We start from the raw sequence: 112175 nt of genomic DNA, 5'->3' as shown, positions 1-112175 counted from the left end.
TGACGCAAGGCCCCAAGGCCACCCGAGCGGAAACGACCGAACGACAATGGCTTGAGGCCGGTGCAGCAGGATACGACATCCTACGCAACGGGCCTGATCAAATGGTCGCAGCGCTTGAAGAGCTTCGCATGGAGACAGGCCCTGGCTGTCACACCTACGGTGCGATTGCCGGTTCTTTCCTGACCTGGCTGTCCCAGCGTGAGGATGATGCTGCCTTCAATCACATCCGCCGGATTGTTTTCGACTATATTCTGCGGACCTATCCCGTGCTCGTCGGTAGCACCGTCCTGCGGATACGGTGCGACAGGCAACAGGTGTACTCCCTTCGAAAAGGCGCAAAGGCCTACGGGATCGACGAACGGATGCTGCGCCATAAGCTCTTGGAGCGTGGCGACATCTCGAGAACGGGAAAATCCGGTGCCATCACCTATCGTCGCTATCCCTCACGGGAGACGCTGCAGGAACTCGCCGATGAAACAAATGGGCTGCTCCGCGGGTTCGACGCTTCAGACTATCTCGGGGTGGACATCCACCTGCTGCGCATTTTCGTCGTGGTAAGGCTCGTCAAGAAGGCCGGAGAGATGGCCCGAAACGCGCCGTATTTCCGGAGGGAGGATCTCGACGCCTTTCTCGGTCGTTTGAATCGCCAAACACGCCCCGAGCTGGAACCGGCCAATGATGAGGTTTCACTCATTGCGGCAACTCCCGCGTGCCAATGTTCGACCCTCGAACTCCTGCACCTGATTTTCGAACATGATATTCCGCTACGTTGCGTGGCGGGTGCAGACGCAAGGTTCAACGATTTCCTGATATCTGTAGAGCGGGTAAAAACGGCCATAGGCCAGAACTCAGCTGGTGCGATCAGCATGTCCGAGGCTGCCGGTAAGCTCGGTGTCGACACCGCAACAATCCGCAACCTGATGAACGCGGGCTACTTGACCGCTGCTCCAAAGAGCCAAAAGTCCTCAGAACGCTGGCGGGTGGTCGATGAGGCCTCCGTCACAATGTTCGGCGAGCACTACATCTCTGCTACCGATTTTGCCCGCGAGTTGCGACGCGATCCCGCCAACCTCTGCCGCGAGCTCTACAAGAACGGCGTTGAACCACTCATCTTCAACGGCGAAAACCGGATCATCTTCCGCCGCCGCGATGTGAAGGATAGATGAGGTCAGGAATGATGGTGGAATTTGCTGCCTGATGGGGCCGAAACCTGTGCATTCCATCCCCAAGACCTTCTGACACGATAACCCTTGAGAAAGCCGGCCACTGCGCCGGCTTTTTCATGTGCGGTCAGAGGCAACCTTATCTGACGAGAAAGGCAGCTTCAGTTCAGCATCGAGATTTTGGGGCACTGAATTCAAAAGGAAATTTTGGAACGTGGAGGCAGAACTTTGTGACGCTTCCCACCTGATGAAAAGCACCAGATAGTTCTGCCTTTCTCGTCAGAGGATTTGCCTCTGCCACGCAGACCGGTGCTGTTTTCCCTACGAAAATCCATGCTGCCTTGATCGCCGCTCCTAGCGTGTCGATCGCTTCGCAGTGCTTTCCCCTGTCAAATCCAAGGATGGCCCATCAGCGACCATTTCTTCGTCGTGACGGGCGGTCCCGGTGCGGGCAAAACCAGCCTGATTACCGAGCTTGCCCGCCGTGGCTTTCAGAACATTCCCGAATCCGGCCGCGCGATCATTCGCGAGGAGATGGCGCGCGGCGGAGACGCCCTCCCCTGGGCGGACCGCATGGCCTACGCCGAACGGATGCTTGAGCGCGACCTGCGCGCCTACGAGGACGCTCAGGCACTCTCAGGCCCCGTGATCTTCGACCGGGGCATTCCCGACATCATGGGCTACCTGACCCTCTGCGGCCTCCCCGTGCCGCCCCACGTCGCCGCTACGGCCAAGGCAGCCCGTTACAGCGCCCGCGTCTTCCTGACACCCTACTGGGACGAGATCTTCACTCAGGACACCGAACGCACGCAGACCCGCACCGAGGCCGAAGCGACCTGTGCCGTCATGCGGGAGACCTACACCGTGCTCGGATACCAAATCACGGAGCTCCCGCGTACCGACATCGCATCACGCGCCGACTTTGTCTGTGCGCAATTAACGATCTGACCGTAATCTCCTGCTAGAGAGAGAACCTGCCGAGGTGGACAAACCGCGCAGCTCGCTCCAGTCTCCTACTACCTGAAGCTCCTGGTCCACACCGGACCTTCGAGAGGTTTTGCCGCGCTGCGGCGCAGCTTCCCCGAACCGGCCCTTCATGACATCGTGCAGCGAAATCAGATGGTCAGAGGTCTACTGCGCAGGACGAAGCTACCGGTCGCTGCAATCGCAGCCTGGGCCGGCTTGAGCGTCGGCAAAGCGCAGTTGGCGGTCCGATAGATTGCCAACCGTTTTGCGGAGACGTTCGAATGTCGCCTCGTGCAGGAGTAGCACGGCTAGTCTGAACGCCGCGACTGACCGGAATAATCGCGCCTGCCCCTAGGGGCAGGCGCCGCGTCTGACCTCAGGAAATACCTTCGGCTTCCAGTTCACCGAGGATCGCGTCGAAGACATCCAGGGCCGTCGCCATGTCCTCCATTGAGCAATCCAGCGGCGGCTTGATCTTGATGAGGTTGCCGAGGCCGAGATAGCGGCTCTCGCCAAAGATCACGCCCTTTTCCAGCCCGCGGCGGAAGACCTCGCCTGCGGCACGGGGCGAAGGTTCCTTCGTCTCGCGGTCCTTCACCAGTTCGCAGGACACGAAAAGCGCCGGACCCCGGATGTCGCCGATCAGCTTGCGGCGGGCGGACATTTCCTGCAGCCTCTCTGTCGCGTAGTCGCCCAGCTTGCGAGCGTTGGCGCAGAGATTGTCGCCGATGATCGCCTTCACGCAGGCTACTGCCGCGGCCATGGCAACCGGGAAATGGCCGAAGGTCAGCTGGTCCTCGCCGCCCTCAAAATGCTCCAGCTTGTCGCTGGCAAAGATGCCCGCCAGCGGGAAGCCTCCGCCCACGCCCTTGCCGAAGGTCATGATATCCGGCTGGATGCCGTACCAGTCGGCCGCGAACATCTCTCCGGTGCGGCCGAAACCGCTCTGGATCTCGTCCCAGATCAGCAGGATGCCGTGGCGGTCGCAGATGTCACGCAGGCCCTGGTGGTAGCGCTTGGGATGCACGATGTGCCCGCCGTTGCCCATGATCGGCTCGACCATGATCGCCGCGACACCACCGTCGACGCCCTTGGTGATCGTGTCCTCCATAAGCTGTAGACAGAGGTCGACGTCCTGGTCCACCGTCAGCCCCAGGCGCGGGCGGTAGGCGTCCGGGTGCGGCACCCGGTGGAAGGTCGGGGAAATCGCGCTGAAGGGGTTCTTGGGATGCGGCCAGCTGGCGGCCATAGTGGTGATCGACCGCCCATGGTATGCGTCCTGCAGCACGAGGATATGCTTGGCATCGGGCTTGTTCTTGAAGGCCAGCTTCATCGCCATCTCCACCGCCGAACTGCCGTGCAGGCAGTAGCCGATGCGGTTCAGGTCACCCGGCGTGATCGAGCGCAGCAGCGCCGTCAGTTCCAGCAGCGCTGGCGTATTGAAGGTCGGGCGGGCATGGGTCAGCGCGCGGGTCTGGGCAATCGCCGCTTCGATCACGCGCGGATCGCCGGCACCGAGGTTGTTCGACCAGGCCTGCGAGGTGAAATCGAGGTATTTCTTGCCGCTCTCATCCCAGACGTAGCTGCCCTCTGCCTTCGCCAGCGTGATCTTGCTGCGGTCGCCCTCGCGCGGGTCGTGGATGAAACTCGTTTTGCCGATCTCTGCGATGTCGCGGTCAACCATGATGGTCATTTCCAGGCTCCTGCTGTTGGTTGCTGGCAGAATGGGCATCCACCTCGGCACTGAGAATGATATTGTTCGAAAGGATTGATCCGCGTACCTTATCAATCTCCCGGCGCAGATCGGGAGAGTCCAGCGGCCGGAGTGCCTGTAACATGTCGATCAAGAGCCTGCAGTTGCGGCACATCCGGTCGTTTCTCGCGGTGGCCAAATGCCGCAGCTTCGTCGATGCGGCACAGCATCTGGGCGTGTCGCAACCGGCGCTGTCGCAGACCATCGGCCACTTCGAAGCCGTGCTGGGGGTAAAGCTGTTTACCCGCACCACGCGGCATGTGGATCTTACTGACCAGGGCCGTCGCCTGCTGGCGAAATCGAGCGCGCTCGAGAGCGAATTGAACAGCTATCTCCGTGAGTTGGAGGCGATCCGAGATGGCGTCAGCGCGACGCTGCGCATCGGCTACCTGATCGGCACCGGTGTCGAGATCATGCCCGAGGCGATCCGCCGTTTCGAGGAACGCTTTCCCAAGGTGACGGTCGAACTGGCGGAATTCGACTTCAACCGGCCCGATTGCGGGCTGAAGGGCGGCGAGGTGGATTGCGCCATCGTGCGGCCTCCGATCGGGGTTGAGGACGTGGAGATCAACGACCTCTTCGAGGAGGGCCGCGTCGTCTGCCTGCCGGACCACCATCCGCTGGCCGTGCACGAGACTTTGACGCTGGCGCAGATCAAGGATCTGCCTGTCGTGGCGGCCCCAGGTGGCGGCGTCTGGCGCGACTACTGGCTGGCAAGCGACCTGTTGCACAACGAGACGCTGAACGTGGTGGTCGAGGCGGCGACGCTCGATTCGGAGCTTCAGGCCGTGGCGACCCGCAAGGGAATCAGCATCACCGCCGACAGCACGGCCAAATTTTACGCACGGCCCGGTGTAATCTTCCGCCCGCTGGTGGACACTTCGAACTGCACAGTGGCCATCGGCTATCGCAAGGCTGGCAACGGCCGCATCGCCGAATTCGTCAGGATTGCAAAAGAGGTCTCGGCCGAGCTGTGCCCCTTGCCTGACAGGGGTTAACGCCCCGCATTTATAACATCTCCTTATCAGTTCATTGCGTCTTTGTTCTAATATTCTCGCCGGGTTTGGAGGACGTTTTCAGCACGGATAACGAAAACCGGCGGCGGCCTTCCTCATGGAACGGCACGACCGTCCGACAGGGAGACTGTGACATGTCGAAATTCACCAAGACGGGTGCGATCACCCGCCGGTCCATGCTGAAGGGCTCCGGCACGCTGGCGCTGGCAGGCGCGATGAGCGCGCTGCCCTCGCCCTTCATCCGCAACGCCGAGGCCGCCACGCTGGAGATCCGCGCCCTGATGTGGGAGCCCTACGTGCTGCCCGCGATGATCGCCGAATTCGAGGCGGAGCACGGGGTGAAGTTCACCACCACCTTCTTCGACGGCAATTCCGAGGCTTACAACAAGCTCAAGCTTGGCGGCACGCGGGATTTCGACCTGGCGCAGGCGGATGGCTTCTGGTCGCGTCTCTACAGCCGCGAAGGGCTGATCCGCGATATCGACCTTTCGAAGATTTCCAGCATGGACAATGTCTTCCCTGCCTTCACCGCGCCGGAATACGAGCTGCTCACCGAAGAGACCAGCGGTGCCGCAATCGGCGTGCCTTTCTGCTGGGGCGGCTATGGCATCACCTACAACGCCGACGAGGTGTCGGAGGAGGAGGTTTCCTCGCTGGGCGTGCTGTTCGACGCGGAGAAGGCGGGCCACCTCTCGGCCAGCGCGCGCTTCGAGGAGAATATCGCACTTGCGGCGATCCTCGTGACCGCACGGATGGGGACGCAAGGAGATCCGCGCCCGGACGGCAAGCCCTTCAACCCTTACGTCCTGACCGATGCGGAACTGGACGGCGTGCAGGCACTGCTGATCGAGCAGAAGGGCTTGCTCATGACGCGCTACCAAGACCTCGGCACGCTGAACAACCTCATGCGCTCCGGCATCGTCTGGGCCGCACCGGAATTCAGCCAGGTCTTCCGCCAGCTTCAGCAGCTGAAGCGCGAAGGCAAGCGGGTGCCGAACATCCAGCACCGGCTGCAGGCTGAGGAAGGCGGGCTTGGCTGGATCGACAGCTGGATGGTCACCTCCGGCGTCGAGGACAGCGAGAAACTCGAGGTCTGCCACCGCTATCTCGACACCATCCTGCGCCCCGAGCACATGAAGGCCATCGCCGACAAGGCGGGCACCTCGACCTGCGTCGACATCCGCGACCTGTCCACCGAGGAAGAGCGCGAGTTGTTCCTCATGGACCGCACGGCGGAGCTGAAGGGCCTGCACATGTTCGACCAGCCGTCCTCGCCCGAGAAGTGGGAGCGCGTCTGGTCCAACATGGAAGCCGCCTGAGCCCCCTCGACGCCCCAGAACGAAAGCGATTTCATGTACTTGCAGATCAAGGACGTCTCCAAGACGTTCGGCACCTTCACCGCGCTCTCGGGCGTCGACCTTTCGATCGAGAAGAACGAGTTCGTCTCGTTGCTCGGTCCCAGCGGTTCGGGCAAGAGCACGCTTTTGCGGCTCATCGCCGGGCTGGAACAACCGACCACTGGCCAGGTCCTCATTGACGGTCAGGACGTCACCGCGCTGCCCCCCTACCAGAGGGGCATCGCCATGGTCTTTCAGGATTTCCTCCTGTTCCCGCACATGACTGTGCGGGAAAACCTGCTGTTTCCGCTGCGCATGCTCAGGATGAACCGCGACGACGCGGAGGAGCGCATCGACTGGTGTTGCAGAATCCTGTCGCTGACCGCGCTGAAGGACCGCTTTCCGAACCAGCTGTCCGGTGGGCAGCAACAGCGGGTGGCGCTGGGGCGTGGGCTGGTCTGTCGGCCCAAGGTGCTGTTGCTGGATGAACCGCTGGCCAACCTCGACCGGGAGCTGCGCCGCGACATGGAGATCGAAATCCGCAGCTACCAGATCCAGCTCGGCATTCCCTTTGTCTACGTGACCCACAACCAGGAAGAAGCCCTGTCCATGAGCGACAAGATCGCTGTGGTGAACAAGGGTGGCATCGAGGATTTTGCCGAAAAATCTGCCGTCTACGATCGGCCAAAGACGCGCTTCATCGCGCAGTTCGTGGGGCGCTCCAACGTCTTCACCGGCCCGGTGGAGGCCGCGACGGAGGGCAAGGCGATCCAGTGGCACGGGCAGCGCATCGCCTTGGGTCAGGCTCTGAACGACTCCAATGCGTCGAGCGCCAGCGCCTACATCAAGATCGAGGACACGCTGATCGAGGCCGCGAACGCGAACCCGTCCGGCAAGATCGCAGGCACCCTACGCGACGTGATCTTTCGCGGGCAATACGCCGAGTATCTCGTCACCGTGGACGGCGGGCAGGAGGTCGTGGCCAGTTCCATCGACAGCGCAACCCGGGTGAAGCCTGGCGACCCGGTGTTGCTGTCCTGGGACACGGCCAAGCTCGACGTCTTCCCTGACGAGGTGGCCGCATGAGTCCCCTCTTCCAGGGCTGGCTGAAGCTGAGCGAGAGCCAGCGGTTTCTTGTCGTGACCGCGCCCGTGGTGCTGTTCCTCGCGCTCTTCTTCCTCGTGCCGCTGGGCTCGATCCTCGTAGTCAGCTTCTGGCGGACCGAGAGCTATCAGCTCATCACCGACTGGAACCTGCAGAACTACATCGACGTGCTGACCGAGCCGAGCTACCGCACCTTCATGCTACGCTCGGTATTGACCGCGCTGATCGTCTCGCTCTCCTGCGTGGCACTGGCCTGGCCCATCGCCTATTTCGTAATCCGCCACGGCGGACGCTACAAGCTGCTGCTGGTGGTGGGGCTCGCCGTGCCTTTCCTGACGGGGATCGTGCTCAGGGTCATCGCGCTGCAAGGCGTGCTCGGCCCCATCGGCCTGTTGAACATGGGGCTGATGCACCTCGGTCTGCCGCCCTTCGAGGCGCTGATGTACACCAAGACCGCCACCGTCGTCGGTCTCGTCTACCTCTACCTGCCCTTCGTCACGACGGCGATCTACCTGTCGCTGCTGAACTTCAACTTCCGCCTGCTGGACGCCGCCAAGGTATTCGGCGCAGGCAACATGCGCGCCTTCTGGGAGATCACATGGCCGCTCAACTGGGTCGGAACAGTGATCGGCTTTGCGCTGACCTTCGTCCCGAGCCTTGCGGCCTCGATCACCCCGCGCTTTCTCGGCGGGGCAGACGGGACACTGTTCGGAATGGCCATGGGGTCGCAGTTCTCAGCGACCGGAACATGGTCGCTGGGCGCGGCCATGGGCGTGGTCCTGTTCTTCGTCGCAGGGCTCACCCTGTTCACCATCAGCCGCCTCATCGACCTGAAGCGCAGCGGCTTTACCGGCGCGGGAGGGCGTGACTGATGGATATCCTTGGTTCGAAAACCGCCAACAAGGCACTGCTGGCGCTGGTTCTTGCGCTCACCTACCTGTTTCTCTACGTGCCGATCCTGCACATCACGCTGGCGTCCTTCTCCGACGACATCGTCTGGCCCTACCCGATCCGCTTCACCTGGGACGCCTACACGGCGCTTTTCACCAGCTCCATCTACGCAGAGGCACTGTGGAACAGTCTGCTGCTGGGCTTTGGCACTGCGGTGCTGTCGACAACGCTGGCCACGATCGCGGTGCTGGGCCTGCTGAAGTACCGCTCGCGCTGGAAAGGGCTAATCTTGTTCCTCTTCGTCGCACCGCTCTTTGTCGCGGACGTGCTGCTGGGCATCTCGACGCTGATCCTGAACGGGCTTTTCCTCGACATCCCCGGGAACATCTGGTCGGCGATCCTCGCCAACACGGTGCGGGCCTTTACCTACGCCCTGCTCATCATCGCGACGCAGCTTTTCCGCTACAACTGGAAGCTCGACGACGCGGCGATGGTCTTTGGCGCGGGGCCGGTCAGGACCTTCTTCGAGATCACCCTGCCCAACATCTGGCCCGCGCTGCTTGGTGCCTTCATCACGACCTTCATCCTGTCGTTCAACAACCTCGACATTTCCTTCTACACGCTGGGCGCAGTGCCGACGATGCCGTCAGTGGCCTGGGGCTCACTGCGCTTCGGGATCAAGCCCGAACTCTACGCCATTGCGGCGCTGGTGAACGCAGGCGTGCTGCTCTGCCTTGCGGTGATGTTCGGGCTGATGCGGACGGGGACGGTGGGCTTCGGCTTCAAGGAAGGGCGCGACGACTGACGACGATGCTGTCGCGCGTTCGAGACGGGCCTACGATGATCGACGCCCCGAAGTGACCGGCGGTGCGAAGCGCTCAACTGGCCGCGCCTTACAGAAATCAGACGGTCTAACGCTGTCACAACTCGAGCCTGGGGTTCAGGCTCGAGTATGCATTTATGCCGGAGCCAAGACGCGGCGAATACCCCTGACCAACGTACGGAGAACGTGCCCCTCCTGTCGCGCTCCCAAGACGGTGTCTGGAACAGACTTCGATGGCTTGGCGATCAGAGCAGTCCACTATGACGCCTCGGTCACGTTGGGCTGCAAGCGGACGAATGCAACCGCAGCGAAGGATCGACGTCGGCGCGTTAGATCGGGCTCGCTCCCGACCTTCGCTGGAGATTGGTGCTATGACAGGGCGTCGGCCAATCTACCAGCAATCCGTGCCTGCCGCCCCGCTTGGAACAAGGGGAGGATCGTCGGCCAGAAGCAGCCACTACAACCGAAACACGTCTGAATGATCCGAGCCCGCCTCGAGATCGCGGAGCGGACCCGCGAGCTGGCGCTCTTCAATCTCGCGATCAACAGCAAGTTGCGCTGCTGCGACTTGGTGCGCGTCAAGGTCGCTGACGTCTATGCGGCGGGCCGTGTCAAACACCGCGCCTCGATCATTCAGATCAAGACACGGCGGCCGGTCAGCTTCGAGATCAACAATCGGACCCGAAAATCAATCGGAGCATGGCTCGAAGCGCCGCTCATGGTCGGATCGGAACATCCATGGCCCGGACGGTTCCATGAGCGGCGGCATATCTCGACGCGACAGTATGCTCACCTCGTCCTAGACCGGGTGATATCCATCGACCTTGAGCCGAGCGCGTATGGCACCCATTCCATGCGGCGCATGACGGTCGCGCAGATATACCGAAAGACCGGCAACCGGCGGGCGGCGCAACTCCTCCTTGGCCACACGAAGATGGGCAGCTCAGTGCGTTACCTCGGCGTCGAACTCGAAGATGCGCTCGCGATCGCCGAGGCTGTGGAGATCTGAACCGGACCACTCCCCGCCCCGAGCTACCGTTCATCAAAGACGCTTTTGCTGCGGCGCAGCTTCAGCAGACCGGCCATTCGCTGTGGTTGCAGAGCCGTGGCATGGGCAAAGCTATGCTTGGAGTTTATGGACGTTCTTTAATGGCGTCCCAAAGCAAAGCGTCGCTCAAGGCGAGGTCTCGGAGTGCCGGACCTCGGCCTTTCATGCATCGTCGCGCTGCCACCACATTACGCGGCAGCGCGGCTGTCTTCAGCCGGTATAGTCTGCGTCGGAGACCTTCTCCAGCCAGGTTACCGGCGTGCCGTCGATGCTTTCCTGAATGGCGATATGCGACATGGCGGTTTCGGGCGATGCACCGTGCCAGTGTTTTTCCTCGGCGGGGAAAAACACCACGTCGCCCGCTGTGACTTCTTCGATCGGGCCGCCTTCGCGCTGCACCCGGCCGCGGCCAAAGGTAATGATGATGGTCTGTCCTGCCGGATGGGTGTGCCATGCGGTGCGGGCGCCGGGTTCGAAGGTGACATGGGCACCGCTGGTGCGGCCCGGGGCGTCGGCTTGGAACATCGGGTCGATGCGCACGGTCCCGGTAAAATAGTCCTCGGGCCCGGGAGCGGAGGGCGTGCTGCCAGCTCGGATGATCTTCATGGAATGTCTCCGTTGGAAAGGCGGCGGGCCGTGGCCGCGCCGCAGGATTTCAGTCTGCGCGGCTCTCGAACACCTGCCGCGCCACGGGCATCGCCGAGAACACCTTGGGCCAGCCCGCATAGAAGGCAAGATGCGAGAGCATCGCGCCCGCCTCGTCCTGCGTCAGCCCGTTGTCCATCGCGCGGTTCAGGTGAAAGGTCATCTGCTCGGGTTGACCGGCGGTGATCAGCGCCGCGACGGTGACCATGCTGCGATCGCGGGGGGCAAGCGCCGGGCGCAGCCAGAGGTCATTGAACAGCAGCTCGCGCGTGGTGTCGACGACGCCGGGGCTGACGTTGGCGAAATTGGACTGAACCGTCTCTTCCCGCGCGGCTTCGGCCTCTTCGTCCAGAGGCAGAAGATCCGGGGCGAGCGCGGGCAGGTCTTCGGCGGTCACGCCGCGCGCGTCATAGACCGGGGCCATGGCCTCGGCGGCTGCGGTGGCGTTACCCCAGCCAGTGTAGAACGCAAGATGCGTGATGGTTTCCGACAGCTCCGCCGGGGTCACGCCCGCGTCAAGTGCCAGTTCGGTGTGCTGGCCGAGCGTGTCCGCCTCGTGGCGTGTGACCAGCGCCGCGAAGGTGACCAGCGCGCGGTCACGCATCGAGAGCGTCTCGTCGGTCCAGACCGAGCCGAAGAGGTCGTCGGTGGAATAGGCGGCGAGGGCCGGAGCCACCGCATCGGCGGCGGCAGGAAGGGTGCGGGCAATGTCCTGCGCCGAGGCGGTGCTGCTGGCGAGCGCGAAGGCGGAGGCAATGATCTGGGTTTTCATGGGAGTATCCTTGATATCGGTGACTTGGCGATGAGGCGGGACCGGTCACACCGGTCTTTCGCTGAAGGCATTCGGTCTCAGCCGCCGTAGTCCTCGTCGGAAACCAACTCCCCCCAAGTGACGGCAGAGCCGTCCTGAACCGCCTGAATCGCGTAGTGGGTGACCGAGGTTCCGTCCGTCGCGCCGTGCCAGTGGTTCACGCCCGCCGGAGCGAACACCACGTCACCGGTGCGCATCACCTGTTTGTCCTCGCCCTCTTCCTGGTACCAGCCGGTGCCTGCGGTCACGACGAGATATTGGCCCACCGGGTGCGTGTGCCACGCCGATCGGGCGCCGGGCAGGAAGGTCACTTCGCCTGCGCTGACATCGTTCATCTCGGGGCCGAAAACCGGCGCCACGAAGACTGTGCCGGTGAAGGTCTCGGGGCTGCCGATCTGGCCGCCCCGCTCCAAAGGCGAGGTCTGCGTCATCTGCTGGGCGAAGGCTGCGGGGGCGGCGAGGCTCAGTGCAAGCGCGGCGAGGGTCATCTTCATTGGGGCGTCTCCATGATCGGAAAAGGGGCGATGAGGCCTGCCCCCACGCTCGGGGGCAGGCCCGGGGACTTACGCGAGGTGGCCTTCGAAGAACGCCTGAAGGCGGTCGAAGGGGATGATGTCCTTCTGGTCGTAGAGATCGCAGTGATCCGCGCCGTCGATGATCACCAGTTCCTTGGGGTCGCGCGCTGCGGCATAGACGTCTTCACTGAAGTAGCGGGAATGCGCCTCGGACCCGGCGATGATCAGTGCCGGACGCGGCGAGATCTCGTGGATGTAGGTGAGCTGCGGCATGTTCATGAAGGACATGGCCGAGGTGACGTTCCATCCGCCGTTCGAGTTCAGCGAGCGCGAATGATAGCCACGGTCGGTCTTGTAATAGGCGTGGTACATGGCGATCACCGGGTTATCGATGCCGTCCAGCGTGTCGGGCAGACCGCCGGCCAACTTCGGTGCCTCATCCGAGGCGGCGTCTTCCCAGCGCTGCAGGCTCATGGCGGTCAGCGCCTCGGTGCGATCTTCCTCGGTCATCACATCGAAATAGCCGCGGGCGTTGACCCGGCTCATGTCGTACATGGACGTCACGGCCACTGCCTTGACCCGCTTGTCGGGCGAGGCGGCATTCAGGGCCATGCCGCCAAAGCCACAGATGCCGATCATGCCGATGCGGTCGCGGTCCACCGCCTCCTGCAGCCCAAGGAAGTCGACCGCGGCCATGAAATCCTCGGTGTTGATGTCGGGTGAGGCGACGTAGCGCGGCGCTCCGCCGCTTTCGCCGATGTAGGAGGGATCGAACGCCACGGCGGCAAAGCCACGTTCGGCCATTTCCTGTGCGTAGAGGCCCGCGGCCTGCTCCTTGACGGCGCCGAAGGGGCCGGCGACCGCAAGCGCGGGAAGCGGCGCCTCGCCGCGGTCTTTCGGCAGGTAGAGATCGCCCACCAGCGCGATGCCGTAGCGGTTGGTGAAGCTCACCTTGCGGTGGTCGACGCGGTCGCTCTGGGGGAAGGTCTTGTCCCACTCGGTGGTTGCCTGCGCCAGCGCCGCCTCGGCACTCAGTGCGACCATGCCAAGCGCAGCGGCGCCCAACCCGGCGTTCAGCAGCAGCTCGCGGCGGGCGGGGTCTAGGGGATCGGTCGAGGTGGTCGGGGTGGTCATCTTGGGAACTCCGGTTCGGATGTGTCGTCTGACCTCCAATCTGGAGTTGCCCCTGGGGCCGGATAAGGTCGCCTTGCCTTATCGTTGCCATGAGCTGGATTCATGCTTGGGCGCCGCTTTTCCTTTGCGTCAGGCTGTTCGTTGCCTCAGAACACCGCGAGCCACATAAGGAGCGCGCCATGGACCGTGAATTGCTCGGCGATCTTTCGACCCTGCTCGCCGTCACCGAAGAGGGCAATTTCACCCGCGCCGGCCATCGCCTCGGTGTCTCGCAATCCGCCGTGAGCCACACGATCCGGCGGCTCGAAGACAAGATCGGCGTCCGGCTGCTCAACCGCAGCACCCGGAAGGTGACCCCCACCGATGCGGGCGAACAGCTTCTCGCGGCGCTGCGCCCCAGCTTCCAGAGCCTCGGCAACCGGATCGAAGAAATCCGCACGCTGGGGGAGCGACCTTCCGGACTGGTGCGAGTGGCCTCCAGCGTGCCCGCCACCCGGGACATCCTATGGCCGGTGGCCTCGCAACTGGTACGCGACTATCCCGACGTGCGCATCGAGATCAGCAGCGAGGGCCGGCTTTCTGACCTTGCTGAAGACCGCTTTGACTGCGCAATCCGGCTCGGCGAGCACCTGAGCCCCGACATGATCGCAGTTCCCGTCGGCCCGCAGCTGGAAATGGCGGCGGTCGCCAGCGTAGACTACCTCGCGCGGCGCGGCACGCCGAAGCACCCTGACGATCTTGAGGCCCATGACTGTATCCTGATGCGGCACCGCTCTGACGGGCCGGTCTATGACTGGGAATTCGAGATCGACGGCACCGAGGTGGTGAAAAAACTGGGCGGTCCCTTCATCCTCAACGACCCTGGCCTTGTGATCGAAGCGGTGCGAGCCGGTCACGGGTTCGGCTACCTGCCGCTGCCGGAAGTCCGTGCCGACCTCGATACCGGACGCTTGCGGAGGGTCCTTGCCGCCTTTTGCCCACCCTTCGACGGCTACCACCTGTGCTACATGGGGCGGCGGAATCTCAGCTCGGCTCTACGGCTTTTGATCGACCGGCTGCGCTCTGCAAGATCATGACATGCGTTCATGGACGTGCTCTCCGGATCACCAGAAGCAGGCGCCGTCGTTTGATTTAATCCAAGGGTGCGACGCCGAAGCGCTGCTCACTGGCAGCACTGATGCTCAGGAGCACATTGTAGCAGATCAAGCCGCCTGATCTGTCAACCGATTGCCGCAAAAGGCTCTGAGGAGCCTTGCGGCGGCGCAAAAAATTAGCCTTGGTCCGCTCTTGATGTCGGCTTTTCACCTTTGCGGATGATCGGATTCTCGTCGCAGCTAAAGTCCGGAGACCGTCCACCCTGCCCACGGAACGATCCGTGCCGTCGCTGAAAGGGCCGACTGTAAAGAGTTGGAAGAGGTCGTCAGCCGTCATCGTTTCGGCCCCTGCCGCGCCAGCGTGCGATAAACGGTTGGCCGCGAGACAGATAAGAGCTCGGCCAAGTCCAACACCCAATACTCCCCTGTTGCGTGCATCCGTGTCAGCTCCGCCGCTGCCGGTCAGAATGCTCTGGTTTCTTGCCCCTCAGCTTCCCTTTGGCGCAGGCGACTGCCATGCCCTCGCGGGTGCGAGGCCGGATTAGATCAGCTTCGAACTCGGCGAAGGTCGCCAGCACGTTGAAGAACATCCCTCCCATCGGAACGGCCGGGTCGTAGACCATGCTTCCTTAGCGCGAGGCGTACCCCGCATTCAGCTAGCCCGTCGGCGATGTGGCGCGCGTCCGGCACCGCGCGGGACAACCGGTCACAGACGGTCAAGGATCGCTGGCAGGCCGACCCTTCGTTACGCACGAAAAAAGGGCCGGAGCAATCTCCGGCCCTTTCCAGTGGACGTGCCGTCCGATCAGTGCGCGCTGTCGCTGTCGCGCACCTCGGCCACGGCCTCGGGTGCCACAGCGCCCGCGTCGTTGCCCCAGGCACCACGCAGCCAAGTCGCCAGCTCGGCGACCTCGTCATCGCTCAGTCGGTCGGCGTAGCCCTGCATGCGCAGCGTCATGGGACGCTTGGCAGTCGGGGGAACCTCGGCGCCGTTCAGGATCACCGAGATCAGCGGCGACACTTCGGAGCCGACCACGAGGCCGTTGCCTTGCAGCTCGGGGAAGATGCCAGGCGCACCCTTGCCGGAGGCAAAGTGGCAGCCAAGGCAGTTGTCCGAGTAGAGGCGCGCGCCCAGCGGCATGTCCGGATCAGCCGACACCAGCAGCTCGGCGGTCGCGGCACCGGCATCGTCCGCTTCTGCCTCGGGGGTCGCGATCGGACCTGCGGCGGCCACTTCCTCGGGAAGGTCGAACGCATCGCCGTCCATGCCCTTGAGGTAGGCTGCGATGGCAATGTTGTCGCTGTCCGGCAGCTTCTGGAGGGAATGCTCGACCACCAGCGCCATTTCGCCGTTGGCAGTGGAGTGCGCGTTGCGACCCGTGGCGAGGTAATCGGCCAGCTCGGACACGGTCCAGCCCTTGATGCCCGCGTCGTCACCGCGCAGGGCCGGAGCGTTCCAGCCGCCGACGACACCGCCTGCAAGGAAGCTCTCCGACTCTGCCGTCACGCCGTCCTGCGCCATGAAGGTGTTGCGGGGCGTGTGGCAGGCACCGCAGTGGCCAAGGCTTTCCACGAGGTACTGACCACGATCCTGCGCGTCGGAGACACCCGCGGGGGTAAAGCCCGCGTCATGGGTCAGCGCCAGCCAGTTCCAGGCACGGATGCCCCAGCGCTGGTTGAACGGGAAGTCGAGGTTGGTGTCCTTGTTGGCCGCGGACACCGGCTCAACTTCGGTCATGAGGTAGTCGTAGAGGGCGCGCATGTCCTCTTCGGTCATCAGGCGGTAGTTCTCGTAGGGCATCGCCGGGTAGAGATGCGTGCCGTTCGGGGTGACACCGTCGATCATCGCCGCGCGGAAGTCGGCAAAAGACCAGTTGCCGATGCCGGTTTCGGCATCGGGGGTGATGTTGGTGGACCAGATGGTCCCCATGGGGCTGGCGATGGCACGGCCACCGGCAAGGCTTTCACCATCGTCGGAGGTGTGGCAGGCCACGCAGTCACCCGCGTCGAGCACCAGCTCCCCCTGCCCTTCGGCGGCTTGCCAGTCGGCGGCAAGCTCGGTGGTGGGCTCGGTGCGCTGCACCGGCACGAAGATGAAGGCCAGCAGGGCAATCACGCCCACGAGCACGAGGCCCGCAAGGATGCGGAGAAATGTTTTCATCTAATCGCTCCTCAAACCAGCGGACGGGGGTTGGACAGGTACTGGGTGCGGATCGCGTTCACGGTGTGATACGCAAGGCCGCCCACGAGGCCGGTCGGGTTGTACTGGGTGTTCTGCACGAAGTTGCCCGCCCCCATGACGAAGACGTTGTGCTTGTCCCAAGCCTGGCTGTAGCGGTTGACCGACCCTTCACGCGCATTCGTGGACATGATGTGTCCGCCAGTGTTGTGCGTGGTCTGGTAGGGACGCACGTCATATTGCGCGCCAGGCCCTTTGAAACCGGACTGCATGAGGTCGGGGTTCATGGAGGCGGCCAGCGGCTCCATCTTCGACTTCATGTACTGGTTCATCCGCAGGTCGTTGTCCTGCCAGTTGAACGTCATCCGCATCAGCGGACGCCCGTGGCGGTCCGTGTAGGTGGGGTCGAGGTCGAGGTGGTTGTTGGCATAGGCCATGTGCGAGCCGTGCGAGCCGATCGACATGGAGTGGCCGTACCACTTCTTGATGCCTTCCTTCCAGCCGGCACCCCACGCGGGCGTGCCGCTTGGCAGGCGCATGGAACGGATCGGCTGACCGTTGAAGGTGCCCGACCGCCAGTAGCTGCCGCCGATAAAGCCTAGCGCACCAAAGTCGTTCTGGTTGATGGCGAAATCGTCAAGCGCGATGCCGTTGGCGCCGTGGCCGACGAACGGGTTGAACTGCTCGTCCTCGAAGAACATCGAAACGCCGCCGTTCATCTGGTAAGCGTAGTTCTTGCCCAGAACGCCCTCACCGGTGACCGGATCATAGACCGGGCCGCCGATCCCCGACAGCAGCATCAGGTGAACGTTGTTCAGCTGATAGCTCGACAGGATGACGATGTCGGCGGGCTGGAAGACCTCTTCCTGCGCTTCTTCGTCCCAGTAGGTGACGCCGGTGGCGGTCTGGCCGTCGGGGGCGGTCTCGATCTTCAGCACCTCGGAATTGGTGCGGTATTCGAAGTTCGGGTACTGCTTCAGCGCGCCAAGGATCGCCGTCTGCGGCGAAGATTTGGAGTACTGGTAGCAGCCGAACCGCTCGCAGAAACCGCAGAAGTTGCACGGCCCCATCTGCATCCCGTAGGGGTTCGTGTACGAGGTCGAGGCGATGCCCGCGGATGCGGTGAACGGGTGGTAGCCCATGGCCGAGGCCGCTTCGCCGAACTTCGCGCTGTCAAAGGTCGGCTTGTGGGCCGGCATCGGGAATTCTTCGGAACGCCAGCCTTCGAACGGGTTGCCACCTTCCTGGATTTCGCCGTTCAGGTTGCCTGCCTTGCCTGCGATACCCGCGACCTTCTCGAACTGGGTGAAGAACGGCTCGAGTTCGTCGTAAGACACCGGGTAGTCACCGATGGTCATGCCTTCGGGGATGATGTCCTCACCCCAGTTTTCAGTCACGTAGGAGCGCAGGCGCAGCTCTTCGGGCATGGGGCGCCAGTTGAGGCCGTTCCAGTGGGTGCCCGCGCCGCCGACGCCGTTGCCCGGCAGGAACGAGCCAAGCGAGCGGTAGGGCAGCGCCGTCTCGTCGCCGCTGCGGCGCACAGTCAGGGTCTGCTGCGACGGCTTTTGCATCATCTTGACGCGCACGCCGTATTTCAGCTCGTCGATCTGCTGGGGGTATTCGAAGTTCGGAACGGTGTTCTGATCATGGCCGCGTTCAAGCGCAACGATGTCGAGGCCTTCCTGCGCCAGCTCGATGCCCGCGATGGAGCCGGTCCATCCGAGGCCGACGATGACGACGTCTTTTTTCGGTTCGGTTCTTGCCATGGATCAGGCCCTCTCGCCCGAGATCGACACGGGGCCGAGCGGGTATTCGATGTTGTGACGCTCGGGCCATTCACGGTACGCGGCGCGCGCGCCGGGGAAGCCAATGTAGACCCAGGACTGCATCCCTGCGTTGCCGCCGTATTGCGGATCCGCGAAGTAGCCTTCCTTGGTGTTCGACAGCAGCAGGGACCAGAAGTCACGGACCTCGGGGGCCAGCGCCACGTCGCCGTTGGACAGCGAGGTCAGCGCGGCATCCTGCCGTTCTTCGTCAAGCTCGGCAAAGCCGGCACCATGGGTGTCCTGGCACCACGCGTCGAAGACGGGGATTGCCTGGCGATACACTTCGGCGGGGTTGAGGGGGGTCTGCCAGCCGCGGTTCGGCTCGGCATCGGCATCGTGGGGGCCTTCCATGTACCAGTCGTCCGCGGTGCCGTAGTCACTGGCAAGCTGGCGGTCGATGAAGACCGGAACGCGGGTTTCGATGGCACCGGGGCCATCGCCCTCGGACGGGATAAGCCGCGCGGTCGCGGCCATGATGAAGGCCCATTCGGCCTCGTTCAGATATTCGGTCTGGTACTCGTCGAGCGAGACGGGAGCCTCGGTCTGTGCCTCTGCAGAGGCGGCAATTCCGGTAAGAGCAAAGCCTGCGGCGGAGCCCTTGAGGAAGTTGCGGCGGCTCGGATACCCGGGGAGATCGGTCATTCGCAATGTCCTGCCTGCAAGGTGGGATGATTGTGTACAAATGAGTACACTGGCGCTGCGCTAGTCCCTTGGCCCCCGGGGCGCAAGGAGCCAAAACCTGAAAGCGGCTTTGTCATGCACCGAGCGCATGGCTGCCCGACGCCAGCCACATGATCACGGTTTTGCGACATCTTGCCGCTGCGTCACACGAACACTTGCCAAAGCCAACATATACAGGCGCTGCACCACGTCCGACAGCTTTTCAAAAGAGTGCCTGATGCCAGTTGCGGCATCCCGAGGCCCGGCAGCAGCGCGAACAAACGGTTGTGATCACGTAAGCGCCAACTCCCTCCCTTTGCGGGATCACCTCCAGCCGCTCACAATCATAGGATTAGACAAAACGACTCAGGCCTTCCGCTGGCCGCAGCCGGCTCCCCCGCTCTGGACGCTTCGCTGTTCAGTCCCCGCCTTCTGATGGATCCGATCGACGATGAATCTGTCCGGCTCCAAAGTCGTTGCCTTGCAGACATATTCGTGTGGCGTGAGGCCTCTGATCGCCGTCAGCCTAAGGGAGAATTTACAGGCAGCCATGAAGTCCGCGAGGTGGGTGCAAAGCTGAACATGAATGTCGTAGTGGGAGTGACCTGCCACGGGATTCTTCGTCCACCGCGGTTTAGGGCCCGCTCCAACTTGAAGATGGTCAATGAAGCGAACAAGATTCACGGACGAGCAGATCATCCATTGCCCGGCAGGCGCATTCCCAGAATGCTGCCGGGAAGGAGCATCTTGGCCGAGCACGAGGCAGGCGCGAAGTGCGCGGACCTGTGCCGCAAACACGGTATGTCGGACGGAACCTTCTATAACTGGAAGGCCAAATTCGGTGACATGACGGTATCGGAGGCGGAGCGGCTGAAGACGCTTAAGGGTGACAAAGCCAAGCTAAAAAAGCTGCTGGCCGAGCAAATGCTCGATCTCGCCGCGATGAAGGAACTGGTTTCAAAAAAGTGGTGACGCCTGCTGTGAAACGAGAGGTGTTCGTGCACCTGAAGGCCCGGTTCGGGTTCTCAGAGCGGCGGGCGTACCGGATTGCCGGCGCGGATCGCAAGGCAGGGCTGACGGTGCGCAAGCGAAAGGCCCGACGCAAGTCTATCGCGACGCGAGCCCCGATCCTGGTCGAGGCGCGTCCCAATGCGCGCTGGTCGCTCGATTTGGTCCATGACCAGTTCGCCAACGGCCAGCGCTTTCGGGAGCTCACGTGGTCGACGATGTTACCCAAGAGTGCCTCGCGGCGATCCCGGACACCTCGCACTCGGGGCGCCGAGTGGCGCCTGAATTGACGGCCCTGATCGAGGGTCGCGGAAAGCCGGGGATGATCGTCTCTGACAACGCCACCCAAATGACCAGTAACGCAATCTTAACCTTTGCTGCCGCGCACCGGATCGAGTGGCACTACATCGCGCCGGGCAAGCCAGCGCAGATGGGTTTCGTAGAGAGCTTCAAAGCCCCTTCCGCGATGATCTGCTCAATGGCGAGGTCTTACCACGTTACGCGAGTCCCAGATCCTGATTGAACGGTGGCGGGGCCACTACAACTGGCTCAGCCCACCCAGCGCTTTGGGACACCGGCCGCCGGCCCCCAAGAGCATCGTCCCCGATAGAACAAAGGCCGACCATGCACTAACGTCCAAGCTGTACCACGCGATGGGGCACTCCACGCTCATCCCCTCAAATATGCAGCGCCCGGCCATAAGCCGCGAGCACGGATTCATGCATCATTTCCGACATTGTCGGGTGCGGGAAGACCGTGTTCATCAGCTCTTCTTCCGTGGTCTCAAGCGTCCGCCCGATCACGTAGCCCTGGATCATTTCCGTCACTTCGGCCCCCACCATATGCGCGCCCAGAAGCTCGCCCGTCTTGGCGTCGAACACGGTTTTCACCAGACCATCGGTCTCGCCCATCGCGACCGCTTTGCCGTTACCGATAAAGGGAAATTTGCCGACCTTGATCTCGTAACCCGCCTCTTTCGCCTTGTCTTCCGTGAGCCCCACAGAGGCCACTTGCGGATGACAATAGGTGCAGCCCGCGATCGAATTCGGCTTTATCGGGTGCGGATGTTGACCGGCGATCAGCTCCGCGACCATGACGCCCTCGTGGGATGCCTTGTGTGCCAGCCAAGGCGCGCCCGCGAGGTCGCCGATGGCGAACAACCCGTCGACGCCCGTGCGGCAGAACTCGTCGGTCACGACATGCGTGCGGTCGATTTTGACGCCCGCCTCCTCGAGGCCAAGACCCTCGACATTGCCGACGATGCCGACTGCCGAAATCACCGTGTCGAACTCTTCCGTGGTGACTTTTCCGGCCGCTTCAAAATGCGCCGTCACTTTGCCTTTTGCCCGGTCGAGTTTCTTGACCGTGGTCTTTTGCAGGATCTTCATCCCCTGCTGTTCAAACTGCTTTTTGGCGAAGGCGGAGATGTCTTTATCCTCGATCGGAAGCACGCTATCCATTGCTTCGACGACCGTCGTGTCGGCACCTAGCGTGTTGTAGAAACTCGCGAATTCAATGCCAATGGCGCCCGAACCGATGACCAGCAACTTCTTGGGCATCCGCGTCGGTACCAACGCGTGGCGGTAGGTCCAGACCAGATCACCGTCGGCCTCCAGCCCCGGCAGCTCGCGGGCACGCGCGCCGGTGGCGAAGATGATGTTCTTGGCGGTCAGCGTGACAGTTTCGCTCTCCAGCCCCGGGTTGGTTTTGACCTCGACCTTGCCTTGCCCGGCCAGCTTGGCCTCCCCCATGATCGCGGTGACTTTGTTCTTTTTGAACAAGCCCTTGATGCCGCCGTTCATCTGCGCCGCAACGCCGCGCGACCGCTTGACGATGGCGTCGAGATCGAAGGACGCGCCCTCGACCGAGAGGCCGAACTCCTTGACGCGGTGAATCTGGTGATAAACCTCGGCAGAGCGCAACAACGCCTTGGTCGGAATGCAGCCCCAGTTCAGGCAAACCCCACCGAGGTTCTCGCGTTCGACACAGGCGACCTTAAGGCCAAGCTGCGCCGCACGAATGGCGGCCACATAGCCGCCAGGGCCGGCGCCAATGACGATGAGGTCGAAGTTCTGATCCGCCCCGCTCATGCGATGCTTCCCAAACACACGTATTTCAACTCAAGGAAATCTTCGATGCCATGACGCGAGCCTTCGCGGCCCAAGCCCGACATTTTGACCCCACCGAAAGGCGCTTCAGCGGTGGAGATCAGCCCGGTGTTGACCCCGACCATGCCGTATTCCAGGCCTTCCGAGACCCGGAAAATCCGCGCCACATCCTGAGCGTAGAAATAGGAGGCAAGGCCGAATTCTGTGTCATTGGCAGCTTGGATCGCCTCTGCCTCCTCCGTGAAGCGGAACAGCGGTGCGACGGGACCAAAGGTCTCTTCGCGCGCGACCGCCATCTCGGAGGTCACATCGGCCAAAACCGTCGGCTCATAGAAAGTGCCGCCCAGACCATGGGGTTTACCGCCCGCAAGCACCCGCCCGCCTTTTTCCACCACGTCGGTCACGTGGTTTTGCACTTTTTCAAGTGCGCTCTCGTCGATCAGTGGGCCAAGTTCGACTCCGCTCTCCATACCGTTGCCGGTGCGCAGCCGCGAAACTGCCTTGACGAGTTTCTCGGCGAAGGCATCGTAAACCCCGTCCTGCACATAGATGCGATTGGCGCAGACACAGGTCTGGCCATTGTTACGGAATTTCGCGATCACAGCGCCTTCGACAGCGGCGTCGAGATCGGCATCATCGAAGACGATAAATGGCGCATTGCCACCAAGTTCCAGCCCGAGCTTCTTGATCGTCGAAGCTGATTGCGCGTAGAGCATCGCGCCAATCTCTGTAGAGCCGGTAAAGGTCAGTTTGCGCACCACCGGGTTCTCGGTCATTTCGGCACCGATCTGCGCGGCAGAGCCGGTGATGACGCTGAAAAGGCCCTTGGGAAGCCCGGCACGTTCGGCCAGAACCGCCAAAGCGATGGCGGAATAAGGCGTTTGCGACGCAGGTTTCAACACCATGCCACAGCCCGCAGCAAAGGCAGGTCCGGCCTTGCGGGTGATCATCGCGTTCGGGAAATTCCACGGCGTGATGGCGGCGACAACACCGATGGGTTGCTTCATCACGAGAATGCGCTTGTCGGGCTGATGGCCGGGAATGGTCTCGCCGTAGACCCGGCGGGCTTCTTCGGCGAACCACTCGACAAAGCTCGCGCCATAAGTGATCTCGCCTGCGGCTTCCGTCAAAGGTTTGCCCTGTTCCAGCGTCAGGATCTGCGCCAGAGCTTCGCGATGCGCCATCATCAGATCGAACCATGTGCGCAGCACAGTGGCGCGGTCTTTCGCGGTGCGCGCAGCCCAAGTCTTTTGCGCCTCTTCGGCCGCCTTAACGGCCTTGGCCACTTCTGCGCGGCCCAGTTTCGGGACGTATCCGATCAGCGAGCCGTCAGCGGGGTTACGCACGGCAATGCCGGTATTTGGGTCAGCCTCGATCCAGTCTCCGGCAACCAGATTAGCATCGCGCAAAAGCCCAGTGGCGCGCAGATCTCGCAAACTCAAACTCATTGTTGTTCCTCCTCCTGCGTCAGAAACCTCAGCATTTCCGTCAACTGGGCCTCCAACATGTGATGACCCGGATGGATCGACAGCCCACGCGCCTCGGCAGAGTGCAAAAGCGGCGTGATCTCCGGCTGCATGATGACCTCGGCGACCAATGTGCCGGGGTCGAGTGTGTTGGGATCGAAGGGCAGAGCATCCTCGGGCTTGAGCCCCAACGAGGTGCCGTTGATCGCGATATCATGCCCGGCAGGGTCCGTGGCTGCGGCGAAGTCCACATCGGAAAAATGCGCCGCCAGCCGTGCGATCAGGGCCTCCGCTTTCGCAACAGAGCGATTTGCAACGGTCAGCGCCGCAATGCCACGTTCTGCAAGAGCAAAGGCGATGGCACTCGCTGCGCCGCCAGCGCCTGCAAGGAACACCCGCTTGCCAGAAAGCGTCACACCCGCCTGTTCCAGACCGCGTACAAAGCCTTCGCCGTCAAGGATATCGCCATATAGCGACCCGTCCGACCTGCGCCTGATGACATTGACGCTTTGCGCCGCCGCCGCCCGCGCGCTCAGCCCATCGCAGAGCGCAGGCACAGCGGTTTTGTGCGGAACGGTGACCACGGCGCCAGCGAAATTGCGCGCGCCAGCGAGGCCTTTGAGCATCGGTTCGAGTGCTGCAGACGGTACCTCCAGCGGGACCAGAACTGCGTCCACGCCCCCGGCCTCGAACCGCGCATTGAGCGCCTGCGGCGTGCGCACATGGGTGACCGGATCGGCGAGGATCGCCAGCGTTTTGGTGTGGCCTGTGATCATGTTACACCAACAGGCTCATCGGGCTCTCGATGCCCTTTTTGAAGGCTGCGAGCCACTGCGCGCCCACAGCGCCATCGACGGTGCGGTGATCGACCGAAAGCGTCACGCTCATGACAGGCGCCAGCACGATCTGATCGCCGCGTCCGACAGGGCGTTTTTCGGCGGCTCCGACGGCCAAGATGCAGCTCTGCGGCGGGTTGATGATGGCTGAGAAGCTTTTGACCCCATACATACCGAGGTTCGAGAGCGAGAAGCCGCCACCTTGGTATTCGTCGGGCTTAAGACGGCCCTCCCGCGCCTTGCCAGCCAGTGCTTTCATCTCCGAAGACAGCGTGCCGAGGCTCTTTTGATCCGCATTGCGCAGGACCGGTGTGATAAGGCCACCATCGGTTGCGACCGCCACGGAAATGTCGATGGATTTGAGCCGCAATACGGCCTCATCGGTCCAAATCGCATTGGCGGCGGGCACTTTGGCCAGCGCATTGGCGACGGCTTTTATGATGAAATCATTGACCGAGATCCGGTCCGCCTTTTCACGGCCCTCGTTGATTTGGGCACGGAGCGCCATGAGCGCTTCGATGTCACAATCGGCCTCAAGGTAGAAATGCGGCACGGTGGTTTTGGACTCGAGCAACCGCCGCGCGATGGTGCGCCGCATGCCGGTGTGAGGGAGGGCCTCATAGTCACCAATGTCCGCGAGCTCGGGCCCAGAAGCGGCGGCGACAGGGCTTACAGCCACGGGAGCGACAGCCCCGGCCTCGACGGCGCGTTCCACATCGATGCGCACGATGCGACCGCGCGGGCCGGACCCGGAAAGCCTCGAAAGATCGACATCTTTCTGGGCCGCGATCCGGCGGGCGAGTGGCGAGGCCGCGATCTTGTCGGAGGATTCCGCAATTGGGGTCGCTTCCGCTTTCGGAGTCTCAACAGGAGCTTCGGTTTTCGCTTCTGTGGCTGGCGCAGCGTCCCCCGGCGAATAGCCGTCCAGCACGGAGGCGTCTTCACCCTCCAACAACAAAACCGCGATGACCGCATTCACATCGGCGCGCTCGCCAGCTGGGGTGAGGATCTTGCCCAACACCCCGTCTGTGTCGGCCTCAAATTCCATTGTCGCCTTGTCAGTTTCCACCTCGGCCAATGGGTCGCCCGCCTTCACGGCCTCGCCTTCGGCCTTGAGCCAATTGGCGATCACCGCGTCTTCCATTCCGGCGGAGAGCGAGGGCAATATGATTTCCTTGGGCATGGTGTCTCTCCTTATTCGGGTGCCTCTGCCGCGAGTGGCAGACCCTGATCGGCCATGACCTCGCGCAGGCCAGTTTCGATGTCTTGCGGACGCGCGCAGGCCGCCGCCTCCAAGACTTTGGAAATGCTGGGCGAGGCCTCGGAGCCAAGCACCCGTTTGATCGGCTGATCGAGGAAGTCGAAACAACGACGCTGGATCTCATCAGAAAGCCAGCCGCCATAGGAGGTGCCAGAGGCGCCCTGTTCGACGATCAACACATTGCCGGTTTTCTCGATGGAGGCCTCAATGGTCTCCCAATCGAGCCCGGCACGGTCGAGGCTGCGCAGGTCGATGATCTCGGCGTCAATACCCAGGCGCTCCACCACCTCGTGGGTCTTTTTGACCATGGCGAGATAGGTCAGGACGGTGACGCGGGCGCCTTCGCGGACAACTTTGGCCTTGCCCAGCGGGATCATGTAGTCGAGATCATCGGCCGAGCCGACGCCCTTCGAGGCGTACAGATCGACGTGTTCGATCACCAGAACCGGGTCCTCACATTGAAGCGCCGCATTCATCAGCCCGACGTAATCGTAGGGCGTCGAGGGCGCGACGATCCGCCAGCCTGGCGCGGTCGCAAAGATGCCCGCAGGATCCATCGAGTGCTGCGAGCCATAGCCTGTGCCCATAGCGATTTTCGTACGCATCACCAGAGGCATGGCATTCTCGCCGCCGAACATGTGACGCGCCTTGCCGATCTGGTTGAACACCTGATCCGCTGCAACCCACATAAAATCTGGGTACATGAATTCGATCACTGGCCGCACGCGCCCGTCAGCGGCCATGCCTGCTGCGAGCCCCGTGAAGGCGTTTTCGGCAATCGGGGTGCCGAGGCAACGATCCGGAAACTTGTCCGACAGCCCTTTGGTGGCGCCATTGGTGCCGCCTTTGAGCCGGTGCACATCCTCGCCCATGACGACGACGCGCTCGTCCGTCTCCATCCGGCGCATCATCACATCGGCCACGGCATCGATGAATTTCACGTTGTCCTTGAGCGTGCCGGAAAACGCTTCCTGCTCCTCGAAACGCGCACCGTCGAATTCCGACAGATCGCCACGCAGACCGAAATCCCGAAAGCTTTCTTCGGGCCAGAGCGCCGGTTTGATGCGGTGTTTGCCGTCGACCTCTTCGATCAGCTCGTCCGCGATCCCTTCCATCATTTGCTGCGCCTGATTGCGCAGCTCCTCAACGGCCTGCGCACCGATGATCTGACGTTCCATCAGGTCGCGCGCCATGGCGTCGAGCGGATCGCGGCCTTGCCATTCCAGCTCTTCTTCCTTCGTGCGATAGCCGAAAGCCGAGCCCGGCAGCGCGCCGTTTTGGTGGAAATAGCGGTATACATCGGCCTCGATCACCACCGGGCCTTCGCCTGCGCGCATGATCTTGTTGGCTTCCTCGGAGGCCAGATACACGGACAGCGTATCCATGCCGTCCACCTTCAGCGCCGGAATGCCAAAGGCCAGACCGCGCGCCGAAAGCCGCGTCTCTGCAGTGACTTCCTCGACATGGGTGGAGACGGCGTAGCGGTTGTTTTCAATGAAGAAACAGATCGGCAATTTCCATGCTGCGGCGATATTCATCGTCTCCAGCACAGAGCCAATGTTGACTGCACCATCGCCAAAATAGGTGTAGACGACATCGCCCGTGCCCGCCTGTTTGTGCGCCCAAGCCGCGCCCGCCGCCATGGGCACACCGCCGCCGACGATCGCATTGGTGCCAAGATTGCCACTTTCGGCCCAACGCAGGTGCATGGACCCACCGCGCCCTTGGCAAAAGCCCTCAGACAGCCCGAGAATTTCCGATAGGGTGCGTTTCGACAGATGCCGCAGCGTCTCGCCGAAGCTCTTTTCCGGGTCGATCCCTTCGGGTGCCGCATAGGCCAGAGCCTTGGCGAGGAACTGGTGGTGCGCACGGTGCGAGCCGTTGACCTGATCAGAACCACGCATCGCCATCGCTGAGCCGACGGCGCCGCCTTCCTGACCAATCGCAGAGTGCGCAGGCCCGTGCACAAGCCCCTGCCCTGCAAGGTCCAGAACCTTTTCCTCGAACGCGCGAATGAGGTGCAATTGGCTCAGCATGGTCCGCCCGACGGTGGGGTCAAGCTCGGTGCGATCCTCTTTGGAGGCTTTGATGTCACGCCAGAAGGCTTTCGGCGTCAGATCGGCATAGATCGGCATGTGAGATGTCCTTTACAAATAGCTGTAGGAGGACCAGCCACCATCGGCGACCAGCGTTTGACCGGTCACATAGGCGGAGGCGTCCGAAGCGAGAAACAGGGAGGCGGAGGCGATTTCCTCGGGCGTGCCGAGCCGTCCCGCGGGCACCCGCGCGTTGAGAGAGGCAAGGTCCAAGCGGCCTTGCGCAGCGAGCGTTTCGGTCAGCGCGGTCCGCACGTAACCGGGCGCGATGGCGTTGACGCGGATGTTGCGGTCAGCCCATTCGATGGCCAGCACCTTTGTGAGCGCCACGACGCCAGCCTTGGCGGCGCAATAGGCGGCACGTTCCGGGGCGGCGACAACACCATACATGGAGGCAGTATTGACGATGCTGCCGCCACCTTGTTCGGCCATGACACGACCCGCGGCCTGGGCCACGAAAAACGCACCGTTGAGATTTATGTCGATGCCCCGACGCCACGTGGTTTCGTCCAATTCAAGAGACGGCCCGTTGCCGGAGATGCCCGCGTTGTTCATCACCACATCGAGCCGCCCGCCGAAAGCCACCGCCACCTCGCAAGCCGCTTCGACCGCGCCCGTGTCGGTGATCGAGCCCGCAAGTGCCGTGACCTGTCCGGGGTGATCCGCGTTCAGCGCATGCTCGGCCTCCCGCACGCCGTCCTCGTCCAGATCGAAAAGGACGGTCTTGGCACCCGCGCCCACGAAAGCGCGCGCCATGGCGAGGCCGAGCCCGGAAGCAGCGCCTGTCACCAGCGCGGTACGTCCGGTGAAATCGAACGTGGTGGTCATGATAATTCTCCTCCGGTCCCGGAAACGCCCTCCTCGGGTCGCCGGGTTGAAAACAGTCAGTTTTTAGCGTGGTGTGCTGGCTCAGCTCATATAGAGGCCGCCGTTGACGTGAATGGTTTCGCCGTTCACAAAACTTGCCGCTTCGCTGCAAAGGAAGGCGATGACGGAGGCGATCTCGGACGCTTGTCCGGTCCGTCCCATCGGCGTGTGCCTGAGCGTGTCGTCGCCCCGTGTCGCGATCAGATCGCGGGTCATTGGCGTGTCGATCACGCCAGGCGCCACGACGTTGACCCGCGTTTTCGGCGCCAACTCATTGGCCAGCGCGCGGCTCATGGCGCCAATGGCCCCTTTCGAGGCACCATAATGCGCGTTGGTCTTGGCGCCGCGATGGGCGGCGAGCGAGCTCAGGTTGACGATGGACGATCCGGCTTTCAAATGGTCGACCGCGCGGCGGCTGAGGTAGAAGACGCCATCGAGATTGATGGAGAGGGTGCGGCGCCACTGGTCATCCGTCATTTCGGCGAAAGGCTCCGCCATGTAGATGCCGGCGGAGGGCACGAGAAAGTCGATGCCACCGAGGTTGGTCGCGACTGCGACGATCCGATCCGCGTCGTCGGGATTGGCCGCATCCACGGCGAGGGTTTCAATCGTGCCGCCTTTCGGAGAGGTCAACGTGGCGGCAAATTCAGCCAGCGCGGCACCATCGACATCGGCCAGCACCAGATTGGCGCCTGCCGCGTGAAAGAGCTCGGCCACGGCGCGGCCGATGCCACCATTGGCGCCGGTGAGAACCAGCGTGCGGTTGGTGAAATCGAACATCATGCCGACCCCTCCGCAAGGTCTGTGCGATACGCGGTGATGTCGGCATATTCGACGATCTCGACGATATGCCCCTCAGGGTCGCGCAGGAAGGCGAGGAAGGTGCCGGGCCGGACTTCGACTGGCTCTTTGCCCGTCATCAAAGTACCGCCTGCCGCGACCACGCGGGCCACGACGGCGCGCAGATCGTCGACGATGAAGGTCAGGTATGTCGCTTCGTGGCGGTCCAGAACGTGGTCCGTTGCTGCGGGGCGCTCGGCCGGAGCGATCTCCGGCGCGAGCAATTTGATCCGTTCCCCCCAAGGCGTTTGCAGCCGCACAACGCGGTAAGCGCCCCGGCTCAAGGCCGCGACCTCCGCTTTTTCGGCGGGGACGGTCACATCGGCCATGATCTCAAGGCCGAACGCCTGTTGGTAAAACTCAAGCATCTTGGGCAGATCGCGTACGGTCAGCCCCATTTCCATTGGTGCCGTCATGTTCATTGCAGATGTCATCACGCGTTCTCCCTTACACCGCGAGCCATTCGTCAGAGATCTCCGGCCTGGCGTTCAATTCATCGGGCGTGCCCTCAAAAACGATCTGGCCGTGACCCATGACACAGACCCGATGCGAGACCTGCATGGCGATGGTGAGTTTCTGCTCCACCAGCACAACAGAGACCCCGTGCTTATTGATATCTTCGATCACCTCGCCGACGACCGTCACGATCTTGGGCGCAAGGCCTTCGGTTGGCTCATCGATCAGCATCACCAGAGGGTTGCCCAGAAGCGAGCGGCACATGGTGAGCATCTGTTGCTCCCCGCCCGAAAGGCTGCCCGCACGCGTGTTGCGGCGTTCCTTGAGGCGCGGGAAATAGGTGAACATCTGTTCAGTGCCCCATTTCGGCGCACCTTCCGGTCCATTCTGACGCCCCATCTCCAGGTTCTCATCGACAGTGAGGTTAAGGAAAATTTCGCGCTCTTCCGGCACATAGCCGATGCCCTGGCGACAGATCGCAAAGCTGCGCTGACCGGCCAGATCGACACCCTCGAGGCGCACATGGCCCTCGGTCGGCGGCACCAGCCCCATGATGGACTTCATCGTGGTCGAGCGCCCGGAGCCGTTGCGACCCAGAAGGCTCACGACCTCCCCGCGGGCCACGTCGAAATTGACGCCGTGCAGGATGTGACTTTTGCCGTAATGGGCGTGCAGGCCCTCGACGGACAGAATGGTGTGGTTCACAGTCTCCATCATGCCGCCTCCTCGCCCAGATAGGCTTCTTTCACGCGGGCGTTGCCGCGGATTTCCTCGGGCGTGCCGGTCGCGACGATCTCGCCGTAGACCAGAACGCTGATCCGATGCGCCAAGGAAAAGACCACGCCCATATCGTGCTCGACGATCAAAAGTGTCCGCCCTTCGGTGATCTCGCGGATCAGACCGGCGGTGTAATTGGTCTCCTCATGCGACATGCCGGCCATTGGTTCATCGAGAAGGATAACCTGCGGGTCGGAGGCAAGGGTCATTCCGATCTCCAGCGATCTCTGTTCGGAATAGGACAGCTGACTGGCCAGAGAATAGGCGCGGTCCGACAGGCGGATTCTCGTCAGGAGTTCGTCCACCTCAGCATTGACACGGCGTAACCGTGCGACTGAGCGCCAGAACACGAATTGCAGGTTGTGTTTGCGCATCACCGCAAGGCGCAGGTTCTCAAAGACCGACACCCCCGGGAAGATGTTGGTGATCTGAAAAGACCGCGCCAGACCGCGACGATTGACCTCCGCCGGCTTCAGCCCGGCGATATTTGTGCCGTTCAGAAGGATCTTGCCTTCCGAAGGCGCGAACTGTCCGGAACAGAGGTGGAACAACGTCGATTTGCCCGCCCCGTTCGGCCCGATCACCGCATGGCGTTCGCCGGGGATCACGTCGAGATTGGCATCCCGGATGATATGGGCCTCTCCGAAGGATTTGTGGACGTTTTGCAAAGACAGAATGGGATCGCTCATGCCTGTGCCTCCTTGCGCGCCGCGACGCGGCGGTTGACCATGACGACAAGCGCGATACCGAGCCCGAAGAGACCAAACCCGAAGCCCCAGGGCAGAACGGACAGGGGCGCCCAGTCGTGAGAGAAAAGCGTGATGTTGGGCCAGATGCCCTCTTGCACACCCGCGCGGTATTCGGCCGATAGAAAGCGCTGCAGGAACTCGACCAGGAACACACCGCCGAAGGCCGCGACCGCAAGGCTCGCAAGGCGCATGAGCGTCGTGCCAAGTGTACCGGCAAAACCCTCGCTGCCGGGGCTGCGCAGGCGCTCGACCAACTCACCCACGATGCCACGCGGCAAGAACATCATAACGAGCACAAAGATGATGCCCTGATACAAAAGCCATACACGGGTCAAATCAGACGTCACGTGACCGAAAAAGGTCATCACCGCCCCGCCGATTGCCGGCCCGAGGAAGACGCGCACACCGCCGATAAAGCTGTTGAGTACGACCGCCGTCGAAATATGGGACTCGAGGACGACATAGTTCGCCGCCTCAATGTTCATTGACTGAAGCGCACCGGCGACACCCGCGAACATGGCGGAGACGGCAAAAATCAGCGTGCCAAGTGCATGGGTGTTGTAGCCCAGAAACCGCAGACGATGCGCGTTTTCCCTCAGACCCAGCGCGAGCCGCCCGAGCGGGGTTTTGCTAAAGAGATACAAAAGACCGATGCACAGAAGCGTCCAGACCAACGTCAGGAAATAGACGTCGTTGAGCGAACCGAACCCGATACCCCAAGCGGGCATACGGAAAGAGGACACGCCCGCCTCACCACCAAAGACGGTTTTAAGGTGCGGTGCCAACGCATGGAGCAACTCGGCCAGCGCCAGCGTGATCATGGCGAAATAGACGCCCGTCCGCTTCGTGGAAAAGTAGCCTGCCAGAAGACCGCTCACGAGACCCGTGGCCCCGCCCACGAGAGGCAAAAGCGGTGTCGGCAAGAGCCCCTCGCCTCCAAAGGCGTTCATTGCATGAACGGCCGCAAAAGCCCCGACACCAAAGTAGGCGGCATGCCCGAAGCTCAGCAATCCCGCCTGTCCGCACAACAGACCAAAGGCCATTGCGAACAGGGCCGCGATCAGCATCTGTACAGCCGCGTTCAACATCGAGCCGGAGACCAGCCACGGCAGAGCGACCAGCACAGCGACCGTCAGCAAAAGAAGTAGAGGTGCGTATTTCATAGTGTTATTCCTTCTCGCCCATCAGCCCGGAGGGGCGCAGCACCAGCACCAGAAGCATGATGAAGAACGGCAGGGTGGCGGCGAGACTGGACATGCGCATGGTCAACATCCCGCCAATCTCTTCGGCCCAACCTCCCATACCAATCCAGGTCAGGAGATCCGCGATGCGGAAATCGCTGCCGACCGCGAGCGAATTGGTGATGCCAATCAACAAGGACGCTGCCATCGCGCCGCCCATGGAGCCGAGCCCGCCGACCACGACGACGACAAAGACCATGACACCGAGTTCCAAAGCCATGTTCGGGTTGGTGGTGTAGAAGGCGCCAGCGACTGCGCCCGCAAGTCCCGCCAAAGCCGCCCCGATGCCGAACACACCCATGAAGACCATGGGTACGTTATGGCCCAGTGCCTCGACCATCTGCGGACGATAAATGGCGGAACGCACGACGATGCCCACACGGGTTTTCGTAAGCAGAAGATAGATCGCGATGAACATGACGACGGCAATGCCGCCCATGAAAAGGCGATAAAACGGATAGTCGATGCCCGACAAAGTGAAGGCCGCAAAATTCAACTCGGCCGGCACGCGGTAGTCGACCGCGAACTTGCCGTAGACCATCTTGATCATCTCGGCGATCACCACCGACAGACCGAAGGTCACAAGCAATTCATGCGCATGGCCGTGTTCATGCACGTGGCGCAGGATGAAACGTTCGACCAGAATGCCGACCCCCATCACAAGCACCGGAGCCAGAATGATCGCCAGCCAGAACCCGGTCAGGGGCTGAAGCGTGTAGGCGAAATAGGCGCCCAACATGTAAAAGGATGCGTGGGCGAAGTTCAAAACCCCCATCATCCCGAAAATGAGTGTCAAACCAGCGGAGACCATAAAGAGCAAAAGCCCGTAAATGGTGCCGTTGAGCAAAGCGAAAAGGATTTGGTCCACACTGACCTCCGTAGGCATCCGGTAAGCGTTGTCCTGACCGGGGCCCTGAGGCCCCGATCACGACATGCATTTCGTGTGTAACTGGATTGTCAGGGCTTAGCCCGGACGCTTCATCTCGCAGCTGTCCTGCACGGGCTGTTCCGCGTCTGCGGCGGAGATGACCTTGATTGGGACAAAGCCCAACTCGGTGTCATCGGCCTTGTATTGGGCGTCCTTGCTGACCTCTTGGACGATCATCGGCAGGATCGCCTGGTGATCCGCCCCACGCATGGCGATGGTGCCCATGGGCGTCTCAGCGGTGGCGTTTTCCAGGGCGACGGCCAGATCAGCGGCATTCAGACCGTCTTCGGTCGGCTCAACCTCTTCGAGCGCCGCTTGCAAGAGCATCATGCCAAACACGGTCGTCGGTTCGACATAGCTCGGGTAGTGGCCGGTCACAGATTTGTAGTCTTCCATGAAGGCCGCGGTTTCTTCCGGATTCACTTCTGGGTTGAAGGGCGCTGAGAGGAAATGCCCCTCGGCCACGGACCCGGCGTTGCCGATGTTGCCCGGCTGATCGAGGAAGGCCGTGCCAAAACGCACATCAAGCCCCGCGCCGCTGGCGGCTTTCATCAAAAGCAGCAGATCGTTGGACCAGTTGCCGGTGATCACTGTGTCGGCCCCTGCGGCCTGCACACGTTGCACGTAGGGCGAAAAATCCTGAATCTTGTTCACGTCATGCAGGGTCTGTTCGACAACGGTAAAGCCGAGGCGATCAGACGCCGCGACTGTGTTGTCCTGCACATCCACGCCCCAGGAATAGTTCTGGTTCATCGCGTAGACATTGTCGCCCAGAACGCCCGCTTCGTTCATGCCATCGAGCAAAGTGTTGACGCGGATTGCGGCGTTCGGGCTGGTGCGGAAGTGGTAGTAGTGACATTTGGAGCCGGTCAACTCCATCGCCTCGCCGCCCAGGTTGATGTAGAGCACCTCGTCGCCCGCGTTGCGCAGGTTATGTTTGCGCACATCTTCCGTCACCTGACCGGCCACGGCGGAGGACGAGCCCTGAAGGATCACATCGGCGCCTTCAGAAATCGCGGCGCGGACGCGGTCAGCGGCGCCCACTGGGCCACCTTGATTGTCGAACTCAAGCAGTTCGACTGGCTCACCGCCGAAGCCGCCTGCCTCGTTGATCTTGCCGATCTGATATTTCACAGCATCGCGATAGAGCAAACCGGTCGAGGCCTGCGGACCCGAGAGGGTCTCCACGAGAGCAATCTTCAAAGGCTCTGCCTGTGCTGCAGCCGCAGCCCCCATGACCAGTGCCATAGCCACCGTACCGCGTGCGAATTTCTGGAATCCCATACTGTCCTCCCTCACATATTTGGACTGCGAAGGGATCCTCCACCCCTTCGACGTTTCATGTGATGACACAAAATGGTCTTACCAGTCAACGACCTAACTGACCAATTAATCTGAGCGCAAAAATTTGGGTGAATTATCACATATCAAAAATCAATTCATTGTTTTTAAACGATAAAATAACCTTTAACCTGTCAGACCAGTGAGGTATGATACCCGCATAAAGGGAAGAAATGCCAATATCCAGTCGTCTCACATCAGACCAACCACGCAAGAGCACGGGGTCACGCAATGGGCATTTGCCCGACGAGATCGCACAAGACCTGAGCGCAAAAATTGCCTCTGGCGTCTTGTCCGTCGGCGACCGGCTTCCCTCGGAACGCGATCTGTGCACACAGTATGCCGTCAGCCGCGCTGTCGTGCGCGAGGCGCTGTCACAGCTTAAGTCCGATGGCCTTGTAGCGGCGCGCGCTGGCAGCGGCGTGTATGTGACACAACGCGACTCCACCAATGCCTTTCGCTTTCAGAACTTCTCCGTCTCAGACCTGAACCGCCTCGAAGAAGCTATGGAGCTTCTTGTGACCATCGAGGTCGCGGCCACACGTCTCGCCGCGAAGCGGCGCACGCCAGAAGATTTGAAAAAAATCAAACGCGCGCTGATCGGCATGGAATATGCCATCGCCAGCGACCGTCTAGGCGACGAAGAAGACTATCAGTTCCACCAAGCCATCGTTGAAGCCACGCACAACCAGCATTTCATTTCCTTGTGCCAGCATCTCGAGGCCAGCGCCCGCAATATCATCCGCCAAGCCCGCAGCAATACGAAAACCAATCATGCCGACCTTTTGGACGCGGTTCAGGACGAACATAATGCCATCTACGACGCGTTGAAAAACGGTGATGAAAAAGCCGCCGCAGAAGCCGCCGCACGCCACCTCCAGAACGCGGCGGAGCGCATACGAATTTATTTGGCATAGAGCACTGCACGCGTTCCGACTCACTGCGTCTTGTACGCGGTGACTGCGCGGTTTCCTTTGGTCAAATCTCACGTGATATCGTGCTGGGTGATTGGCCCAGCTTGCACGGGATTGCCCGCACGCTGGTGCCCCGAGCACACCTAAAGGGCTATCTCCTCGCGTTCCACGAACGAAAGACTGCGCTGGTTTGGCACAAAGGCCGATGGCGCGAGATCTGTGGGAGGCGCTCCGCCAGGACTCCAAAACCAACGGGTCCGACAGTCGGTAAAGCTCCGGCTGCTACGGCGGCTTTCTCGCTGGGCACCCCCGCCGCAACCTCCCGCCAGAACCGGCAAAGATACTCAGGCTGTCAGACTGGCGGCCGACCTGCCGAGAAGAAGGTGCGTCGTGGCGAGCGCTCCGACTTCCGTCTTCCCGACATCAACATCACCTCCAACTGCGGGCTGTTGCGACGACCGTTTGAATCCGCCTGATATCCCAGCGAGCAGTTCCAACGCCTGCTGCTCAAAAGCGGCATCACCCGCTCCATGAGCCGGGCAGGTAATGTCTGGGCAGCTCGGCGATGGAGAGCTTTTACTCTTCGCTGAAGACCGAGCGGACAGCGTGCAAGGTCTCCCTTATCCGCGACGCAGCACGCGCCGACGTGGTCGACTACATCAAGCGCCTCTACAATTCGAGACGACGCCACTCAAAGTTGGGCTATCTCAGCCCTATGGCGTTCGAAGACCGCGCGACGGGGAAGACGTGCTCTTCCACGAAGCGCATCATCTCACGCGCCTCGAATGACTGGGAGCGGACCAGCGGAGATTGTCGCAGGACTCGCCCTTGTCATCGACGCCTTCGGGAAGGATGCGGCGCGCCAGCGGACGGCCAAGATCCTCGGCCATGCGCTCCGGCGCGGCGCGCAGGTCGTCGAGCCGCCTGACGAACATCAGGTAAGTGAACTGTTCGATGAGGATGAGCGGGTTAGAGCCCCCGCCGGTCCGTACCCGTGGCGCGGATAGAGGTGCAACCTGCTGGATGCGGCAATAGATGGGACCGGCTTCTCCGAAGGGAGTGCGCACTGAGGCCGCTGCAGAGTGAAGCATCCAATCGTTTTCAGGTTGGCGGCTTCTTGGCGGGATATACGCTCAGGCGTCGATTCCCATCGAGAATATCAATGCCTAGTGGCGGAGAGGAAGGGATTCGAACCCTCGAGACGGTTCCCCGCCTACACACTTTCCAGGCGTGCGCCTTCGACCACTCGGCCACCTCTCCGCCGACCGCTTTAGCGGAACTGTCATACCGGGTGCAAGGGGCACAATCGCATTATTCTTCAGGATTCCGCCGAAATTTGCATCGGACTCAGCGCCAACACGAAAAACCCCCGCGCAGGTCATCCTGCGCGGGGGTCACAATGTGCGGGGCCCAAGGTCAATGACTTCAGGCCCACGGCATCAGGCTGATGACATCAGGTCGGCAGGACCGGCGCGGCGTCACATGTTGGGATAGTTCGGGCCATCCCCACCCTGCGGCACGGTCCAGGTGATGTTCTGGGCCGGGTCCTTGATATCGCAGGTCTTGCAGTGGACGCAGTTCTGGAAGTTGATGACAAAGCGCGGTCCGCTGTCATCCTCGACGAACTCGTAAACCCCCGCCGGGCAATAGCGCTGCGACGGACCGGCAAAGCTCTTGTAATCCACCGCCACCGGCACTGACTCGTCCTTGAGCCTGAGATGGCAGGGCTGGCTTTCCTCGTGGTTTGTGGCCGCGAAGGACACGTTGGTCAGACGGTCGAACGACAGCTTTCCGTCGGGCTTGGGATAGTCGATGGGCTTGTGGTGCGACGCGGGCTCGGTCATCTGCGCATCGTTCTTGCCATGCTTCACGGTGCCGAAGAACGAGAAGCCCAGCTGGTTGGTCCACATGTCGAGCCCGCCCAGCACGAGCGACCCGCCAAGGCCGTACTTCGACCACATCGGCTTGACGTTGCGCACCTTCCACAGGTCCTGGCCGATGGCCCCTTCGCGGACCTCGGTCTCGTAATCCGAAAGCTCGTCGCCTTCCCGGCCCTCTCCGAGTGCGGCAAAGGCGGCCTCGGCGGCGGCCATGCCGGAGAGCATGGCGTTGTGGTTGCCCTTGATGCGCGGCACGTTGACCATGCCCACCGAGCAGCCCAGCAACGCCACGCCGGGCGCGACCATCTTGGGCATCGACTGGAAGCCCCCCTCGGAAATCGCACGCGCCCCGTAAGCCACGCGCTTGCCGCCCTCGAGCAGGTTCGCGATCTGCGGATGGTGCTTCCAGCGCTGGAATTCCATGTAGGGGAAGAGGTGCGGGTTCTTGTAGTTCAGGTGCACCACGAAGCCCACGTAGACCTGGTTGTTGTCGAGGTGATAGACGAACCCACCGCCCCCGGCGTTGCTTCCCAGCGGCCAGCCCATGGTGTGCTCGACCCGTCCCTCGCGGTGCTTCTCGGGGTCGATCTCCCAGATTTCCTTCATCCCGAGGCCGAACTTCTGCGGGCAGCTGTCCTTTGACAGGTCGTACTTCGCCATCACCTCCTTGGCGAGCGAGCCGCGCACGCCCTCGGAGAGGAACACGTACTTGCCGTGCAGTTCCATGCCCGGCTCGTAGCCAGGACCGGGGGTGCCGTCGGGGTTCTTGCCGAATTCGCCCGCGACCACGCCCTTTACCCGGTCGCCGTCATAGATCACCTCGGAACAGGACATACCCGGGAAGATCTCGACGCCCAGTGCCTCGGCCTGCTCAGCCATCCAGCGGCAGACGTTGCCCATGGAAACGATGTAGTTGCCGTGGTTCGACATGAAGGGCGGCATCGGCCAGTGCGGGATCGACATCTTGCCTTCCTCGCCCAGCAAAAAGAACTTGTCCTCCGTCACCGGCACGGTGACGGGCGCGCCCTTTTCCTTCCAGTCGGGGATCAGCTTGTTCAGCCCCGAAGGGTCGAGCACGGCGCCCGACAGGATGTGCGCGCCGACCTCGGAGCCCTTCTCGAGCACGACGACCTCGAGGTCCGCGTCCAGTTGCTTGAGCCGGATCGCCGCCGACAGGCCAGCGGGGCCTGCGCCGACGATCACGACGTCGTATTCCATGCTTTCGCGCTCGATCTCGGCCATGACGTTTCCTCTCATCCGTTGGGTCACGCAATATTGTTTCGCACGGGGTAGCGCGGTGTCGCCGCGGACGTCAATGCAAACGCGGCGTTGGCCCCGCCGCAAACGACATGCCAGGCCTTTCCCTGCATCAGCCAAAGGCACCCTTGCGCCCGCGCGCAACCCTGCCTTGTACAGGGCTGTACATTCCGCGGTACCGCATACCCACTTGAAGTCGAACGCTCGCACAGTTTAAGTGCCATACTCAAGCAGACACGCACCAGATGTCCCGCAGGAGAAGCCTCCTTGGAAAAGATACTGATCACCCGCGCGGGCTTTACCGCGCTTGAAAAAGAACTGAAGCAGCTCAAGTCCGTCGAGCGTCCGGCCGTCATTCAGGCGATCGCCGAAGCGCGCGAGCTTGGCGACCTCAAGGAAAACGCCGAGTACCATTCGGCGCGCGAAAAGCAGGGCTTCATCGAAGGCCGGATCAAGGAGATCGAGGCCGTCATGAGCCTCGCCGAGGTGGTTGATCCCACCAAGATGTCCGGTGCCGTCAAGTTCGGCGCGACCGTGACCCTGGTTGACGAGGACACCGACGAGGAAAAGACCTGGCAGATCGTTGGCGAACACGAAGCCAAGATCGAAAAGGGCCTGCTCAACATCAAGTCGCCCATCGCCCGTGCCCTGATCGGCAAGGAGGAAGGCGACAGCGTCGAGGTTCGTACCCCCGGCGGTGACAAGAGCTACGAGATTCTCTCCATCACCTACAAGTAAGGTCGCCGCCCCCATGGCCGACAGCACCAGCAGCCGCATGTCCCATTTTGGCCAGCCCCAGGGTCCGCAGGCCGGGGGCATCACCGGGATCGAGATCGCCGCGGTCATCCTGACCGTTGGCTGGCTCTTGCTGTCCGGGTCGTTCTTCGTCTTCTGGGCGCAGGACGGCGCCGACGGTCTGCGCTTCGTGCTGACCGTGATGGTGGTGTTCCTGCCGGTGGCACTGATCTGGGTTGCGGCGATCACCGCGCGGGCCAGCCGCGTCATGCGCGAGGAAAGCCTCCGGCTGCAGGCGGCCATCGATGCCATTCGCAACGCCTACGTGACGCAGTCCCAGCAGACCGCGAAGGCGGACAACGGGCAGACCTCGATCGCCAGGAAGCTGGACGAGATCGCCGCCGCGCAGCGCAAGACGGAAACCGCTCTTGCGCTGTTCACCTCGACCCGCGCCGCCTCTGCACAGGCAACCCCGGCCGCCGCGCCCGATGCCCCCACCGGCACACCGGAGGATCAGCCAGCCCTGTCGCTGGGCACCCCGGCCGAAGCGTTGCGCCCACCGCTGTCGAACGATGACCTGATCCGCGCCCTGAACTTCCCCGAGACCGCCGAGGACGAGGCAGGGTTCACCTCCCTGCGCCGCGCGCTCAAGGACCGGCAGGCGGCGCAGCTGATCCAGGCCGCGCAGGACGTGCTGACCCTGCTGAGCCAGGACGGCATCTACATGGACGATCTGCGCCCCGACATGGCGCGCCCCGAGATCTGGCGCGCCTTCGCGGAAGGTACCCGTGGCCGTGCCATCGCGGCACTTGGCGGCGTGCGCGACCGTTCGTCTCTGGCGCTGACTTCGGGCCGAATGAAGCAGGATCCGATCTTTCGCGATGCGGCGCATCATTTCCTGAGGCTGTATGACAAGGCCTTCGCGCGTTTCGCCCCCGGTGCCACCGATGCCGAGATCTCGGATTTCGCCAACGTTCGGTCGTCGCGGGCCTTCATGCTGCTGGGCCGCGTTGCCGGCACCTTCGACTAAGCACGAGACGATCCTTCAAGAGGCCGCCACCACAAGTGCGGCCTCTTGACCAAGCCCGAGAATCCAGCCTTCTTCCGGTGCCTCCACGTCCATCATCGCCCGAAGTTGGTCTGGCGTCAGCCGCGCCAGCGCCCGCGCCGTCAGCCGCACCTGGTGGGCGTCCTTGATGCCACCCCCTGCCATCGCCTCCCTGACGGCAGCATTGAGCAGCGACGGCCAGATCTCGACAAGGACCACCGGCGCGGCAGCCACCACCTCCGGGGCGTCGAACGGCCAGGTCGCGAGCTTGCCAGTGTAGCGCCTGCGCAGCCGATGCAGCACCGGCAGGCCGGTCATCACCTGCCCGCCCACGGCCCCTGCCCCGCCCATCTGCCAGCAGGTGAAGCTGCCCTTGGCGAGGCTGTCACACCGCCGCCGCTCGGTCATGCCATGGCCCTCCCGCAGGTCGCACCGGGGCAAGCCCGGGATGTCCGTGCGCAATCCGTTGAACCAGAACGGCCCGACGCCGGGAAAGCTGCGGTTGATCGCGCCCGCCAGATGAAAGCGGCTGTTGCGCTTCGATGTGTCTTCGAGATGCAGGGCAAACCAATGCCAGACAGCGAAAGGATCATCTTGTCCTGTCAAGGCCCGGGAAAAACCCGCCGGGTAGGCAAAGGGGAAATCGAACCCGATGAGCAACCGCTCGCGCGCGGCAAGGGCGGCGTCAATGCGCACGTGCAGCGCGTCCTCTGCCAAAAGGCGGTTGCGCAGGTAAAGTGGATCGGCGTCGCTGCCGGCAGTGCTCTGGCCGAGCCAGATCGCATCCTTGCGTGGGCGCGGCCCTGTGTCGTTGCCGCTGGACCAGTCCACGACAATGGCGCGGTCGAAGCGCATCAGCCCCGCCCCCTGCCGCCGACAAGAGCGCCTATGGCCCATCTCCGCGCATGGCAAAAGCCCGTCACCAAGGCTGCCATCTCTTTCGCTCCGAGCATGCCACGGGACCACGATCACCACGCCCCGCGGTGATGAAACTCGTCAGGCGATTGTTCCTGCGCATCATAGTCACCGCGTCCGATTGCATATGCCCGGCCCCTCCGCTACGGATTTGCCATTCCAAACCGGAGACTACCCATGTCAGGCAGCGACCTGAAGTCAAGCTACTGGCAAGGCGTGCGCGACGGAGCGCCTTTCCTGCTGGTCATCGTCCCCTTTGCCATGCTGTTCGGCGTCCTCGCCTCCGAAGCGGGGCTGAACGCCATCGAGGCGCTTGGCTTTTCGGTGGCCGTCATCGCAGGCGCGGCACAGTTCACCGCGCTGCAACTGCTGCAGGACAACGCGCCGATCTTCGTCATCCTTGCCTCGGCCCTTGCCGTGAACCTGCGGATGGCGATGTACTCCGCGTCGCTGGTGCCGCATCTCGGCCACCTGCCCCTGTGGAAGCGCGGGTTGGCCGCCTATTTCCTCGTCGATCAGACCTACGCCCTGTCGGTGGTCAAGTTCGAGACCGCCCGCGAGATGACCGACCGCCAGAAGTTTGCCTATTTCGTCGGAACCCTGACCCCGATCTGCCCGCTGTGGTACGTCTTCACGCTGGTCGGCGCGCTGCTGGGATCGTCGATCTCGGTCGAAGGCGGGCTCGACTTCGCCATGCCCATCGCCTTCATCGCCCTCATCGGCCCGGGCCTTCGCACCGCTGCCCACGTGGGCGCGGCCTTCAGCGCGTCGCTGGCGGCGTTGCTGCTTGCCTTCCTGCCTTGGAACCTCGGGCTGTTTCTTGCCGCGCTCATAGGCATGGCGGTGGGCGCTGAAATCGAACGCCGCCGGGAGGCCGCCGCATGATCGACCGTACGGAACTCTGGTTCATCATCATCGGGCTGGGGATCGGCAGCTTCGCTCTGCGCTTTGCCTTCCTCGGGCTGGTGGGGGACAAGCCCCTACCCGCGTGGCTGCAACGGCACCTGCGCTACACCGCCGTGGCGGTGCTGCCCGCGCTCATCGCGCCGCTGATCGTCTTTCCCGCCGCCAATGACGGCGAGCCCGAGCCCATCCGCCTGCTGACCGCCGCGGTGACACTGGGAGTCGCGTATTTCACCCGCAATGCACTGGCCGCCATGGTTGCCGGCGGCGCAGTGCTATTCGGCGGGATCTACTGGTTCGGCTGAGCCTCGGCTCCGTTTTCAAACGCGGCGATGGCAAGGCCCTTGTCGTCGGCATCCTCCTCTCGCAGGACGCGGTCGGAGACACCGGGCATCTCGGCCAGCTGCTGCGCGAGGTTCTTGGGGAACCATGTGCGGCTTATGCTCTCGAAGCCGGGCAGCTGCGTCAGCAGCCCCGAGGTCGCCTGCGTACACCGCGCCTGCCCCACCGGGCCCGACGCCTGTGCCAGCGCGACGGCGCGCTCGGCGACCTCGGCGGGCACCTCGATACGCTGGATGCGCACGCGGTAGGTTTCGCGGGCATGGGCCCGCGCGTAGAAATCGGCGATGCGGGGGGTGATGCCGTAAAGCACGTCATCGGCCTCGACCAGTCCCTCGGCCCGTACCGATCCGGCGGGATCGAAAATGATCCGCTGCGAAGGCGCATTGATCATCATCGAGGAATGCGCGCCTTCCTCGGTGTTGTTGCTGATCATGGTGTAAAGCGTGATCGCGGGCGGGCCGTCATGCTGGTAGCGGGCGGCGGCGATCTGCTCGGGCGAGGCATTCGGCCTGCTGGCACCGGGAACGGTGCAGCCCGCAAGCGAGGCTGCAGCCAGAACGGCGAAAACCGTGGCGCGAAGGATCATGGGGTAGGCTCCGGGTAGGGACGAGTGTCCCTCAGCCGTTCCATATCGCGAGCAGGACCACAAGCACGAGGATCACCACAACGGTGCGCACCGTGAACTTAATGAAGCCCTCGAAGGTCTTCTCTTGCGCAGTGATGTCCATGCTGCCTTGCTTGTGCTCTGCCATGACCTGTCTCCGTCCCTTGGGTTCATGTTCTCCGGCACCGTGGTTAGCCGATTTTCCGGCACCTGTCACCGCTGAAAGATCGCGCAATTGGCGTGGTCAGCCCGCCTGCCACACCCATGCCCCGTCCGCCCGCAACTCGCGCCGCGCCCGGCCGTGGCGCCACAGGTGCAGGCAATGCGCCATGGCTTCAACGAGGGCGAGGCCATAGGCGCCGCCATCGATCCTGCGCCGGAACAGCACCGGGAAGCACTCGGCGGCGGTGCGCGGCTCGGACAGGTAGCCCTCGAGACGTTCGAGGGCCGAATGATGATTCTCGATCAGTTGCGACAGGCGGAAGGGCAGCCCGGTGAAGGGCAGCTTGTGCCCGCCAAGGGCCAGCTGCTCCGGCGTCGCCAGCGTCATCAGCCGTTCGCAGGCTTCAAGCCAGTCGCCCACCGGGTCCGCTTCGGGTTCGGTTGCATGGACCCCGAGATTCGAACTGATGGTGGGCAGCACCTGATCACCGCTGAGAACGAGATTGTCGTCGCGGGACCACAAGGTTGCGTGTTCCGGCGCATGGCCATTGCCCATGTGCACGTCCCAGCGCCGCCCGCCGATGGTGATGCAATCGTCCTGCCGAAGGCGGGTGAATCCCAGCGGCATGGGCCAGACGCAATCGGCAAAATTGAAGGGCCGTTCACGGCTGCGCTGTTCAAGGATGTCCCGCGCCATGCCGCAGCGCTTCCAGTAGGTGATCTGTTCGAACGTCGGCCGATCCTGCACGTCGAGGGTCAGCATGCGCGCCAGAAGCCAGGCGGTGCGGGTGGTGACCAGCTCGGCCCCCTGCTCTTGAAACCAACCGGCCAGCCCGATGTGGTCAGGATGGTGATGGGTCACCAGCACCCGACGCACAGGCTTTCCACCCAGCGGGCCATCCAGCAACGCCTGCCAGATCGCCCTCCCCCGGGCCGAGGAAAAGCCGGTGTCCACCACTGTCCAGCCATCGCCGTCATCCAGCGCGTAGACATTGACGTGATCGAGCGCCAGCGGCAGAGGCATCCGCATCCAAAGCACCCCCTCGGCCACCTCGATGGCCTCGCCCTCGGGCGGCGGCGCATCGAAGGGATACCGGATGCCGCCACTCATCAGGCGGCCAGGTCGTCCGGCGTGATCTCCATGAGCCCCGCGTCACCGCTGCGCACATGGGCCAGAAGCCCGGAGTGTTCAGGCAGCAGGCGGGTGATGTAGAACCGCGCGAGGCGGCCATGGGCGCCCTCGGGCTCGGCAATGGCGGCGCGCAGATGGTAGTGACCACCAAGCACCCGGGCAAAGGCCCGCAGGAACGGCACGGCGGTGCCGAAGCGGTTGGCCATATCCTGCGTCAGCAACCACTCGGCGGTTTCGCGCAGCGTTTCCGCCGCCTCCCAGACCGCTTCGGCGAGGTCCGGCAGCGTCGCCTTGGCGGCCTCGGCCTCGGCCTCGATCTCGTCCAGCAGGCGGAAGGCGGCTTCACCGCCGTCCATGAGCTTGCGGCCCACCATGTCCATGGCCTGGATGCCGTTGGTGCCCTCGTAGATCGCCGTCACACGCACGTCGCGATAATATTGCGCCGCGCCGGTTTCCTCGATGAAGCCCATGCCGCCATGTACCTGCACGCCCATCTCGGAGACCGCGCAGCCCACGTCGGTGCCAAAGGCCTTGGCGATGGGCGTCAGGAACGCCGCCCGCGCCTGCCAGTCCGCATCCCCGGTAGCCCGCCCCATGTCGAGCGACACCGCACAATCGAGCGCGATGGACCGCGCGGCGAGGATCTCTGCCTTCATGGTGGCAAGCATCCGGCGTACATCGGCGTGGCCGATGATGGTGCGCTCAGGCGATTTGCCCTGCACCCGTTCGTTCGCGTAGGCCAGAGCATGCTGGTAGGCACCCTCGGCCGCCCCCACGCCCTGCCCGCCGACACCAAGGCGGGCGTTGTTCATCATGGTGAACATCGCCTTCATGCCGCTGCCGGGCGCGCCGATCATCCAGCCGGTGGCGCCCTCGAAGGACATCACGCAGGTGGGCGAGCCGTGCAGGCCCATCTTGTGCTCGAGGCTGACCACCCGCAGGCTGTTGGCAGGCCCGAGATTGCCATCGGCGTCCGGGATGTACTTCGGCACCATGAACAGACTGATACCCCGGGTGCCGGCGGGCGCATCGGGCAGCCGTGCCAGCACGAGATGGCAGACGTTCGACACGAAATCCGCATCGCCCCACGAGATGTAGATCTTCTGCCCGGTCACAGCGAAGGTGCCGTCGCCATTGTCCACCGCTTTGCAGGTCAGCGCCCCCACGTCTGACCCGGCCTGCGGTTCGGTCAGGTTCATCGTGCCGGACCATTCGCCGGAGATGAGCTTGGGCAGGTAAAGCGCCTTCATGGCATCGTCACCGTGATGCTCCAGCGCCTCGATTTGGCCTTGCGTCAGCAGCGGGTTCAACTGGAGCGACAGGCAGGCGCCGGCCATCATCTCGTTCACCGCGGTGGCGACGGTCAGCGGCAGGCCCATGCCGCCATGTTCGGGGTCGGCGGCGATCGCGACCCAGCCGCCCTCGGCGATGGCCTCGTAGCCCCCCGCGAAGCCATCCGAGGTTCGCACCACCCCGTTCTCAAGCGCCGCCGGATCAAGATCGCCGTTCCGCTGGAGCGGGCCCATGACCTCGTCGCACAGCTTGCCCGCCTCGGTCAGCACTGCCTGCACCGTGTCGGGCGTGGCTTCGGCAAAGCGTTCAGTGCCCTGCACGGCCGAAAAGCCGACGACCTTGTCCAGCAGGAAGGTGAATTCGGAAACGGGCGAACGATAGGGCATGTAACGGGTCCAGTCTGAAGTGGCTGTGTTGGCTTTGACAGTGCCTTGGGCTTGGCATTGCCGAGGCGCTCCGCTAGGGAAAACGCCTCTTCCTCGGGGCCAGACCCTAAGAGCGGCTTCGACCCAGTCCAACAGAAACGCGGCGTCACGACCCATGTCCCAGATCGCAACCCAGCGCCTTGGCAGCAGTTCCGAAGACATCGCCCGCGCGGCAGGCATCCTGCGCGACGGCGGCCTTGTCGCGCTGCCCACGGAAACCGTCTACGGCCTTGGGGCCGATGCGGGCAACGACCGGGCCGTGGCGCGGATCTACGAGGCCAAGGGGCGGCCCAGCTTCAACCCGCTGATCATCCACCTTGCGGACCTCGAGGCGGTGAAGCGTTTCGTGATCTGGTCGGACGCGGCGCAGAAGGTGGCCGATGCGTTCTGGCCCGGACCGCTCACCATGGTTCTGCCCCTACGCCCCGGCGCGCCGGTGTCGAAGCTGGTGACCGCCGGAATGGACACCATCGCCGTGCGCATGCCCGCAAGTCCCGTGGCCCGCGAGCTTCTGCGCGCCTTCGGCGGCCCGGTGGCAGCGCCGTCGGCCAATCGGTCGGGCCGGATCAGCCCGACGCGGTCCGAGCATGTGCTGGAAACACTCGATGGCCGGATCGAGGCGGTGCTGGATGCAGGGCGCTGCGACGTGGGCCTTGAGTCGACGATCATCGGGCTGGCACCGAAACCCACCCTTCTGCGCCCCGGGCGCATCGGCACCGAGGCTCTGGCGCAAACGCTTGGCCAGCCGGTGCCCGAGCGCAAGAACCATGAAAAGATCTCGGCCCCCGGCCAGTTGTCGTCGCATTACGCGCCCAATGCCCGCGTGAGGCTCAACGCCGCCGAATGGCTGCCGGGCGAGGCGCGGCTGGGCTTCAAGGCGGCGCCGGGGGATTGCGATCTTGACCTGTCACCCTCGGGAGACCTTGTCGAGGCGGCGGCGAACCTTTTCGAATACCTGCACCGGCTCGACACCGGCGCGGATGCCATCGCGGTGATGCCTGTGCCGCACGTGGGCCTAGGCGTTGCGATCAACGACCGCCTCAGCCGCGCCGCCGCGCCCCGCGACTGACGCTCAGGCGTTGATTGCTTGGGCCGTTGCTCAGGCGGTGCCGCCCTCGGCGGAAAGCTGGTGCGCGGGCACGCCCATGGAATTGAGCGCGGCTTCCCATTTCGATGCGTCAGCGATGTCGAACACCAGTTCAGGCGAGGCATCGCAGACCAGCCAGCCGTTCTGCGCCAGCTCGGTTTCAAGCTGGCCTGCGCCCCAGCCGGCGTAGCCCAGCATCGCCATCCACTGCGCAGGGCCATCGCCCCGCGCGATGGTTTCCAGAACATCGAGCGTCCCGGTCATGTGGAACCCGTCCGCCACCTGCAGTGTCGTCAGCCCCGACATGTAATCGGGCGAATGCAGCACGAAACCGCGCCCAGTTTCCACCGGTCCGCCAAAATGCACGTGCAGCAGTTCAAGCTCGGGGCCGCTGTCGATGGACAGCTGTTCGAGCAGGGCCGCCATGGTCACGTCACCGGACGGCTTGTTGATGATGAGCCCCATGGCGCCCTCGTCCGAATGGGCGCATAGGTAGACGACCGCGTGTTCGAATCGCGCATCCCCCATGCCGGGCATGGCGATGAGGATTTTCCCCGTGAGGTCCGTCGCGCCGGTCGCTATATCCATGAACACTCCGCTTTTCTTCAGGGTCTTGCCCCTGAACATGCGCCCGCCGGCCCCTTGGTGCAAGGGACGACGGGCAACACCCTCGCCATGTTGCAGGGCGATAAGGTCAATGTGACTTGGCAAAGGCGCCGCCGGTCGCCATCTCCTTGGGCATGATCCGCGCCCTGACCCTCGCCCTCGCCGCCACGCTTGGCCTGTTCCAAGCAACACAGGCCCCCGCCCAGAGCCCCGACCTCGTGCAGGCGGATCTGCGCCCCGGCTGGAGGCTGGCCGACGGCAGCCACATGGCAGCGCTTCACCTGCGGCTTGCCCCGGGGTGGAAGACCTACTGGCGCACACCAGGTGATGCAGGCATTCCCCCGGTGTTCAACTGGTCGGGCTCGCGCAATACGGCGCATGTGGATGTGCTCTGGCCCGCGCCGCATGTCTTCCGCCAGTCGGGGATGCGGTCGGTGGGCTACAGCCGCGAACTGGTTCTGCCCCTGCGCATAACTCCCAGCGCCAAGGGAGGCCCGATCGAGTTGCACACCGAGATGGATCTCGGCATCTGCTCCGATATCTGCGTACCGCAAACCCTGAGGATTTCGGCCAGCCTGCCCGCATCCGGGCGTCCCGATCCGGTGATCGCCTCGGCGCTGGCATCGGCCCCGTTCTCGGAATCCGAGGCGGGAGTAGGCCAGGTGCGCTGCACTATCACGCCGGACAGGAAGGGTTTGCGCCTGCGGGCCGAGATCGACATGCCGCGTGCGGGCAGCACAGAGGATGCGGTGATCGAAAGCGGCCAGCCCGGCGTGTGGGTCAAGGAGCCCGCCACCCATCGCAGCGGCGGCACACTGGTTGCCGAAACCAAGCTGCGCCATCTCGAGGGCAAGCCGCTGATGGTCGATCGCTCGCGCCTGCGCATCACTGTGCTGGGCAGCGATCACGCCGTCGACATCAAGGGCTGCAATAGCTGATCCTGCGGGCCGTTGGCCCTTGGCCGCGCATCAGGCCCGACGCCGTGTACGCATCATCGACAGCACCCCGGCCGACAGCCACGCCAGCGTTACCATCACCGCCACGCCACCAGCGAAAAGCACAAAAGCGCCAGCCATAGGTGATAGCTCCGGCAGGGCCAGCGGCTGCGGCAATGCTCCAGTGACGGCCACATGCCCCATGGTTGCGGCCAGCCAGCCCAGCATCAGCACCACTGCCGCGCCATGAAGCGCCCGCACCCGGGGCCGGCGGAACCTTAGGCCCCGGCCCAGCGCGCCCATCCGTCGCCCGATATCCGCCTGAATGGCGATGAGCGCAGGCACAACCAGCAGCACCAGCACCATACCGAAGCCAAGGCCATAGACCAGCGTGATCACCGTAGGCTTTAGGAACTGCGCATCAGCGCTGCGCTCGTAGAGCAGCGGCGCAAGGCCCAGCACCGTGGTGGCGGTGGTCAGGAAGACCGGCCTCAGGCGGTCCGCCGCGCCATCGACGATGGCGGCAAAGATCCCCCGGTCCGGCGCGTATTCATCCACCTGCGTCACCAGCACGATGGAATCGTTGATGATGATCCCGGTCATTCCCAGCAGCCCCACCACCGAGAACATGGACAGTGGCACCTCCCAATAGGCATGCCCCCAGACCGCCCCCACGAGGCCGAAGGGAATCACCGACATGACCACCAGCGGGCGTGTCCAGCTGGCAAAGACCCATGCCAGCACGAGGTAAATCCCCAGCAGCACGAGGATCAGCCCGGTCCGCGCATCGCCGAGGAATTCGTCCTCCTGTTCCGAAAGGCCGTACATGCGCCATTCCACCTGCCGCTCGGCGGCGATGGCGGGCAGGATCTCGGTTTCGAGCGCTCGCATGATCTCGGTGGCGCGGGCCGGGTCGTCCTCGGACAGGTCGCCGGTGACCGAGATGGTGCGCAGCCCGTTCTCGCGTCGCACGGTGGAAAAGCCCGCCTGCCGCGACACGGTGACGATGTCCGCCAGGGGCACATAGGTCCCGTCCGGGGTGCGCATCTGCATGCGCTCCATGAAATCAGCGGTCTGTTCGCCCTCGGGCAGCTCCACCCGGATCTCGGCACTGCGGGGTCCGTCCGGGAAGGTCGCTGCCTCGATCCCGCCCAGCCGGTTGCGCAGCACGGTGCCAAGATCGTCGATGGCAAAGCCCAGCGCCTCGCCCTGCGGTGTCAGCTGCAGCACCAGCTCGTCCTTGTCGTAGCTGAGGTCATCCTCCACCGCCGACACCTCGGAAAAGCGCAGCAGCGCGGTCTTGAGATCCTCGGACGCGCCCTTCAGCACGGGCGCGGTGGCACCGAAGAACTGCACATCAAGCGCATCGCCCCCCGGGCCCGACCGCCAGCCGCGGAAACTGATGGTCTCGACCATGGGGTGCTGTTCGATCCGCTCCTGCAGCTCGCCCACAAAGGCGAAGCTGGAATAGGGGCGCAGGTCGGCCTCGATCAGCTCGATGGAGATGCCGCCCAGCTGGTCCGCATCCTTGCTGTCCGTGCCCGCAAGCCCGCGCCCGGCGTTGCCGCCGATCTCGGCCAGCACGTAGGCGATGGGGTTGAGGCCGTAGCGCTCTTCGTACTCGGCGCCCAGCGCCTCGACGCTGGCCTGCACCATGCGCATCTGTGCCAGCGTGTCCGCCCGCACCGCACCCGGCGCCATGGCGAAGTTGCCGGTGACCGACGGCTGTTCGGGCGAATTGAAGAAACGCCACTGAACGTCCCCCCGGATGAACAGCGCCGCCTGCGAGGCCAGCGCCAGAACCGCAGCAGCCAGCACCACGTAGCGTGCCCGGACTACGCCGCGCATGAAGGGACGGAACAGCGCCTCGCGCACCCACCGAAAGCCCCGGTTTACCAGCCGGGACGGCACATCGTACCAATGGCGCTTCTGCGATCCGGCGATTGCGTGGGCCATGTGGTTCGGCAGGATGAGGAAGCACTCCACAAGGCTGGCCAGCAGCACCGCGATGACGGTGAAGGGAATGTCCCGGATCATGTCGCCAAAGCGCCCGCCGATGATGACGAGGCCGAAGAAGGCGATCACCGTGGTCAGCGTGGACGAGAACACCGGCAGCGCCATGCGCCGCGCGGCGGTCTCGGCGGCCTCGACCGGGGACAGCCCGCGCCGGGACATGTGGTCCGCGTGTTCCCCCACCACGATGGCGTCGTCCACCACGATCCCCAGCGTGATGATCAGCGCAAAGAGCGAGATCATGTTGAGCGTGATCCCCGTGGCATACATCACCGCCAGCGCCGCAAGCATCGCCGTGGGAATCCCCGCCGCCACCCACAGCGCCGTGCGCGCGTTGAGGAACAGGAACAGCAAAAGCACCACCAGCCCCAGCCCCATCAGCCCGTTGTCGAGCAGCAGGTTGAGCCGCCCCGAGATTGCCTCGGCCCGCGTGCGGATGAGGTCGATGCGCGTGCCTTCGGGCAACGAGGCGCCGAAGGTCCGCGCCACGTCTTCGACGCTGCGCTGGATCTCGATGGCGTCGCCCTGCGCCGAGCGGTCCACCCGGATCGAAATGGCTGGATTGCCGCCCACGAAATAGCTGCGCTGGCGGTCGATCCCCTCTCGGCGCACCGTCGCCACGTCACCGATGGTCAGGTTCGTACCATCGGCAGCCGAGCGCAGACTGATGCTGGCTATCGCTTCGGCCGAGCGTTTCTCGACACCGGTGCGCACGCGGGCATTCGCCCCGGTGACGTCTCCTGCGGGGTTCGCATCCACCTCGCCCGCGATGGCGGCCGAGATGTCCTGCATGGTGACATCGTAGCCGATCAGGTTGCGGCTGGGCACCTCCACCACGATCTGCGGCGCGGCAAGACCCTGTATGGTGGTGCGCGTCACCCCCTGCTGGAACAGGCGCACCACGAATTCATCGGCAAAGCGCCCCAGCTGGTCCACCGCCACCGGGCCGGTGATGACCACGTCGGTCACCCGGTCGCGCCAGCCCCCCGAGCGAATGGTCGGATCTTCCGCATCCTCCGGCAGGGTGGTGATGCTGTCGACGGCGGTCTCCACGTCATCGACTGCCTTCATCATGTCATAGCCCGGCTCGAACTCGAGCTCGATGCTGGCCCGCCCCTCGCGCGAGGCGCTTTCGGAGTTCACCACCCCCTCGACCGCCAGCAACGTCGGCTCCAGCACCTGCACGATGCCGCTGTCGATATCCTCGGCCCCTGCCCCGTCCCACGAGACGTTCACCTCGACATCGTCGTCGATCACGTCCGGGAAGAACTGCGCCCGCATGTTCGGCGCAGACAAAAGCCCCGCGGCCAGAAGGATCACCAGCAGCAGGTTGGCGACGGTGGGATGGCGGGTGAAATAGCTCAGCAGGCCGCCTGCGCGGCCGGGGATCTGGCGCATGGCTCAGCCCCCCATCCGCTGTTCGATCCGTTCCACCACCGCGGCGGGCACCCGGTCTTCGGCCAGCTGCACGCGCAGGGTCTGGCGATCCGCCTCGGGCATCTCGTCGCTGGCCTCTACGAAGGCCAGCAGCCGGGCGCGGCGATCCTCCGTCAGGTCGAGCATCCGCGCAGCGTCATCCACCCGCATGGGCCGAACGAGAATGCCCGCCCCCAGAAGCGGCGTGCGCTCCATCACCACCTCGCGGCCCTCTAGCGCCGCTGCGCGCACCAGCACGTCATCCCCCTGCCGCCGCAACAGCGTAACCGGCAGCGTCTCGAGCCGGTTGTCCCCGGTCAGCACCAGAACATCGCCGGACGCATCCAGCGCCGTGGCCGGCAGGCGCACCACATCATCCAATAGCGCTTCGGTCACCTCGACGGTGACGAAATCCCCCGGCTTGAACCCGGCGGCGCGGTCCAGAGCGGCATAGAGCAGCCGCCCGGTCTGCCCCTCGCCCACGGCGGCGCCCTCGCGGGTGAGGATCCCAGTGGTGGCGAGGCTTTCTTCCCAGAGGTCCATGCGTACCGAGACCCGCGCATCGGGCAATCCGCCCCCGGACAGAAGCCGGGCATATTGCTGGGTCGACACGCGGAAGGACACCTCCAGCGTCTCGGGATCAATCAGAGTGGCAAGCATCTCGTTGGCGGACACGCGGCGCCCGGACACCACGCTCACGTCCGTCAGCTGCGCATCGAAGGGCGCGCGGATCTCGGTCTCGTCAAGGCGGCGCTGGGCATCGTCACGGGCGATGCGCGCCCTTTCAAGGCTGGTCTCAGCCTGATCGACCCGCGCCCCGGCCAGCGCCAGCGCCTGCCGGGCGGACACCACCGCCTGCCGGGCCGAGGCGGCGGAAAGCTCGGCGTCCTCGGCGGCAGCGGCGGTGGCGACATTGCGGGCGGCAAGGTCACGCTGCCGCTCGAAGGCGCGCTGGCGCAGGGCGGCCTGCTCTTCGGCAGCGCCCAGCGCGTCTTCTTCAAGGTCCACCGCAAGCCGCGCCTCGCGCAGTTCCGCCTCGGCATCGGTGAGGGCGCTGACCGCGCGCGACAGTTCCGCCTGCATGTCCGCCGGGTCGATCCGCGCCAGCAGCTGCCCCGCCTGCACCCGTCCCCCGTCGACAAAACCCGGCGCGAAGTCGGTAAGCGTGCCCGCCACCGCAGTGCGCAGCTCCAGAGTGCGGGCGCTCTGGATGGCGCCGAAGGCGCTCAGCACCGGGGTCACCTGCCCCGGCACCGCCTGCATGACGTTGACCGCGAACACCCGTTCTCGCGCTTCGGGGATGCGAGGGCTGTCCGCAAGCCGGGTCTGCACCGCGTCCCGCACCAGCACACTGGCCCAGAGCAGCAGCCCGAGTGCAACGGAGAACAGGAACAGTCCGACAAGGCTTTGTCGCAGAAAACGCATGGCTCAGCTTCCGCCTGGCAAGTCTAGGGCATGGCCCGAGGACCATAGGGTCAGTTTACCTGATACGCCCTGATCCTTCACTTCCGCCGTTGTTTTTCGTCCAGACGTGGAAAAATCTCGACGAAGTTGCAGGGCCGGTGCCGGTAATCAAGCTGGTACTGTAGGATCTCGTCCCACGCATCCTTGCACGCGCCGGTGCTTCCGGGCAGCGCAAAGAGGTAGGTTCCCCCCGCAACGCCCCCGGTGGCGCGGCTCTGCACGGCGCTGGTGCCGATCTTGTTCATGGAGACGATGGTAAAGACCGTGCCGAAGGCGTCGATCTCTTTCTCGTAGACATCGCGGTGCGCCTCGACGGTGACGTCACGCCCTGTAAGGCCGGTGCCCCCGGTCGAGACGATGACATCCACCTCCGGGTCGGCAATCCAGTGGCGCAGCGTATCGGCGATGATCTCGCGGTCGTCGGTGACGATGTCACGGGCGGCAAGGTGATGGCCCGCCGCCTCGATCCGCGCCACCAGCGTGTCGCCGGAACGGTCGTCCGCAAGGCTGCGGGTGTCCGAGACTGTGAGCACGGCGATGCGGACGGGGATGAACTCTTGGGTGTCGTCGATGCGGGACATGGGGGGCCTTCGGATGGTCAGCAGCACGAATTTCAGCGGCAGGGGCGTGAGACGGGCAGCCTCGGCCGGGCGAAGATACGCTCGAACCGGGCGAGGCTGTCATCCTCGGCGATATGGGCGGCAAAGGCCAGTGCCGGGTGCACCCCGGTGGCGCAGCTGAGACCAAGGGCGGCCCGCCGCACGGCCAGCGCGTCCTGCATGGCAGCGCGGCGAGCGTCCTGCGTCATGGGCGGCACGGTGTTCTCAGCGAAGAAATCGACGCCGCGCAAAAGCTGCCCCGCCACCTTGTCGCGCTGTTCGGGGGTAAAGAGCGCAGGGCATTCCAGCACCGCCGCCGCAGCCGTCACCAGCCGGTCGAGCGCACAGCCCGCGGGGCCCCATCCGCTCTGATCCTCGGCCCGGATGCGCCTGCCCCGCCGTTCGACGATCACCGGCCCCGGCAGCTCCAGATGCTCCACCCCGGGGGTGGCAACCTGAATGTTCGCGGCGTTCCGGTCAAAGACCTCGGCGAAGTCGATGACGAAGCCCTCCGCGCACAGCGGCGCGGCCCAGAGGGCAAGAAGGATCAGCGCAGTGATCCGCCCGATCACCGGCCTGCCTTCAGCCGCGCGGACAGCGCCAGCATGTCAGCCCAAGCATCGCGCTTGGCCGAGGCGTTACGCAGCAGGTAGGCGGGGTGGAACATGGGCAGCGACGGACGCCCCTCTGCCTCGGCCCAAGTGCCGCGCAGGCGGGTGATCCCGCGCCGGCCCAGCAGGGCATCGCAGGAGATGTTGCCCATGATGACAAGCACATCGGGGTTCACCAACGCCACATGCCGTTCAAGGAACGGCTTCATCATGGCGATTTCCTCGGGGCGCGGATCGCGGTTCTGCGGCGGACGCCACGGCATCACGTTGGTAATGTAGACACTGTCCGCCCGGCTGAGCCCCACGGCCCCCAGCATCCGGTCCAGCAGCTGCCCGGCACGGCCCACGAACGGCCGCCCTTCAAGATCCTCATCCCGGCCCGGAGCCTCGCCCACGATCATCACGCGGGCCTCCGGGGTGCCGTCGCTGAAAACAAGGTTGCGGGCGCCACGTTTCAGGTCGCAAAGCTCGAACGCGCCCATGGCAAGGCGTAGATCCTCAAGCGTCTTCGCCCCGGCGGCGGCATCGCCCGCCACCTCGACGGGGTCGGGCAGCACCTCCTTGACCGGGGCGCTGCGCTGGGGCGTGGCGGGCACGGGCGCGGCGCGCGCTGCCTGCGCCTCTGCCTCGGCGGCAAAGCGGTCCACGGGCATTTCGCCGATTGCCTCGTCGGCGCCCATCTCGAGCTGCCATTCCAGCGCGGCGCGTGCCCAGTGCCAGTCGAACGCCTGGCTGTCCATTCCCGAATCCATGCCGGCACGATACCCTCAGCCAGCCCCCGCGGAAATCCCCGCGCGCGCAAATCTGCTTCAAATGCCACAGAGCCGGACGGCCACTTGCCGCGTCGCGCCGCGCTTCATATAACCCGCTCAGACTTTCACGGAGATCTACATGCGCTTCGACCAGCGGCACCTTCTGGGGATCGAACCCCTGCGCCCGGACGAGATCACCACGCTTCTTGACCTTGCGGACCAGTACGTCACCCTGTCGCGGCGTCGGGAAAAGCATTCGAACGTGCTGGCGGGGCTGACCCAGATCAACATGTTCTTCGAGAACTCCACCCGCACGCAGGCCAGCTTCGAGATCGCAGGCAAGCGGCTTGGCGCGGACGTGATGAACATGGCCATGCAGGCCAGCTCCATCAAGAAGGGCGAGACGCTGATCGACACGGCGCTGACGCTCAACGCGATGCACCCGGACCTGCTGGTGGTCCGCCACCCCCATTCCGGCGCCGTGGACCTGCTGTCGCAGAAGGTGCATTGCGCCGTGCTGAACGCCGGCGACGGCCGTCACGAGCATCCGACGCAGGCGCTTCTGGATGCGCTGACCATCCGCCGCGCCAAAGGCCGTCTGCACCGGCTCAATATTGCGATCTGCGGCGACATCGCCCACAGCCGCGTGGCCCGGTCCAACATCCTACTGCTGGGCAAGATGGAAAACCGCATCCGCCTCGTGGGACCGTCGACACTGGTGCCGTCCACCTTCGGCGAGTTCGGGGTCGAGATCTACGACGACATGCGCGAAGGCCTCAAGGATGCCGACGTGGTCATGATGCTGCGGCTCCAGAAGGAGCGCATGGACGGCGGCTTTATCCCCTCGGAGCGCGAGTATTTCTACCGCTGGGGGCTCGACGCGGAAAAGCTGTCCCATGCCAAGCCAGACGCCATCGTTATGCACCCCGGCCCGATGAACCGCGGGGTCGAGATCGACGGCACTATCGCCGACGACATCAACCGCTCCGTCATCCAGGAGCAGGTCGAGATGGGCGTCGCCGTGCGCATGGCCGCCATGGACCTGTTGGCGCGCAACCTGCGGGCGCGGCCCACGGAGCTCTCCGCATGAAGATGCAGATAAACGGCTCGGAAACGGGCACGGTGCGGCTTTTCCATCTCGATCTGCCCCCCGAAGCGGTCAATCGCTTCGCCACGCAGGCGGGCACCGGGGAATACCCTCTGCAATACGGCCTTGGCGCGCGCCGCCTGAGGCCCGGTTTCGTCGACGTGGTGTCGATCCGCGATCTGGGCGAGATGTCCCTGTCCTCCTACATGGCCGAGGCGCACCAGGTCAGCGGCGACGATTTCCGCCAGATGCGTCAGCGCATCGACAGCCTTTCCGGACATGTGGTGATCCTGCCCAGCCAAGCCTTCGATCACACCAGCCAGGAGCTGACCATCGCCACACCCCTGCGCTGGATCGGCACCTTTTCCGAAGTGTCGGCCCGTCAGCGCGGGCCAAAACTGCGCAGCGCCTCTGCCCGCCGCCGCGCCATCACCGAGGCCGGAACCCCCGAAGGGGCAACCCCGCCGCCCAACCGGCGCGGCCTCGTGATTGGCCTCATCGGCCTTGCGGTGGTCGTGCTGCTGGCGATCGCCGCCGTTCTGAGGGGTGGCACATGACCACCCCCGCCGCCACGTCCCAACCGACAAAAGCACCGTCAGGCCCCATGACCGACATCAGCACGCTCATCACCAACGCCCGCCTCATTGACCCAGAGGCCGGCACCACCCGCGAGGGCGCGGTCCTGCTGACTGGCGGCCGCATCGCCGAGGTCTTTGACACCCCCACCCCAGAGGTGACGAATGCCACCATCCTCGACGCGAACGGCGCTTTCCTTGCCCCCGGTATCGTCGACATCGGCGTGAAGGTCGGAGAGCCGGGCGAACGCCACAAGGAAAGCTACAAGACCGCCGGTCTTGCCGCCGCCGCAGGGGGCGTGACAACAATCGTCACCCGCCCCGACACGCCAACGCCCATCGATACGCCCGAGGTTCTGTCCTTCATCCTTGAGCGGGCCGAGGACGACAGCATCGTCCACACCCTGCCCATGGCCGCCCTCACCAAGGGCCGCGAGGGGCGCGAGATGACCGAGCTTGGCTTCCTGCTCGACGCTGGTGCCGTGGCCTTCACCGATTGCGACCACGTGGTCTCGGACACGCGGGTTTTGCAACGGGCGATGAGCTACGCCCGCTCGCTCGGGGCGCTCATCATGGCCCACCCGCAGGAGCCGGGGCTGTCCAAGGGCGCCGCCGTCACCGCTGGCAAGTTCGCCACCCTGCGCGGCCTGCCATCGGTGTCGCCCATGGCCGAGCGCATGGGGCTCGATCGGGACATCGCCCTCGTGGAGATGACCGGCGTGCGCTACCACGCGGACCAGATCACCACCTCGCGGGCGCTTCCGGCGCTGGAGCGGGCCAAGGCCAACGGCTTCGACGTCACCGCGGGCACCTCAATGCACCACCTGACGCTCAACGAGCTCGACGTGGCCGACTACCGCACCTTTTTCAAGGTCAAGCCGCCGCTGCGTTCCGAGGACGACCGGCAGGCCACCGTCGAGGCGATCCGTTCGGGGCTCATCGACATCATCGGCAGCTTCCACACCCCGCAGGACGAGGAATCCAAACGCCTGCCCTACGAAGAAGCCGCCAGCGGCGCAGTGGGGCTCGAGACCATGCTGCCAGTCCTGCTGCGGCTCTACCATTCGGGCGAGCTTGACCTGCCGACGCTGTTCCGCGCGCTGTCGCTGAACCCCGCAAAACGGCTGGGACTCGAGGCCGGGCGCATGGCCAAAGGCGCGCCTGCGGATCTGGTGCTGTTCGACGCGGACAAACCGCTGGTGCTCGACCGGTCCCGGCTGCAGTCGAAATCCAAGAACACGCCCTTCGACGGTGCCCGCCTTCAGGGCAAGGTGCTGGGCACATGGGTCGCCGGCACCCGCGTCTACGGAGGCGCCTGAGATGCTGCCCGATATTGTATCCCCCCCCGCCCTGCTGATCCTCTGGGCCATCCTGGGCTACCTGCTGGGGTCGATCCCCTTCGGCATGGTGCTGACGAAGCTGATGAACCTTGGCGATCTGCGCAGCATCGGGTCGGGCAACATCGGCGCGACCAACGTGCTGCGCACCGGCAACAAGGCCGCCGCGGCGGGGACGCTGATCCTCGATGGCGGAAAGGGCGCTGTAGCGGTTCTGCTGGCGCGTTGGCTGGCCGCAGAGGACGCGGCGCAGCTGGCGGGCTTCATGGCCTTCCTCGGGCATTGCTACCCGGTGTGGCTGCGCTTTCGCGGCGGCAAGGGGGTGGCGACCTTCCTAGGCCTCGTGCTGGCGCTGAGCTGGCCCGTCGGACTGATGAGCTGTGCCACATGGCTGGCTGCGGTCGCCATGTCGCGGATTTCCAGCGTCGGGGCGCTGGTGGCAGCGCTGCTGTCGACCGGCTGGATGGTGCTGATGCGCGAATACGACCTCACGGCGCTGACGCTGGTGCTGGCGGTGCTGATCTTCTGGCGTCACCGCAGCAATCTTGCGCGGCTGAAACAGGGCACCGAGCCCAAGGTCAGCAAGAAGTGATGCGCCGGTTTCGGACCTGATCCTGCACCCGCGCTCGCCCCGGCGGGCGCGGGATGGCATGCTGGTCCCATGCTGGATTTCGACACATGCAACGCCGCCCGGTTGGCCCGCGATGCCGCCTATGACGGGGTGTTCTTCACTGCCGTGAGGACCACCGGCATCTACTGCCGCCCGGTCTGCCCCGTGCGCGCCCCGCTGACCAAGAACATCCGCTTCTACCCCAGCGCCGCCGCCGCTGAACGCGCGGGCTTTCGCCCCTGCCTGCGCTGCCGACCGGAAACCGCGCCCTTCGGCCCGGCGTGGAACGGCACGCTCACCACCGTCTCCCGCGCGCTGCGGCTGATCGACGAGGGCGCGCTCGACAGCGCAAGCGTCACCGCGCTGGCCGAGAGGCTGGGGATCGGCGCGCGGCACCTGTCGCGGCTGTTCGCGGCGCATGTGGGCGCCTCGCCCCTGCAGGTAGCGCAAACCCGGCGGATGCAGCGCGCCAAGCGGCTGCTCGACACCACCACCCTGCCCATGGCCGAGATTGCCCGGCAGGCAGGCTTCGGCAGCCTGCGCCGTTTCAACACCGCCTTCGCGACGCTCTATGGCCGCACGCCGTCAAGCCTGAGGCGCCCGCAATGACCCTGCGCTGGTGCCATCACGACAGCCCACTCGGGCCTCTGCTGCTGGCTGGCATGCATGAGGCGCTGCATTTCCTGAGCTTCCCCGAAGGCGACAAGGCGTTCGGCCCCGCGCCCGGCTGGACCGAGGACGCGGCCCCCTTCGACGAGGTGCGCCGCCAGCTCGACGACTACTTCGCCGGAGCGCGCAGCGCGTTCGATCTGCCACTGCGTCCAGAGGGCACTGAATTTCGCGAAAAGGTCTGGGCGCTGCTTGCAACCATCCCCTACGGCACCACCACGACCTACGGCGCGCTCGCGCGGCGGCTGGATGCGCCGGGGGCCTCGCGCGCGGTGGGCGCAGCCAATGGCGCGAATCCAATCCCGATCATCCTGCCATGCCACAGGGTCTTGGGAATGAACGGAAAACTCACGGGGTTCGGAGGCGGTCTGCCGGCCAAGCAGTGGCTTTTGCGCCACGAGAGGGGCTATTTGCGACAGGGCGATTCCCAATTGTTGCTCTTGTAAGAAGCGCGGTGGTATCTGGATGAACGGGAACTTTCGGCGGTGCTAGCGGTTCTCCCCGCACGAACAGGAGCAAGAACAAATGAGTGCCTTCATCATCCTTTTTCTCATGGCCGTCACCGTCGCCGCAGTCTTTGGCCTGAGCGGAGCCGCCATCTGGTGGGCGGGTCGCCTGCCCGTCCGCGAAGCCGCCGCTTCGCTTGCAGCGCAGACCACTGCCAAACACGGCTGAGACCCTGAGCGACCGGGCGCCGCCCGCCATCCGGCGGGCCAGCGCAGAGGCAGCTTAAAGCTTGCCCGACAGGTACAGATCCAGATCCTCCAGCCTGTCCTGACCCCAGAACTTCTGCCCATCATCAAGAATGTAGAACGGCGCGCCGAAGACACCCCGGCCGACCGCGTCCTCGAGATTTGATGCATAGGTTTCGGCGCCTTCGAGCATTCCGCTCATGGCGAGGCCCGGCGCAAAGCCCGCGGCCTTCAGGCATTCGGTAATCACCGCATCCTCGGCGATATCCTTGTCCTCGGCCCAGCAGGCGCGCAGCACGCTGTGCACCAATGCGCCCAGATCGCCGCCTCCGGCATTCTGCGCCGCGATGATGGCATAGGACGCGGGCGCGGCGTTCGTCGGCCAGTGCGCAGGCTTGAAGTTGAGCGGCATGCCCGCCTTTTTCGCCTGCCGCGGCAGTTCCTGAGCGCGATACTCCATGCGGGACGGATGCCGGTCCTTCGGCGCTGCGCCGCCAGTGCGCGGAAACAGCGCCATGATGTCGAGAGGCTTGTAGGTGATGGTCACCCCGTGCCGCCCCGCAATATCTTCGAGCCGCTGGCCCGCGAGGTATGCGTAGGGTGACAACACCGTAAAGTAGTAATCCACATGCGCCATATTGTAGCTGGTCCCTTTGACTGTCTTTGCCCGACGCTAGCCGCGTGCTAAGGCGCCTGCAACGTCACGAATCTGTCATCGCTGCCGGAGCCTCCACTCAATGCCGATCGTCACCGAACCCAAGATCATCGCGGGCAATTCCAACCTGCCTCTCGCCAAGGCCGTGTCCCGCCGCATGTCGCTGTATCGCGGCATGTCCGTGGGGCTTGTCGATGCGCGCGTCGAGCGCTTCAACGACCAGGAAATCTTTGTCGAGGTCTACGAGAACGTCCGCGGCGAGGACATGTTCATCATGCAGTCGACCTCGCGCCCGGCGAACGACAACCTGATGGAACTGCTCATCATGGCCGACGCGCTGCGCCGCTCGTCTGCCGCCCGGATCACCGCCGTGATCCCCTATTTCGGCTATGCCCGTCAGGATCGCCGCACCAAGGCCCGCACGCCGATCACCGCCAAGCTGGTGGCCAACATGATCCACGAGGCCGGAATCGAGCGCGTTTTGACCATGGACCTGCACGCGACGCAGATCCAGGGCTTCTTCGACATCCCGGTGGACAACCTCTACGCCTCGCCGGTCTTCGCACTCGACATCATGAAGCAGTTCGAGGGCCAGCTCGAGGACGTGATGATTGTCTCGCCCGACGTGGGCGGCGTGGCCCGCGCGCGCGAGCTTGCCAAGCGAATCGGAGCACCCCTGTCCATCGTCGACAAGCGCCGCGAAAAGCCCGGTGAAGTGGCCGAGATGACCGTCATCGGCGATGTCACCGGCAAGAAATGCATCATCGTGGACGACATCTGCGACACCGCCGGCACCCTGTGCAAGGCGGCCGAGGTCCTCATGGACCACGGCGCGACCGAAGTGCATTCCTACATCACCCACGGCGTCCTGTCGGGCCCGGCGGTCGAGCGGGTGACGAACTCGGTCATGAAGTCACTGGTAATCACCGACAGCATCGCGGCCACCGAAGACGTCGCCGCCGCGCCGAACATCCGCATCGTTCCCACCGCACCGATGTTCGCGCAGGCGATCCTGAACATCTGGAACGGCACCTCCGTCTCCTCTCTGTTCGAGACCGACACGCTGGGCCCGATCTACGAGGGCATCCTCTAAAGGCCCTCGCGGAACGACAAAGGCGGCGCCCCACGGGACGCCGCCTTTTTTATTGCCTGTGGCCGAGGGTCAGAGCGTCAGGATGGTCTGGCCGGTGGTGCGCCGTGCCTCGAGGGTCCGGTGCGCCTCGGGCACCTCTTCGAGTGTGAAGCGCTGGTCGATGCGGATCTTCACCTTGCCGGACGCCACCTTTTCGAACAGCATCGCCGCCATCTCCTGGCACACGTCATGGTCCGCGATATGCGCGAACAGCGTGGGGCGCGTCACCTTGAGCGAGCCCTTCTGCGCGAGGATGCCAAGGTTGAACGCCTCTACCGCGCCCGACGCGTTACCGAAGGAGATCATCATGCCCAGCGGCTTGAGGCTGTCGAGAGAGCCTTCGAACGTGTCCTTGCCCACGGAGTCCATCACCACGTCGACGCCCTTGCCGTCCGTCAGCTCCTGCACGCGGGCCTGCCAGTCTTCGGTGGAATAATTGATGCAGACGTCGGCACCATGCTCAACCGCGAGGGCGCATTTTTCGTCAGACCCGGCGGTGCCGATCAGACGGATGCCCTCGGACTTGGCCCACTGGCAGGCAATGAGGCCAACGCCCCCGGCAGCGGCGTGGAACAGCACCGTGTCCCCGGCCTTTAGCGGCGTCGTGCGGTGGAAGAGGTACTGCGCCGTCAGCCCCTTGAGCATCATCGCCGCGCCTTCCTCGAAGGAAATGGCATCCGGCAGCTTGCAGACCTGCGCGGCGGGCATCACCCGCGCCTCGCTGTAGGCACCCGGAGGCACGGCGGCATAGGCGGCGCGATCCCCGACGGCAAGGTGCGTGACCCCGTCACCAACCGCCTCGATGATGCCCGACGCTTCCATACCGAGCGCTTGCGGCAGGTTCATGGGGTAAAGCCCGGACCGCTGGTAGCAGTCGATGAAGTTTAGGCCACAGGCCTTGTGCGCGATGCGGATCTCGCCCGGGCCGGGCTCGCCGACCTCGCGGTCGACCAGCTTGAGCGCCTCGGGACCGCCGTGTTCCTCGATGATGACAGTGCGTGCCATGATATCCTCCCGGAAAGTGTCGTCAGCCAACCTTCAACACGATCTTCCCGATATGACCAGAGCTCTCCATGTGCGCATGCGCCTTGGCGGCATCGGCCAGCGGGTACTCCGAGTCCATCACCGGGGCGACGCGGCCCGAGGCCAGCAGCGGCCAGACCTCCTTACGCAGGGCATCCGCGATGCGGGCCTTGGCCAAGTCGGTTTGCGGGCGCAGCGTAGATCCGGTGATGGTCAGCCGCCGCATCATCACCTGTGCGAAGTTCAGCTCCACCTTCGGCCCACCAAGGAAGGCGATCTGGACCAGTCGTCCCTCATCCGCCAATGCCTTGACGTTGCGGGGAATGTAATCGCCGCCGACCATGTCGAGGATGAGGTTCGCGCCCCCTTCCCCCTTCAGGATCTCGACGAAATCCTCCTCGCGGTAGTTGATCGCCCGCTCGGCCCCAAGCCGTTCACAGGCGGCGCACTTCTCCGCTGACCCGGCGGTGGCAAAGACCCGAGCCCCCATGGCCGAGGCCAGCTGAATCGCCGTCGTGCCGATCCCGGACGAGCCGCCGTGGACGAGGAACCGCTCTCCGGCCTGAAGACCACCGCGCTGGAAGACGTTGGACCAGACGGTAAAGAAGGTCTCGGGCAGACAGGCGGCCTCGCGCAGGGCCATGCCCTCTGGGACGGGCAGGCAATGAGCCGCAGGCGTGGCGACATATTCGGCATAGCCACCGCCGGGCAGCAGGGCGCAGACCTGCGTGCCGACCTTGGGCCAGTCCACGTCGGCGCCCACGGCCACCACCTCGCCCGAGGCCTCGAGGCCCGGCAGATCGCTCGCGCCCTTGGGCGGTGCATAGCTGCCCGCCCGTTGCAGCGCATCGGGGCGATTGACGCCTGCATAGGCCACGCGGATCACAACCTGACCATGGCCCGCATCGGGCACGGGGCGCGTGACGGCGCGCAGGACGTCGGGGCCGCCGGGTTCGGATATTTCGACGGCGTTCATCATGTCGGTCATCAGGGGTCCTTCCTAGTGCCGCGGTGGGTGGTCCGGTCGCCGCCGCGGTCTGCGTGTTTCAGGCCCGGAGGCGACGCGCACCGGCGGTGCGCGGGGCCCTGCACCGGCGCTGGCCGTGCCCCGGGGCACAGTGGTGTGGTTCAGGGGGCAGACAGGTCAGCGCGGCGCGGTCCAGCCGCCGGGCAGGTCGTTGTCGGCGCGCGACTTCGGCGCGCGGATGCCCGACAGGAGCTTTTCAGGGCCTGCCAGCACGTGCTTGAGCAGCCCGTGGCTGCGCGCCTTCACCTTGGCTTTCTCGATCTGCATCACGTCGTCGATGCGGCGGTCAAGGAAATCCCATGTCGCCTGCCCGTCGAGCGAATCATCCCCCAGCCAATAGAGCACCGTCGAGGAATAGACGCCGCTTAGCGTGGCGCGCTTGGTGTACCAGTTGTAATCCCGAGCGGTATCGCCAAGGCAGGTCCAGATCCGGTCGGACGTGCCCCAGATCAGCTTTGCACCGTCGGCGGCATACATCGGCAGCGCAAAGAGCGTCGTGCCCCGGCGGACTGCTTCGCGATCCTCGACCACCTCGATGCAGGTGCGCACCGCGTGGGCGACGCGATCGCGATAGCGCATCTCCTGCTCGGCGGTTTTCTCGAGTTTTGCCGCCATCAGCTCGTCCCCGCGCCGGTGGAAGGCAATCGCCATGTCCACTGCTCCGCGCGGGTACAGGCCACGGGCCAGCGCCCGGTCGACGCCCGCGTCGGCCACGGCGGCGCGGAAGGTGGTTTCGGACCAGCCGTCGAAGGCGACATGGATCAACGCTGCATCAAGCAGCTTTTCCGCAATGTCATCATGGCTGTGATTGGTACTGTGTTCGGTCATGGGGGCCTCCATCGACTCTCAACATAGGAGCCTAGACAATTTCGGCCAGCCTTGCTACAAGCAGGGCTTCCTGCAATTCCATGCAACCTAAACTTAGAAAGGTGGTGAAAACCACATGCAGGTCAGTGTTCGCGACAACAACGTCGATCAGGCGCTCCGCGCCCTGAAGAAGAAGCTGCAGCGCGAAGGTGTGTTTCGTGAAATGAAGCTTCGGCAGCATTTCGAGAAGCCCTCCGAGAAGAAGGCGCGCGAGAAGGCCGAGGCCATCCGCCGCGCCCGCAAGCTCGCTCGCAAGAAGGCCCAGCGCGAAGGTCTCCTCTGAGATCGCTCCGTTGGCCGGGCAGCAACGCTTCGGACACGCTAACAAGATCGAGAACCCCCGGGGCTTCGCCTTTCGGGGGTTTTTATTTGCCTTCTTGCTTCTTGCCCCCCCCCTGCCCTCTCGCCTGCCACGGGAGAGAGCCGCCCTTCGCCATCGCGGGACGCTGGCGCTTCCAAGGCAACAGGGCGCAAGGTTGAAGCTGCCGCCTTATGACCCTGCGCGGCTCGGCCAATGACGCTCGGATCAGGAACCTGGTCGGGCAAACACACGGCGGAGACCGAGGACACGGCGTAACTTGCGTCAGATCAAAACTTGAGGTCGTACCTCGCCTGAGGCCTCGCCGCACCCACGCTCGGGCCAAAAAAAATGCCCCCGGCGGGACCGGGGGCAGGCTATGGAGGATCATCGCCCGGCTTTTAAGACACCGTGGCGGTCGTCGTTCGATATGATCAAGTCAGCCGTTCGGCCCGATCATGAAGCAGGTCACCTGGCGCGCCTGCAGGCGGCGGCAGGCAAGGTCGGCGGTCTCGCGGGTCATCCCCATAAAGTTGGCGTCAAAACCGCGGGCCCCGTTCACCACCTTGCGCAAGGCACCATCAAGCGTGCTCGTTTCCATCAGCGCAGTCTTCAGCAGCACCTTCTCGGCGGCATAGCTGCTGCCGTAGCGGCCCACGTTGATGCCCCACTGGTGCCCGCCAGAGGTGGACAGGCGGGTGACCACTTCCTGCTCGGGCTGCGGAACGATGGGTTCGACCGCGTTGTCGGCGGCAAAGGCCATCACCATACCGCGCGGGCGGCGGACCGGCTTGATAGACGCATCGGGCGCAACGGCGCTGGCAATTGCGCTGGCGCTGACACTGGCATCGACGATCCGGGCCGGGGCGGCGACCTCCACGGAGGCAGCCGTTTCGGCGGTCTGAACCGATGCAAGCACCGTCTCGATATCGCCCTCGAGGCTGGCCACCAGCGGTGCCACGTCGGTGCCCGACACGCCGTCCCGCGACCGGGGGCGCAGGGACCGGCTGACGGCGGCGCTGACCACGCGAATGGTCTTGCCACGGGCGCCGTCGAGATCGGGATCCGCCGTGCGCGCCACTTCAACTCCGCCGATGTCCTTGTTGCCAAGGTACTGCGGCCTGCCCGGGGCACGGAAGGCCACGTTGTGCTTGGCACGCTTGAACCCGAGGTCCATCAGCTCGGCCACCTTGGCGTTGCGGCTGGCGGTGGAGCGGCCGCCGAACACAGCAGTGATGATGCGCTGGTCGCCCCGCTCGGCCGAGGCCACGAGGTTGAAGCCAGCGGCACGGGTGTAGCCCGTCTTGATCCCGTCGGCCCCCTTGTAGGCGCCGAGGAAGCGGCGGTTGGTGTTCGACACTTGGTGCATTCCCGCATCGGTGGTGATGCGCGAGAACAGGTTATAGTACTGCGGGTAATCGTAGATCATGTGGCGGCCAAGCTTGGCCATGTCGCTGGCGGTGGACATGTGCCCGCTCTGGGTCAGGCCGTTGGCATTCTTGAACGTTGTGTTCGTCATGCCCAGCGCCTTGGCGGTGCGGTTCATGCGGCGGGCAAAGGCTGCCTCCGACCCCGAGATCGCCTCGCCAATGGCGGTAGCCGAGTCGTTCGCGGATTTTACTGCCGCCGACCGCACAAGGTAGCGCAGCGCGATCTTTTGCCCGGTCCGCAGACCCAGCTTCGACGGCGGCTCGGACGACGCGTTGCGCGAGATCGTCACCATGGTGTCCATGGTCAGCTCGCCGTGCTCGACCGCCTCGAAAGCGATGTAAAGCGTCATCATCTTGGTCAGGGATGCGGGGTGCAACGGGGTGGTCGCGTTCTCCGAATGGAGAATCTCGCCCGATTTCGCGTCCATCACCAGCCCCGCGTATGGGGCTGCATGAGAGATCGCAGGCATGAGGATCATGCATGCGACAAGAGTACACATAAGTCTGAATGCGTGCAGGGCTCCTCGGCCCGGCAACTGCTCACGCCGTCCGGTCACGGTATCTGCCTTCTACTGCCTCGTGTCCCCGGATTTTTCCGGTGGACTTGTTTTCGATTATTATGAAAACGGTAGCACGAGAAGGGCATTGAAGGAAGTATGCAATCCGTTCACCGGCCGCCCATTCTGCAAGCACGTCGTTCCATATATGGGGCCTTGCCGAATAGCTCTCGCAACACTGGCAATTGTGGCAAGAATGCGGCAAATCCGCCGGCCCCTCTGCCTTGGCCCGAGCGACTCAGTCGATTTGTCGCACCAGTTCTGCCAGCCCCCCAAGATCCGGCAGCTCGACGAAACGCGGGCTGTCGGGAATGTCCGCCGCCTCCAGCGCCCAGGCAAGCTCGAACGGGACATGAACGCCCCAGCTGCCCACATCAATCGCCGGGCAAACATCGGACTTCAGCGAGTTGCCCACCATCATCGCTGCCTCCGGACCGCCGGAACAGCTGCCGAAGATGCGGGCATAGGTGGAGGGCTGCTTGTCCGACACGATCTCGATCCGGTCGAACAGATCGCCCAGCCCCGACTGCGCCAGCTTGCGTTCCTGATGCAGCAGGTCGCCCTTGGTCACCAGCACTAGCATGTGGCTGTCCGCCAGCGCCTCGACCGCCTCCTGCGCATGGGGCAGCAGTTCCATCGGGTGGTTCAGCATGTCCTGCCCCGCCTCGAGCAGTTTCTGGATGACATGGCCGGGCACGCGGCCCTCGGTCACCTCGATCGCGGTCTCGATCATAGACAGGACGAATCCCTTCACCCCGAACCCGTAATGCCCGATGTTGCGTTTCTCAGCCTCGAGCAGCTGCGCCCCGAGATGGTCCGCCTCGGCGTAATCGGCCAGCAACTCCGCGAAACGCTGCTGCGTGAGGTGGAAAAATCGCTCGTTGTGCCAGAGCGTGTCGTCCGCATCGAAACCGATCGTTTGCAAATTTCGTGTCATATGTCCCAGACTCCACTGCGGCCCTTTCCTCCGGGGCCACTCCGAATTATATACACGTTCCAGATCAGCAACCGCAAAGCAGCCTTGGCCGAGATGACGCACTCCATCACGGAAACAGATTTCCGCCTCGCGAACACGCCGGATTTCCCGGGGGACGACGATGGCGAATCCGACGTCGTCGTACAGACAAGGCCGAAGACCAAGCGTCCGCCGCTCTACAAGGTCCTTCTGCTGAACGACGATTACACCCCCATGGAATTCGTGGTCCACGTGCTGGAACGGTTCTTTGGCATGAACCACGCCCAGGCGTTCGAGATCATGCTGACCGTCCACAAGAAGGGGGTTGCGGTGGTCGGTGTGTTCAGTCACGAGATTGCCGAAACCAAGGTGGGACAGGTCATGGACTTCGCCCGCCGGCATCAGCACCCGCTGCAATGCACCATGGAAAAGGAGTAGGCCGGCACCCTGCCCGGCCCGTCTATGACAGCTGACAGACTGAGTTTCGCCATCGACGCAGGCTTGCCCCTGCCCGACGATGGCCGCATCGCGCTTTTCGGGGCGCCCGCCGATCTCGCGACCGGCCCCCTTCCGCTTGACCGCTGCCAGGTCGTACAGCGCTTCTTCCCCGATTTCAGCGCATGGCAAGTGCGCGGTGTCGCGACAGCGCTGGTGCCCGAGGGTCCCTTTGCTGCCGCCATCGTCTTCCTGCCCCGCGCCCGCGACTTGGCCGAAGCCCGCGTGGCCGAGGCGGTGGCTGCCGCGCCCGGCGGCCTCATAGTGATCGACGGCCAAAAAACTGACGGGATTGAACCCATGCTCAAGGCCCTGCGCGGCCGCGTGGAACTGCAGGGGCAAGTCTCCAAGGCGCATGGCAAGACCGCGTGGTTCACCGCGGCCGCATCTTTCGACGACTGGGCCCATGGCCAGACCCGCACCGCATCCGGAGCCTGGACCGCGCCGGGCGTGTTCTCTGCCGATGGCCTCGACCCCGCATCCGAGGCGCTTGTAGCGGTGCTGCCGCCCAAGCTTGGTGCCGATGTCGCCGACCTTGGGGCCGGCTGGGGCGCGCTTTCGGCCGGTCTGCTGCCACGCGAGTCGCTGCGCAAGCTGCACCTTGTCGAAGCGGATCACGCAGCGCTTGATTGTGCCTGCCGCAATATCGACGACCCGCGAGCGGTGTTCCACTGGGCCGATGCCACGAACTGGAAGCCAGAGGCTGCGCTGGACGCCGTGGTGATGAACCCCCCCTTCCACCAGGGGCGCAAGGCCGATCCCGCGCTGGGGCAGGCCTTTATCGCCTCGGCCCGTCGCATGCTGAAGCCCTCTGGCAAGCTCTGGCTGGTGGCAAACCGGCACCTGCCCTACGAAAGCGCGCTTTCCACGCATTTCCGCAATTCCGAAGAGATTGCCGGGGACAGCCGGTTCAAGATCCTTCATGCGACCCGTCCGAACCGTTAAATCTTCCTGACGACCCAACGCGCCGCCCCACCGGGACCAGCCGCAAGGAACGCAGCATGAGCTATTCGATCGAGGGCAAGACCGCCATCGTCACCGGTGCCGCCAATGGCGTCGGCCTCGCCATTGCCCGGCATTTCGCCAATCGCGGTGCCAACGTGATGTTCGCAGACATGGACGAAGGACGACTGGCCAAGGAATGCGGGTCCCGCGAAGACGGTGACCCGATCCGCTACTTCGCCGGTGACCTGCGCGAACGGCTGACCCTCGCCAACCTGCTGTCGGCGACCATCGACGCCTTCGACCGCGTCGACATCCTGGTGAACGGCGCACGACAGATGATGTTCACCGACCCGCTGGACGTCGAGGATGATTCGCTCGAAACCCTGCTGGGCCAGAACCTGATGTGCGCCATGCGCCTCAGCCAGATTGTCGCCAAGCGTATGATCAAGCAAAGCGACGGTGACGAGGACCGGCCTGCCGGGACGATCATCAACCTCTCGTCCATCGCCTCGACCCACACTCAGCCGCAGCTGCTGGGCTATTCGATCTCTTGCGCGGCGCTTGACCAGATGACCCGCTCCATGGCGGTCGAGATGGCACCGAACCGCATCCGGGTGAACGGCGTCGGCTTTGGATCGGTCATGTCTGCCTTCCTAAAGGACGTGCTGAAGGAACAGCCCGATTACCGCAAGGAAATCGAAGCGCATACGCCCATGGGCCGCATTGCGGGCCCAGATGCGCTGACCGAAGCGGTGCAATTCCTTGCCTCAGAGGCATCCGGCTTCATGACTGGCCAGATCCTGACCGTGGATGGCGGGCGCACCCTGCTCGATCCGGTGGCCGCGCCCGCGCACTAGGCCCCGATTGCCCCAACGGTGACATGCGGTTAACACGGGCCCCGAACAGGAGACCGCGATGACCGATTTCACCGAGCAAAAAACCAAGGCCTCGACCTGGTTCCGGACCTTGCGCGACGAGATCGTCGCCGCCTTCGAAGCGCTCGAGGACAGCCACGAGACAGGCCCTCATTGGGACATGGTGCCAGGTCGGTTCGAGGTGACCCCCACGACCCGCCATACCGACGACGGCACCGATGCAGGCGGCGGATTGATGAGCGTCATGCGCGGCGGCCGGGTCTTCGAAAAGGTCGGCGTCAATGTCTCGACCGTCTACGGCACGCTCGGCGCCCCGGCGCAAAAGGCCATGGCCGCGCGCGGTGTTCCCGGGATCGAGGACGATCCGCGCTTCTGGGCCTCGGGAATCAGCCTCGTGGCGCACATGCAGAACCCGCACGCGCCCGCGGTCCACATGAACACCCGAATGTTCTGGACCCCGAACGCCTGGTGGTTCGGCGGCGGGTCCGACCTGAACCCCTGCCTCGAGTATGAAGAGGACACGGCGCATTTCCACGACACCCAGAAGGCATGGCTCGCCCCGCACGGGGCAACGCTTTATCCCGAGCTGAAGGCTTGGGCGGACGAGTATTTCTTCATTCCCCACCGCAAGCGCGCGCGCGGCGTGGGCGGGATCTTCATGGACGATCGCAATACAGGCGACTGGGATGTCGATTTTGCCCTGACCCAGGACATCGGCCGCGCCTTCCTGCCCGCTTACTTGCCGCTGGTCGAGAAGCGGCGGGCCATGGACTACGGCGATGTCGAGAAAGACGCCCAGCTTGTGCACCGTGGACTCTATGCTGAGTACAATCTCGTCTACGACCGTGGCACGAAGTTCGGCCTCGCGACCGGGCATGATGCCAACGCCGTGCTCATGAGCCTGCCGCCCATGGCAAAGTGGGTCTGAGCCTCAGAACACTCCTGCTTCCCTGGCAAGAAGCGCGGCCTGCGTCCGGTTGGCTGCGCCGATCTTGCGGTAGAGCGTCTTGATGTGAAGCTTTACCGTCGGTTCGCGCAGATCAAGATCACGCGCGATTTCCTTGTTGGATTTCCCTTCGGTCAGCCCCTTCAGCACATCCAGCTCGCGCCGCGACAATCTTGCGGCGAGAGGATGGAGCGGCGCGCTGTCGGAGGCGCGCAGGAATTCCGTGGGCGCGTACTGCTCTCCCATGGCCATGAAGCGCACAGCGTTGACAAGGGATCGGGCCGAGAGGGTTTTCGGCAGGAAGCCTGCCGCACCAGCAGACAGGATCCTTTCCGCGATCTGACGATTTGCAGTCCCTGAGATGATTGCAACCCGCTTTGCCCCCTCCATGCTGGCCATACGCTGGAACCCTTCAAGGGCGTTCATGCCGGGCATGGAATAGTCGAGCAGGACAAGATCGAAAACCCGGCCAGATGTCAGCTGTGCCAAGGCTTCATCGAAGCTGGCAACAGTGGTCGTGAGGAAATCGCCTTCGCTTTCAAGGAAGAGCTTCAACGTATCCCGCAGGAGATCGTGGTCATCCGCGATGAGGATGCGCAAGGCGCTGCTTTCACCAGCCCTTGCCCGCTTCATGGAGCCGTCCGTCACTCCCTACCTCCTGCGAAGCCGAAGCGTCCAGTTGCGGGGCACGCCGGTGTCCCGGCGAAATCGCTGGCCGGGACAAGAGCGCTGAAGCCTAGCTGTTCGTGCAGCAGTTCAGACGAAACGTACATGTCCAGATCCTCTGCGTGAAACGATTGCCCTCAGGGTACGGCAATCTTCTCACCGGGCAGTTAAGGCCGAAGCCATGGTGGCGCTAAAGATGAAGTGTCCTCTGGGGCCATGAACGTTTTCGCAGCCATAAAGTGGGCTGGCACTGCCACAGCCATCCGGCGGCGTTCAGTCCCACGGCAGATCAGGCCAGCCTGAGCCGCTTCGGTGAATTCATCGAGGCATCCGCTGCGCCAAGATCGAACTCCGACAACAGCGCGCCCAGATGCTGTGAGCGTTCTTCGAGTTCGCTTGCGGTTTCTCGGCTGGAATCGGCGACCTTGGTGTTCTGCCCGGTCAGGTCGCTCAGCTGGCGCATCGACATATTGATTTCCTGCAGTTCACGCGTCTGGCCTTCGGCGGCAAAGCTCACCTCGGAGATCACGCGGTCCACCCTGCGGATCTGGTCGAGGATCGCTGCAAGCGACTGCCCCGTCTCCCCTACCAGATCCACACCACCGCGAACTTCCACTGCACTCTCGTCCAGCAGCTTCTTGATCTCGAGCGCGGCGTCGGCCGAACGGCTGGCGAGGCCTTGCACTTCCATGGCAACCACCGCGAAGCCCTTGCCGCTTTCGCCGGCGCGGGCGGCCTCGACACCGGCATTGAGCGCCAGCAGGTTGGTCTGGAAGGAAATATCCTCGATCACCGTTGTAATCTGCGAGATCCGTCCAGACGATTCCGAGATCCGGTCCATGGCTGCCACCGCGTTGCTGACGACCTGGCCCGATTGGTCGGCACGGCCACGGGCCTCTTCTGCCAAGCCCTTGGCATCTTTCAGCGCTCCACTGGTGGCGGCCACGGTCTCGGTAAGGCTGGCGACGGTTTCTGCGGTGCGAGCGATCATCGCCACCTGCGTGGTGGTGCGATCCGCAAGATCCGAGGCAGAACTGCGCATATCGCCTGACCGGCTTTGCAACTCTGCCACCGTCGCGGCCAGGCTTTGCATGACCTCACGCAGGCGCGCAGTGGCGGTATTGAAGTCATGACGAATGGAATCGTACTCTTCCGCCAGCGGCTCCTTGAAGTTCAGCGTCAGGTCCGCGCTGGCCAGCGCCCGCAGACCGTCGGTCATGAGCTCGACAACCTGCGCGTGACGGGCGTTCAGCTGAGCCTCGTCGCGTTCACGCTTTTGAATGGCCGCGCGGCTGAGCTGCTTGAAGCGATAGATCGAAGAGGCCATGCCCCCGATCTCGCCCCGCGCATTGATGTATGGCACCCACGCCTCAAAGCGCCCTTCGATGAACTCGTTCATCACGTTGGTCAGGTTGCGAAGGCGCCGCGTGAGTGTCTCGCCCAGAACCAGCGCAAGGGCTGCGCTCGTGGCCAGAAGAATGGCCGTCAGTCCACCGCGCAGCAACAGATCGTTCATAGTGGCCGCGTGTGCAGCTTCCGCCACGGTCAGCAGGTCGTTGATCAGGCCGACCTCGACCTCGCGCAGCGTGTCGATCCATTCGGTGGAGGCAGCGAACCATTCCGGCGCCGTAAAGGAGACCTCGCCCCCGTACGCAAGACCGGCGATACTGTCACGCAGCTGGCCGATAGCTTCGCCCGCCGGAAGAGACAGCAGTGTCTCAACGAAGTCCTGTTGTTCCAAGACCATCCCAGCGCGGGCGATGAACGCACTCTGAGCCGCGCCGAGGTCCACGAAGCGTTTGTGCACCGCGTCAGGGAAAGTTTCGGCCCCGAGCCCGGTGGCCCCCATCGCCCGTTCAAGCCCTGCGCTTTCCTTGGCCTGACCTACGAGGTCTGCCGCCTCCATCAGGATGGCAATCCGATCATTGCCGGTACGCTGGCGTAGTTCGCCGCTGGCGCGCAGCAAGCCGTTGATGATGCCGGTGTAATACCCGGCAAGTTCCGGCACGGTCATGGCAAAGCGATCAATCGCGCCGCGTCTTTCGGCGAGCTGCTCCAGCCCATCCGAGACTGTGGCGATTCCTTCGGGGGCGAGACTGCGATAGAGCGTGATGCGATCACGAAAGCGGCTGACTTGTGCATCAGTATCAAGGCGTTGCTGCGCCAGCGCCTCGGGGAAATTTTGCCCGCGCGAGGCGGTAAACCCAGCGGAAAAGCCCCGTTCCTTCTGCAATTCGTGGACCAGCCCCGAGACGATCACCGTTTCCGCCGCCACATCCCGGATCGCCTCCTGCCGGTCCGCCGCGCGCTTGAGGCTCCACAGATCGTCCCCCGCGAGGTAGAGGACAATCAGCAAAAGCGGTGCAATGGCGCTCATGGTGTAAAGGCGCAAACTCATCCCGGGCATCTCCCTTGAAGACCGTGGTTGGATTTTTGCCCTGCAACCGGTGAAGATGCGGTGAACAGCGCCACTTTTACGGTTTCAGGCAGCACTCGAGCATGGCTATCTGGACGCAACAGACCGGAAAGGGCATCCCATGGCAGAGCTGGAACAGAAGATCGCGCAGGGCCGCGGCGACGAAGTAGCGGACGTCGTGCTGCGCGGGGGGCGGCTCCTCGACCTCGTGACCGGAGAGCTGCTGGAGGGTGATGTCGCCATCTGCGGCGACACGATCGTCGGGGTTCTGGACACTTACGAGGCGCGGGACGTCATTGACGTCAGTGGCCTCGTGCTGGTGCCGGGGTTCATCGACACCCACCTTCACATTGAAAGCAGCCTTGTCACGCCCTTTGAATTCGACCGCTGCGTGACCCCACGCGGGGTGACCACGGCGATCTGCGACCCACACGAGATCGCCAACGTCATCGGCGCGGACGGCATCCGCTATTTCCAGCAGGCCAGCGCCCACACGCTCATGGACATCCGCGTGCAGCTGTCGTCCTGCGTGCCCTCAACCCACATGGAAACCGCAGGGGCCGAGCTTCTGGCCGAGGATATTGCGCCGCTCATGGGCCACCCGTCGGGCATCGGGCTCGCGGAGTTCATGAACTACCCCGGCGTGATCCACCGCGACCCCGAGGCGATGAAGAAGCTGCGCCTGTTCGAGGGCGGCCATGTCGATGGCCATTGCCCCCTTCTGTCGGGCAAGGATCTCAACGCCTATGTCGCTGCCGGCATCCGGACGGAGCACGAGGCGACCAGCGCCGAAGAGGCGCTCGAAAAGCTGCGCAAGGGCATGCGGGTGCTGATCCGCGAAGGTTCGGTCTCGAAGGACATGGCCGCGTTGCAGCCGCTGCTGACGGAACGGACCTCGCCCTACATGTGCCTTTGCACCGATGACCGCAATCCGCTGGATATCGGGGAACACGGCCACCTTGATTACATGATCCGCTGGATGATCGCACAAGGCACCTCGCCGCTGGCCGCCTACCGCGCCGCGACGCTTTCGGCGGCCGAGGCGTTCGGGCTGAAGGATCGCGGCATGATCGCGCCGGGCAAGCGGGCCGACATCGTGGCGGTGGACAGCCTCGAGGGCTGCAACGCGCAACTTGTGCTTGCAGCCGGACGCCGGGTTGACGATGCGGCCTTTGCTGCACGTGAAACCATCGCGCCGGTGGGGCGCAATTCCTGCAAGGCCCCACATATGCGGGCCGAGCAGTTCCGCGCCACGGGCAACCGCGAAGACACCGATGTCATCGGCATTCGCGAAGGGCAGATCCTCACCGATCACCTGCACGAGATCATTGCCATCGAAGACGGCGACAAGCGCCCCGACCCTGCCCGCGACCTTGTGCGCATCGCGGTGGTGGAGCGTCACGGCAGGAATGGCAACGTGGCGACGGGCTTCGTAAAAGGCTTTGGTCTGAAGGCCGGGGCCATCGCCTCGACCGTTTGCCATGACCACCACAACATCGCCTGCGTGGGCGTGAATTATGACGACATGGCAGTCGCTTCCAACAGGCTGGGAGAGATCGAGGGCGGCTTTGTGGTGGTGTCGGGCGGCAAGGTTCTTGCCGAACTGGCGCTGCCGGTGGCGGGGCTCATGAGCCTTGCGCCTTTCGAGGAAGTGCGTGACGGGCTAGTGGAACTGCGCCGCGCCGCCACCTCGCTGGGGGTGACGCTGGACGAGCCGTTCCTTCAGCTGGCCTTCCTTGCGCTGCCCGTAATCCCATCGCTGAAGATCACGGACCGGGGCATGGTCGATGTCATGAAGTTCGAGATCATCCCCGGCTAGGCTGACGTCTCGCAACGGCTGTAGGCAAGGTTGACCGGCCCGGCCTCCGGGTCGGCTTCCGACCGGGTGAGGGTCTTGCCCTCCTCCCCCAGGGTCAGGGTAATGTCGCGGTCCCACGACATGCCCTCACCCTCGAAGGCGAACCGCGCGGCGATCCTGCCCTCCTCGCCTTCGAGGATGGGCCCGAGGGTGCCGCGGGATTCGTAAAAGGTCAGCGTGTCGCCAGTGACTTCCATGAGCCCCTTGGCATCGTCGCGGCCCGGCTCGCAGTCGGCCTCGACAAGGCCCCAGCGGCCGTGCATCTCGGCGGGAATGGCGGTCAGCTCGACCGGGGCGGACTGGTCTTGCGGGGAACAGACCGTGAGCTGGGTCAGTGCCATGAGCACACCGGGAAGGAAGACATCGCGTATCATGGACAATGAACCGGCAAGAGGCTCCGCTGGTTCCCGCATGAGTGGCAAGTGGGGGCACATGGCCTGACTGCCGGGGCAAAGCGCCCCCGGGGCCGAGGGTCAGAGCAGTGACAAAAGCTCTGGCGTGGGCCAACCATCCGCCGGCAGGCCCAGCTGCGCCTGCATGTCGCGCACCGCCGAGCGGGTGCCCGAGCCGAGGATGCCGTCGATCTCGCCCACGTCGTAGCCCCGGCGCGCCAGCGCCTCCTGCAGGCGGATCATCTGCGGCCCCGACAATCCCGGCTGTGGTGTGCCCGCATCATAGACCGGTGCCCCCTCGAGCCGCGTGGCGAAATAGGCGGCGGTGGTCACGTAGACGAAGCTCTGGTTCCATTCGAAATAGACCCGAAAGTTCGGGTACGCGATGAAGGCCGGTCCGCCACGCCCCTGCGGCACGAGGATCGATGCCTCGAGCCGCCCGTCGTCAAGCGCACCATTGCGGGCGCTGACCCCGAGCCGTTCCCATTCCGCCACCGTCATGGTGGTTTCCAGCCCGGTCAGGGACCAGTCCATGCCCTCGGGCAGGGTCACCTCCTGCAGCCACGGCTCGCCGTAGCGCCAGCCCAGATCGGCCAGCATCTTCGCCCCCGACATCAGCGCATCGGGCGCCGAAGTCTTGAGCGTCACATGGCCGTCGCCGTCTCCGTCGACGCCGTTCTCGAGGATGTCGCGTGGCAGCATCTGCACCTGCCCGATCTCGCCCGCCCAGGCACCGGTGGTGGTCCGGGGGTCGAAATCGCCGCGTTCGTAGAGCTCCAGCGCCGCAAAGATCTGCGGCCGGAAAAGCTCGGGACGACGGCAATCGTGAGACAGGGTCACCAGCGCGTTCAGCGTGTTGAAATCGCCTTGGAAACTTCCGTAATCGGTCTCGAAGGCCCAGAATGCCAGCAGCACGCCGGGGGCGATGCCGTAATCGCTCTGGATGCGGTCGAAGACCCCGGACCATTGCTGCCCGAGCGCCCGGCCCCGATCCAGCCGATCCTGGCTTATGAGCCGGCGCGAGAAGTCGATAAACGGCGTCTGGAAGATCCCCTGCGAACGGTCCGCCTCGATCACCGCCGGATCCTGCCGTACCCCCGCAAGAAAGGCCTCCACCTGCGCCGGATCATGACCCTGGGACACCGCTTCCTGCTTCAGCCCCGCGACGAAATCGGGAAAGGCACCGCCGCAAGCCTGTTCCTGCGCCAGTGCGGAGACCGGCAACAGAAGTGCCGCAAGACAGGAAATCGCGCGCATGGTATCCTCGGGTCCAGATCGTTCGTGTACACTAGCAGCACATTGGAGAGGCGCAACAAGCGGTATCCCGCCGGCCTTTCCAAGTTGTTTACCCAGGTAAAACGATTGTTAATATTTTGTTCAGCATTGAAATGGGACGATTGCTCCAAGGTGAACGGGCCTGGGCAATCAGGCTAGTCGTCTTGCGGAGGCATTGGATGCGCGTGCTCATCGTGGAAAGCAGCCGGGATCTGGCGCTGCTCTGGCAGCGACATCTCGAACGTCTTGGGGCCTTGGTTGAAACCGCCTCGACGCAGGACTTCGCAATTCGCAGGCTGCATGTGTCTGATTTCGACGTGATCGTGCTCGACCTCGTGCTGGGGGAAGGCAGCGCCCTCGCCGTGGCCGATTACGCCAGCTACCGGCGGCCCGAAGCGCGGGTGGTCTTCGTCACCAATACCACCTTCTTTTCCGACGGCTCGATCTTCCAGCATTGCGCCAATGCCTGCGCCTACCTGCCCAGCGCCACCGCCCCGAGGGACCTTGCCGCCATGGTCGAACATTACGCCCACAGCGCAGCGGGCTGACGGCAAAGGCCCCGCGCCGGGCTGGACGCGGGGCCTTCCTCTTTCACCGCAAGGCAGGGCCGCTCAGGCGCCCAGCGCTTCACGCCCGTGCGGTGCCATGAGGTCGAGATCGGGGCAGATCGGCACGATCCGCTCAGGATTGATCATGTCGTGGCTGTAATAGTAGTGCCGCGTGATGTGGTCGAAGTTCACCGTCTCGGCCACGCCCGGCCACTGGTAAAGCTCGCGGGTATAGGCCCAGAGATTAGGGTAATCCACGACCCGCTGCTTGTTGCACTTGAAGTGGCACTCGTAGACCTTGTCGAAACGGATCAGCGTAGTGAACAGCCGCCAGTCCGCTTCGGTAATCCGGTCCCCCACGAGGTAGCGGCTTTCGGACAGGCGTTCCTCGATCCAGTCGAGCGTATCGAACAGCGGCACCACCGCGGAGTCGTAGGCCTTTTGCGAGGTGGCAAATCCCGACTTGTAGACGCCGTTGTTGACCTTGTCGTAGATCGGCGAATTCACCTCTTCGATCTCGTCGCGCAGCTCCTCGGGCCAGTAATCGTCGGTGTTGCCGGTTATACCGTCGAAGGCGCTGTTGAGCATGCGGATGATCTCGGCGCTCTCATTCGACACGATGGTCTGGCGCTGCTTGTCCCAAAGCACCGGAACCGTTACCCGGCCCGACATCTTCGGGTCGACCTTCAGGTAGACCTCGCGCAGGTAGTTCAGCCCCATGAGCGTGTCGCCGGTGGCGCCGGGGTAATCCTCGAAGCTCCAGCCTTCACCCAGCATCTCGGGATTGACCACGCTGACGCCGATGAGATCCTCGAGCCCCTTGAGCTTGCGGAAGATCAGGGTGCGGTGGGCCCATGGGCAGGCATAGCTGACGTAAAGATGGTAGCGCCCGGCTTCCGCCTTGAAGCCACCATCGCCCGAGGGGCCGGCGCTGCCGTCGGCGGTGATCCAGTTGCGGAAATCGGTGGTCCAACGTTCGAAGGTGCCTTCATCGTTGGTGTAATCCCAAGCGTCACGCCATTGGCCGTCGACTAGCAAGCCCATCTTCTCAACTCCTGATCCTGATTTGACCGAGAAACTAGCTTCTGGACGTCCTGCGGCAATTGGGCGGGCCTGCGCAGGGTCCGCGCGCAGGCGCACATGAGCGGGCTATTCCACCGGCGTGCCGAACAGGGCGATCACCGTACCCAGCACCGCCAGCGCCGAAAAGCCCAGTGCTGTCAGGTGCTTGCCTTCCTTCAGCGCGCCGGTGGCGGCGATGGCGCTTTGCAGCGCGTAATAGGTGGCAAAGGCGCGGGAGGCGTATGAGATGATCTCGAATACGTCCGCGCCCCATGTCAGCAGCACCCCAAAGGCTACGAGGACAGCATAGCTCAGCCGCTCGGGCACCCGGCCCCGGGTCAGTTCCTGCACCAATCCGCCCGCGCCGCCGGTGTCGGCGATGGCGGCGCTGAACTGCGCGGCCAGCGCGGCGGCGGTCAGCATCAGCGGCAGGATCGGCGCAACCAGCGCCATGAGGCCGATGATCGCAGTCTCGCTCAGTCCGACCGCATCGGGGGCAAAGACATAGGCGATGAGCAGCACATAGGCCATGTAGATCACCGCCGAGACGCCCTGGGCGATTTTCATCGACACGATGCGTTCCCCGGCGGTGTAGCTGTCGCCAAGATAGCGCGAGGTCTCGAACCCCTGCACGGTGACGATGAGGCCGAAGGCCAGCGCCAGCGCGGGCCAGCCGGTCTCCGTGGGCGGGGTCAGCGTCAGCGCCCCCTGCCCGGCCCGATCGGCAAAGAACCACGCCAGCCCCACCAGAAGCCCGGCGATGATCGCCAGCTTCAGCCCCACGGTCACCTGCTCCAGTCGTTCAAGCGCGGCAAATCCCCGGGTCCAGCCGATCCCGAGGATGACCAGCAGCACGGCGGAGGTGAGGATGCGCGCATGCACCGCATCGTTCCAAGGCGTCAGGTCGGTGCCGAACGCCCCGAAGAGGTTGAGGTAGTAGGCGACCGAGATGAAGTAGGCAAAGCTCAGCGCCCATGACGCCGCGTCTTCGAGCCACGCCTCTGGCGCAGAGCGCGGACCGGCTGCCCGGCGGCGTATGTTGAAGCGGATCGCCGCGCCAAAGGCCCATGCCAGCGCGCAGAGCCCAGCCATCACCAGGGGCGCCCAGGCGCCGTAGGCATGGTTCAGGATCGGCCCCAGAACGAGGAACCCGCTGCCGATGATCGAGGCCAGCGGCGTCAGCGTCGCCCGCCACAGCCGCGCCCGCGCCAGCCGCGGCCAAAGCAACAGCCCGGCGGCCAGAACGGTGGTGGCAATGATCAGCGCGGTCATCATGGCGCGGACGCTATGCCCTTGGGGCGCAAAGGGGAAGATGCGGGGCTTGCGCCCTTTCGCCGCCCCTTCTACGGTCCGCCGCAGCGCAGCGCGCCACCAAGCGGGGAAAGCATGAGCCACCAGGTCCACGAGTTCGCGGTCACCGTCCATTACGAGGACACGGACATGGCGGGCATCGTCTACCATGCAAACTACCTCAAGTTCATCGAACGGGGCCGCTCGGACTGGGTGCGGGCCATGGGCGTGGACCAGCTTGCCCTGCGTGACACGCAGGGCGTGGTCTTTGTCCTGCGCCGCATCGAGGCCGATTACCGCGCCCCCGCCCGGTTCGAGGATCAGCTGAGCGTGACCACCCGCGTCGGGCAGGTCAGCGGCGTGCGCCTGACCCTCCACCAAGAGGTTCTGCGGGCGGGCGAGCTGCTGTTCTCCGCCGATGTCACGCTGGTCGCGATGACCCTCGACGGGCACCCCACGCGCCTGCCGCAGGAGCTGCGCCGCAAGGTTCACTAGGTCCTCTCGCTTCGCGGCCCGGTGTGCTCAGGCGGAAAGCCGCCGGAGCCATGGCACAAAGGCCGCCTCACACGGTTCATGACGGCAATGTGTTGGAAATGTCCCTGCAACTGGGCTAGAATCGCGTGTAACGAGGCCCCGGAAAGCGACACACGTCAAAGCAGTACACGCGGGCCCGAGAGAGAAGAGCAGGCTTATGGATCCACAAACCCTTGCGGTCGCGCAGGAGATCGATTTCTCCATGTGGGGCCTTTTCGCACGTGCCACCCTCACGGTTAAGATCGTGATGTTCCTTCTGGTCCTGTCGTCGGTCTGGGGCTGGGCCATCATCTTCGAAAAGGTCGTCAGCTACCGCCGCGCCCGCCAGGAGGCCGCCAAGTTCGACCGCGCCTTCTGGTCCGGCGAGCCGCTGGACGAGCTCTATGACCAGATCGGTGCCGAACCCAAGGGCCGCGCCCAGCGTGTCTTTGCCGCAGGGATGACCGAATGGCGCCGCTCGCACCGCGATGACGGCGCGCTGATCGCCGGCGCGCACGCCCGCATCGACCGCTCCATGGATGTTGCCATCCAGAAAGAGGCCGAAGAGCTGCAGCGCGGCCTGCCGGTACTGGCCACCGTGGGCAGCACCGCACCCTTCGTCGGCCTCTTCGGTACGGTCTGGGGCATCATGCACGCCTTCATCGAGATCGCCTCGCAGCAGGACACCTCGCTCGTGGTCGTGGCCCCCGGCATCGCAGAGGCGCTGTTTGCCACCGCGCTTGGCCTGATCGCGGCGATCCCGGCAGTGATTTTCTACAACAAGCTGTCGGCGGACGCGTCCCGGGTGATCTCGGGCTACGAGGCCTTTGCCGACGAATTCTCGACCATCCTTTCGCGCCAGCTGGATTCCTGATCCATGGGCGGCGGTGTGATGAAACCCGGAGGCGGCGGCGGAGGCCGCAGGCGGCGGCGCCACGGCGGTGGCGGCGCCCAGCCCATGGCCGAGATCAACGTGACTCCCATGGTCGACGTGATGCTGGTGCTGCTGATCATCTTCATGGTCGCGGCGCCCCTTCTGACGGTCGGCGTGCCGGTGGAGCTGCCCAAGACGGCGGCCACCGCCCTGCCCTCGGAGGCCGAAGAGCCCCTGACGGTGACCATCACCGCCGACGGGCTGGTCACCATCCAGACCACCGAAGTGCCGATGGACGACCTGGTGAACCGCCTGCGGGCCATCGCCACCGAACGCGCCGACGACCGCATTTTCCTGCGGGCGGACGGCGCGGTGCCTTACCAGACCGTCGCCCAGGTGATGGGTGCGCTGAACCGTGGCGGCTTTTCCTCGATCGGTCTGGTGACCGATGCGGGCGGGCCTGCCATGGACGGCGCGTCGGACGGCTGAGGGGGCCTGATTGAGCAGGAGTTTCCTCATATCCGCCGGGGTGCACGCCCTGGTGATCCTCTGGTTGCTGATCGGCAACGTGTTCCGGCCTGACCCGCCGGAGATGCAGGTGTCGTCTGTGTCGATGATCTCGGAGGCCGAGTTCGCCGCGATGACGCAGCCCTCCACCGGCGCAGATCCGCAGCCCGAGGCCGAAACCGAGGCGCCCCCCGCCCCGGAACCCGAGCCTGCGCCCGAACCCGCGCCTCAGCCGGAGCCGCAACCCGAGCCGGAGCCCCAGCCAGAGCCCACGCCGGAACCCGAACCAGCGCCTGCCCCGGAGCCCACGCCTCAGCCGGCCCCCGAGCCCACGCCAGAACCGGAGCCCGTCCCCGCCCCCCCCGCGCCCGAGCCCTTGCCCGAAGTGCTGGCCCCGGATATCGCGCCGCGCCCGGTGCCCCGCCCCGCCGACCGCGTGGCGCCCGAAGCCGTGCCCGAGCCGTCGCCCGAGGCCACCATCGCCGAGGAAACGCAGCAAGCCGCCGAACAGGAGGCCGAAAGCCCCGAAATCGCCGAGGAGCAGCAGGAAGAAACCGCCCCCGAAGAGGCCACGACCGAGATCGTGACCGAGGCGGACGAAGACCCTGCCCGCGCCCCCGATGCTTCGGTGCGCCCGCGCACCCGTCCCGCCAATGTCGCCTCGCGTCCCGAGCCGGAGCCGGAACCCGCCGAGGAGCCGGCCCCGACGCAGAGCGCATCGAACGATACGCCTGCCCCCGAGCCCGAGCCTGAACCGGCCCCTGCCCCGCAGGACAACGCGACCGACGATGCCGTGGCAGATGCAATCGCCGAGGCCCTTGCGGGCGGCGGTGGCGGTGCCCCGGCGCAGGAAGGCCCCAGCGGCCCGCCCCTGACCTCGGGCGAGCGCGAGGGCTTCCGCATCGCGGTGCAGCGCTGCTGGGTGGTCGACGTGGGATCGGAGGCAGCCAATACCACGGTCACCGTGGGGATGGAGATGCAGCCCAACGGGCAAGTCGTCAGTTCGAGCATCCGCATGCTTGGCTCGCAGGGCGGCAGCGCCTCGGCTGCCGAGATTGCCTTCCAGGCCGCACGCCGGGCCATCCTGCGCTGCCAGGACGGCGGATACGACCTACCGCAGGACAAGTACCAGCAATGGAAGCAGGTCGAGATGACCTTCAACCCCAGCCAGATGAGGTGACCCACATGACCCGCCCCCTCATAAACCTGGTCAATGGCCAAATCACTGGCCTGTTCACCGGCCAGTTCACTGGCCCGTCACTTGCCCCAGCCGGTCAGGGGTTGCATGGTTCGAGCAAACCACAAGCGGGCCGCGTAAGGCCCTGCAAGGAGAGAGTTGTCATGAAAAAGCTGCTGAGCAGGGCCGCCGCCGTCGCGCTTGCGATGCTCGCGCCGCTGGTTCTGGCGCCCGCCACCGCGCAGGCCCAGGACGGACCGCTGCGCATCGAGATCACCGAAGGCACCATCGAGCCGATGGCATTTGCCGCTCCCGATTTCGTGGCCGAGACCCCGGGCGCGCAGCAGATGGCCCAGCAGATCGGCCGGGTCATCGCCGAGGACCTCACCGGAACGGGCCTCTTCCGCGAGATCCCGCGCGAGTCGCACATCAGCCGGGTGAGCAGCTTTGAAAGCCCCGTGCAGTTCGCTGACTGGCGGGCGATCAACGCGCTGGTGCTGCTGACCGGCGCGGTCTCAGAGGAAGGCGGCCGGGTGAACGTCAAGTTCCGCGTCTGGGATGTCTTTGCCGGGACCGAGCTTGGCGACGGCATGCAGTTCGCCGCAACTTCCGATGGCTGGCGCCGGCTGGCCCACAAGGTGGCCGACCAGGTCTATTCGCGCCTTACCGGCGAAACCGGCTATTTCGACAGCCGCGTGGTCTTCGTCTCCGAAAGCGGGCCCAAGGACCAGCGGGCGAAGCGCCTTGCCATCATGGATTACGACGGCGCCAACGTGCAGTACCTGACCGACAGCCGTTCCATCGTGCTGGCGCCGCGCTTTTCGCCCAACGGCGACCGCGTGCTCTACACCAGCTACGAGACCGGCGAGCCGCAGATCCACATTCTCAACGTCGGCTCGGTGCAAAGCCGCATCCTCAGCGCCGGCGGCAGCGCCATGAGCTTTGCACCGCGCTTCTCGCCCAGCGGCAACCAGGTGGTCTACTCGGTGAACCAGGGCTCGAACACTGACATCCACACGATGGATCTGGGCTCCGGCGCCACCCGTCAGCTGACCCAGACCCCGGCCATCGAGACTGCGCCAAGCTATTCTCCCGATGGCAGCCAGATCGTCTTCGAAAGTGACCGCTCGGGCAGCCAGCAGCTTTATGTCATGCCCAGCGGAGGCGGTGAGGCGACGCGCATCAGCTTCGGCCAGGGCCGCTACGGCACCCCGGTGTGGTCGCCGCGCGGCGACATGATCGCCTTCACCAAGCAGCATCAGGGCCGCTTCCACATCGGTGTCATGCGCACTGACGGCAGCAATGAACGTCTGCTGACCGCCTCGCCTCTGGACGAAGGCCCCACTTGGGCCCCCAACGGCCGGGTCATCATGTTCAGCCGCGAGACGCTGGGCGCGAGCGGCACCTCGTCGCTGTATTCCGTGGACGTGGCGGGCCGCACGCTCAAGCGCGTGCGCACCCCGGACGGCGCGTCGGATCCCGCATGGGGCCCGCTACAATAAGCGTTTTCCCGCCTTTTCCACACCGCGGAGGCTGTGCTAGCCTCTGCGTAACCCACGAGCAGGACAGTTCCATGAAACATCTCTACAAGGCTCTGACGATTGCCGCCGTTCTCGGGCTTGCCGCCTGTACCAACGGTGACCGCTTCGGTGCGGGTGGCGCTGGCGGCGCCGGTGCCGGCGCGAATGGCGGATATGGCGCAAACGGTGGCGTCACCGGCGGCATCATCCCCGGCAGCGCGAACGACCCGAAGTCGCCCGCCTATTTCAACCAGACCATCGGCGACCGCGTGCTGTTCGCCGTGGACCAATCGAGCCTGAGCGCCGAGGCGCAGGCGACGCTGGACCAACAGGCCCAGTGGCTGATGACCAACAGCGACTACCTTGCCGTTATCGAAGGCCATGCCGACGAACAGGGCACCCGCGAATACAACATCGCCCTCGGCGCACGCCGCGCCAACGCGACGATGGAATACCTCGTGTCCAAGGGCGTGGCTCCGAACCGCCTTCGCTTCATCAGCTACGGTAAGGAACGTCCTGTCGAGGTCTGCTCGCAGGCATCTTGCTATGCCAAGAACCGCCGCGCGGTGACCGTCATCTCCATGGGCGCGGGGGTCTGATCCTCATGCGCCGCGCCGCCGCCTTCGTTCTCGGGGCCTGCCTGCTGGCAAGCCCCCTCTCCGCTCAGAACGCCGAGACCCTCGCCGACATGCGGCAGGATCTGTCGGTCCTGACCGGCGAACTCACGCGCCTCAAGCAGGAACTGAACACAACCGGCGGCGGCGGGGTGCAGGTCACGGGCTCCATGCTCGACCGGGTCAACACGATCGAAGCCGAGCTGATGCGCGTCACCGCGCTGGCCGAAGAGCTTGGCCACCGCATCGACACCGTGGTCACCGACGGCACCAACCGGGTCGGCGACCTCGAGTTCCGTATCTGCGAGCTCGAGCCGGGCTGCGACATCGGTAGCGTAGGCCAGACGCCCCCCATCGGCGGGCAGGATGCGGCGACCGCCGCGCCTGCTCCGGCCCCTGCCCCCTCCAACGACACGCTGCCCTCGGGCGGCGCAGAGCTTGCCGTCGGCGAAGAGACGGATTTCCGGCGGGCGCAGGAGGCGCTCGCCAGCGGTGACTTTCAATCCGCCGCGAACCAGTTTGCGACCTTCCGCGAGACCTTTCCAGGCTCGCCCCTAGAGGCTGGCGCGCTTGTCGGCGAGGGCAAGGCCCTCGACGGCGCAGGTGACACCCGTGAGGCGGCGCGCCGTTTTCTCGACGCCTATGCCACCTACCCGTCCAGCGACGCGGCACCGCAGGCGCTGCTGCAGCTTGGCACGACCCTTGGCAAGCTTGGCAGCATGTCCGAGGCCTGCGTGACCCTGACCGAGGTCGGCACCCGCTACCCCGGCACGCCCGAGGTCGCCGATGCGCAGGCCGAGAAGGGCCGTCTCGGCTGCCAGTAGGGCGCGGCCCGTGACCCCGCCGTCCCTCGATCGGCGCTTTGCCGATGCCATGGGCGCGACGCTGGGGCCGGATTTTCCGGCCGAGATCGCCCTCGCCGTCTCCGGCGGCGGCGACAGCATGGCGATGCTCACCCTTGCACACAACTGGACCCACATCTGGGGCGTAAAGCTCTGGGTTGTCACGGTGGACCACGGCCTGCGGCCCGAAGCCGCCGCCGAGGCCGCCCTGGTGCGCGAAACCTGCGATGAGCTTGGCCATCCACACGCCACCCTGCGCTGGCGCTGGGACGGGGCCGGCAACCTCATGGACGCCGCGCGGCGGGCGCGCATCGACCTCATGGGGCGCTGGTGCGGACGGCTGGACACGCTGCTGCTGGCCCATACCCGGGACGATGTGGCGGAAACCTTCCTCATGCGGCTGGCCCGTGGATCGGGCGTTGACGGACTGTCTGCGATGCAGCCCGTCCGCAAGGTAACGCGCGGGACAGCCCCGGTCCCCGACATGGATGGTGCCACCCCTCCCGGCCCTGCCGCGGACCGGCTGCGCCTCGTGCGCCCCTGCCTCGACATGGGCCGGGAAGAGCTGCGTCATTACCTCAGGGTACTCAAGGGCCGATGGGTGGATGATCCGTCCAACGACGATCCCCACTACGACCGGGTGCGGTTCCGCAAGCTGCTTGCCACCCTCGCCCCCGAGGGGCTGGATGCAGGCACCCTTGCCGCCACCGCGAAGCGCATGTCCCGCGCCCGCGAGGCGCTGCGGCTGCGCGCCCTCAAGGCGTGGACCCTCTGCGGGCGTGAAGGCCCCGTGGCTGACCTTACCTTCAACCGCGACAGATTCGCCGGGTATGAGCGTGACACCCAGATGCGCCTCCTCGCGAGCGCCCTGCAATACGTGGCATCGGCAGAGTACCGCCCGCGTGCGACCCAGCTCGAGGCGCTGCTTGACCGTTTGCTGTCGGGCGGGTCGGGCACGCTGCATGGCTGTGCCATCCGGACCGGCCACGACGCGCTGCACATCCTGCGCGAACCCGCCGCGACCACGCCGATGGACCTGCCTCCGGGCAAAACGGTGCTTTGGGACGGCAAGTGGCAGGTATTCCATACCAAAGGCACCTCGCTCACCTTGCGAGCACTTGCCGAAGACGGCTGGCAGCAGCTCCCGCCCGACACCCGCGCCGCCTTGCCCGGCGGGCTCTCGCATGCCACGGCACAGGCGCTTCCTTCACTCTGGGACGGCGACCGGCTGCTCGCCTGCGCCCCGCTGCGAGCCGGGCCCGAGACCACCGCGGTGCTGCAAGAGGCAAACGGTTTCCCGGCATTCCTTCTTTCGCATTGAACCGGCGGTAACGATCCTTATGTTAGGCAGAGCGCGCCCGCATCGCCTGCCGGGCGCGGGAAGCATGTTTGGAGGCAATCCTTGGGCAACGCACGTAACATCGCCTTTTGGGTGGTTCTGTTCCTTCTCATTCTGGCCCTGTTCAACCTGTTCTCTGGTGGCGGCAGCACGCTGCAAAGCCGCGAGATCAGCTATTCGGACTTCGTTCAGTCCGTGGACGACCAGAATGTCACCGCCGTCACCATCGACGGCGAACAGATCCGCTACCGAAGCAATGACGGCACCGACTACGTCACCGTGAAACCCGAGGATGCGCAGGTCACCGACATGCTCATCAACAAGGGCGTGGTGGTCCGGGCCGAACAACAGGAACAATCGGGCTTCCAAGCCTTCCTGCTCAGCCTCCTGCCCTTCCTGCTGCTGATCGGTGTGTGGATCTATTTCATGAACCGCATGCAGGGCGGCGGCAAGGGCGGCGCCATGGGCTTCGGCAAGTCCAAGGCCAAGCTGCTGACCGAAAAGCACGGTCGTGTGACCTTCGACGACGTCGCGGGCATCGACGAGGCCAAGGAAGAGCTCGAAGAGATCGTGGAATTCCTGCGCAACCCGCAGAAATTCTCGCGCCTTGGCGGCAAGATCCCCAAGGGTGCTCTTCTCGTGGGCCCTCCGGGCACCGGTAAGACGCTGCTGGCGCGCGCCATCGCAGGCGAAGCGGGCGTGCCGTTCTTCACCATCTCGGGCTCCGACTTCGTGGAAATGTTCGTCGGTGTGGGTGCATCCCGTGTCCGCGACATGTTCGAGCAGGCCAAGAAGAACGCGCCCTGTATCGTCTTCATCGACGAGATCGACGCCGTTGGCCGCAACCGTGGCTCCGGCTACGGCGGTGGCAACGACGAGCGCGAACAGACCCTCAACCAGCTGCTGGTCGAGATGGACGGTTTTGAGGCGAACGAGGGCGTGATCATCGTCGCCGCCACCAACCGCCGCGACGTCCTCGACCCTGCGCTGCTGCGTCCGGGCCGCTTCGACCGTCAGGTCATGGTGGGCAATCCCGACATCAAGGGCCGCGAGAAGATCCTTGGCGTTCACGCTCGCAAGACCCCGCTTGGCCCGGATGTCGATCTGCGCATCATCGCGCGCGGCACCCCCGGCTTCTCGGGTGCGGATCTGGCGAACCTCGTGAACGAGGCGGCGCTCATGGCCGCCCGCGTCGGCCGCCGCTTCGTGACGATGGAGGATTTCGAGAACGCCAAGGATAAGGTCATGATGGGCGCCGAGCGCCGGTCCATGGTTCTGACCGCGGACCAGAAGGAAAAGACCGCCTACCACGAGGCCGGTCACGCGGTGGTGGGCCTTGTCCTTCCGCAGTGCGATCCGGTTTACAAGGCGACGATCATCCCCCGTGGCGGCGCGCTTGGCATGGTGGTCTCGCTTCCCGAAATCGACCGCCTGAACTGGCACCTGTCGGAATGCGAAGAGAAGATGGCGATGACCATGGCCGGCAAGGCCGCCGAGATCATCAAGTACGGCGAGCCCAACGTGTCGAACGGCCCCGCTGGCGACATCCAGCAGGCGTCTGCCCTCGCCCGCGCGATGGTCCTGCGCTGGGGCATGTCGGACAAGATCGGCAACATCGACTATTCCGAAGCGCATGAAGGTTATCAGGGCAACACTGCCGGCCTCTCCGTGTCTGCTCACACCAAGGAGCTGATCGAAGCCGAGGTGCAGCGCTTCATCACCGAAGCCTATGACCGTGCCTTCCAGATCCTGACCGACCACAAGGAAGACTGGGAGCGTCTGGCGCAAGGCCTGCTGGAATACGAGACCCTCACCGGTGAAGAGATCAAGCGCGTGATGAAGGGTGAACCGCCCCATTCCAGCGATCCTTCGGACGATGACGGGAACGACACCCCGAGCGTGACCGCCATCCCCAAGTCCAAGCCCAAAGTGAAGCCAGCGGGTGACAGCGGTCTGGAGCCCGAGCCCAGCGCATGAGCCAGACCGGCACCACCGATTGGGACCCCGGGCTCTACCACGAGTTCCGGGGTCTTCGTTTGAGGCCCGCCACGGACCTGCTGCGGTCCGTGGGAGTCCTGCCGGAAGGCGATATCATCGACCTGGGCTGCGGCTCCGGCGCGGCGGGCCCTGCTCTGCAACGGTTGAAGCGTCGGCTTGTGGGCGTGGATCTGAGCCCGTCAATGCTTGCCAAGGCGCGGGCCACCGGCTGCTATGCGGAACTGTCCGAAGGTGATCTGACAACCTGGCAGCCGCAAACGCCCCCTGCCCTCATCTTCACCAACGCAGCCCTCCAATGGGCCCCGGACCACGAGACGCTGCTGCCGCGTCTTGCGGGCATGCTTGCCCCCGGTGGTACGCTGGCGGTGCAGGTACCCAACCAGAACAATGCCCCCTCACACCGGTTCTGGCTGACCCTTGCCGAAGAGATGTTCCCCGGACGGGTCGATCGCGATTCCATCCCGTCAGTCCTTTTGGGCGCGGAATATCACCGGCTGCTGCGGCCCTTCGGCCATGTCACCCTCTGGGAAACCGAGTACTATCAGGAGCTGACGCCCGAGACCTCTGGCCACCCTGTGCGCCGCTTTACCGAATCTTCCTTCGCCCGTCCGGTGCTGAGCGTTCTTGATGAAGATGAGCGCAAGCGCCTCGTGGCAGCCTATGACCGGGTCATCGGCAGCGCCTACCCGATTCAGCCGAACGGCAACGTGCTGTTCCCGTTCCGGCGCATGTTCCTTACTCTCACCACCTGACAGGACCCGTCCCGATGCCCGCACTCAAGCCAACCCCGTTCAAGGCAACCGTCCGCTGGCTCGGGCAGGTTCCTCCCGAAGGCAAGGGCATCCGGTCTACCTCGGTTCAGGGGCTCGAGATCGGCTTCGAAGGCCCCGTGGGGGAACGCCATTCGGGCCTCAACCGCCCCTCGTGCAGCCGCGTCACCGGCCAGCACCCCAAGGGCACCGAGATCCGCAACACCCGCCAGCTGAGCCTAGCCTCTGCCGAAGAGATGGCCGAGGTCGCCGCCACCATGGGCCTGACCGAGATCGAACCGGAATGGCTTGGCGCAACGGTCATCGTCGAGGGCATCGGCGATTTCAGCCACCTGCCCCCGTCCTCGCGGCTGCAGGGGCCGGACGGGCTGACCCTCATCGTCGACATGGAGAACCGCCCCTGCCACCTCGTATCGCGCGAGATCGAGCAGGAGCACGAGGGAATCGGTGGTCAGTTCCGCCGCGCCGCCGCCGGCAAGCGTGGCATCACCGCCTCGGTGGAACGGCCCGGACGGCTTTCGGTCGGTGACGAGCTGGTGCTTCACATTCCCGACCAGCCGGTCTGGGCGCATCTGGATGCCGCCCGCAAGGGCTGAGACTTTGCTGCCATCCCAGCACGGGCCAGCCCCCGCGCTATTATCGACGGGCATGGAATTGCCCCCAAGGAGCCGAAAATTGCCAGTCCTGCCGGATATCGAGATCGCCCGCGCCGCCGACAAACGCCCCATTCAGGATATCGGAGCGCAGCTGGGCATTCCGCCAGAGGATCTCGTCCCTTACGGCCATGACAAGGCGAAGGTATCGCAAGGGTTCATCGCCGGGCTGGCAGACAGGCCCATGGGCAAGCTCATCCTCGTGACGGCGATCAATCCCACCCCGGCTGGCGAGGGCAAGACCACCACGACCGTGGGCCTCGGCGACGGGCTGAGCCGCATCGGTCGCAACGCCGCGATCTGCATCCGCGAAGCGTCGCTCGGTCCGAACTTCGGGCTGAAGGGCGGCGCTGCGGGGGGCGGCCATGCGCAGATCGTGCCCATGGAGGACATGAACCTTCACTTCACCGGGGATTTCCACGCCATCACCAGCGCCCACAACCTGCTGGCGGCGATGATCGACAACCACATCCACTGGGGAAACGAGCAGAACATCGACCTGCGCCGCGTGGTCTGGCGCCGGGTGCTCGACATGAACGACCGGGCGCTGCGGCACGTGGCCTCGGCGCTTGGTGGGCCGGCCAACGGCTTCCCGCGTGAGACCGGTTTCGACATCACCGTCGCCTCCGAGGTGATGGCGATCCTTTGCCTGGCCGAAAACCTGGCCGATCTCGAAGAACGCCTCGGCGCCATGATCATCGCCTATCGCCATGACAAGACCCCGGTCTTTGCCCGTGACATCGACGCCCATGGCGCCATGACCGTGCTGCTGCGCGACGCCATGCAGCCCAACCTCGTGCAGACGCTGGAACACACGCCCGCCTTCGTCCATGGCGGGCCGTTCGCCAACATCGCCCACGGCTGCAACTCCGTCATCGCCACCCGCACCGCGCTGAAGCTGGCCGATTACGTGGTGACCGAGGCGGGCTTCGGCGCCGATCTCGGGGCCGAGAAGTTCCTCAACATCAAGTGCCGCAAGGCCAATCTGGCCCCCGATTGCGTGGTGCTGGTGGCCACGGTGCGGGCGCTCAAGATGAACGGCGGCGTGGCCAAGGATGCGCTCGGGGCCGAGGATACCGAGGCGGTGCGTGCGGGCTGCGCCAACCTCGGACGGCACATCCGCAACCTCAAGCAATTCGGCGTGCCCGTGGTGGTGGCGATCAACCATTTCACCGGCGACACCGACGCGGAACTGAACGTGATTCGTGATTACGTAGCCGCCGAGGGGGCCGAGGCGCATGTCTGCACCCACTGGGCCGAAGGCGGCGTCGGCGCCGAGGCGCTGGCGACCCGCGTCGCCGAGATCGCCGATGCCGGCGAGGCCCAGTTCGCCCCGCTCTATCCTGATGACATGCCGCTCTGGGACAAGATTGGCAGCGTCGCCAAGGGCATTTACCACGCCGAAGGTGTCATCGCCGATCAGAAGGTCCTCGACCAGCTGGCGGCGTGGGAGGCTGAGGGCTACGGTAATCTGCCGGTCTGCATGGCCAAGACCCAGTACAGCTTTTCCGCCGACCCCACCGCACTTGGCGCGCCCGAGGGCCACGTGATCCCCGTGCGCGAAGTGCGCCTGTCCGCCGGGGCCGGATTCGTTGTCGCCATCTGCGGTGACATCATGACCATGCCCGGCCTGCCCCGCCGTCCTGCGGCCGAAAGCATCCGCATTGGCGCGGGTGGTCAGGTTGAAGGCCTTTTCTGAACCCGTTCCGATCGGGGGCCGCCCGGCGCCTATCGGAACCCGCTATGCCGCATCGGGGCGCAAAAGCGCCGCCCCTGAGCGTTGAAACTTCAGCCTTCCTGCGGCATCAGGGGGCGACAGAACTTCAAGGAGCCCGCGCATGCGCGACCCCGCGACCCTCGCCGACATGACGGACCTGCGTACCGAGATCGACGACACTGACGCCCAGCTTTGCGCCCTGCTTGGCCACCGCGCCCGGCTGATCAGCCGCGCCGCGCAGCTCAAGGAAGAGAACGGCTGGCCCGCCCGCATCGACGGACGGGTGGAAGAAGTCATCGACAACGTGCGCCGCTTTGCCGAGGCCGAGGGCTGGGATGCGGATCTTGCGGAAAAGCTCTGGCGCGAACTTGTGGAATGGTCGATCCGGCGCGAGCAGGTCGCGCTCGGTCGCGAGTGAAGGAGAGGCCCATGGCGGCACGGATCATCGACGGCAAGGCCTTTGCGGCCAATGTGCGGGAAAAGGTGGCGGGCCATGTGGCCCGGCTCAAGGCGGATCACGATATCACCCCCGGCCTTGCGGTCGTGCTGGTGGGCGAGGACCCGGCAAGCCAGGTCTACGTGCGCAACAAGGGCAAGCAGACCGTGGAATGCGGGATGCAGAGCTTCGAGCACAAGCTTCCCGACGACACCCCCGAGGCGGACCTCCTGGCGCTTGTGCAGCAGCTCAACGCCGATCCGGCGGTGCATGGCATCCTCGTGCAACTTCCCCTGCCCTCGCACATGAACTCCGACGCCGTGATCAACGCCATCGACCCGGCCAAGGACGTTGACGGCTTCCATATCTCGAACGTCGGCCTTCTGGGCACCGGTCAGAAGAGCATGGTGCCCTGCACCCCGCTGGGCTGCCTGATGATGCTGCGCGACGTGCACGGATCGCTGTCCGGCATGAACGCCGTGGTGATCGGGCGCAGCAATATCGTCGGCAAGCCGATGGCGCAGCTTCTGCTGGGCGAAAGCTGCACGGTGACCATCGCGCATTCCCGCACCAAGGACCTGGCGTCCGTCGTGCGCGGCGCCGACATCGTCGTGGCGGCGGTGGGTCGTCCGCAGATGGTCCCCGGAGACTGGATCAAGCCCGGTGCCACGGTGATCGACGTGGGCATCAACCGCATCGACGCGCCCGAAAAGGGTGAGGGCAAGACCCGCCTCGTGGGTGACGTGGATTACGACAGCTGCGCCGAAGTGGCCGGAGCGATTACGCCGGTGCCGGGTGGCGTGGGGCCGATGACCATCGCCTGCCTGCTCGCCAACACGGTTACCGCCTGCTGCCGCGCGAACGGCCTGCCGGAGCCCGAGGGGCTGACGGCCTGAACTTAGGGCCCCAAGGCCCTAAGGACCTGAGCCGGTGAGGTTCAAGAATTTGAGGGGCCGGATGCTGCGAAGCATCCGGCCCTTTTGCTGGTGGCCCTTTTCCATCAGCCAGCAAGACGAGAGCCGCGCATCGCCGGTCCGTGGATTGGCGATCCACGCACTGAACCTATTGATTTATCCCGACCACATCCGGACGACTTCGACACAAAGCACCCAGACAAACCAAATGGCCAGTCCGGGGGGGCGGACCGGCGATGTGCGGCGGCCTCCGGCCTTGATTCCGCGCTGGCAAAGTGAGGAAGGCTTTAGCTGACCAGCCGAAAAGGTTACCCCTTCCGACCAAGAGCGTCCCGCCAAGCCAATACGGGAAACCGCCTCTACTTCCGCCGCCGCCAGTGGGTCGGCACGATGATCAGCGCCCCGATGGAGGACACGATCGCGTTCACCCCTGGAGAGCCGAAGCCGATCCCGAACATCAACCGCAGGAAATAGGCGAGGAACGCCCCGCCAATGCAGATGATGATGCTTTGCAACACCCCGTTGCGGGTAAAGCCGGTCCGCTCGGACGCATAGCCGACGAACCCCGCGATGACGATGGTGCCGATCATCACCGGGAACATCAGTGCGCGCCCGACGTCGAGCCCAGAACAGTGCCCTGCGGAATGGCCATGCCGCGCAGGAAGGTCTCGGCGTCCTGCGCGCCCTTCCCGGCCCGCTGTGCCCGGGTGATCCGCACCGCGCCCGCCCCGCAGGCGATGACGAAGCCATTGTCCAGCGCCTCGCCCGGGGCGCCCTCGCCGGGGACAACCTCGGCCCCCAGCAGCTTGATGCGGTCCTCGCCCAGCAGGGTCCAGGCGCCGGGGAACGGCGCGAGGCCGCGCACCTGGCGCGAGATCTCCTCGGCCGGGCGCGACCAGTCCACCGCCGCCTCGGCCTTGTCGATCTTGGCGGCATAGGTCACGCCCGCCTCGGGTTGCTCCTGCGGCGGCAGCTGGTCCAGCCGCGACAGCGCATCGACGATCAGCCCCGCGCCCATGGCGCTCAGCCGGTCATGCAGCGCGCCGGTAGTTTCCGTACGGCCGATGGGCGTCGCCTCGCGCAGCAGCACCGGGCCGGTATCCAGCCCCGCCTCCATCTGCATGATGCAGACACCGGTTTCGGGATCGCCCGACATGATCGCCCGGTGGATCGGCGCGGCCCCGCGCCAGCGCGGCAGAAGCGAGGCGTGGATGTTAAGGCAGCCCTTGCTGGGCGCATCGAGGATCGCCTGTGGCAGGATCAGCCCATAGGCCACCACCACGGCCACATCCGCGCCCAGAGCGGCGAAACGCTCTTGTTCCTCCAGGGATTTCAGCCGCTCGGGGTGGCGCACCTCTAGGCCAAGCGCCTCGGCGCGGGCATGGACCGGTGTGGGGCGGTCCTTTTTGCCCCGGCCCGCGGGGCGGGGTGGCTGGCAGTAGACGGCGGCAATCTCGTGCCCGGCCTCCACCAACGCATCAAGCACCGGCACCGAGAAATCGGGGGTCCCCATGAAGATCACGCGCATGGCTTGGCTCCTTTGTCCGTCCTGCCCCCGGAATAGCCCACGGGCAGGACAGAGGCCAGCAACCTAGCGTTCCTTGACGTAGGGCTCGCCGCTGGCCCGTGGCGGGATAGCCTTGCCGACAAAGCCCGCAAGGATGATGACCGTCAGGATATAGGGCAGCGCATCCATCACCTGCACCGGGATGGTGATCCCGCCAAGGTCGATGTTCTGGTAGCGCAGCGCCACCGCCTGCAGCAGGCCGAACAGAAGGCAGGCCCAGAGCGCGTAGACCGGCCGCCACTTGGCAAAGATCAGCGCAGCAAGGGCGATATAGCCGCGCCCCGCGGTCATCTCCCGCACAAAGCCGGCCTGCAGCCCGGTGGCAAGGTAGGCCCCGGCGAGCCCACAGAGCAGGCCGCAAATCCCGATGGCCGCAAAGCGCAGGCCGACGACCGAGATGCCAGCCGTGTCCACCGCCTCGGGCGATTCGCCAACCGCACGCAGGCGCAGGCCGAAGCGAGTGCGGAACAGCACCCACCAGCTGAGTGGGACCATCAGGAAGGCGACGTAGACAAGGATGGAATGGCCCGAGATCAGCTCGGCGTAGATCGGGCCCAGCACCGGCACATCGCGCAGGGCATTGGCGAAGGGCAGCGTGATGGACTCGAACCTGCCCCCGCCCATCAGCGACGGGGTGCGCCCCCCCTGCCCGAACCAGCTTTGAGCGATGAGCACCGTAAGGCCAGAGGCCAGGAAGTTGATCGCCACCCCCGAGATCAGCTGGTTGCCCCGGAAGGTGATCGAGGCGAGCCCGTGCAGCGCGCTCATCAGCGAGGCCGAGACGATCCCGGCCAGCAGCCCCAGCCAGACAGACCCCGAGACGGCGGCGATGGCGGCAGAGGCGAAGGCCGCGGCGAGCATCTTGCCTTCAAGGCCGATATCGACGACGCCCGAGCGTTCCGAGAAGAGGCCCGCAAGGCAGGCGAGCAGCAGCGGCGTGGCAAGGCGGACAGTGGAATCCAGCACTTGCAGGAGGGTCATGAAATCCATCACGCGTCCTTTCGTCCCAGCGCCACGAACAGCCGCTCAAGCGGCATCCGCACCATGTTGTCGAGCGCCCCGGTGAACAGGATCACCAGCGCCTGGATCACGGTGATGAGCTCGCGCGGGATGTTGGTCCAGAGCGCGAGCTCCGCCCCACCCTGATAGAGGAACCCGAAGAGCAGCGCGGCAAGGAAGATTCCCACTGGGTGGCTGCGCCCCATGAGCGCCACGGCGATGCCGATGAAGCCCGCCCCTTCGGTGGCGTTCATCACGAGGCGTTCGGCCTCGCCCATGGTGGTGTTGAGCGCCATCATCCCCGCAAGCCCGCCCGAGATCAGCATGGCAACAATGGTAATGCGCACCGGCGAAATGCCGGCGTATTTCACCGCCGATTCAGAATGTCCGAAGGCGCGGATCTCGTAGCCGAGCCGCGTGCGCCACATCAGGAACCAGAAGGCGACACAGGCGAGAACGGCGAGGAAGAAGGTGACGTTGGCCGGGGAGCCCCGGAACAGCGGGTTGTCGGCGGTGGCGAACATGTCCTGGAAGGTGGGCAGCTGCGTCGCCTCCGGGAAGCGGGCGGTGGCCGGGTCCATGGCCCCTTGCGGGCGCAAGAGGTTCACCAGCACGTAGTTCAGCACCGCTGAGGCGATGAAGTTGAACATGATCGTGGTAATGACGATGTGGCTGCCGCGCTTTGCCTGCAGGTATGCCGGGATCAGGGCCCAGAGCGCGCCGAACGCCCCTGCGGCGACGATCGCCACCAGAAGCGCGACGGTCCAGTGCGGGAAGGGAATGAAGAGGCACACCAGCGCCACCCCGAGCCCGCCGATCATCGCCTGCCCTTCGCCGCCAATGTTGAACATCTTGGCATGGAAGGCGACGGCGGCGCAGAGGCCGGTGAAGATGAAGTTGGTGGTATAGTAGAGCGTGTAGCCCCAGCCTGCCGAGCGCATGAGCGCGCCTTCGACCATGAGGTTGAAGGCTTCGACGGGGTTTTCCCCGATGGCGAGGATGACCAGCGCTGACAGGATCGCAGCGAGCAGGATGGAAATCAGGGGCACGAGCACCGCGTCGGCCCAGGCGGGCATCTTATCCATATGTGGCCTCGTATCCGGCGGAGCCCTTCGGGCAGCAGGGTTGAGCGCCCTGTGGGCGCCGTTGCCTCCGGCGGACGTATTTTTCAAGAGAAGAAGCGGCGGGCGCCATTGCGGTCAGGTCAGTCATGTTGGGAAGCCTCGCGCTGTTCCTTTTGCTCGAGGGCAGCGTCGACGGCCTTGATGGGATCGCCGCCGGGGCGTTCGGTGACGCCGGCCATCAGTAGCCCCAGTTCGGTCTGGTCGGTTTCGTTGGGCATGCGTTCGCCCATCACCTGCCCGTCGAACATCACCGCGATGCGGTCCGACAGGGCAAAGATCTCGTCCAGCTCGACCGAGACCAGCAAGATCGCCTTGCCGGTGTCGCGCAGGCGGATGATTTCCTTGTGGATGAACTCGATGGCGCCGATGTCCACGCCTCGCGTGGGCTGGCCGATGAGCAGCACGTCGGGGTCACGCTCGATCTCGCGGGCGAGGACGATCTTCTGCTGGTTGCCGCCCGAGAACGCCTTGGCGGGCAGCGAGGGATCGGGGGGACGCACGTCGTAGCGGGTCATCTTGTCCTGCGCCTGCTCGCGGATCTTGGCGTTGTCCATGAGCATGCCGGACTGGAATTCCGGTTCGCGGTGGTAGCCAAAGACGGTGTTCTCCCACGCGGTGTAGGGCATGATGAGCCCCTCAGTCTGCCGGTCCTCGGGGACATGGGCAATACCGGTCTTGCGGCGGGCGGCCCCATCGGCCCCTGTGCCGGTCAGCGGCAGCGGCTTGCCGTTCACCGTGACCGAGCCGGTGGCATCTGCGTACCCGCCCAGCACCTCGAGCAATTCCGACTGGCCATTCCCCGCAACGCCAGCGATGCCCAGCACCTCTCCCGCGCGCACTTCGAGCGAGACGCCGCGCAGGCGTTCAACCCCGTGGCTGTCCACGTGGCGCAGGTTCTCGATCTGGAGAATCGGCGCACCGACTTTGGCCGGGGACTTGTCCACCTGCAGCAGCACCTTGCGGCCCACCATCAACTCGGCCAGCTCGCCGGGCGAGGTCTCCGCCGTCTTGACCGTTGCCGTCATCTGGCCGCGGCGCATCACCGAGACCGTGTCGGTGATCTCCATGATCTCGCGCAGCTTATGGGTGATGAGGATGATCGTCTTGCCCTCGGAGCGCAGGTTGTCGAGGATACGGAACAGGTGGTCCGCCTCGGCGGGGGTGAGCACCCCTGTCGGCTCGTCGAGAATGAGGATGTCGGCCTGCCGGTAGAGCGCTTTGAGGATCTCGACCCGCTGCTGGTGGCCGACGCTGAGGTTCTCGATCAGCTGGTCGGGATCGACCGACAGTTCGTATTCGTCCGACAGCTGCTTCAGCACACCGCGCGCGCGGGCGAGAGAGGGGCGCAGCATGGGGCCGTCTTCGGCGCCGAGGATGATGTTTTCCAGCACCGTGAAATTCTGCACCAGCTTGAAATGCTGGAAGACCATGCCGATGCCAGCCGCGATGGCGGACTGACTGTCGGTTATCCGGGCCTCCTTGCCGCCGATGAAGATCTCGCCCCGGTCGGCCTTGTAGAAGCCGTAGAGGATCGACATCAGGGTCGACTTGCCGGCGCCGTTTTCGCCGATGATGCCGTGGATGGTTCCAGGCATCACGCGCATCGCAATGTCCTTGTTGGCCTGCACGGGGCCGAAGGACTTGGAGATGCCCTTCAGCTCGATTGCGGGGGCTGTGTCGGTCATGGCAGGTCCGGCTGAATGGGAAAGGGAGGCCGTGGTCCGGCCTCCCGTCAGGTCATGTGGCGGCGATCAGAAGGACAGCGCCGGGCAGCTGTCGTCGGACGAATAATCGTGCACGGTAACCTCGCCCGACACGATCTGCTCGCGCGCGGCGTCGAGCGCGGCGACCATGTCCTCGGACACGAGGTCGGCGTTGTTCTCGTCCATGGCGTAATCCACGCCGTTCTCCGCAAGCCCGAGCACCGTCACGCCAGTTTCAAGGTCGGCGCCGGCGGTCATCGCGTCCTGAACGGCCACGTCCACACGCTTGAGCATGGAGGTCAGCACCTGCCCCGGGTGCAGGGCGTTCTGGTTGCTGTCGACGCCGATGGACAGGATGTCCTGGTCAGCGGCGGTCTGAAGCACGCCGATGCCGGTGCCGCCTGCCGCGGCGAAGATCACGTCAGAGCCCTGGCTGATCTGGGCGCTGGCCAGCTCCGAGCCCTTCACCGGATCGTTCCAAGCGGCGGGGGTGGTGCCGGTCATGTTGGAGATGACCTCGATGTCGGGGTTGGCCGCCTTGGCGCCTTGAGCGTAGCCGCAGGCGAATTTGCGGATGAGCGGCACGTCCATGCCGCCGACGAAGCTCACGGTGCCCGTCTCGGACGCCATGGCTGCCATCATGCCCACAAGGTACGAGCCTTCGTGTTCGGAGAACAGGATCGACAGCACGTTGGGGTGCTCTTCGGGGTCCACGAAGCCGTCAATGGTGACGAACTTGGTGTCCGGATAATCCGGTGCCACCGACGCGATGGGCGAGGACATGGAGAAGCCGGTGGTCACCACCGGGTTGAACCCGGCCTCGGCAAAGCGGCGCAGGGCCTGTTCGCGCTGCGCTTCGGACTGAAGCTCGATGTCGCGGTAGCTGCCGCCGGTTTCGGCTGCCCAGGCCTCGGCGCCGTTGTAGGCGGCTTCGTTGAACGACTTGTCGAACTTGCCGCCAAGGTCATAGACCAGCGCCGGGTCGGCCAGCGCGGCGCCCGCGGTCAGGGCCAGCGCGGCGCTTGCGCCGAGAAACTTGGTGATGAGGGTCATGTCTTGCTCCCAGGGTGATGGCGGCGGGTCGCGATGCGCCCGCTCTTCATGCAGGATCCATGCAGATCGTGTCCGATCAAAGCCTTGGGTTGTCTGGCGGTCAACCGGATTTTTACCGGATGGTCCGGGATCGCGCGCCCACAAGGCATGACCTCACGGCAGTGCCCGTGCCATCAGCAGGGCATCCGCAGGCGCAGACCCGGCGCGCGGATAGTAACCCTTGCGCAGCCCGGTGCGGGCATAGCCGCGCGTCTCGTAGAAGGCGATGGCAGGGGCGTTGTCTGCGGCGACCTCGAGAAAACAGGTGACCGCCCCGCGCGCCATCGCCTCTGCGTGGAAGGCCGCCAGCGCCCGGCTAGCCCCGCCGCCACGCTGCTTTCCCGGGTCGGTGGCAAGGGCAAGGATCTCGGCCTCGTCGACGATCACCCGGCCAAGGGCGAAGGACGCGCCATCGTGGCTCAGCACTGTCAGGGGATGATCCAGCGTGCCCGCGATGTCCGCTTCGGACCAAGGCGACATGTGCTGGTAGGCGCGGGCCGAGATGGCCGCGATCTCTGCGGCAGTCACGTGAGGATGGCCGGCGGCGTGTCGCGCGACGGCGCGGCATCGGCGGGCTTGACGTAAAGCGGTGCGGGACGGCCCGGCGCGGGATTGTCCGCCAGAAGCCGCGCGGCGCAGCGCACGAGGCGCGCCGGAATGTCCCCAAGTACGGCCTCCGCACCCTCGCGCCCCAGCTGGGCGGCAAGCGCCGAGGCCCCTGCCCCGCGCACCACTGCGCCGGGGGCGCAGAGGTCCTCGGGCGGATGTTCAGGGACGATGAACCTTGGCTCTGCAGCAGGAGCCCCTCTCACGAAAGGCATGGCATAAGCCTGCCCCCGTGGCGCCCCCACGAGGACAAGCGCATCGTCCGGTCCGTCCTCGCCGCGCATCAGTTCGAAGCTCGACACCCCCTGCACGGGGATCCCTAGCGCCAGTGAAAGGCCACGGGCGCAAGACACGGAAATCCGGATGCCGGTGAAATTGCCCGGCCCCACGCCGACCGCCAGCGCATCAAGATCGGACCAGCCGATTCCTGCCAGCCCGAGCACCCGCTCGAGCATCGGCATCAGTGCCTCGGCCTGACCACGCGCCATGTCCTCGTGGATCTCGGCCACGACCGTGCCGCCGCGCAGCACGGCGCAGCAGACATGCGGTCCCGAGGTATCGAAACCGAGGATCGTGGGCTGTTCAGTCACGTGCTGGGGTCAGACGGCGACAGGGCGCACTTCGGTGACCTCGGGGATGTAATGGCGCAACAGGTTCTCGATGCCCATCTTCAGGGTCAGGGTCGAGGACGGGCAGCCCGCGCAGGCGCCCTGCATGTGCAGGTAGACCACGCCACGCTCGAAGCCGTGGAAGGTGATGTCGCCGCCGTCCTGGGCCACGGCAGGACGCACGCGGCTGTCCAGCAGCTCCTTGATCTGGCCGACGATTTCCTCGTCTTCGCCTTCGAAAGCCGCGTGGCCCGAGGCACCGCCCTCACCCGCCATGACGGGATCGCCGGACTGGTAATGCGCAAGGATCGCGCCAAGCACCGCGGGCTTCACGTGATCCCAGTCGGCGCCATCGTCCTTGGTCACGGTGACGAAATCACCACCAAGGAACACGCCGGTGACACCGGCGACCTCGAAGAGGCGCTTCGCCAGCGGGGAGGCGTCAGCGCCGTCGGCGCTCGGGAAATCCGCCGTGCCGGCACCAAGCACCGCCTGTCCAGGCAGGAACTTGAGGGTCGCGGGGTTCGGGGTGGATTCGGTCTGAATGAACATGTGCAGCACACCTTTCTCCGGGGGCAGTTCCTATATGCGCCCGGCGGGACCGAACGTCAAGTTTTGGAACGGTTCTAAACTTTGTGGGAAGCGTTCCGAAGATCAGGTGATCTCTTCCAGACGTTCCTTTGACAGATCGCCCGGCACGATGGTGACGGGAATCGGCAGGCTGCCAGAGGACCGACTGAGATAGTTCACCAGCGGCCCCGGCCCCTTCTTGCCGGAGGATGCGCCCAGCACCAGCACGCCGATGCTGTCATCCTCGTTCACCTGCCCCATGATCTCGGTCACAGTGTCGCCCTCGCGGATGACCAGTTCGGGGTCGACCCCGTGGCGGTCGCGCATCCACTTGGCAAAGACCTCGTAATGGGCGTGGATGCGCTCGCGGGCCTCCTCGCGCATGATGTCACCGACCCCAATCCAGTGGTTGAAGTCCTCGGGAGCGATGACCGACAGGATTGAGACCCCGCCGCCGGTCTTTTCCGCACGCATGGCGGCAAAGCGCATGGCGTTGAGGCATTCGCGGCTGTCATCGAGGATCACGAGAAACTTGCGCATTACGGCCTCCCTTTCCGGGCGATCATGTCGCAGGCACCAACCGCACGCAATGGCCGAAAACCGGGCACGGGGCTCAGCCTTCGCTCAGCGCCCAGTCCCAGTAAAGCTCGCGCGCCCGCTTCGTGAGCGGTCCGATCCGGTAGGACGTGTCTTCGAAGCCCACCACCGGCGTCACCTTGTTGAGGTTGCCCGACAGGAAGACCTCGTCCGCCGCCTCGAAATCGGCGTAGGTGAGCACGCACTCGTTCACCGTTACGCCATCGGCACGGAAGTTCGCGATGTGCCGCGCCCGGGTGATGCCTGACAGAAACGTACCATTGGGAATCGGAGTGAACAGCTCGCCATCGCGGGCCATGAAGACATTGGCCGTCGCGCTTTCGGCGATGTTGCCCATGGCGTCGGTCACCAGCGCGTTGGAAAAGCCACGCCCCCGCGTTTCCACCAGCATCCGCCCGTTGTTGGGGTAAAGACAGCCCGCCTTGGCGTTGCACACCGAATCCGCCAGCACCGGGCGGCGAAAACTGGTCTTGCCCAGCGTCTGCGCCGCATCCGGGGCCGCCATGGGAATCTCTTCCAGCGAGATCGCGAAACCTGTGGCCTCCTTTGAGGGCACCAGCACCGTCTCGTCACCGTTGATCGCCCAATACATGGGCCGGATGTAGACCGCAGCCTCTTTGGGGAAGGCACCCAGCCCCTCCCAGACGATCTGCACCATGTCCTCGGGCGTCACCGTGGGCCGGATCATCAGCGCCTCTGCGGACCGGTTCACCCGCGCGCAATGGGGATAAAGGTCAGGAGCCAGCCCGTTCACGAAGCGCGCGCCGTCGAACACACTGCTGCCCTGCCACATGCCGTGGTCCGCCGCCTTCATGACGGCAAGATCACCCTCGTGCCAGGTGCCCTCGAAATAGGTGCGGATGCGCTTGCCTGCGGCCATGACTGGAGTCTCCGATAAATCTGCCGCCAAGCTATGCCCGCGGCCGCCATAGGTCCAGCCCACCCTTCTTCTCTTGGAAAATACGCCGGGGGGCCCTGCAGGGGCGGAGGCAGCGCCCCCTGCGGCAGGCCCCACGGGCCTGCTCAAGACAGCGGCGGGCCCCGAAGGGCCCGCCACCGCCGGTTCACGCTGCGATGAAAGTCACGCCTGCTCGGGAACGAGGATCTCACGCTTGCCCACGTGGTTGGCGGCGGACACGACGCCTTCGTCCTCCATCTGCTCAACGAGGCGTGCCGCCTTGTTGTAGCCGATGCCCAGCTTGCGCTGAATGTAGGAGGTCGAGCACTTGCGGTCCTTGATGACGATCGCCACCGCCTGATCGTACAGCGCATCCTCGCCGCCGGTGTTGCCGCCGGTGTTGAGGCCCAGCACCGCGTCGATATTGTCGGCCTTTTCTTCATCGGGGCCCTGCACGACACCACCAACGTATTCCGGCGGGCCAAAGGCCTTGAGATGATTCACCACCTCCTCGACCTCCTCGTCGGAACAGAACGGACCGTGGCAGCGGGTGATCTTGGCACCGCCCGCCATGTAAAGCATGTCGCCCATGCCCAGCAGCTGCTCGGCCCCCTGTTCGCCAAGGATGGTGCGACTGTCGATCTTCGACGTCACGCTGAAGGAAATCCGGGTGGGGAAGTTCGCCTTGATCGTGCCGGTGATCACGTCGACCGACGGGCGCTGGGTTGCCATGATCAAGTGAATACCGCTCGCCCGCGCCATCTGCGCAAGGCGCTGGATACAGGCCTCGATCTCCTTGCCCGCCACCATCATCAGGTCGGCCATCTCGTCGACGATGACGACGATATAGGGCATTTTCTTGGGCTCGAACTCTTCGGTTTCGAACACCGGTTCGCCGGTATCGTCATCAAAGCCCGTCTGCACGGTCCGCGAGAACATCTCGCCCTTGTTCTGGGCCTCAGCCACGCGGCCATTGTAGCCGTCGATGTTCCGCACGCCCATCTTGGACATCTTGCGGTAGCGGTCTTCCATCTCGCCTACGACCCACTTGAGCGCCACCACGGCCTTCTTGGGATCGGTCACCACCGGCGATAGCAGGTGCGGGATGCCGTCATAGACCGACAGTTCCAGCATCTTGGGGTCGATCATGACAAGGCGCAGATCATCCGGCGTCAGCTTGTAGAGCAGCGACAGGATCATGGTGTTGATCGCCACCGACTTGCCCGAACCCGTGGTGCCCGCGATCAGCAGGTGGGGCATTTTGGCAAGGTTGGCGACGACGGGATCACCGCCGATGTCCTTGCCGAGGGCAAGGGGAAGCTTCTGGTTGCCGTCGCTGTAGTCGCGGCTCGACAGGATCTCGCGGAAGGACACCATCTCGCGGTTGTCGTTGGGCAGTTCGATCCCGATCACCGACCGGCCCGGCACCGTGGAGACACGGGCCGACAGCGCCGACATGCTGCGCGCGATATCATCCGCAAGGCCGATCACCCGGGACGCCTTGAGGCCTGGCGCAGGCTCGAGCTCGTACATGGTAACCACGGGGCCGGGACGGACCGAGACGATCTCGCCCTTCACGCCGTAATCCTCGAGCACGGTTTCCAGCATTCGCGCATTTTCTTCCAGCGCATCATCCGACAGGTGATGGCGCTCGATCGTGTCGGCGCTGGCCAGAAGGCTGAGCGGCGGCAGCTCGAAAACGGTGTCCGCGGGGTCGAACCCGGCCACCGGCTGCGCCTCCTGCCGGGCCGGCTTCGATTGCTGCAGCGGCTGGGGCGACGCGGGCTGAACGGCCTTGCGCGGCTGTGCCACGGGGATCGGCGCGCTGCGATGCTCTTCGGGCATGGGCGGGTTGTAGCCGTCCTCATCATCGAAGTCGTCATCGTCGTCCCGGCGGGCCGAACCGTCGCCACCGCGGTGAATGCGTGCCGATTGCGCTTCTTCCTCGGCGTAAGTCAGATCACCGTCATCATCACTGGGGGCAGTAAAGGACACGGGGCCATCGTAATCATCGGCATAGTCCTCGGCAAAGTCTCCGTCGCGGAAGACGTTCTCGTCACCGTAGCCCCGATCATCACCATAGCCCTGATCCACATAGGCGCGGGCATCGTAGTCGCCGTAGCTGGCGGCATCCCGCGTGTCCTCGGCGCGGGCCGGCTGCGGCTGCGGCTGCGGCCGACCTGCCTGGGCCCGGGGCGCGGGCGCCGCGATGGGCTCTTCGGCATAATCAGCGTAATCGTCGAAATCGCGGTAGTCGGCAAAATCATCTGCCGTCTGTTCGGGAATGTGGTGCATAGGCGCGGGCGGTACCGGTGCCGCGCGCTCCATGCGGGGCTGCGCTGAGGGTGCCGGGGCAGCCGCTCGCGCCGGGGCTGCCAGCGGTTCCGCGGCGCGATGCACTGCAGCCACTGCCGCAGCAGCAGGGGCCGCGGCGGTGATCGGCGGCTCTGCCGGACGCGGCGCCTTTGCGGCGGTGATGGGCGGCTCGGTCCGGGCACCGGGCGCGGGGCGATAGATCAGCGGCTCGGGGCGGCGGCCCCTGCCCTTGGTCAGCGGCTTGGAGGGATCGGGCACGAAGGCCGGCTCGGCCGCAGGACGGCGGGCCCGGATGGCATCGGCGATCTTGGAGCGGATGCGGTCCTGCCCGGGGGCCTCGACGCTGTCATCGAGGATCTGCGCCTCGTAGAGCTCGGGCTCGGGAAGGGCGCGGTCCGCATCGGGGTCCGTGCGCTTGATGAGGTTGCTCATGCTCGACAGAAGCGAGGGTTTCTTTGGCTCGGGCGCGGGTTCGACCCATTCGTCGATGACCATGTCGTCCGGATCTTCAAGCTCCATGGGCAGGGTCGGTTCTGCCATCGGGGGCCGCTCGGGCGCGGCAGGGGCGCGCACCACGCGGCTCGGCTGCGGTGCGGCGGGGGCCGGCTCGTACGTGTCTTCGTGGTCATAATGATCCGAATAGCCCGGCACCTCCACGGCAGGGGAGGGGGCGCGGCGGACCACCGGAGCAGGCGACGCGCGTTCTGCCATGGGCGCGCGCGGGGCCGGGACGGCCTCCTGCGCGGCCGCCCAGGCGGCGGCTTCAGCTTCTTCCTCGCGGCGGCGTTCACGGCGTTCGGCGTGGGCGGACTGCATGCGCTGCGCCGCCGACATGGTGCCGTTCGCGCCGCGCCCCAGGAGGGTCAGCAGGCTGGCATAGGCCATCACCGTGCCCAGCATGAGGAACCGCGCGATGTTCTGGAGCTCCTGCTTGGTGAAGCCGAGGACATAGGCCCCCAGCGCCACCAGCCCGGCAGCCAGCACCACCATCACCAGCTTCAGCGCGAATCCAGCACCGAAGGGCAGCATCCCGAGGAGCGAGCCCATCATCATGTCACCGAACAGCCCCCCAAGACCGAAGCTGTGGGTCCATTCCGGCCCCACGGTCTGACCGGCGGCATAGACCGCCGACAGCGCGATCCAGATCGGCGCGAAGACAATACGGGACAGGGCGCGCTCTTCACCGCGGTGCAGGGCGAGGCGAAGGCCCCAGACCAGCAGCACGAGCGCAATGCCCCAGGACCCGCGGCCCACGATCATGAACAGCGGCGCCGAGACCGAGGCGCCGATGCGCCCCAGCCAGTTCTGCACTGGCGCGTCCGTAGCCGACAGGAACGACGGATCGTCGGGCGTGTAGGACCCGATCATCATCGCCGCCATCACGCCCAGCGCGACAAGCGCCAGCCCGGCGAGTTCCCGGCCGCGCTTTTCGATCGCCACCTGCATGTTCCGGTCGAACAGGGGGTCGCGCCCCCGGGTCTGATATGCCATCTCGCGCCTCGTCTTTTTCTTATCGGCCATAGAGACAGTCGCGAATGCTCGCGAGTCCCTGCTCGGTCTCTTTCTCGGGAGCCACGAGGGCCGCCCGTATGTATCCTTTGCCCGGGTTGCCGGTGGTCGTGTCCCGCGACAGGTAGGCGCCCGGCAGAACGCGCACCCCGGTGTCCTTCCACAGCTTCAGCGCTGCCGCCTCGCCATCTTCGACCGGCAGCCACAGGAAGAAGCCCGCCTGCGGCGGCTCGTACCCCGGCACATCACCGAAGAGACGGTCGGCGATGGCGAACTTGGCGCGGTAGAGGGCGCGGTTTTCTTCGACATGGGCCTCGTCAGCCCAGACCTTTTCGCTGACACGCTGGATCGGCAGCGGCAGCGGTGCGCCCGCGTAGGCGCGCAGCTGTCGGATGCGGCGCAGGCTTTCGGCCCCGCCCGCCACGAAGCCCGAGCGTAGCCCCGGCAGGTTCGAGCGCTTGGACAGCGAGTGGAAGATCAGCACCCGTTCGGGGTCGGCACCCATCTCGGTCGCCACCTCGAGCGCCCCCGGGGGCGGCGCATCGCGGTAGATCTCGGAATAGCATTCATCGGCGAGGATGCGGAAATCGTGCTTTTCCGCCAGCGCGATGAGGGTCTTCCAGTAGGCCCGGTCCGCCACCGCACCCTGCGGGTTCGCGGGCGAGCACACATAGACCATGGCGCAGCGGTCGAGCACGTCTTCGGGCAGGCTGGCGTAATCCGGCAGCTGGCCGGTGTCCTTCGTGGCGTTGACGAAGACCGGCTCGGCCCCCACCGACACCGTCGCCACCGCGTAGACCTGGTAGAACGGGTTGGGGATCAGCACCGTGGGCTGCCTGCCCGCCTTGGTTTCCGGGCAGAGCGCCATGGCGACGTTGTAGAGCCCTTCGCGGGTGCCGTTGAGGGGCATCACCTGGCTGGCAGGATCGACAGTCACGCCGTAGCGGCGGGCGATCCAGTCCGAAATGGCCTGCTGCAGTTCAGGGGTGCCGTCGTTGGCCGGGTACTTCGCGAATTCGTGGACGTTGGCGGCCAGCACCTCGCCCACCCACTCCGGGAAGGGGTGCTTGGGCTCGCCGATGGACATATGCGTGACCGTCCCGCCCGGCGCATGGGCGTCGAGCAGCGCCCGCAGGCGCGGGAACGCGTAGGGCGGCAGGTTCGAGAACCGCTCGGGAAACATGGCGTGTCTGCCTTGAGTTGCCTGTAGTACTGCTTGTTTTTCGGGGTCATTTGCGCCCCGTTCTGCCCCGACGATACGGCAAGCCCCGCCCTCCCGTCCAGCACGGAGGTGAGAGCGCGCCCCCCTGTGGCGGGAAAGCCTCAGCAGCCCGGGAAAGCACCGGAGGCCCCTTTGGCGTCACGGTTTTGCCGGGATGGGGGCTCTGCCCCCGCCTTCGGCTCCCCCGGGATATTTAAGGCCAAAGGAAGACTCAGGCGAGCGCTCGTTCGGCGGCGGCGCCGAGGCGGAGCAGGCGGTCTTCTTGCATCGGTGCTGCCATGAGGGAGATCCCGCAGGAGGGCGTGCCGGTGGGCAGGGTCAGCGCGCAGAGGCCCATGACATTGCCGACACGGGTGTTGCGCAGGGCGAGCAGGTTTTCCGTGACGTAGTAGTCGCTGTCCTCCATCAGCCGTCCGGCATTGGGCGGCAGGATGGGGGCGGTCGGGCAGAGCACGGCGTCGTATGGCGCGGTGGCTGTGGCCCATGCGGCGCGTGCGTCGGTCATGCGGGCGCAGGCGCGGATATAGTCTGCCGCCGTGAAGGTACGGCCTGCGGCGAAACGGTCGCGGATGGGCGGGTAGATGTTGTCCGGGTCCGCGTCGATGGCGTCCCCCCAGTTGGCCCAGGCCTCGGCGGTGTAGAGGATGCCCGCGTCGCCCATGGGGACGGCAAGCTGCGGCACCTCGATCTCGGTGATCGCGGCGCCCGCGGCCTCGAGCCTTGCGATGGCGGCCTCGTAGGCGCTGGCGGGGGTGTCGCGAATGTCGTCCTCGACAATGGTCTTCAGCCTTGCGAGGCGCACACCCTTCAGGCTTGCCCCGGTAAGGTCGGGGGCGGCGCGGCCCTCGAGCGCGGCAAGGGTGAGCGCCGCATCCTCGACCGTGCGGCAAAGCGGGCCCACGGTGTCGAACCGCTGCGCCAGAGGCACGGCGCCGGTCAGCGACAGGCGGCCCGAGGTCGTCTTGAGACCCACGAGGTCATTCCATGCCGCAGGGATGCGCACCGATCCGCCGGTGTCCGACCCGATGGCTGCGGCGGCAAGTCCGAAGGCCACCGATGCGGCGGCACCCGAGGAAGAGCCGCCCGCCACCGCGTCCGCGTCGTTCACGCAAGGCGGCGTTGCTGTCATCGGGTTGAGGCCGAGGCCCGAGAAGGCCAGTTCCGACAGGTGGGTCTTGCCGAGGCAGACGAGGCCCATTGCTGTGGCAACCTTCAGCACCTCGGCGTCCATGTCCGGCACCCGGCCCGCCAGCAGGCGCGTGCCTGCCTCGGTGGCGGTGCCGGCGGTGTCGAAGAGGTCCTTCCAGCTGACCGGCACGCCATCGAGGGACGACAGGCGCTGGCCGAGATCGGCGCGCCATTTGGCGGCGGCGGCCTCGGCGCGGGCGCGGCTGGGCGTCAGGCGGGCATAGATGCGGTCCCGCATTGGGTGGGCGTCGATCTTCGCGAGGAACTGTTCGGTCAGCGCGACCGGATCGATTTCCCCCGCGCCGATGCCCGCGCCCAGCTCTGCCGCGCTTTTGCCTGTCCAGTCGGTCATCGGTGCTACCCCTTCCTTCTTTGCGGTCATTGGTAGCGGCACGAGGGCGCATGGACAATCCCGCCGGGCCGGCCATATTGACGGGCATGGAACATGACAGCGATCTTCTTATCGTCGGCGGCGGGCTCAACGGCCCCGCGCTGGCGCTTGCCGCCGCGAAGGCCGGGCTTTCCAGCACCGTGATCGACGCCCTGCCCCGCGCCACCCGCACGGATGACGGTTTTGACGGGCGCGGG

108 protein-coding genes, 1 tRNA gene and 3 pseudogenes (2 of these 112 only partly in view) are annotated in these 112175 nt (G+C 64.8%); 48 read left to right on the top strand and 64 right to left on the bottom strand.

Features of this window, described 5'->3' with window-relative positions:
- Both IEX41_RS07325 and IEX41_RS07320 read left to right on the top strand, forming a co-directional pair.
- Positions 1-1166: the 3' portion of a hypothetical protein gene (locus IEX41_RS07325; protein ID WP_229672991.1), read on the top strand. Its footprint begins 223 nt before the window's first position; only the last 1166 of its 1389 coding nucleotides appear in the window; its start codon lies off the left edge, out of view; the stop codon is at positions 1164-1166.
- 426 nt (positions 1167-1592) lie between these two features.
- Positions 1593-2111: an AAA family ATPase gene (locus IEX41_RS07320; RefSeq protein ID WP_444544445.1), complete on the top strand. Its 519-nt coding sequence runs from the start codon at positions 1593-1595 to the stop codon at positions 2109-2111.
- Positions 2112-2505: 394 nt separating this feature from the next.
- Here IEX41_RS07320 and IEX41_RS07315 read toward each other — a convergent pair whose 3' ends face one another.
- The gene (locus IEX41_RS07315) at positions 2506-3822 is read right to left on the bottom strand and encodes an aspartate aminotransferase family protein (RefSeq protein WP_229672989.1); all 1317 of its coding nucleotides are present in this window, start codon (positions 3820-3822) and stop codon (positions 2506-2508) included.
- A gap of 143 nt (positions 3823-3965) precedes the next feature.
- Between IEX41_RS07315 and IEX41_RS07310 the strand changes: the two genes are divergently transcribed.
- From IEX41_RS07310 to IEX41_RS07285, 6 genes are all read left to right on the top strand, one after another.
- Positions 3966-4880, top strand: coding sequence for a LysR family transcriptional regulator (locus tag IEX41_RS07310; protein ID WP_188789575.1), 915 nt, complete (start codon positions 3966-3968; stop codon positions 4878-4880).
- Positions 4881-5032: 152 nt separating this feature from the next.
- Positions 5033-6217 carry an ABC transporter substrate-binding protein gene (locus IEX41_RS07305; protein ID WP_188789574.1) on the top strand — a complete coding sequence of 395 codons (1185 nt, stop codon included), beginning with the start codon at positions 5033-5035 and terminating at the stop codon, positions 6215-6217.
- 33 nt (positions 6218-6250) lie between these two features.
- On the top strand, positions 6251-7321 hold the full coding sequence (locus IEX41_RS07300; protein WP_188789573.1) for an ABC transporter ATP-binding protein: 1071 nt from the start codon (positions 6251-6253) through the stop codon (positions 7319-7321).
- Positions 7318-8211, top strand: a complete 894-nt coding sequence (locus tag IEX41_RS07295) for an ABC transporter permease (RefSeq protein ID WP_229672987.1) — start codon at positions 7318-7320, stop codon at positions 8209-8211. Before IEX41_RS07300 ends, IEX41_RS07295 begins: the two co-directional genes overlap by 4 nt.
- Positions 8211-9035 carry an ABC transporter permease gene (locus tag IEX41_RS07290; RefSeq protein ID WP_188789572.1) on the top strand — a complete coding sequence of 275 codons (825 nt, stop codon included), beginning with the start codon at positions 8211-8213 and terminating at the stop codon, positions 9033-9035. The genes IEX41_RS07295 and IEX41_RS07290 overlap by 1 nt, the downstream gene beginning before the upstream one ends.
- A gap of 496 nt (positions 9036-9531) precedes the next feature.
- Positions 9532-10062 (top strand): tyrosine-type recombinase/integrase, encoded by a 531-nt coding sequence (locus IEX41_RS07285; protein ID WP_188789571.1) that lies wholly within the window; start codon positions 9532-9534, stop codon positions 10060-10062.
- 249 nt (positions 10063-10311) lie between these two features.
- On the opposite strand, the gene IEX41_RS07280 is transcribed toward IEX41_RS07285, so the two are convergent.
- The 4 genes from IEX41_RS07280 to IEX41_RS07265 all read right to left on the bottom strand — a co-directional run bounded on the left by IEX41_RS07280 (position 10312) and on the right by IEX41_RS07265 (position 13206).
- Positions 10312-10707, bottom strand: coding sequence for a (R)-mandelonitrile lyase (locus IEX41_RS07280; RefSeq protein WP_188789570.1), 396 nt, complete (start codon positions 10705-10707; stop codon positions 10312-10314).
- A gap of 49 nt (positions 10708-10756) precedes the next feature.
- A complete protein-coding gene (locus IEX41_RS07275) occupies positions 10757-11518 on the bottom strand; it encodes a carboxymuconolactone decarboxylase family protein (RefSeq protein WP_188789569.1) in 762 nt (253 codons plus the stop codon).
- 77 nt (positions 11519-11595) lie between these two features.
- The gene (locus IEX41_RS07270; protein WP_188789568.1) at positions 11596-12051 is read right to left on the bottom strand and encodes a (R)-mandelonitrile lyase; all 456 of its coding nucleotides are present in this window, start codon (positions 12049-12051) and stop codon (positions 11596-11598) included.
- Positions 12052-12120: 69 nt separating this feature from the next.
- Positions 12121-13206: an alpha/beta hydrolase gene (locus IEX41_RS07265; RefSeq protein WP_188789567.1), complete on the bottom strand. Its 1086-nt coding sequence runs from the start codon at positions 13204-13206 to the stop codon at positions 12121-12123.
- Positions 13207-13385: 179 nt separating this feature from the next.
- Here IEX41_RS07265 and IEX41_RS07260 point away from each other — a divergent pair, with 179 nt between their 5' ends.
- The gene (locus IEX41_RS07260) at positions 13386-14282 is read left to right on the top strand and encodes a LysR family transcriptional regulator (RefSeq protein WP_188789566.1); all 897 of its coding nucleotides are present in this window, start codon (positions 13386-13388) and stop codon (positions 14280-14282) included.
- Between the two features lie 351 nt (positions 14283-14633).
- Here IEX41_RS07260 and IEX41_RS21850 read toward each other — a convergent pair whose 3' ends face one another.
- From IEX41_RS21850 to IEX41_RS07240, 5 genes are all read right to left on the bottom strand, one after another.
- The gene (locus IEX41_RS21850; RefSeq protein ID WP_373285617.1) at positions 14634-14738 is read right to left on the bottom strand and encodes a hypothetical protein; all 105 of its coding nucleotides are present in this window, start codon (positions 14736-14738) and stop codon (positions 14634-14636) included.
- Positions 14739-14743: 5 nt separating this feature from the next.
- Complete coding sequence (locus tag IEX41_RS21460) at positions 14744-14890, bottom strand: recombinase family protein (RefSeq protein WP_229673033.1); 147 nt, start codon at positions 14888-14890, stop codon at positions 14744-14746.
- 215 nt (positions 14891-15105) lie between these two features.
- Positions 15106-16461 carry a cytochrome c gene (locus tag IEX41_RS07250; RefSeq protein ID WP_188789565.1) on the bottom strand — a complete coding sequence of 452 codons (1356 nt, stop codon included), beginning with the start codon at positions 16459-16461 and terminating at the stop codon, positions 15106-15108.
- Between the two features lie 11 nt (positions 16462-16472).
- Complete coding sequence (locus IEX41_RS07245) at positions 16473-18245, bottom strand: GMC family oxidoreductase (protein ID WP_188789564.1); 1773 nt, start codon at positions 18243-18245, stop codon at positions 16473-16475.
- Positions 18246-18248: 3 nt separating this feature from the next.
- Positions 18249-18947: a gluconate 2-dehydrogenase subunit 3 family protein gene (locus IEX41_RS07240; protein ID WP_188789563.1), complete on the bottom strand. Its 699-nt coding sequence runs from the start codon at positions 18945-18947 to the stop codon at positions 18249-18251.
- A gap of 682 nt (positions 18948-19629) precedes the next feature.
- On the opposite strand from IEX41_RS07240, the pseudogene IEX41_RS07235 reads away from it, so the two are divergent.
- A pseudogene (locus IEX41_RS07235) lies at positions 19630-20560 on the top strand (integrase core domain-containing protein); the annotation flags it as partial.
- Positions 20561-20650: 90 nt separating this feature from the next.
- Here the strand turns inward: IEX41_RS07235 and lpdA are convergent.
- The 13 genes from lpdA to IEX41_RS07170 form a co-directional block, all read right to left on the bottom strand.
- Entirely contained in the window at positions 20651-22063 is a 1413-nt protein-coding gene (lpdA, locus tag IEX41_RS07230) for a dihydrolipoyl dehydrogenase (protein WP_188789562.1), read from the bottom strand.
- A complete protein-coding gene (locus tag IEX41_RS07225; protein ID WP_188789561.1) occupies positions 22060-23529 on the bottom strand; it encodes an NAD-dependent succinate-semialdehyde dehydrogenase in 1470 nt (489 codons plus the stop codon). Before IEX41_RS07225 ends, lpdA begins: the two co-directional genes overlap by 4 nt.
- Positions 23526-24323: a shikimate dehydrogenase family protein gene (locus IEX41_RS07220; RefSeq protein WP_188789560.1), complete on the bottom strand. Its 798-nt coding sequence runs from the start codon at positions 24321-24323 to the stop codon at positions 23526-23528. The genes IEX41_RS07225 and IEX41_RS07220 overlap by 4 nt, the downstream gene beginning before the upstream one ends.
- Position 24324: 1 nt before the next feature.
- On the bottom strand, positions 24325-25566 hold the full coding sequence (locus tag IEX41_RS07215) for a pyruvate dehydrogenase complex dihydrolipoamide acetyltransferase (protein WP_188789559.1): 1242 nt from the start codon (positions 25564-25566) through the stop codon (positions 24325-24327).
- Between the two features lie 11 nt (positions 25567-25577).
- On the bottom strand, positions 25578-27779 hold the full coding sequence (locus IEX41_RS07210) for an alpha-ketoacid dehydrogenase subunit alpha/beta (protein WP_188789558.1): 2202 nt from the start codon (positions 27777-27779) through the stop codon (positions 25578-25580).
- A 12-nt stretch (positions 27780-27791) separates the two neighbouring features.
- Positions 27792-28568 carry an SDR family NAD(P)-dependent oxidoreductase gene (locus IEX41_RS07205; protein ID WP_188789557.1) on the bottom strand — a complete coding sequence of 259 codons (777 nt, stop codon included), beginning with the start codon at positions 28566-28568 and terminating at the stop codon, positions 27792-27794.
- Positions 28569-28649: 81 nt separating this feature from the next.
- A complete protein-coding gene (locus IEX41_RS07200) occupies positions 28650-29390 on the bottom strand; it encodes an SDR family NAD(P)-dependent oxidoreductase (protein WP_188789556.1) in 741 nt (246 codons plus the stop codon).
- Positions 29387-29851, bottom strand: a complete 465-nt coding sequence (locus IEX41_RS07195) for a VOC family protein (RefSeq protein ID WP_229672985.1) — start codon at positions 29849-29851, stop codon at positions 29387-29389. Before IEX41_RS07195 ends, IEX41_RS07200 begins: the two co-directional genes overlap by 4 nt.
- 43 nt (positions 29852-29894) lie before the next feature.
- On the bottom strand, positions 29895-30620 hold the full coding sequence (locus IEX41_RS07190; protein ID WP_188789555.1) for an ABC transporter ATP-binding protein: 726 nt from the start codon (positions 30618-30620) through the stop codon (positions 29895-29897).
- Positions 30617-31369, bottom strand: coding sequence for an ABC transporter ATP-binding protein (locus IEX41_RS07185; protein WP_188789554.1), 753 nt, complete (start codon positions 31367-31369; stop codon positions 30617-30619). Before IEX41_RS07185 ends, IEX41_RS07190 begins: the two co-directional genes overlap by 4 nt.
- Positions 31366-32592 carry a branched-chain amino acid ABC transporter permease gene (locus IEX41_RS07180; RefSeq protein WP_188789553.1) on the bottom strand — a complete coding sequence of 409 codons (1227 nt, stop codon included), beginning with the start codon at positions 32590-32592 and terminating at the stop codon, positions 31366-31368. Before IEX41_RS07180 ends, IEX41_RS07185 begins: the two co-directional genes overlap by 4 nt.
- Before the next feature lie 4 nt (positions 32593-32596).
- The gene (locus tag IEX41_RS07175; RefSeq protein WP_188789552.1) at positions 32597-33538 is read right to left on the bottom strand and encodes a branched-chain amino acid ABC transporter permease; all 942 of its coding nucleotides are present in this window, start codon (positions 33536-33538) and stop codon (positions 32597-32599) included.
- Positions 33539-33634: 96 nt separating this feature from the next.
- Positions 33635-34882, bottom strand: a complete 1248-nt coding sequence (locus IEX41_RS07170; protein WP_188789551.1) for a branched-chain amino acid ABC transporter substrate-binding protein — start codon at positions 34880-34882, stop codon at positions 33635-33637.
- Positions 34883-35178: 296 nt separating this feature from the next.
- On the opposite strand from IEX41_RS07170, the gene IEX41_RS07165 reads away from it, so the two are divergent.
- The gene (locus IEX41_RS07165; protein WP_229672983.1) at positions 35179-35856 is read left to right on the top strand and encodes a FadR/GntR family transcriptional regulator; all 678 of its coding nucleotides are present in this window, start codon (positions 35179-35181) and stop codon (positions 35854-35856) included.
- Between the two features lie 64 nt (positions 35857-35920).
- On the opposite strand, the pseudogene IEX41_RS22025 reads toward IEX41_RS07165, so the two are convergent.
- Positions 35921-36283: pseudogene (locus IEX41_RS22025) on the bottom strand (helix-turn-helix domain-containing protein); the annotation flags it as partial.
- Positions 36284-36329: 46 nt separating this feature from the next.
- Between IEX41_RS22025 and IEX41_RS21450 the strand changes: the two are divergent.
- Positions 36330-36586: pseudogene (locus IEX41_RS21450) on the top strand (IS3 family transposase); the annotation flags it as partial.
- 34 nt (positions 36587-36620) lie between these two features.
- Here the strand turns inward: IEX41_RS21450 and IEX41_RS21445 are convergent.
- The 3 genes from IEX41_RS21445 to IEX41_RS07145 form a co-directional block, all read right to left on the bottom strand.
- Complete coding sequence (locus tag IEX41_RS21445; protein ID WP_229673042.1) at positions 36621-36944, bottom strand: hypothetical protein; 324 nt, start codon at positions 36942-36944, stop codon at positions 36621-36623.
- A 79-nt stretch (positions 36945-37023) separates the two neighbouring features.
- Positions 37024-37113: transfer RNA gene (locus tag IEX41_RS07150), tRNA-Ser, on the bottom strand.
- Between the two features lie 218 nt (positions 37114-37331).
- Complete coding sequence (locus IEX41_RS07145; protein WP_188789548.1) at positions 37332-38975, bottom strand: electron transfer flavoprotein-ubiquinone oxidoreductase; 1644 nt, start codon at positions 38973-38975, stop codon at positions 37332-37334.
- Positions 38976-39257: 282 nt separating this feature from the next.
- On the opposite strand from IEX41_RS07145, the gene greA reads away from it, so the two are divergent.
- Positions 39258-39728: a transcription elongation factor GreA gene (gene greA / locus IEX41_RS07140; protein WP_188789547.1), complete on the top strand. Its 471-nt coding sequence runs from the start codon at positions 39258-39260 to the stop codon at positions 39726-39728.
- A 13-nt stretch (positions 39729-39741) separates the two neighbouring features.
- Entirely contained in the window at positions 39742-40755 is a 1014-nt protein-coding gene (locus tag IEX41_RS07135; protein ID WP_188789546.1) for a hypothetical protein, read from the top strand.
- Positions 40756-40770: 15 nt separating this feature from the next.
- Here IEX41_RS07135 and IEX41_RS07130 read toward each other — a convergent pair whose 3' ends face one another.
- Complete coding sequence (locus tag IEX41_RS07130) at positions 40771-41628, bottom strand: molybdopterin guanine dinucleotide synthesis (RefSeq protein ID WP_188789545.1); 858 nt, start codon at positions 41626-41628, stop codon at positions 40771-40773.
- 237 nt (positions 41629-41865) lie between these two features.
- Between IEX41_RS07130 and IEX41_RS07125 the strand changes: the two genes are divergently transcribed.
- Positions 41866-42573 carry an AzlC family ABC transporter permease gene (locus tag IEX41_RS07125; protein WP_188789544.1) on the top strand — a complete coding sequence of 236 codons (708 nt, stop codon included), beginning with the start codon at positions 41866-41868 and terminating at the stop codon, positions 42571-42573.
- On the top strand, positions 42570-42896 hold the full coding sequence (locus IEX41_RS07120; RefSeq protein WP_188789543.1) for an AzlD domain-containing protein: 327 nt from the start codon (positions 42570-42572) through the stop codon (positions 42894-42896). Before IEX41_RS07125 ends, IEX41_RS07120 begins: the two co-directional genes overlap by 4 nt.
- Here IEX41_RS07120 and IEX41_RS07115 read toward each other — a convergent pair.
- The 4 genes from IEX41_RS07115 to IEX41_RS07100 form a co-directional block, all read right to left on the bottom strand.
- Positions 42881-43519: a hypothetical protein gene (locus IEX41_RS07115; protein ID WP_188789542.1), complete on the bottom strand. Its 639-nt coding sequence runs from the start codon at positions 43517-43519 to the stop codon at positions 42881-42883. The genes IEX41_RS07120 and IEX41_RS07115 overlap by 16 nt on opposite strands.
- A gap of 31 nt (positions 43520-43550) precedes the next feature.
- Complete coding sequence (locus tag IEX41_RS07110) at positions 43551-43685, bottom strand: aa3-type cytochrome c oxidase subunit IV (protein ID WP_188789541.1); 135 nt, start codon at positions 43683-43685, stop codon at positions 43551-43553.
- A 96-nt stretch (positions 43686-43781) separates the two neighbouring features.
- Entirely contained in the window at positions 43782-44810 is a 1029-nt protein-coding gene (locus IEX41_RS07105; protein WP_188789540.1) for an MBL fold metallo-hydrolase, read from the bottom strand.
- Positions 44810-46510, bottom strand: coding sequence for an acyl-CoA dehydrogenase family protein (locus IEX41_RS07100; RefSeq protein ID WP_188789539.1), 1701 nt, complete (start codon positions 46508-46510; stop codon positions 44810-44812). The genes IEX41_RS07105 and IEX41_RS07100 overlap by 1 nt, the downstream gene beginning before the upstream one ends.
- Before the next feature lie 154 nt (positions 46511-46664).
- Here IEX41_RS07100 and IEX41_RS07095 point away from each other — a divergent pair, with 154 nt between their 5' ends.
- The gene (locus IEX41_RS07095; RefSeq protein WP_188789538.1) at positions 46665-47618 is read left to right on the top strand and encodes an L-threonylcarbamoyladenylate synthase; all 954 of its coding nucleotides are present in this window, start codon (positions 46665-46667) and stop codon (positions 47616-47618) included.
- Between the two features lie 30 nt (positions 47619-47648).
- Here IEX41_RS07095 and IEX41_RS07090 read toward each other — a convergent pair whose 3' ends face one another.
- A complete protein-coding gene (locus IEX41_RS07090) occupies positions 47649-48224 on the bottom strand; it encodes a YqgE/AlgH family protein (protein WP_188789537.1) in 576 nt (191 codons plus the stop codon).
- A gap of 116 nt (positions 48225-48340) precedes the next feature.
- Here IEX41_RS07090 and IEX41_RS07085 point away from each other — a divergent pair, with 116 nt between their 5' ends.
- A complete protein-coding gene (locus IEX41_RS07085; RefSeq protein ID WP_229672982.1) occupies positions 48341-49180 on the top strand; it encodes a protein-disulfide reductase DsbD domain-containing protein in 840 nt (279 codons plus the stop codon).
- A gap of 30 nt (positions 49181-49210) precedes the next feature.
- Here the strand turns inward: IEX41_RS07085 and IEX41_RS07080 are convergent, their stop codons facing one another.
- From IEX41_RS07080 to IEX41_RS07060, 5 genes are all read right to left on the bottom strand, one after another.
- On the bottom strand, positions 49211-52588 hold the full coding sequence (locus IEX41_RS07080; protein WP_188789536.1) for an efflux RND transporter permease subunit: 3378 nt from the start codon (positions 52586-52588) through the stop codon (positions 49211-49213).
- Between the two features lie 3 nt (positions 52589-52591).
- Positions 52592-54031: an efflux RND transporter periplasmic adaptor subunit gene (locus tag IEX41_RS07075; RefSeq protein WP_188789535.1), complete on the bottom strand. Its 1440-nt coding sequence runs from the start codon at positions 54029-54031 to the stop codon at positions 52592-52594.
- Between the two features lie 77 nt (positions 54032-54108).
- Entirely contained in the window at positions 54109-54651 is a 543-nt protein-coding gene (gene moaB, locus IEX41_RS07070) for a molybdenum cofactor biosynthesis protein B (protein WP_188789534.1), read from the bottom strand.
- Between the two features lie 32 nt (positions 54652-54683).
- A complete protein-coding gene (locus IEX41_RS07065; protein ID WP_229672981.1) occupies positions 54684-55241 on the bottom strand; it encodes a hypothetical protein in 558 nt (185 codons plus the stop codon).
- Positions 55238-56020: a uracil-DNA glycosylase gene (locus IEX41_RS07060; protein WP_229672978.1), complete on the bottom strand. Its 783-nt coding sequence runs from the start codon at positions 56018-56020 to the stop codon at positions 55238-55240. The genes IEX41_RS07065 and IEX41_RS07060 overlap by 4 nt, the downstream gene beginning before the upstream one ends.
- A 151-nt stretch (positions 56021-56171) precedes the next feature.
- On the opposite strand from IEX41_RS07060, the gene IEX41_RS07055 reads away from it, so the two are divergent.
- The 7 genes from IEX41_RS07055 (at position 56172) to IEX41_RS07025 (ending at position 60985) form a co-directional block, all read left to right on the top strand.
- Positions 56172-57122: an aspartate carbamoyltransferase catalytic subunit gene (locus tag IEX41_RS07055; protein WP_188789532.1), complete on the top strand. Its 951-nt coding sequence runs from the start codon at positions 56172-56174 to the stop codon at positions 57120-57122.
- Positions 57119-57676, top strand: a complete 558-nt coding sequence (locus tag IEX41_RS07050; protein ID WP_229672977.1) for an aspartate carbamoyltransferase catalytic subunit — start codon at positions 57119-57121, stop codon at positions 57674-57676. Before IEX41_RS07055 ends, IEX41_RS07050 begins: the two co-directional genes overlap by 4 nt.
- Before the next feature lie 47 nt (positions 57677-57723).
- Positions 57724-59013 carry a dihydroorotase gene (gene pyrC / locus IEX41_RS07045; protein WP_188789703.1) on the top strand — a complete coding sequence of 430 codons (1290 nt, stop codon included), beginning with the start codon at positions 57724-57726 and terminating at the stop codon, positions 59011-59013.
- Between the two features lies 1 nt (position 59014).
- Entirely contained in the window at positions 59015-59623 is a 609-nt protein-coding gene (gene plsY, locus IEX41_RS07040; protein ID WP_188789531.1) for a glycerol-3-phosphate 1-O-acyltransferase PlsY, read from the top strand.
- A 69-nt stretch (positions 59624-59692) separates the two neighbouring features.
- Positions 59693-60250, top strand: a complete 558-nt coding sequence (locus IEX41_RS07035) for a bifunctional transcriptional activator/DNA repair enzyme AdaA (RefSeq protein ID WP_188789530.1) — start codon at positions 59693-59695, stop codon at positions 60248-60250.
- Positions 60247-60756, top strand: coding sequence for a methylated-DNA--[protein]-cysteine S-methyltransferase (locus IEX41_RS07030; protein ID WP_188789529.1), 510 nt, complete (start codon positions 60247-60249; stop codon positions 60754-60756). The genes IEX41_RS07035 and IEX41_RS07030 overlap by 4 nt, the downstream gene beginning before the upstream one ends.
- Positions 60757-60835: 79 nt before the next feature.
- A complete protein-coding gene (locus tag IEX41_RS07025; protein ID WP_188789528.1) occupies positions 60836-60985 on the top strand; it encodes a hypothetical protein in 150 nt (49 codons plus the stop codon).
- Between the two features lie 54 nt (positions 60986-61039).
- On the opposite strand, the gene IEX41_RS07020 is transcribed toward IEX41_RS07025, so the two are convergent.
- On the bottom strand, positions 61040-61639 hold the full coding sequence (locus tag IEX41_RS07020; RefSeq protein WP_188789527.1) for a 2-hydroxychromene-2-carboxylate isomerase: 600 nt from the start codon (positions 61637-61639) through the stop codon (positions 61040-61042).
- A 100-nt stretch (positions 61640-61739) separates the two neighbouring features.
- On the opposite strand from IEX41_RS07020, the gene IEX41_RS07015 reads away from it, so the two are divergent.
- A complete protein-coding gene (locus tag IEX41_RS07015) occupies positions 61740-62750 on the top strand; it encodes a ribose-phosphate pyrophosphokinase (RefSeq protein ID WP_188789526.1) in 1011 nt (336 codons plus the stop codon).
- A 69-nt stretch (positions 62751-62819) separates the two neighbouring features.
- On the opposite strand, the gene IEX41_RS07010 is transcribed toward IEX41_RS07015, so the two are convergent.
- The 3 genes from IEX41_RS07010 to IEX41_RS07000 all read right to left on the bottom strand — a co-directional run bounded on the left by IEX41_RS07010 (position 62820) and on the right by IEX41_RS07000 (position 65667).
- The gene (locus IEX41_RS07010) at positions 62820-63794 is read right to left on the bottom strand and encodes a quinone oxidoreductase family protein (protein WP_188789525.1); all 975 of its coding nucleotides are present in this window, start codon (positions 63792-63794) and stop codon (positions 62820-62822) included.
- 22 nt (positions 63795-63816) lie between these two features.
- Positions 63817-64800 (bottom strand): NAD(P)H-quinone oxidoreductase, encoded by a 984-nt coding sequence (locus IEX41_RS07005; RefSeq protein ID WP_188789524.1) that lies wholly within the window; start codon positions 64798-64800, stop codon positions 63817-63819.
- A gap of 156 nt (positions 64801-64956) precedes the next feature.
- Positions 64957-65667 (bottom strand): COQ9 family protein, encoded by a 711-nt coding sequence (locus IEX41_RS07000; protein WP_188789523.1) that lies wholly within the window; start codon positions 65665-65667, stop codon positions 64957-64959.
- Between the two features lie 115 nt (positions 65668-65782).
- Between IEX41_RS07000 and rpsU the strand changes: the two genes are divergently transcribed.
- Positions 65783-65989, top strand: coding sequence for a 30S ribosomal protein S21 (gene rpsU, locus IEX41_RS06995; RefSeq protein WP_007818122.1), 207 nt, complete (start codon positions 65783-65785; stop codon positions 65987-65989).
- A gap of 454 nt (positions 65990-66443) precedes the next feature.
- Here rpsU and IEX41_RS06990 read toward each other — a convergent pair whose 3' ends face one another.
- On the bottom strand, positions 66444-67913 hold the full coding sequence (locus IEX41_RS06990; protein WP_373285616.1) for a D-alanyl-D-alanine carboxypeptidase family protein: 1470 nt from the start codon (positions 67911-67913) through the stop codon (positions 66444-66446).
- A gap of 316 nt (positions 67914-68229) precedes the next feature.
- Positions 68230-68928: an HAD family hydrolase gene (locus IEX41_RS06985; protein WP_188789521.1), complete on the bottom strand. Its 699-nt coding sequence runs from the start codon at positions 68926-68928 to the stop codon at positions 68230-68232.
- 93 nt (positions 68929-69021) lie between these two features.
- Here IEX41_RS06985 and clpS point away from each other — a divergent pair, with 93 nt between their 5' ends.
- The 4 genes from clpS to hemF are packed head-to-tail and all read left to right on the top strand — an operon-like array spanning position 69022 to position 72189.
- Positions 69022-69384: an ATP-dependent Clp protease adapter ClpS gene (gene clpS / locus IEX41_RS06980; protein ID WP_188789520.1), complete on the top strand. Its 363-nt coding sequence runs from the start codon at positions 69022-69024 to the stop codon at positions 69382-69384.
- Between the two features lie 24 nt (positions 69385-69408).
- The gene (locus IEX41_RS06975; protein WP_188789519.1) at positions 69409-70386 is read left to right on the top strand and encodes a class I SAM-dependent methyltransferase; all 978 of its coding nucleotides are present in this window, start codon (positions 69409-69411) and stop codon (positions 70384-70386) included.
- Between the two features lie 56 nt (positions 70387-70442).
- Complete coding sequence (locus IEX41_RS06970) at positions 70443-71243, top strand: SDR family NAD(P)-dependent oxidoreductase (RefSeq protein WP_188789518.1); 801 nt, start codon at positions 70443-70445, stop codon at positions 71241-71243.
- A 58-nt stretch (positions 71244-71301) separates the two neighbouring features.
- Positions 71302-72189: an oxygen-dependent coproporphyrinogen oxidase gene (gene hemF / locus IEX41_RS06965; protein WP_188789517.1), complete on the top strand. Its 888-nt coding sequence runs from the start codon at positions 71302-71304 to the stop codon at positions 72187-72189.
- Between the two features lie 3 nt (positions 72190-72192).
- On the opposite strand, the gene IEX41_RS06960 is transcribed toward hemF, so the two are convergent.
- Positions 72193-72807: a response regulator transcription factor gene (locus IEX41_RS06960; RefSeq protein WP_188789702.1), complete on the bottom strand. Its 615-nt coding sequence runs from the start codon at positions 72805-72807 to the stop codon at positions 72193-72195.
- 355 nt (positions 72808-73162) lie between these two features.
- Positions 73163-75271: a methyl-accepting chemotaxis protein gene (locus IEX41_RS06955; protein WP_188789516.1), complete on the bottom strand. Its 2109-nt coding sequence runs from the start codon at positions 75269-75271 to the stop codon at positions 73163-73165.
- A gap of 139 nt (positions 75272-75410) precedes the next feature.
- On the opposite strand from IEX41_RS06955, the gene ade reads away from it, so the two are divergent.
- A complete protein-coding gene (gene ade / locus IEX41_RS06950) occupies positions 75411-77108 on the top strand; it encodes an adenine deaminase (RefSeq protein WP_188789515.1) in 1698 nt (565 codons plus the stop codon).
- Here ade and IEX41_RS06945 read toward each other — a convergent pair.
- Together IEX41_RS06945 and IEX41_RS06940 are read right to left on the bottom strand one after the other, a co-directional pair.
- Positions 77105-77521, bottom strand: coding sequence for a hypothetical protein (locus IEX41_RS06945; RefSeq protein ID WP_229672975.1), 417 nt, complete (start codon positions 77519-77521; stop codon positions 77105-77107). The genes ade and IEX41_RS06945 overlap by 4 nt on opposite strands.
- A 99-nt stretch (positions 77522-77620) precedes the next feature.
- The gene (locus tag IEX41_RS06940) at positions 77621-78796 is read right to left on the bottom strand and encodes a lytic murein transglycosylase (protein WP_188789514.1); all 1176 of its coding nucleotides are present in this window, start codon (positions 78794-78796) and stop codon (positions 77621-77623) included.
- Positions 78797-78993: 197 nt separating this feature from the next.
- Between IEX41_RS06940 and IEX41_RS06935 the strand changes: the two genes are divergently transcribed.
- Positions 78994-79362 (top strand): response regulator transcription factor, encoded by a 369-nt coding sequence (locus tag IEX41_RS06935; RefSeq protein ID WP_188789513.1) that lies wholly within the window; start codon positions 78994-78996, stop codon positions 79360-79362.
- Between the two features lie 63 nt (positions 79363-79425).
- Here the strand turns inward: IEX41_RS06935 and IEX41_RS06930 are convergent, their stop codons facing one another.
- Entirely contained in the window at positions 79426-80406 is a 981-nt protein-coding gene (locus IEX41_RS06930; RefSeq protein WP_188789512.1) for a glutathione S-transferase family protein, read from the bottom strand.
- Between the two features lie 105 nt (positions 80407-80511).
- Positions 80512-81699 carry an Aq_097 family APC-type transporter gene (locus IEX41_RS06925; protein ID WP_188789511.1) on the bottom strand — a complete coding sequence of 396 codons (1188 nt, stop codon included), beginning with the start codon at positions 81697-81699 and terminating at the stop codon, positions 80512-80514.
- Between the two features lie 111 nt (positions 81700-81810).
- Between IEX41_RS06925 and ybgC the strand changes: the two genes are divergently transcribed.
- The 14 genes from ybgC to folD all read left to right on the top strand — a co-directional run bounded on the left by ybgC (position 81811) and on the right by folD (position 95570).
- Positions 81811-82209 (top strand): tol-pal system-associated acyl-CoA thioesterase, encoded by a 399-nt coding sequence (gene ybgC, locus IEX41_RS06920; protein WP_188789510.1) that lies wholly within the window; start codon positions 81811-81813, stop codon positions 82207-82209.
- Between the two features lie 196 nt (positions 82210-82405).
- Complete coding sequence (gene tolQ / locus IEX41_RS06915) at positions 82406-83101, top strand: protein TolQ (RefSeq protein WP_188789509.1); 696 nt, start codon at positions 82406-82408, stop codon at positions 83099-83101.
- Between the two features lie 3 nt (positions 83102-83104).
- Positions 83105-83590: a protein TolR gene (gene tolR, locus IEX41_RS06910; protein WP_188789508.1), complete on the top strand. Its 486-nt coding sequence runs from the start codon at positions 83105-83107 to the stop codon at positions 83588-83590.
- Positions 83591-83600: 10 nt separating this feature from the next.
- Positions 83601-84788, top strand: coding sequence for a cell envelope integrity protein TolA (gene tolA / locus IEX41_RS06905; protein WP_188789507.1), 1188 nt, complete (start codon positions 83601-83603; stop codon positions 84786-84788).
- Positions 84789-84949: 161 nt separating this feature from the next.
- Positions 84950-86287, top strand: a complete 1338-nt coding sequence (gene tolB / locus IEX41_RS06900; protein ID WP_188789506.1) for a Tol-Pal system beta propeller repeat protein TolB — start codon at positions 84950-84952, stop codon at positions 86285-86287.
- A gap of 71 nt (positions 86288-86358) precedes the next feature.
- Positions 86359-86904 (top strand): peptidoglycan-associated lipoprotein Pal, encoded by a 546-nt coding sequence (gene pal / locus IEX41_RS06895; protein ID WP_188789505.1) that lies wholly within the window; start codon positions 86359-86361, stop codon positions 86902-86904.
- A 5-nt stretch (positions 86905-86909) separates the two neighbouring features.
- Positions 86910-87743, top strand: coding sequence for a tol-pal system protein YbgF (gene ybgF / locus IEX41_RS06890; protein ID WP_188789504.1), 834 nt, complete (start codon positions 86910-86912; stop codon positions 87741-87743).
- A 10-nt stretch (positions 87744-87753) separates the two neighbouring features.
- The gene (gene tilS, locus IEX41_RS06885; RefSeq protein WP_229672973.1) at positions 87754-89082 is read left to right on the top strand and encodes a tRNA lysidine(34) synthetase TilS; all 1329 of its coding nucleotides are present in this window, start codon (positions 87754-87756) and stop codon (positions 89080-89082) included.
- An 81-nt stretch (positions 89083-89163) separates the two neighbouring features.
- Positions 89164-91077 carry an ATP-dependent zinc metalloprotease FtsH gene (ftsH, locus tag IEX41_RS06880; protein ID WP_188789502.1) on the top strand — a complete coding sequence of 638 codons (1914 nt, stop codon included), beginning with the start codon at positions 89164-89166 and terminating at the stop codon, positions 91075-91077.
- Positions 91074-91850 (top strand): methyltransferase domain-containing protein, encoded by a 777-nt coding sequence (locus tag IEX41_RS06875; RefSeq protein ID WP_188789501.1) that lies wholly within the window; start codon positions 91074-91076, stop codon positions 91848-91850. Before ftsH ends, IEX41_RS06875 begins: the two co-directional genes overlap by 4 nt.
- 14 nt (positions 91851-91864) lie before the next feature.
- The gene (locus IEX41_RS06870) at positions 91865-92464 is read left to right on the top strand and encodes an MOSC domain-containing protein (protein WP_188789500.1); all 600 of its coding nucleotides are present in this window, start codon (positions 91865-91867) and stop codon (positions 92462-92464) included.
- Positions 92465-92543: 79 nt separating this feature from the next.
- Positions 92544-94220 carry a formate--tetrahydrofolate ligase gene (locus tag IEX41_RS06865; protein ID WP_229672971.1) on the top strand — a complete coding sequence of 559 codons (1677 nt, stop codon included), beginning with the start codon at positions 92544-92546 and terminating at the stop codon, positions 94218-94220.
- 139 nt (positions 94221-94359) lie between these two features.
- The gene (locus IEX41_RS06860) at positions 94360-94656 is read left to right on the top strand and encodes a chorismate mutase (RefSeq protein WP_188789498.1); all 297 of its coding nucleotides are present in this window, start codon (positions 94360-94362) and stop codon (positions 94654-94656) included.
- Between the two features lie 11 nt (positions 94657-94667).
- Positions 94668-95570, top strand: coding sequence for a bifunctional methylenetetrahydrofolate dehydrogenase/methenyltetrahydrofolate cyclohydrolase FolD (gene folD, locus IEX41_RS06855; protein WP_188789497.1), 903 nt, complete (start codon positions 94668-94670; stop codon positions 95568-95570).
- A 377-nt stretch (positions 95571-95947) separates the two neighbouring features.
- On the opposite strand, the gene IEX41_RS06850 is transcribed toward folD, so the two are convergent.
- The 14 genes from IEX41_RS06850 to IEX41_RS06785 all read right to left on the bottom strand — a co-directional run bounded on the left by IEX41_RS06850 (position 95948) and on the right by IEX41_RS06785 (position 111939).
- Positions 95948-96190, bottom strand: coding sequence for a hypothetical protein (locus IEX41_RS06850; protein ID WP_188789496.1), 243 nt, complete (start codon positions 96188-96190; stop codon positions 95948-95950).
- Positions 96190-97116, bottom strand: a complete 927-nt coding sequence (gene fmt, locus IEX41_RS06845; RefSeq protein WP_188789495.1) for a methionyl-tRNA formyltransferase — start codon at positions 97114-97116, stop codon at positions 96190-96192. Before fmt ends, IEX41_RS06850 begins: the two co-directional genes overlap by 1 nt.
- Before the next feature lie 63 nt (positions 97117-97179).
- Positions 97180-98145, bottom strand: coding sequence for an ABC transporter permease (locus tag IEX41_RS06840; protein WP_188789494.1), 966 nt, complete (start codon positions 98143-98145; stop codon positions 97180-97182).
- A complete protein-coding gene (locus tag IEX41_RS06835) occupies positions 98145-99239 on the bottom strand; it encodes an ABC transporter permease (RefSeq protein ID WP_188789493.1) in 1095 nt (364 codons plus the stop codon). Before IEX41_RS06835 ends, IEX41_RS06840 begins: the two co-directional genes overlap by 1 nt.
- 119 nt (positions 99240-99358) lie before the next feature.
- A complete protein-coding gene (locus tag IEX41_RS06830; protein WP_188789492.1) occupies positions 99359-100963 on the bottom strand; it encodes an ABC transporter ATP-binding protein in 1605 nt (534 codons plus the stop codon).
- A 66-nt stretch (positions 100964-101029) separates the two neighbouring features.
- A complete protein-coding gene (locus IEX41_RS06825) occupies positions 101030-102034 on the bottom strand; it encodes a BMP family lipoprotein (RefSeq protein WP_188789491.1) in 1005 nt (334 codons plus the stop codon).
- A 153-nt stretch (positions 102035-102187) separates the two neighbouring features.
- A complete protein-coding gene (locus tag IEX41_RS06820) occupies positions 102188-102601 on the bottom strand; it encodes a GNAT family N-acetyltransferase (protein ID WP_188789490.1) in 414 nt (137 codons plus the stop codon).
- On the bottom strand, positions 102598-103269 hold the full coding sequence (gene tsaB / locus IEX41_RS06815; RefSeq protein WP_188789489.1) for a tRNA (adenosine(37)-N6)-threonylcarbamoyltransferase complex dimerization subunit type 1 TsaB: 672 nt from the start codon (positions 103267-103269) through the stop codon (positions 102598-102600). The genes IEX41_RS06820 and tsaB overlap by 4 nt, the downstream gene beginning before the upstream one ends.
- Before the next feature lie 9 nt (positions 103270-103278).
- A complete protein-coding gene (locus IEX41_RS06810) occupies positions 103279-103839 on the bottom strand; it encodes a NifU family protein (RefSeq protein WP_188789488.1) in 561 nt (186 codons plus the stop codon).
- Positions 103840-103941: 102 nt separating this feature from the next.
- A complete protein-coding gene (locus tag IEX41_RS06805; RefSeq protein ID WP_188789487.1) occupies positions 103942-104397 on the bottom strand; it encodes a universal stress protein in 456 nt (151 codons plus the stop codon).
- Positions 104398-104470: 73 nt separating this feature from the next.
- Positions 104471-105334, bottom strand: coding sequence for a branched-chain amino acid aminotransferase (locus IEX41_RS06800; protein ID WP_188789486.1), 864 nt, complete (start codon positions 105332-105334; stop codon positions 104471-104473).
- A 201-nt stretch (positions 105335-105535) separates the two neighbouring features.
- On the bottom strand, positions 105536-109159 hold the full coding sequence (locus tag IEX41_RS06795) for a DNA translocase FtsK (protein WP_188789485.1): 3624 nt from the start codon (positions 109157-109159) through the stop codon (positions 105536-105538).
- A gap of 19 nt (positions 109160-109178) precedes the next feature.
- Entirely contained in the window at positions 109179-110360 is a 1182-nt protein-coding gene (locus IEX41_RS06790; protein ID WP_188789484.1) for an aminotransferase class I/II-fold pyridoxal phosphate-dependent enzyme, read from the bottom strand.
- 250 nt (positions 110361-110610) lie between these two features.
- The gene (locus tag IEX41_RS06785; RefSeq protein WP_188789483.1) at positions 110611-111939 is read right to left on the bottom strand and encodes an amidase; all 1329 of its coding nucleotides are present in this window, start codon (positions 111937-111939) and stop codon (positions 110611-110613) included.
- Between the two features lie 50 nt (positions 111940-111989).
- Between IEX41_RS06785 and IEX41_RS06780 the strand changes: the two genes are divergently transcribed.
- A protein-coding gene (locus IEX41_RS06780) for a UbiH/UbiF/VisC/COQ6 family ubiquinone biosynthesis hydroxylase (RefSeq protein WP_188789482.1) crosses the window boundary here: on the top strand, positions 111990-112175 show its 5' end (the start). It continues 1068 nt past the right edge of the window; 186 of the gene's 1254 nt are visible here — the first part of the coding sequence; it begins with the start codon at positions 111990-111992; its stop codon lies beyond the right edge, outside the window.

Origin of the sequence: Salipiger pallidus (assembly GCF_014643635.1) — a bacterium.
In the GTDB taxonomy this organism is placed as follows: Bacteria; Pseudomonadota; Alphaproteobacteria; order Rhodobacterales; family Rhodobacteraceae; genus Salipiger; species Salipiger pallidus.
Note: the sequence above shows the minus strand (reverse complement) of the source record. Positions and strands in the feature narration are given on the sequence as shown.

Bases quoted from the DNA above. Each gene is read 5' to 3' on its own strand.
- IEX41_RS06810 (WP_188789488.1), bottom strand. From the start codon at position 103,839: ATGTTCATTCAGACCGAATCCACCCCGAACCCCGCGACCCTCAAGTTC.
- IEX41_RS07145 (WP_188789548.1), bottom strand. From the start codon at position 38,975: ATGGCCGAGATCGAGCGCGAAAGCATGGAATACGACGTCGTGATCGTC.
- IEX41_RS06870 (WP_188789500.1), top strand. From the start codon at position 91,865: ATGCCCGCACTCAAGCCAACCCCGTTCAAGGCAACCGTCCGCTGGCTC.
- IEX41_RS07225 (WP_188789561.1), bottom strand. From the start codon at position 23,529: ATGAGTTTGAGTTTGCGAGATCTGCGCGCCACTGGGCTTTTGCGCGAT.
- IEX41_RS21445 (WP_229673042.1), bottom strand. From the start codon at position 36,944: ATGCTTCACTCTGCAGCGGCCTCAGTGCGCACTCCCTTCGGAGAAGCC.
- fmt (WP_188789495.1), bottom strand. From the start codon at position 97,116: ATGCGCGTGATCTTCATGGGGACCCCCGATTTCTCGGTGCCGGTGCTT.
- IEX41_RS07125 (WP_188789544.1), top strand. From the start codon at position 41,866: ATGTCAGGCAGCGACCTGAAGTCAAGCTACTGGCAAGGCGTGCGCGAC.
- tolQ (WP_188789509.1), top strand. From the start codon at position 82,406: ATGGATCCACAAACCCTTGCGGTCGCGCAGGAGATCGATTTCTCCATG.
- IEX41_RS06975 (WP_188789519.1), top strand. From the start codon at position 69,409: ATGACAGCTGACAGACTGAGTTTCGCCATCGACGCAGGCTTGCCCCTG.
- IEX41_RS07020 (WP_188789527.1), bottom strand. From the start codon at position 61,639: ATGGCGCATGTGGATTACTACTTTACGGTGTTGTCACCCTACGCATAC.
- IEX41_RS07205 (WP_188789557.1), bottom strand. From the start codon at position 28,568: ATGACCACCACGTTCGATTTCACCGGACGTACCGCGCTGGTGACAGGC.
- IEX41_RS07265 (WP_188789567.1), bottom strand. From the start codon at position 13,206: ATGACCACCCCGACCACCTCGACCGATCCCCTAGACCCCGCCCGCCGC.
- IEX41_RS07010 (WP_188789525.1), bottom strand. From the start codon at position 63,794: ATGGCACGCACTGTCATCATCGAGGAACACGGCGGTCCCGAGGCGCTC.
- ade (WP_188789515.1), top strand. From the start codon at position 75,411: ATGGCAGAGCTGGAACAGAAGATCGCGCAGGGCCGCGGCGACGAAGTA.
- IEX41_RS07190 (WP_188789555.1), bottom strand. From the start codon at position 30,620: ATGATGGAGACTGTGAACCACACCATTCTGTCCGTCGAGGGCCTGCAC.
- ybgF (WP_188789504.1), top strand. From the start codon at position 86,910: ATGCGCCGCGCCGCCGCCTTCGTTCTCGGGGCCTGCCTGCTGGCAAGC.
- IEX41_RS07105 (WP_188789540.1), bottom strand. From the start codon at position 44,810: ATGAGTGGCGGCATCCGGTATCCCTTCGATGCGCCGCCGCCCGAGGGC.
- IEX41_RS07120 (WP_188789543.1), top strand. From the start codon at position 42,570: ATGATCGACCGTACGGAACTCTGGTTCATCATCATCGGGCTGGGGATC.
- IEX41_RS06930 (WP_188789512.1), bottom strand. From the start codon at position 80,406: ATGGGCTTGCTAGTCGACGGCCAATGGCGTGACGCTTGGGATTACACC.
- IEX41_RS06985 (WP_188789521.1), bottom strand. From the start codon at position 68,928: ATGACACGAAATTTGCAAACGATCGGTTTCGATGCGGACGACACGCTC.
- IEX41_RS07000 (WP_188789523.1), bottom strand. From the start codon at position 65,667: ATGACCGAACACAGTACCAATCACAGCCATGATGACATTGCGGAAAAG.
- plsY (WP_188789531.1), top strand. From the start codon at position 59,015: ATGCTGCCCGATATTGTATCCCCCCCCGCCCTGCTGATCCTCTGGGCC.
- IEX41_RS21850 (WP_373285617.1), bottom strand. From the start codon at position 14,738: ATGCACGCAACAGGGGAGTATTGGGTGTTGGACTTGGCCGAGCTCTTA.
- IEX41_RS07240 (WP_188789563.1), bottom strand. From the start codon at position 18,947: ATGACCGATCTCCCCGGGTATCCGAGCCGCCGCAACTTCCTCAAGGGC.
- IEX41_RS07185 (WP_188789554.1), bottom strand. From the start codon at position 31,369: ATGAGCGATCCCATTCTGTCTTTGCAAAACGTCCACAAATCCTTCGGA.
- IEX41_RS06860 (WP_188789498.1), top strand. From the start codon at position 94,360: ATGCGCGACCCCGCGACCCTCGCCGACATGACGGACCTGCGTACCGAG.
- tolB (WP_188789506.1), top strand. From the start codon at position 84,950: ATGAAAAAGCTGCTGAGCAGGGCCGCCGCCGTCGCGCTTGCGATGCTC.
- IEX41_RS07250 (WP_188789565.1), bottom strand. From the start codon at position 16,461: ATGAAAACATTTCTCCGCATCCTTGCGGGCCTCGTGCTCGTGGGCGTG.
- IEX41_RS07300 (WP_188789573.1), top strand. From the start codon at position 6,251: ATGTACTTGCAGATCAAGGACGTCTCCAAGACGTTCGGCACCTTCACC.
- IEX41_RS07280 (WP_188789570.1), bottom strand. From the start codon at position 10,707: ATGAAGATCATCCGAGCTGGCAGCACGCCCTCCGCTCCCGGGCCCGAG.
- IEX41_RS07260 (WP_188789566.1), top strand. From the start codon at position 13,386: ATGGACCGTGAATTGCTCGGCGATCTTTCGACCCTGCTCGCCGTCACC.
- clpS (WP_188789520.1), top strand. From the start codon at position 69,022: ATGACGCACTCCATCACGGAAACAGATTTCCGCCTCGCGAACACGCCG.
- IEX41_RS07305 (WP_188789574.1), top strand. From the start codon at position 5,033: ATGTCGAAATTCACCAAGACGGGTGCGATCACCCGCCGGTCCATGCTG.
- IEX41_RS07050 (WP_229672977.1), top strand. From the start codon at position 57,119: ATGAAGATGCAGATAAACGGCTCGGAAACGGGCACGGTGCGGCTTTTC.
- IEX41_RS06945 (WP_229672975.1), bottom strand. From the start codon at position 77,521: ATGATACGCGATGTCTTCCTTCCCGGTGTGCTCATGGCACTGACCCAG.
- IEX41_RS06830 (WP_188789492.1), bottom strand. From the start codon at position 100,963: ATGACCGACACAGCCCCCGCAATCGAGCTGAAGGGCATCTCCAAGTCC.
- IEX41_RS07075 (WP_188789535.1), bottom strand. From the start codon at position 54,031: ATGCGTTTTCTGCGACAAAGCCTTGTCGGACTGTTCCTGTTCTCCGTT.
- IEX41_RS07275 (WP_188789569.1), bottom strand. From the start codon at position 11,518: ATGAAAACCCAGATCATTGCCTCCGCCTTCGCGCTCGCCAGCAGCACC.
- IEX41_RS06790 (WP_188789484.1), bottom strand. From the start codon at position 110,360: ATGTTTCCCGAGCGGTTCTCGAACCTGCCGCCCTACGCGTTCCCGCGC.
- pal (WP_188789505.1), top strand. From the start codon at position 86,359: ATGAAACATCTCTACAAGGCTCTGACGATTGCCGCCGTTCTCGGGCTT.
- IEX41_RS21460 (WP_229673033.1), bottom strand. From the start codon at position 14,890: ATGTTCTTCAACGTGCTGGCGACCTTCGCCGAGTTCGAAGCTGATCTA.
- IEX41_RS07215 (WP_188789559.1), bottom strand. From the start codon at position 25,566: ATGCCCAAGGAAATCATATTGCCCTCGCTCTCCGCCGGAATGGAAGAC.
- IEX41_RS07130 (WP_188789545.1), bottom strand. From the start codon at position 41,628: ATGCGCTTCGACCGCGCCATTGTCGTGGACTGGTCCAGCGGCAACGAC.
- IEX41_RS06795 (WP_188789485.1), bottom strand. From the start codon at position 109,159: ATGGCATATCAGACCCGGGGGCGCGACCCCCTGTTCGACCGGAACATG.
- IEX41_RS06850 (WP_188789496.1), bottom strand. From the start codon at position 96,190: ATGTTCCCGGTGATGATCGGCACCATCGTCATCGCGGGGTTCGTCGGC.
- IEX41_RS07055 (WP_188789532.1), top strand. From the start codon at position 56,172: ATGCGCTTCGACCAGCGGCACCTTCTGGGGATCGAACCCCTGCGCCCG.
- pyrC (WP_188789703.1), top strand. From the start codon at position 57,724: ATGACCGACATCAGCACGCTCATCACCAACGCCCGCCTCATTGACCCA.
- IEX41_RS06875 (WP_188789501.1), top strand. From the start codon at position 91,074: ATGAGCCAGACCGGCACCACCGATTGGGACCCCGGGCTCTACCACGAG.
- IEX41_RS07080 (WP_188789536.1), bottom strand. From the start codon at position 52,588: ATGCGCCAGATCCCCGGCCGCGCAGGCGGCCTGCTGAGCTATTTCACC.
- IEX41_RS06990 (WP_373285616.1), bottom strand. From the start codon at position 67,913: ATGATCCTCATGCCTGCGATCTCTCATGCAGCCCCATACGCGGGGCTG.
- IEX41_RS06970 (WP_188789518.1), top strand. From the start codon at position 70,443: ATGAGCTATTCGATCGAGGGCAAGACCGCCATCGTCACCGGTGCCGCC.
- IEX41_RS07090 (WP_188789537.1), bottom strand. From the start codon at position 48,224: ATGGATATAGCGACCGGCGCGACGGACCTCACGGGGAAAATCCTCATC.
- IEX41_RS07100 (WP_188789539.1), bottom strand. From the start codon at position 46,510: ATGCCCTATCGTTCGCCCGTTTCCGAATTCACCTTCCTGCTGGACAAG.
- IEX41_RS07245 (WP_188789564.1), bottom strand. From the start codon at position 18,245: ATGGCAAGAACCGAACCGAAAAAAGACGTCGTCATCGTCGGCCTCGGA.
- IEX41_RS06925 (WP_188789511.1), bottom strand. From the start codon at position 81,699: ATGATGACCGCGCTGATCATTGCCACCACCGTTCTGGCCGCCGGGCTG.
- IEX41_RS07005 (WP_188789524.1), bottom strand. From the start codon at position 64,800: ATGACCGACATGATGAACGCCGTCGAAATATCCGAACCCGGCGGCCCC.
- IEX41_RS07115 (WP_188789542.1), bottom strand. From the start codon at position 43,519: ATGATCCTTCGCGCCACGGTTTTCGCCGTTCTGGCTGCAGCCTCGCTT.
- IEX41_RS07220 (WP_188789560.1), bottom strand. From the start codon at position 24,323: ATGATCACAGGCCACACCAAAACGCTGGCGATCCTCGCCGATCCGGTC.
- hemF (WP_188789517.1), top strand. From the start codon at position 71,302: ATGACCGATTTCACCGAGCAAAAAACCAAGGCCTCGACCTGGTTCCGG.
- moaB (WP_188789534.1), bottom strand. From the start codon at position 54,651: ATGTCCCGCATCGACGACACCCAAGAGTTCATCCCCGTCCGCATCGCC.
- IEX41_RS07030 (WP_188789529.1), top strand. From the start codon at position 60,247: ATGACCCTGCGCTGGTGCCATCACGACAGCCCACTCGGGCCTCTGCTG.
- IEX41_RS07135 (WP_188789546.1), top strand. From the start codon at position 39,742: ATGGCCGACAGCACCAGCAGCCGCATGTCCCATTTTGGCCAGCCCCAG.
- IEX41_RS06835 (WP_188789493.1), bottom strand. From the start codon at position 99,239: ATGGATAAGATGCCCGCCTGGGCCGACGCGGTGCTCGTGCCCCTGATT.
- tolR (WP_188789508.1), top strand. From the start codon at position 83,105: ATGGGCGGCGGTGTGATGAAACCCGGAGGCGGCGGCGGAGGCCGCAGG.
- IEX41_RS06825 (WP_188789491.1), bottom strand. From the start codon at position 102,034: ATGACCCTCATCACCAAGTTTCTCGGCGCAAGCGCCGCGCTGGCCCTG.
- IEX41_RS07060 (WP_229672978.1), bottom strand. From the start codon at position 56,020: ATGGACAGCCAGGCGTTCGACTGGCACTGGGCACGCGCCGCGCTGGAA.
- IEX41_RS07285 (WP_188789571.1), top strand. From the start codon at position 9,532: ATGATCCGAGCCCGCCTCGAGATCGCGGAGCGGACCCGCGAGCTGGCG.
- IEX41_RS07195 (WP_229672985.1), bottom strand. From the start codon at position 29,851: ATGGAAATGGGGCTGACCGTACGCGATCTGCCCAAGATGCTTGAGTTT.
- IEX41_RS07180 (WP_188789553.1), bottom strand. From the start codon at position 32,592: ATGAAATACGCACCTCTACTTCTTTTGCTGACGGTCGCTGTGCTGGTC.
- IEX41_RS06935 (WP_188789513.1), top strand. From the start codon at position 78,994: ATGCGCGTGCTCATCGTGGAAAGCAGCCGGGATCTGGCGCTGCTCTGG.
- IEX41_RS07170 (WP_188789551.1), bottom strand. From the start codon at position 34,882: ATGGGATTCCAGAAATTCGCACGCGGTACGGTGGCTATGGCACTGGTC.
- IEX41_RS07295 (WP_229672987.1), top strand. From the start codon at position 7,318: ATGAGTCCCCTCTTCCAGGGCTGGCTGAAGCTGAGCGAGAGCCAGCGG.
- IEX41_RS07310 (WP_188789575.1), top strand. From the start codon at position 3,966: ATGTCGATCAAGAGCCTGCAGTTGCGGCACATCCGGTCGTTTCTCGCG.
- IEX41_RS06940 (WP_188789514.1), bottom strand. From the start codon at position 78,796: ATGCGCGCGATTTCCTGTCTTGCGGCACTTCTGTTGCCGGTCTCCGCA.
- ybgC (WP_188789510.1), top strand. From the start codon at position 81,811: ATGAGCCACCAGGTCCACGAGTTCGCGGTCACCGTCCATTACGAGGAC.
- IEX41_RS07015 (WP_188789526.1), top strand. From the start codon at position 61,740: ATGCCGATCGTCACCGAACCCAAGATCATCGCGGGCAATTCCAACCTG.
- IEX41_RS06800 (WP_188789486.1), bottom strand. From the start codon at position 105,334: ATGGCCGCAGGCAAGCGCATCCGCACCTATTTCGAGGGCACCTGGCAC.
- IEX41_RS07095 (WP_188789538.1), top strand. From the start codon at position 46,665: ATGTCCCAGATCGCAACCCAGCGCCTTGGCAGCAGTTCCGAAGACATC.
- IEX41_RS07270 (WP_188789568.1), bottom strand. From the start codon at position 12,051: ATGAAGATGACCCTCGCCGCGCTTGCACTGAGCCTCGCCGCCCCCGCA.
- IEX41_RS07210 (WP_188789558.1), bottom strand. From the start codon at position 27,779: ATGCCGATCTATGCCGATCTGACGCCGAAAGCCTTCTGGCGTGACATC.
- IEX41_RS07110 (WP_188789541.1), bottom strand. From the start codon at position 43,685: ATGGCAGAGCACAAGCAAGGCAGCATGGACATCACTGCGCAAGAGAAG.
- IEX41_RS07315 (WP_229672989.1), bottom strand. From the start codon at position 3,822: ATGACCATCATGGTTGACCGCGACATCGCAGAGATCGGCAAAACGAGT.
- IEX41_RS07200 (WP_188789556.1), bottom strand. From the start codon at position 29,390: ATGATGTTCGATTTCACCAACCGCACGCTGGTTCTCACCGGCGCCAAT.
- folD (WP_188789497.1), top strand. From the start codon at position 94,668: ATGGCGGCACGGATCATCGACGGCAAGGCCTTTGCGGCCAATGTGCGG.
- rpsU (WP_007818122.1), top strand. From the start codon at position 65,783: ATGCAGGTCAGTGTTCGCGACAACAACGTCGATCAGGCGCTCCGCGCC.
- IEX41_RS07035 (WP_188789530.1), top strand. From the start codon at position 59,693: ATGCTGGATTTCGACACATGCAACGCCGCCCGGTTGGCCCGCGATGCC.
- lpdA (WP_188789562.1), bottom strand. From the start codon at position 22,063: ATGAGCGGGGCGGATCAGAACTTCGACCTCATCGTCATTGGCGCCGGC.
- IEX41_RS06785 (WP_188789483.1), bottom strand. From the start codon at position 111,939: ATGACCGACTGGACAGGCAAAAGCGCGGCAGAGCTGGGCGCGGGCATC.
- IEX41_RS07290 (WP_188789572.1), top strand. From the start codon at position 8,211: ATGGATATCCTTGGTTCGAAAACCGCCAACAAGGCACTGCTGGCGCTG.
- IEX41_RS06955 (WP_188789516.1), bottom strand. From the start codon at position 75,271: ATGAGTTTGCGCCTTTACACCATGAGCGCCATTGCACCGCTTTTGCTG.
- IEX41_RS06805 (WP_188789487.1), bottom strand. From the start codon at position 104,397: ATGCGCAAGTTTCTCGTGATCCTCGATGACAGCCGCGAATGCCTCAAC.
- IEX41_RS07025 (WP_188789528.1), top strand. From the start codon at position 60,836: ATGAGTGCCTTCATCATCCTTTTTCTCATGGCCGTCACCGTCGCCGCA.
- IEX41_RS06840 (WP_188789494.1), bottom strand. From the start codon at position 98,145: ATGGATTTCATGACCCTCCTGCAAGTGCTGGATTCCACTGTCCGCCTT.